The organism is Rhodococcus sp. WAY2 (assembly GCF_009859915.1).
Lineage (GTDB): Bacteria > Actinomycetota > Actinomycetes > Mycobacteriales > Mycobacteriaceae > Rhodococcus_F > Rhodococcus_F oxybenzonivorans.
Window position 1 is genome coordinate 2010972 of sequence record NZ_CP046572.1, and the last position, 115343, is coordinate 2126314.

At 65.5% G+C, this 115343-nt stretch carries 94 protein-coding genes and 3 pseudogenes (1 of these 97 only partly in view); 61 read left to right on the forward strand and 36 right to left on the reverse strand.

The genetic code is table 11. The features are described from left to right. The 5 genes from GFS60_RS09420 to GFS60_RS09440 form a co-directional block, all read left to right on the forward strand. Positions 1 to 7, forward strand: the final stretch of a protein-coding gene (locus tag GFS60_RS09420) for a VOC family protein (protein ID WP_159920674.1). Its footprint begins 350 nt before the window's first position; only the last 7 of its 357 coding nucleotides appear in the window; the start codon falls outside the window, past its left edge; its stop codon occupies positions 5 to 7. Between the two features lie 105 nt (positions 8 to 112). Then, the gene (locus GFS60_RS09425; protein WP_159920676.1) at positions 113 to 913 is read left to right on the forward strand and encodes an SDR family NAD(P)-dependent oxidoreductase; all 801 of its coding nucleotides are present in this window, start codon (positions 113 to 115) and stop codon (positions 911 to 913) included. Then, entirely contained in the window at positions 910 to 1809 is a 900-nt protein-coding gene (locus tag GFS60_RS09430) for an SDR family NAD(P)-dependent oxidoreductase (protein ID WP_159920678.1), read from the forward strand. Before GFS60_RS09425 ends, GFS60_RS09430 begins: the two co-directional genes overlap by 4 nt. Positions 1810 to 2034: 225 nt before the next feature. After that, positions 2035 to 2757, forward strand: coding sequence for an SDR family NAD(P)-dependent oxidoreductase (locus GFS60_RS09435; RefSeq protein WP_236603491.1), 723 nt, complete (start codon positions 2035 to 2037; stop codon positions 2755 to 2757). Positions 2758 to 2809: 52 nt separating this feature from the next. Then, positions 2810 to 3277 (forward strand): SDR family oxidoreductase, encoded by a 468-nt coding sequence (locus GFS60_RS09440; RefSeq protein WP_236603414.1) that lies wholly within the window; start codon positions 2810 to 2812, stop codon positions 3275 to 3277. On the opposite strand, the gene fdxA is transcribed toward GFS60_RS09440, so the two are convergent. Genes fdxA through GFS60_RS09455 form a run of 3 tightly spaced genes read right to left on the reverse strand, consistent with a single transcriptional unit; the run spans position 3161 to position 5836 of the window. Then, complete coding sequence (fdxA, locus tag GFS60_RS09445) at positions 3161 to 3511, reverse strand: ferredoxin (RefSeq protein WP_159920684.1); 351 nt, start codon at positions 3509 to 3511, stop codon at positions 3161 to 3163. The genes GFS60_RS09440 and fdxA overlap by 117 nt on opposite strands. A 16-nt stretch (positions 3512 to 3527) precedes the next feature. Further along, on the reverse strand, positions 3528 to 4547 hold the full coding sequence (locus GFS60_RS09450; protein ID WP_201453536.1) for an NAD(P)/FAD-dependent oxidoreductase: 1020 nt from the start codon (positions 4545 to 4547) through the stop codon (positions 3528 to 3530). Beyond that, entirely contained in the window at positions 4544 to 5836 is a 1293-nt protein-coding gene (locus GFS60_RS09455) for a cytochrome P450 (RefSeq protein ID WP_159920686.1), read from the reverse strand. Before GFS60_RS09455 ends, GFS60_RS09450 begins: the two co-directional genes overlap by 4 nt. A 540-nt stretch (positions 5837 to 6376) precedes the next feature. Here GFS60_RS09455 and GFS60_RS39055 point away from each other — a divergent pair. Further along, entirely contained in the window at positions 6377 to 6646 is a 270-nt protein-coding gene (locus GFS60_RS39055) for an SDR family NAD(P)-dependent oxidoreductase (protein WP_236603415.1), read from the forward strand. Between the two features lie 364 nt (positions 6647 to 7010). Here the strand turns inward: GFS60_RS39055 and GFS60_RS09465 are convergent, their stop codons facing one another. The 4 genes from GFS60_RS09465 to GFS60_RS09480 all read right to left on the reverse strand — a co-directional run bounded on the left by GFS60_RS09465 (position 7011) and on the right by GFS60_RS09480 (position 11100). Then, a complete protein-coding gene (locus GFS60_RS09465; protein ID WP_159920688.1) occupies positions 7011 to 8312 on the reverse strand; it encodes a bifunctional 3,4-dihydroxy-2-butanone-4-phosphate synthase/GTP cyclohydrolase II in 1302 nt (433 codons plus the stop codon). A gap of 95 nt (positions 8313 to 8407) precedes the next feature. Next, positions 8408 to 8932: a flavin reductase family protein gene (locus GFS60_RS09470; RefSeq protein ID WP_159920690.1), complete on the reverse strand. Its 525-nt coding sequence runs from the start codon at positions 8930 to 8932 to the stop codon at positions 8408 to 8410. Between the two features lie 24 nt (positions 8933 to 8956). Beyond that, positions 8957 to 10030: a hypothetical protein gene (locus tag GFS60_RS09475; RefSeq protein ID WP_236603416.1), complete on the reverse strand. Its 1074-nt coding sequence runs from the start codon at positions 10028 to 10030 to the stop codon at positions 8957 to 8959. Further along, entirely contained in the window at positions 10027 to 11100 is a 1074-nt protein-coding gene (locus GFS60_RS09480) for an LLM class flavin-dependent oxidoreductase (protein ID WP_159920692.1), read from the reverse strand. Before GFS60_RS09480 ends, GFS60_RS09475 begins: the two co-directional genes overlap by 4 nt. Before the next feature lie 107 nt (positions 11101 to 11207). Here GFS60_RS09480 and GFS60_RS09485 point away from each other — a divergent pair, with 107 nt between their 5' ends. Further along, entirely contained in the window at positions 11208 to 12026 is an 819-nt protein-coding gene (locus GFS60_RS09485; RefSeq protein ID WP_236603417.1) for a MaoC/PaaZ C-terminal domain-containing protein, read from the forward strand. Between the two features lie 39 nt (positions 12027 to 12065). On the opposite strand, the gene GFS60_RS09490 is transcribed toward GFS60_RS09485, so the two are convergent. Then, a complete protein-coding gene (locus tag GFS60_RS09490) occupies positions 12066 to 13046 on the reverse strand; it encodes a thiolase C-terminal domain-containing protein (RefSeq protein ID WP_236603418.1) in 981 nt (326 codons plus the stop codon). Between the two features lie 215 nt (positions 13047 to 13261). Here GFS60_RS09490 and GFS60_RS40335 point away from each other — a divergent pair. Beyond that, a pseudogene (locus GFS60_RS40335) lies at positions 13262 to 13405 on the forward strand (zinc ribbon domain-containing protein); the annotation flags it as partial. A gap of 24 nt (positions 13406 to 13429) precedes the next feature. Further along, positions 13430 to 13672, forward strand: coding sequence for a Zn-ribbon domain-containing OB-fold protein (locus GFS60_RS39060; protein ID WP_236603419.1), 243 nt, complete (start codon positions 13430 to 13432; stop codon positions 13670 to 13672). Positions 13673 to 13784: 112 nt separating this feature from the next. Here GFS60_RS39060 and GFS60_RS09500 read toward each other — a convergent pair whose 3' ends face one another. The 4 genes from GFS60_RS09500 to GFS60_RS09515 all read right to left on the reverse strand — a co-directional run bounded on the left by GFS60_RS09500 (position 13785) and on the right by GFS60_RS09515 (position 18181). Then, positions 13785 to 14123, reverse strand: coding sequence for a WhiB family transcriptional regulator (locus tag GFS60_RS09500; protein ID WP_328799825.1), 339 nt, complete (start codon positions 14121 to 14123; stop codon positions 13785 to 13787). Between the two features lie 146 nt (positions 14124 to 14269). Then, positions 14270 to 15673 (reverse strand): dihydrolipoyl dehydrogenase, encoded by a 1404-nt coding sequence (lpdA, locus tag GFS60_RS09505; protein WP_159920700.1) that lies wholly within the window; start codon positions 15671 to 15673, stop codon positions 14270 to 14272. A gap of 115 nt (positions 15674 to 15788) precedes the next feature. Further along, the gene (locus tag GFS60_RS09510; protein ID WP_236603420.1) at positions 15789 to 17276 is read right to left on the reverse strand and encodes an MFS transporter; all 1488 of its coding nucleotides are present in this window, start codon (positions 17274 to 17276) and stop codon (positions 15789 to 15791) included. A 269-nt stretch (positions 17277 to 17545) separates the two neighbouring features. Then, entirely contained in the window at positions 17546 to 18181 is a 636-nt protein-coding gene (locus GFS60_RS09515) for a TetR/AcrR family transcriptional regulator (protein WP_159920702.1), read from the reverse strand. 260 nt (positions 18182 to 18441) lie between these two features. On the opposite strand from GFS60_RS09515, the gene GFS60_RS09520 reads away from it, so the two are divergent. The 11 genes from GFS60_RS09520 (at position 18442) to GFS60_RS09570 (ending at position 29592) form a co-directional block, all read left to right on the forward strand. Further along, positions 18442 to 19425 (forward strand): thiamine pyrophosphate-dependent dehydrogenase E1 component subunit alpha, encoded by a 984-nt coding sequence (locus tag GFS60_RS09520; protein ID WP_159920704.1) that lies wholly within the window; start codon positions 18442 to 18444, stop codon positions 19423 to 19425. Continuing rightward, positions 19422 to 20441: an alpha-ketoacid dehydrogenase subunit beta gene (locus GFS60_RS09525; RefSeq protein ID WP_159920706.1), complete on the forward strand. Its 1020-nt coding sequence runs from the start codon at positions 19422 to 19424 to the stop codon at positions 20439 to 20441. The genes GFS60_RS09520 and GFS60_RS09525 overlap by 4 nt, the downstream gene beginning before the upstream one ends. Before the next feature lie 27 nt (positions 20442 to 20468). Further along, positions 20469 to 21770, forward strand: coding sequence for a dihydrolipoamide acetyltransferase family protein (locus GFS60_RS09530; RefSeq protein ID WP_159920708.1), 1302 nt, complete (start codon positions 20469 to 20471; stop codon positions 21768 to 21770). Between the two features lie 31 nt (positions 21771 to 21801). After that, positions 21802 to 22890, forward strand: a complete 1089-nt coding sequence (locus tag GFS60_RS09535; RefSeq protein WP_159920710.1) for an alcohol dehydrogenase catalytic domain-containing protein — start codon at positions 21802 to 21804, stop codon at positions 22888 to 22890. Between the two features lie 31 nt (positions 22891 to 22921). After that, positions 22922 to 23959, forward strand: coding sequence for a phosphotransferase family protein (locus GFS60_RS09540; protein ID WP_159920712.1), 1038 nt, complete (start codon positions 22922 to 22924; stop codon positions 23957 to 23959). 41 nt (positions 23960 to 24000) lie between these two features. Then, positions 24001 to 25233, forward strand: a complete 1233-nt coding sequence (locus tag GFS60_RS09545; protein ID WP_159920714.1) for an acyl-CoA dehydrogenase family protein — start codon at positions 24001 to 24003, stop codon at positions 25231 to 25233. 17 nt (positions 25234 to 25250) lie between these two features. Next, the gene (locus tag GFS60_RS09550) at positions 25251 to 26450 is read left to right on the forward strand and encodes an acetyl-CoA C-acyltransferase (RefSeq protein WP_159920716.1); all 1200 of its coding nucleotides are present in this window, start codon (positions 25251 to 25253) and stop codon (positions 26448 to 26450) included. A gap of 54 nt (positions 26451 to 26504) precedes the next feature. Beyond that, on the forward strand, positions 26505 to 27272 hold the full coding sequence (locus tag GFS60_RS09555) for an SDR family NAD(P)-dependent oxidoreductase (RefSeq protein ID WP_159920718.1): 768 nt from the start codon (positions 26505 to 26507) through the stop codon (positions 27270 to 27272). Between the two features lie 156 nt (positions 27273 to 27428). After that, positions 27429 to 28355, forward strand: coding sequence for a phosphotransferase family protein (locus tag GFS60_RS40340; protein WP_159920720.1), 927 nt, complete (start codon positions 27429 to 27431; stop codon positions 28353 to 28355). Positions 28356 to 28399: 44 nt separating this feature from the next. Then, entirely contained in the window at positions 28400 to 29362 is a 963-nt protein-coding gene (lipA, locus tag GFS60_RS09565) for a lipoyl synthase (protein WP_201453538.1), read from the forward strand. After that, positions 29359 to 29592, forward strand: a complete 234-nt coding sequence (locus GFS60_RS09570; RefSeq protein WP_159920722.1) for a DUF3263 domain-containing protein — start codon at positions 29359 to 29361, stop codon at positions 29590 to 29592. The genes lipA and GFS60_RS09570 overlap by 4 nt, the downstream gene beginning before the upstream one ends. Positions 29593 to 29739: 147 nt before the next feature. Here the strand turns inward: GFS60_RS09570 and GFS60_RS09575 are convergent, their stop codons facing one another. Next, positions 29740 to 31251, reverse strand: a complete 1512-nt coding sequence (locus GFS60_RS09575; RefSeq protein ID WP_159920724.1) for an MFS transporter — start codon at positions 31249 to 31251, stop codon at positions 29740 to 29742. Positions 31252 to 31356: 105 nt separating this feature from the next. Next, complete coding sequence (locus GFS60_RS09580; RefSeq protein WP_159920726.1) at positions 31357 to 31950, reverse strand: TetR/AcrR family transcriptional regulator; 594 nt, start codon at positions 31948 to 31950, stop codon at positions 31357 to 31359. Positions 31951 to 32122: 172 nt separating this feature from the next. Between GFS60_RS09580 and GFS60_RS09585 the strand changes: the two genes are divergently transcribed. The 9 genes from GFS60_RS09585 (at position 32123) to GFS60_RS09625 (ending at position 44267) form a co-directional block, all read left to right on the forward strand. Continuing rightward, positions 32123 to 32995: a branched-chain amino acid ABC transporter permease gene (locus tag GFS60_RS09585; RefSeq protein ID WP_159920728.1), complete on the forward strand. Its 873-nt coding sequence runs from the start codon at positions 32123 to 32125 to the stop codon at positions 32993 to 32995. 128 nt (positions 32996 to 33123) lie between these two features. Next, the gene (locus GFS60_RS09590; protein WP_159920730.1) at positions 33124 to 33990 is read left to right on the forward strand and encodes a branched-chain amino acid ABC transporter permease; all 867 of its coding nucleotides are present in this window, start codon (positions 33124 to 33126) and stop codon (positions 33988 to 33990) included. After that, positions 33987 to 34763, forward strand: coding sequence for an ABC transporter ATP-binding protein (locus GFS60_RS09595; protein WP_159927020.1), 777 nt, complete (start codon positions 33987 to 33989; stop codon positions 34761 to 34763). Before GFS60_RS09590 ends, GFS60_RS09595 begins: the two co-directional genes overlap by 4 nt. Continuing rightward, on the forward strand, positions 34741 to 35508 hold the full coding sequence (locus GFS60_RS09600; RefSeq protein ID WP_201453539.1) for an ABC transporter ATP-binding protein: 768 nt from the start codon (positions 34741 to 34743) through the stop codon (positions 35506 to 35508). Before GFS60_RS09595 ends, GFS60_RS09600 begins: the two co-directional genes overlap by 23 nt. Before the next feature lie 12 nt (positions 35509 to 35520). After that, complete coding sequence (locus GFS60_RS09605; RefSeq protein WP_159920732.1) at positions 35521 to 36717, forward strand: ABC transporter substrate-binding protein; 1197 nt, start codon at positions 35521 to 35523, stop codon at positions 36715 to 36717. A gap of 155 nt (positions 36718 to 36872) precedes the next feature. Beyond that, a complete protein-coding gene (locus tag GFS60_RS09610) occupies positions 36873 to 38090 on the forward strand; it encodes an acetyl-CoA C-acetyltransferase (RefSeq protein WP_159920734.1) in 1218 nt (405 codons plus the stop codon). A gap of 169 nt (positions 38091 to 38259) precedes the next feature. After that, a complete protein-coding gene (locus GFS60_RS09615; RefSeq protein ID WP_159920736.1) occupies positions 38260 to 41556 on the forward strand; it encodes a protein kinase domain-containing protein in 3297 nt (1098 codons plus the stop codon). Between the two features lie 369 nt (positions 41557 to 41925). Further along, positions 41926 to 43107, forward strand: a complete 1182-nt coding sequence (locus GFS60_RS09620; protein ID WP_159920738.1) for a thiolase family protein — start codon at positions 41926 to 41928, stop codon at positions 43105 to 43107. 11 nt (positions 43108 to 43118) lie between these two features. After that, positions 43119 to 44267: an acyl-CoA dehydrogenase family protein gene (locus tag GFS60_RS09625; RefSeq protein WP_159920740.1), complete on the forward strand. Its 1149-nt coding sequence runs from the start codon at positions 43119 to 43121 to the stop codon at positions 44265 to 44267. On the opposite strand, the gene GFS60_RS09630 is transcribed toward GFS60_RS09625, so the two are convergent. Then, entirely contained in the window at positions 44248 to 45726 is a 1479-nt protein-coding gene (locus tag GFS60_RS09630) for a flavin-containing monooxygenase (protein WP_159920742.1), read from the reverse strand. The two genes, GFS60_RS09625 and GFS60_RS09630, sit on opposite strands and share 20 nt — an antisense overlap. Before the next feature lie 165 nt (positions 45727 to 45891). Here GFS60_RS09630 and GFS60_RS09635 point away from each other — a divergent pair, with 165 nt between their 5' ends. From GFS60_RS09635 to GFS60_RS09680, 9 genes are all read left to right on the forward strand, one after another. Continuing rightward, positions 45892 to 46491, forward strand: a complete 600-nt coding sequence (locus GFS60_RS09635; RefSeq protein WP_159920744.1) for a TetR/AcrR family transcriptional regulator — start codon at positions 45892 to 45894, stop codon at positions 46489 to 46491. 153 nt (positions 46492 to 46644) lie between these two features. Next, positions 46645 to 47322 carry a serine protease gene (locus GFS60_RS09640; protein ID WP_159920746.1) on the forward strand — a complete coding sequence of 226 codons (678 nt, stop codon included), beginning with the start codon at positions 46645 to 46647 and terminating at the stop codon, positions 47320 to 47322. A gap of 27 nt (positions 47323 to 47349) precedes the next feature. After that, complete coding sequence (locus GFS60_RS09645) at positions 47350 to 48285, forward strand: LysR substrate-binding domain-containing protein (protein WP_159920748.1); 936 nt, start codon at positions 47350 to 47352, stop codon at positions 48283 to 48285. Positions 48286 to 48417: 132 nt separating this feature from the next. Further along, positions 48418 to 49731 (forward strand): MFS transporter, encoded by a 1314-nt coding sequence (locus tag GFS60_RS09650; protein WP_159920750.1) that lies wholly within the window; start codon positions 48418 to 48420, stop codon positions 49729 to 49731. 1 nt (position 49732) lies between these two features. Further along, entirely contained in the window at positions 49733 to 51679 is a 1947-nt protein-coding gene (locus GFS60_RS09655; protein WP_159920752.1) for an FAD-dependent monooxygenase, read from the forward strand. A 188-nt stretch (positions 51680 to 51867) separates the two neighbouring features. Then, positions 51868 to 52662 carry a hypothetical protein gene (locus GFS60_RS09660; protein WP_159920754.1) on the forward strand — a complete coding sequence of 265 codons (795 nt, stop codon included), beginning with the start codon at positions 51868 to 51870 and terminating at the stop codon, positions 52660 to 52662. Between the two features lie 127 nt (positions 52663 to 52789). Next, complete coding sequence (locus tag GFS60_RS39070; protein ID WP_236603422.1) at positions 52790 to 53524, forward strand: hypothetical protein; 735 nt, start codon at positions 52790 to 52792, stop codon at positions 53522 to 53524. Between the two features lie 5 nt (positions 53525 to 53529). Further along, entirely contained in the window at positions 53530 to 58074 is a 4545-nt protein-coding gene (locus GFS60_RS09675) for a cation-translocating P-type ATPase (RefSeq protein ID WP_159920756.1), read from the forward strand. A gap of 11 nt (positions 58075 to 58085) precedes the next feature. Continuing rightward, a complete protein-coding gene (locus GFS60_RS09680) occupies positions 58086 to 58376 on the forward strand; it encodes a hypothetical protein (RefSeq protein ID WP_159920758.1) in 291 nt (96 codons plus the stop codon). A 10-nt stretch (positions 58377 to 58386) separates the two neighbouring features. On the opposite strand, the gene GFS60_RS09685 is transcribed toward GFS60_RS09680, so the two are convergent. Next, entirely contained in the window at positions 58387 to 58857 is a 471-nt protein-coding gene (locus GFS60_RS09685; RefSeq protein ID WP_284707852.1) for a hypothetical protein, read from the reverse strand. 249 nt (positions 58858 to 59106) lie between these two features. Between GFS60_RS09685 and GFS60_RS09690 the strand changes: the two genes are divergently transcribed. Continuing rightward, positions 59107 to 60204, forward strand: a complete 1098-nt coding sequence (locus tag GFS60_RS09690) for a GIY-YIG nuclease family protein (protein ID WP_159920762.1) — start codon at positions 59107 to 59109, stop codon at positions 60202 to 60204. On the opposite strand, the gene GFS60_RS09695 is transcribed toward GFS60_RS09690, so the two are convergent. Continuing rightward, on the reverse strand, positions 60179 to 61093 hold the full coding sequence (locus GFS60_RS09695) for an MSMEG_6728 family protein (RefSeq protein WP_159920764.1): 915 nt from the start codon (positions 61091 to 61093) through the stop codon (positions 60179 to 60181). The two genes, GFS60_RS09690 and GFS60_RS09695, sit on opposite strands and share 26 nt — an antisense overlap. A gap of 169 nt (positions 61094 to 61262) precedes the next feature. Between GFS60_RS09695 and recC the strand changes: the two genes are divergently transcribed. Genes recC through recD form a run of 3 tightly spaced genes read left to right on the forward strand, consistent with a single transcriptional unit; the run spans position 61263 to position 69708 of the window. After that, positions 61263 to 64523, forward strand: coding sequence for an exodeoxyribonuclease V subunit gamma (gene recC / locus GFS60_RS09700; protein WP_159920766.1), 3261 nt, complete (start codon positions 61263 to 61265; stop codon positions 64521 to 64523). Next, the gene (locus GFS60_RS09705; protein ID WP_159920768.1) at positions 64520 to 67843 is read left to right on the forward strand and encodes a UvrD-helicase domain-containing protein; all 3324 of its coding nucleotides are present in this window, start codon (positions 64520 to 64522) and stop codon (positions 67841 to 67843) included. Before recC ends, GFS60_RS09705 begins: the two co-directional genes overlap by 4 nt. Continuing rightward, a complete protein-coding gene (recD, locus tag GFS60_RS09710; protein ID WP_159920770.1) occupies positions 67840 to 69708 on the forward strand; it encodes an exodeoxyribonuclease V subunit alpha in 1869 nt (622 codons plus the stop codon). Before GFS60_RS09705 ends, recD begins: the two co-directional genes overlap by 4 nt. A 41-nt stretch (positions 69709 to 69749) precedes the next feature. Here recD and GFS60_RS09715 read toward each other — a convergent pair whose 3' ends face one another. From GFS60_RS09715 to GFS60_RS09730, 4 genes and pseudogenes are all read right to left on the reverse strand, one after another. Then, positions 69750 to 70238 (reverse strand): DUF4188 domain-containing protein, encoded by a 489-nt coding sequence (locus GFS60_RS09715; protein ID WP_159920772.1) that lies wholly within the window; start codon positions 70236 to 70238, stop codon positions 69750 to 69752. A gap of 133 nt (positions 70239 to 70371) precedes the next feature. After that, positions 70372 to 70851, reverse strand: a complete 480-nt coding sequence (locus GFS60_RS09720) for a pentapeptide repeat-containing protein (RefSeq protein WP_159920774.1) — start codon at positions 70849 to 70851, stop codon at positions 70372 to 70374. Between the two features lie 251 nt (positions 70852 to 71102). Beyond that, positions 71103 to 71486 (reverse strand): excalibur calcium-binding domain-containing protein, encoded by a 384-nt coding sequence (locus GFS60_RS09725; protein ID WP_159920776.1) that lies wholly within the window; start codon positions 71484 to 71486, stop codon positions 71103 to 71105. A 477-nt stretch (positions 71487 to 71963) separates the two neighbouring features. Further along, positions 71964 to 72887 (reverse strand): annotated as a pseudogene (locus GFS60_RS09730) (alpha/beta hydrolase family protein); the annotation flags it as partial. A 105-nt stretch (positions 72888 to 72992) separates the two neighbouring features. On the opposite strand from GFS60_RS09730, the gene GFS60_RS09735 reads away from it, so the two are divergent. The 3 genes from GFS60_RS09735 to GFS60_RS09745 are packed head-to-tail and all read left to right on the forward strand — an operon-like array spanning position 72993 to position 75926. Further along, positions 72993 to 73847, forward strand: coding sequence for a tryptophan 2,3-dioxygenase (locus tag GFS60_RS09735; RefSeq protein WP_159920780.1), 855 nt, complete (start codon positions 72993 to 72995; stop codon positions 73845 to 73847). Further along, complete coding sequence (locus tag GFS60_RS09740) at positions 73844 to 75079, forward strand: kynureninase (protein WP_442972182.1); 1236 nt, start codon at positions 73844 to 73846, stop codon at positions 75077 to 75079. The genes GFS60_RS09735 and GFS60_RS09740 overlap by 4 nt, the downstream gene beginning before the upstream one ends. Then, positions 75063 to 75926 carry a PaaX family transcriptional regulator gene (locus GFS60_RS09745; protein ID WP_159920784.1) on the forward strand — a complete coding sequence of 288 codons (864 nt, stop codon included), beginning with the start codon at positions 75063 to 75065 and terminating at the stop codon, positions 75924 to 75926. The genes GFS60_RS09740 and GFS60_RS09745 overlap by 17 nt, the downstream gene beginning before the upstream one ends. A 5-nt stretch (positions 75927 to 75931) precedes the next feature. On the opposite strand, the gene GFS60_RS09750 is transcribed toward GFS60_RS09745, so the two are convergent. The 10 genes from GFS60_RS09750 to GFS60_RS09795 form a co-directional block, all read right to left on the reverse strand. Then, positions 75932 to 76381, reverse strand: coding sequence for a flavodoxin domain-containing protein (locus GFS60_RS09750; RefSeq protein WP_159920786.1), 450 nt, complete (start codon positions 76379 to 76381; stop codon positions 75932 to 75934). 37 nt (positions 76382 to 76418) lie between these two features. Next, positions 76419 to 78188: a sulfite reductase subunit alpha gene (locus GFS60_RS09755; protein WP_159920788.1), complete on the reverse strand. Its 1770-nt coding sequence runs from the start codon at positions 78186 to 78188 to the stop codon at positions 76419 to 76421. After that, positions 78185 to 83674 carry a glutamate synthase-related protein gene (locus tag GFS60_RS09760; protein ID WP_159920790.1) on the reverse strand — a complete coding sequence of 1830 codons (5490 nt, stop codon included), beginning with the start codon at positions 83672 to 83674 and terminating at the stop codon, positions 78185 to 78187. The genes GFS60_RS09755 and GFS60_RS09760 overlap by 4 nt, the downstream gene beginning before the upstream one ends. A 376-nt stretch (positions 83675 to 84050) precedes the next feature. Further along, the gene (locus tag GFS60_RS09765; RefSeq protein WP_159920792.1) at positions 84051 to 84446 is read right to left on the reverse strand and encodes a nitroreductase/quinone reductase family protein; all 396 of its coding nucleotides are present in this window, start codon (positions 84444 to 84446) and stop codon (positions 84051 to 84053) included. A 44-nt stretch (positions 84447 to 84490) separates the two neighbouring features. Next, positions 84491 to 85867, reverse strand: coding sequence for a dicarboxylate/amino acid:cation symporter (locus tag GFS60_RS09770; RefSeq protein ID WP_159920794.1), 1377 nt, complete (start codon positions 85865 to 85867; stop codon positions 84491 to 84493). Positions 85868 to 86057: 190 nt separating this feature from the next. Further along, complete coding sequence (locus tag GFS60_RS09775; RefSeq protein WP_159920796.1) at positions 86058 to 87518, reverse strand: CYTH and CHAD domain-containing protein; 1461 nt, start codon at positions 87516 to 87518, stop codon at positions 86058 to 86060. After that, positions 87518 to 88510 (reverse strand): isopenicillin N synthase family dioxygenase, encoded by a 993-nt coding sequence (locus GFS60_RS09780; protein ID WP_159920798.1) that lies wholly within the window; start codon positions 88508 to 88510, stop codon positions 87518 to 87520. Before GFS60_RS09780 ends, GFS60_RS09775 begins: the two co-directional genes overlap by 1 nt. Positions 88511 to 88610: 100 nt before the next feature. Continuing rightward, positions 88611 to 90116 carry an MFS transporter gene (locus tag GFS60_RS09785; RefSeq protein ID WP_159920800.1) on the reverse strand — a complete coding sequence of 502 codons (1506 nt, stop codon included), beginning with the start codon at positions 90114 to 90116 and terminating at the stop codon, positions 88611 to 88613. A 220-nt stretch (positions 90117 to 90336) separates the two neighbouring features. Then, a complete protein-coding gene (locus GFS60_RS09790) occupies positions 90337 to 91545 on the reverse strand; it encodes an enhanced intracellular survival protein Eis (RefSeq protein WP_159920802.1) in 1209 nt (402 codons plus the stop codon). Positions 91546 to 91621: 76 nt separating this feature from the next. After that, the gene (locus GFS60_RS09795) at positions 91622 to 93004 is read right to left on the reverse strand and encodes a DUF2252 domain-containing protein (RefSeq protein ID WP_159920804.1); all 1383 of its coding nucleotides are present in this window, start codon (positions 93002 to 93004) and stop codon (positions 91622 to 91624) included. Between the two features lie 115 nt (positions 93005 to 93119). Between GFS60_RS09795 and GFS60_RS09800 the strand changes: the two genes are divergently transcribed. Next, a complete protein-coding gene (locus GFS60_RS09800) occupies positions 93120 to 93752 on the forward strand; it encodes a hypothetical protein (protein ID WP_159927024.1) in 633 nt (210 codons plus the stop codon). Here the strand turns inward: GFS60_RS09800 and GFS60_RS09805 are convergent. Both GFS60_RS09805 and GFS60_RS09810 read right to left on the reverse strand, forming a co-directional pair. Further along, positions 93710 to 94606 (reverse strand): annotated as a pseudogene (locus GFS60_RS09805) (dienelactone hydrolase family protein). The gene GFS60_RS09800 and the pseudogene GFS60_RS09805 sit on opposite strands and share 43 nt — an antisense overlap. A gap of 61 nt (positions 94607 to 94667) precedes the next feature. Continuing rightward, complete coding sequence (locus GFS60_RS09810) at positions 94668 to 95057, reverse strand: VOC family protein (RefSeq protein WP_159920806.1); 390 nt, start codon at positions 95055 to 95057, stop codon at positions 94668 to 94670. A 122-nt stretch (positions 95058 to 95179) separates the two neighbouring features. Between GFS60_RS09810 and GFS60_RS09815 the strand changes: the two genes are divergently transcribed. From GFS60_RS09815 to GFS60_RS09835, 5 genes are all read left to right on the forward strand, one after another. Then, the gene (locus GFS60_RS09815; protein WP_159920808.1) at positions 95180 to 95929 is read left to right on the forward strand and encodes a DUF429 domain-containing protein; all 750 of its coding nucleotides are present in this window, start codon (positions 95180 to 95182) and stop codon (positions 95927 to 95929) included. A gap of 60 nt (positions 95930 to 95989) precedes the next feature. Continuing rightward, positions 95990 to 96445 carry a tellurite resistance TerB family protein gene (locus tag GFS60_RS09820; RefSeq protein WP_159920810.1) on the forward strand — a complete coding sequence of 152 codons (456 nt, stop codon included), beginning with the start codon at positions 95990 to 95992 and terminating at the stop codon, positions 96443 to 96445. Positions 96446 to 96895: 450 nt separating this feature from the next. Further along, positions 96896 to 98320 (forward strand): aldehyde dehydrogenase family protein, encoded by a 1425-nt coding sequence (locus GFS60_RS09825; RefSeq protein WP_159920812.1) that lies wholly within the window; start codon positions 96896 to 96898, stop codon positions 98318 to 98320. A gap of 141 nt (positions 98321 to 98461) precedes the next feature. After that, positions 98462 to 99763, forward strand: a complete 1302-nt coding sequence (locus GFS60_RS09830; protein WP_159918917.1) for an ISL3 family transposase — start codon at positions 98462 to 98464, stop codon at positions 99761 to 99763. A 145-nt stretch (positions 99764 to 99908) separates the two neighbouring features. Beyond that, on the forward strand, positions 99909 to 100706 hold the full coding sequence (locus tag GFS60_RS09835) for an SDR family NAD(P)-dependent oxidoreductase (protein WP_159920814.1): 798 nt from the start codon (positions 99909 to 99911) through the stop codon (positions 100704 to 100706). On the opposite strand, the gene GFS60_RS09840 is transcribed toward GFS60_RS09835, so the two are convergent. From GFS60_RS09840 to GFS60_RS09850, 3 genes are all read right to left on the reverse strand, one after another. Next, the gene (locus GFS60_RS09840) at positions 100700 to 102082 is read right to left on the reverse strand and encodes a flavin monoamine oxidase family protein (RefSeq protein WP_159920816.1); all 1383 of its coding nucleotides are present in this window, start codon (positions 102080 to 102082) and stop codon (positions 100700 to 100702) included. The two genes, GFS60_RS09835 and GFS60_RS09840, sit on opposite strands and share 7 nt — an antisense overlap. A gap of 178 nt (positions 102083 to 102260) precedes the next feature. Beyond that, a complete protein-coding gene (locus tag GFS60_RS09845) occupies positions 102261 to 103331 on the reverse strand; it encodes an LLM class flavin-dependent oxidoreductase (protein ID WP_159920818.1) in 1071 nt (356 codons plus the stop codon). A gap of 1 nt (position 103332) precedes the next feature. After that, positions 103333 to 104631, reverse strand: coding sequence for an O-acetylhomoserine aminocarboxypropyltransferase/cysteine synthase family protein (locus tag GFS60_RS09850; protein ID WP_159920820.1), 1299 nt, complete (start codon positions 104629 to 104631; stop codon positions 103333 to 103335). Positions 104632 to 104849: 218 nt separating this feature from the next. Between GFS60_RS09850 and GFS60_RS09855 the strand changes: the two genes are divergently transcribed. The 10 genes from GFS60_RS09855 to GFS60_RS09900 all read left to right on the forward strand — a co-directional run bounded on the left by GFS60_RS09855 (position 104850) and on the right by GFS60_RS09900 (position 114819). Further along, entirely contained in the window at positions 104850 to 105554 is a 705-nt protein-coding gene (locus GFS60_RS09855) for an alpha/beta hydrolase (RefSeq protein ID WP_159920822.1), read from the forward strand. Positions 105555 to 105601: 47 nt separating this feature from the next. Beyond that, positions 105602 to 106966: an aminotransferase class I/II-fold pyridoxal phosphate-dependent enzyme gene (locus GFS60_RS09860; RefSeq protein ID WP_159920824.1), complete on the forward strand. Its 1365-nt coding sequence runs from the start codon at positions 105602 to 105604 to the stop codon at positions 106964 to 106966. Positions 106967 to 107116: 150 nt separating this feature from the next. After that, on the forward strand, positions 107117 to 108508 hold the full coding sequence (locus GFS60_RS09865; protein WP_159920826.1) for an LLM class flavin-dependent oxidoreductase: 1392 nt from the start codon (positions 107117 to 107119) through the stop codon (positions 108506 to 108508). Between the two features lie 34 nt (positions 108509 to 108542). Then, entirely contained in the window at positions 108543 to 110066 is a 1524-nt protein-coding gene (locus tag GFS60_RS09870) for an ABC transporter substrate-binding protein (protein ID WP_159920828.1), read from the forward strand. Next, positions 110063 to 111088: an ABC transporter permease gene (locus GFS60_RS09875; protein WP_159920830.1), complete on the forward strand. Its 1026-nt coding sequence runs from the start codon at positions 110063 to 110065 to the stop codon at positions 111086 to 111088. Before GFS60_RS09870 ends, GFS60_RS09875 begins: the two co-directional genes overlap by 4 nt. A gap of 6 nt (positions 111089 to 111094) precedes the next feature. Further along, entirely contained in the window at positions 111095 to 111952 is an 858-nt protein-coding gene (locus tag GFS60_RS09880) for an ABC transporter permease (protein WP_159920832.1), read from the forward strand. Then, a complete protein-coding gene (locus GFS60_RS09885) occupies positions 111942 to 112808 on the forward strand; it encodes an ABC transporter ATP-binding protein (protein ID WP_159920834.1) in 867 nt (288 codons plus the stop codon). Before GFS60_RS09880 ends, GFS60_RS09885 begins: the two co-directional genes overlap by 11 nt. Then, the gene (locus GFS60_RS09890) at positions 112801 to 113628 is read left to right on the forward strand and encodes an ABC transporter ATP-binding protein (protein ID WP_159920836.1); all 828 of its coding nucleotides are present in this window, start codon (positions 112801 to 112803) and stop codon (positions 113626 to 113628) included. The genes GFS60_RS09885 and GFS60_RS09890 overlap by 8 nt, the downstream gene beginning before the upstream one ends. 196 nt (positions 113629 to 113824) lie before the next feature. Further along, positions 113825 to 114331 (forward strand): NADPH-dependent FMN reductase, encoded by a 507-nt coding sequence (locus tag GFS60_RS09895; RefSeq protein WP_159920838.1) that lies wholly within the window; start codon positions 113825 to 113827, stop codon positions 114329 to 114331. Further along, a complete protein-coding gene (locus tag GFS60_RS09900; protein WP_159920840.1) occupies positions 114331 to 114819 on the forward strand; it encodes a flavin reductase family protein in 489 nt (162 codons plus the stop codon). Before GFS60_RS09895 ends, GFS60_RS09900 begins: the two co-directional genes overlap by 1 nt. Positions 114820 to 115343 lie beyond the last annotated feature (524 nt).

Consider the following 115343-nt stretch of genomic DNA (forward strand, 5'->3'; position numbering starts at 1 on the left):
GGCGTGAGGGACGACGTTTCCGGTCCATTCGGCGGGTAGGTCGCTGAAGTTGGTCGTCGACGGCCGCTATACCGCGCAGTAAACGCGCTGTGCAAGGAAAGGACGGCGAGCGATGTCGAGTGCCGCACTCGGATTGGAGGGCCGCACTGCGCTTGTCACCGGCGCTGGAAGTGGTATCGGCCGCGCGACGGCGATCGAACTTGCCAACGCAGGCGCCGCGGTGGGTTGTGCGGATGTCGACCAGCAATCATGCCGAAGCTGCGCCGAGGAGATCACGGAACAGGGAGGCACGGCATTCTCCTACTCCTTGGACGTGCGCTCTGCAGCCGACTTCGAGTCCGTAGTGTCGAATCTGCTCCTCCGGACGGGGCGAATCGATGTCCTGGCGAACGTAGCCGGAGCGATCACGGCCCGCGGACCCGTCCTGTCCATGCGCGACGACGAGTTCGACGAAGGTCTCACTCTCAACCTGAAGAGCTTCGTGTACGGTTGTCGCGCAGTCGGCACGGCGATGATCAGCGGTGGCGGTGGAAGCATCATCAATGTCTCGTCCGGAACTGTGGATGGCCACGCGCCCGACCTCGGGGCGTACAGCATCCCGAAAGCGGGTGTCCTGCAGCTCACCCGGACACTCGCGATGGAGCTCGGCGGTGATGGTGTGCGGGTGAACACCGTCTCGCCGGGGTACATTTCGACGTCGATGACCGCCGCGCATTATCGGAATGCAGACGGCACGCTGAACGATGAGCAGCAGAACGCAGTCGACAGTGAGCACAGTGCCTCGATCCCGCTGGGCCGACCGGGTCGGGCGAGGGAGGTCGCCACCGCCGTCACCTTCCTGGCCTCGGATGCTGCTTCATATATCACCGGCCAGATCATCCGGGTCAACGGCGGACTGGTGATGCCGCTGTGACGGTGAAGTTCGAACTTCCGCCGGTTCCTGACTTCGTCTTTCCAGGGTTCGCGGACAGTTGCGCGGTCGTCATCGGTGGAGCGAGCGGCGGGGTCGGTTCGGCGATGGTCCAGCTCCTCCTGCAGGCCGGCTCGTCTGTCATCATGGTCGACCACGACGAAGAGCGTTCGGGACACCTCGCAGCGGCCTTGGGCCACGAGGTGCGTCTGCATTCGGTGCTGACGGACATCACCAACGAGGACGGGATTCGCGACCTCGCATCAACTCTCGATCGAGCTGATCGACCGGTCAGGCACCTCGTCAATGTCGTCGGCGGCGTGTCCGGCGACGATATCGGACACTTCCTTCATCTCGGATCGGACCAGTGGACTCGCGCTCTCGCGATCAACGTGACCTACGCACTGCGAACCAGCCAGACCGTTGCCCGGCGCATGGTAGACGGGAAGCGCGGTTCGATCGTCAACCTGTCCGTCGCCGACGCCGATCGATCGATGCCGTGGTTTGCGTTCTACGGAGCAACACGATCGGCTCTGGACTCCCTCACGCGCACGATGGCCGTTGAGCTCGGCCCCTTCGGAGTCCGAGCAAACACCGTGTCGTGGGGCCTGATCAATTCACCGAGGATGCACCCGGCAAGCACATCCGAGGGGAATCGGGAACGCGGCATCATTCCGCTGGGCCGGCGGGGACTGGTTGCCGATGTCGCCTCTGCCGCGATGTTCATGTTGTCGGACCTGTCCCTGTATGTCACGGGACAAAACCTGGCGGTCGACGGAGGATTGTCGCAGTGTGGGCCGCACTACGAGCACACCGAGAACATCCCTGTGTTCCTGGAATCTGAACCTGCGCGCGAGGCGCTTGCGGGACAGTGGAACAGCATCGTGTGCCCCGACTAGCAACGGTGGAGGATTCGGATAGTCGGCAGCGTTATCGACCGCGGCGGCGACCTCTCGAATCCGCGCATCGATCGGTGCCATCTGCCCACAGGTGGCTGATTGCGCACGCTCGGGGCATCTCCTGTGACGTGACTGAACAAGTAAGCGCGAGGGTGGAGGACTCCATCCATAGCTGCAACTGGAAGGAAGGGGCTCGCCGTGACCGGTCGGGTACTGAACAAAGTTGTGATCATTACTGGTGGATCGTCGGGATTGGGCCGAGCAACGGCCGAATTAATGATCGCAGAGGGAGCGAGGGTGGTGATCGCCGACATCGATGGCGACCGCGGCAAGGCAGTAGCCGCCGAGATCGGCGCCAATTTCCTACAGGTCGACGTGAGTCGTCCGGAGTCGGTGGATGCGCTCGTGAACTTCACCCACGACAAATACGGGCGAGTCGACGTGATGTGCAACAACGCAGGAGTTTCCGCCAACCACTCTCTGGTCGAGACGAGCGACGACGAGTTCCATGGGACGGTTTCGGTCAACTTCGGCGGTGTCTTCTACGGAACGCGCGCGGCAGGCCGGTTGATGGCGAAGCAAGGACACGGGGTCATCGTGAACGTTGCGTCGAACGGTGGGATGTCGCCCACAGCGGGGATGGCTGTATATAGCGGAACGAAGGCTGCCGTGGTGGCGATGTCGAAAGCGTGCGCACTGGAGCTTGCGGGCGCTGGTGTTCGGGTGAATACGATCTCACCCGGGGCGATGCTGACTGCGATGGTTCCCGACATCGACGGAATCAAGCAGGTCCTCGACAAGCTCCAACCCATCGGATACGCAGCCCGACCCTCTGAGATCGCGGCCGGGATCCTGTTTCTCGCGTCGGACGACGCCGGTTACGTGACCGGTCACGATCTGGTTGTCGATGGTGGGGCGACAGCAGGGCGTCCTGCAGTGGCAATATAGTCGGGGACGGCAACCCGTCGGTGGTGTTTCGTCGCTAGCCGGAATCAAAGCCGTGAACAAGCTCTTCCACTGCGAGGGTCCCGAACAATTCAACGCCGACCGTGAAGTTCCCTGCCCTCGGGAACGGGACATCATTCCACTGGGCCGGCGGGGACTGGTTGCCGATGTCGCCTCTGCCGCGATGTTCGTGTTGTCGGATCTGTCCCTGTATGTCACGGGGCAAAACCTGGCGGTCGACGGAGGATTGTCGCAGTGTGGCCCGCACTACGAGCACACCGAGAACATCCCGGTGTTCCTGGAACCTGCACCTGCGCGCGACGCGCTTGCGGGAGAGTGGAACAGCATCGTGCCCCGACGGCCGGCGACGGCGCTGATCCCGGCGGTGAGACCAGCGCCCACGTCGTCATTGCGGGCTAGTCGCGCTTCGGTAGTCGGCGACCAGCGGAGTATCTACCCCGACGTCTCCGAACTGGAGGGCCCCACCGGGGTTGCCGATCGGTTCCTCACGCCCGGGCAATAGCTCGGCGAAGAATCGGCGAGAATCGTCGATGAACGTTTGGTCGTTCGAGGGTACTTGCTTATCGACGGTGATCGCGTCCACCGGACACGCCGGCTCGCATGCACCGCAATCGATGCACTCGTTCGGATTGATGTAGAGCTTGCGGTCGCCGACGTAGATGCAGTCTACGGGGCACTCTTCGACACACGATTGGTCTCTGGTGTCGATGCATTTCGAGTTGATGACGTACGGCATCGGTTGATTCCTTTCCTCACACGTTCACACGCTGCGGTTCGGTAGTGGCAGGATCCTGGTCCGTGCTGTGTCCGGGGAAGACGGTCGCGGCTGGATCAATAGAGGCAGCAGCGTTATTGACCGCAGTGGCGACCTCGCCGAACCCCACTGAGATCAACCGGACCTTGCCGGGATACTCGGTGAGGTCCCCGGCCGCGTAGATCCCGTCGGCACTGGTTTGCATGCGTGTGTCGACGACTACGTGTCTGTTGTCCCGAAGGTCGACGGACCACGATCGAACCGGTCCGAGATCCGCCGTGAAGCCGAGCGCGGCAATGACTCGTTGGGCCGGCCGGATATGCGAGACGGACCCCTGGACCACCTCGACCTGCTCGACGCAATGAATCCCGCTGATCCCGGTCACCTGCGCGTTGGTGAGCACCTCGATTGAGCTGTTCCGCAGGGCTGTCACGGTGGCGGAATGTGCCCGGAATGTGTCTCGTCGATGCACGAGGGTCACGCTTCGGGCGGAGCCCTCCAATGCCAGTGCCCAATCACATGCGCTGTCACCCCCACCCACGACGACAACGTCGGTATCGATCATCTCGGAGAGGTTGCGGACGAAGTAGGTCAATCCGCGGCCAAGGTGCCCGTCGCCCGCCGGGAGCGGTCTTGGCTTGAAGGTTCCGATGCCGCACGTCAACACGACGGCTCGCGCTCGAATTTCGGTATTGGCCGATGTCGTGACCTGGAATCTGTGGCCCGTCGGGTCGTGTACCGGTTGCAGATGTTCTGCACGTTGATCGAGGAGGTAGATGGGGTGGTAGCGGTCCGCCTGCTTCCTCAATCCGTCCACGAGCTCGCGCCCGAGGACGGCGGGAAACCCGGCAACGTCGTAGATAGGTTTCTCGGGGTACATCGCCGTAATTTGTCCGCCCACCTCGGGCAGCGAGTCGATGACGGCCACGGTGAGTCCGCGGACACCGGCATAGTAGGCGCCGTACAGTCCGGTAGGTCCCGCTCCGACGATCGCGAGGTCTACGTCGATTGGGGTCATTTCGATATGTCCCACGCGACGGGCAGTGAATCCATTGCACGTTGGACAACGCTGACGCGGTAGGTGGGGGGTGCGCTGTCGGCAAGACGTAGCGTCGGGACGTGTTCGGTGAGGACGTCCAGTACCACTCGGAGCTCCAGGCGGGCAAGGGGCGCGCCGAGGCAATGGTGGATTCCCACACCGAATCCTATGTTCTCGGCGGCATTCGGACGATCGAGGACGTACTCGTCCGGGTTTTCGAACATCGTCTCGTCGTGATTGGCCGAGTCCTGGAGCAGGAACAAGCGGGCGCCCTTCGGAATTGTGACGCCTCCGATCTCCACGTCCGCGTTGGCGAATCGGAAGCCGCCGATCCCGGCCGAGTCGAGGCGTATGGATTCCTCGACAGCGTTCGGGCGAAGTGCCGAATCTCTGACGACGGTGTCCCATGCCCCCGGTGTTACCATCAGTCGGTAGACGAGGCTCGCGACCTGATTGCCCGTTGTGTCGTTGCCTCCTAGGCTGATTGCGGTCATGATCTCGACGATCTCACGATCGGTGAGATCCGCAGTACCGTCGGCGACAGCGGCGAGGGTTTCGCTCATGAAGTCGTCCTGTGGTCGCGCGCGTCTCTTCGCCAGCAATTGGTACATGTACTCGACATACTCGATATAGCCTTCGGCGCGTACTCGCTGCTCCCGCACAGACATCGGCGTGAAGAACAACCCGAACCAGTCGTCGACCCACTGTTGCACCTTCTCGGTGTCCTCGGAGGGAATGCCGAGGAAGCGGGCCGTGATGCGGGCGGGCAGAAGACTGGCGAACTCGGACACGAAGTCCGCCTGTCCGCGGGGAAGTAGCTCTTCAATCATCTCGGTTGCGTGTGCCCGTACGTCGGGTTCAAGCCGTGCCATGGAGCGCACCGAGAACGACCGCGCAACGCTCCGCCGGAGACGAGTGTGGAGGGGCTGGTCGACGCTGGCGAGAAACGTCTCCAGTGTGGCGTTGTGCTCGGTGAGGAGGCGTTCGACGTGGGGATCGATCCGCGCCGCCGCGGCGAGGCTGCCGACCGAGCTGAAGGACTGGTGATCGAGGAACACGTTGCGGATGTCGGAGTAGCGGCTGAGGACGTGCGAGTCGAGCTGCGCGCTGGCGAACACCGGCTGTTGACTGCGGAGCCGCCGGTAGAAGTCAAAGGGGCTGCTGACGTGCCGTGGCGAGGAAACATCGAAGTCGTCGGCGTCGAATGCGTATGGGCATCCCGCACTTTCGTGAGGATGGGGTTCGGTCTCGGTCGGCTGATTGCTCACGTTCGGTTCTCCTCGAGTGTCCGTAGAGGGGTTCGAGCTCAACGGACCGTGTGCGTGCTCCTGGGGGCACGCGGGCATCCGTCGCCGCGATCGGTTGAGATGTAGCAAATGCTAGGTCAATTACTTCGTCACAGCAAGAGGAATTTGAGAGGTGGGTCACACGAGGCTGACTGAATCGTGATTTGCGAACGTGGTCGCTCCCCACCCCGACCCAACGACGCGCGTTCGAACTCCTCGATACCGCCATCCCCTGGCGGTCAGGTAGCCAGAACAACCACAACCGAAACCAACGAACCCCCAGCTCAACTGGGGGTTCTCTCGTCCGCCTAACCGTAACTTCGGACTAAAAGGAAGGGCCCCCCATGACCGGTCAGTTGGTGAACGAGATCGTAATCATTACCGGCGGATCGTCGGGATTAGGCCGAGCAACAGCTGAATTGATGTTGCAGAGAGAGCGCGAGTCGGCATCGCAGGGGCATGAATGGCGAGTGAGCGGAGAAGGTAGCGGCGGAGATCGGTGCCACTTTCGTTCTGGTCGACGTGAGCCGTCCGGAGTCGGTGGATGCACTCGTGAACTCCACCCGAGACAGATACGGACGGATAGACGTGATGTGCAACAACGCGGGAGTGCTCGCCAACCGCTCACGGGTCGAGACGAGCGACGACGAGTTCCATCGGACGGTTTCGGTCAACTTCGGCGGTGTCTTCTACGGAACGCGCGCGGCAGGCCGGTTGATGGCGAAGCAAGGACACGGGGTCATCGTGAACGTTGCGTCGAACGGTGGGATGTCGCCCACCGCGGGGATGTGATCCTGTTTCTCGCGTCGGACGAGGCCGGATACGTCACGGTCACGATCTGGTCGTCGATGGTGGGGCGACAGCAGGGCGTCCTGCAGTGGCAATATAGTCGGGGACGGCAACCCGTCGGGGGTGTTTCGTCGCTAGCCGGAAATCAGAGCCGTGAACATTGCAGATCTGCGCTGCACACGGCTGCTCTGAGCGCCCGTCCCAACTCAGTCGACACCTGTGGTGATACGCTGAGCCACAGCGACACTCGACTGGTCACCGGTCCAGGTCCCGGCTCGGGTTTGTAGATTCCGCACATCACCTACGAGCGTGCCGGCGTGCGCGGGAGTCCCTACTGTCCGCGCACGAGTACGGCGGTGGTGGCCTGTCACCCTGCGAACTCCGCAACCTCCGCGATCGGCATGATGGAGTGCCCCAATCTAGTTTCTTTGGTGCGTAGATAGTCGATGTTGTGGCGGTTGACATGTGGAGGTCGGGTCACACGTGCTGTTACTTCGACGCCGTACCTCGACAAGGCGCTGATCTTGTCGGGATTGTTGGTGATCAACCGCGCGCGTGTCACGCCGAGGTCCCTGAGAATGGCGGCCGCAGCAGCATAGTCCCGTGAGTCGACGGGCAGACCTAATTCGAGGTTCGCATCGACTGTGTCGTAACCGTTCTCTTGGAGCGCGTAGGCAGCCAGTTTCGCCCCCAGCCCCACGCCGCGTCCTTCGTGGCCGCGAAGATACACGAGGACCCCAGTACCTTCAGCTGCGATCAATTCGAGAGAGTCCTGGAGTTGGGGACCGCAGTCGCACCTGAGTGATCCGAGAATATCGCCAGTCAGGCATTCGCTGTGTATGCGAACGAGCGGTGACGCTGTCGCCGAGGAGTCGGCTAGGTGCGGTGTTCCGGCGACCAACGCGAGGTGCTCCACGCCGTCGTGCGCTGCGAAAGCATGCCCGGTGAAGGCGCCGAAGGCCGTCGGGATTCGGGCTTCCGAGACGCGTGTGACAATTGACTCTCGTTTCCGTCGATGCTCGATGATGTCGCGCACGCAGATGATTCTCAGATCGTGTTGATGTGCAAACTCGAAGAGTGATGCACGACGGGACATCTCACCATCGTCGTCCACGAGTTCACAAAGGACACCCAGAGACTCGAGTCCAGCCATTCGACATAGGTCAACGGTTGCCTCCGTGTGCCCTGGACGCTCCAGTACGCCTCCCGGCCGGGCCAGGAGCGGCATCACGTGACCCGGCCGAGTGAGAGCATCAGGGAGAGTCTGAGGGCTGGCAAGCGCACGAGTAGTCACCGCGCGGTCTGCTGCAGAGATACCTGTCGTGACGCCGTCACGTGCATCGACCGACACGCCGAACGCGGTTCTGAGGATTTCGCTGTTGCCGTCGGGCGGAACCATCAGTGGCAGGCCAAGCGTCGCTGCACGTGCTTCGGTCATCGCGACACAGACAAACCCGGATGTGTGGCGGACGATGAAAGCCATCTTCTCGGTTGTGACGTGCTCAGCCGCCATCACCAGATCGCCCTCGTTCTCCCGGTTCTCGTCATCGAGGACGACGACGATTTCACCGCGTGCAATGGCGTCCAGAGCCGCTGGCACGGTATCGAACCGTTCATGTGTCACCGCAGTGTCGTGCTGTCCGTCAACCGGTGAAATGTGTGTTGTCATGGTGCCTCCGACAATGCAGGGGTTCGTGGACTCGACGAGGAGTGCGTGGACGGGAGAGGGTGATTCGCGTTCGGCTCCGGCGGCGTGGTGCGGATTCAGTCGGCGAAGTGCAGTCGTCCGTACTTACCCCGGTGAAAAAGAAGGGGTGAGCGTCCGTCGGCATAGAGGTGCTGGACCCGCGACACCACGATCACGTGGTCACCCGCGACATGTTCGGCTTCGACACGAGCCTCGATCCAGGCCACAGCGTTCTCGACGACCGGTGCACCCGACGGTGAGGGCCGCCACGCCAGTCCGGCGAACTTGTCACCGCCTTTGACCGCAAGTTGGCGGCCGACGTGTTCCTGATCCTCCGCGAGGATATTGATCACGAAGGTTTCGGCGCGCTTGATGGCCGGCCATGAACTGCTCGTGTGGGCGACGCAGAAAGCCACGAGAGGCGGATCCAGGGAAACCGAGGTGAAGGAGTTTGCTGCCAATCCGGCGCCTTCTCCGGATTCCGGATCCAGAGCCGTGATCGCGATGACACCGGTAGCGAAGTGACCGAGTACCGATCGCATCGCTGCGGCATCAACCTCGGGAAGACCGGTGACGTGTTGCAGTGGTGATGTCGCGCTCATTTCAACCTCCGAGAGTTGTTCGACTTACAGATGGTGCCCGCGCTCGTCCCTGATCGAGGGCGGAGCGGAATCCTCGCGTACGTGAGGGTCGATTTCGACCTGCACGGATATCGGGGTCATTGCGCTGATGGCTTGCTCGATCCGTGCGTGCCACATGCCGTTCTTCACAAGGCTCTCGCGGTTGAAGGAGACGAAGACCGTCGCCGAGTCCAGCGTTCCCTGCCGTGCTACGCGCAGTTCCCAGTGTGCGATGCCGTCGATGCCGCGAAGTGCCTTCGTGAGCGCGGTGAAGGAGATCCATCGGCCGCGGATGAGGAGAAGGTCACCGTAGGTATGTGTGGGCATGGTGAGGGATTCACCGTCCCTGCTGCTCAGATACCCAGTGCGCACGCCGATGTGCGCGAGGCTCGAGTGCCACGGGTACCTCACTACGATTTCTGCGAGTTCACCGTTTGCCGACGTTTCCGCGGGTGTGGCGAGTTCGAGTAAGCCTTCGTGTGTCGGGGTGAGCGCAGTGGCGTTCTGGGTTTTGTGTGCCATCGGGATCCCGCTGAGGGGGTCGGTGAACAACTCGACGGTGTGGGCACCGAATTCACGCCCCAAGTGTTCGATCTTCTTCGGATCAGCGATCTCACCGGTCAGTACGATCAGTCGGAGTTCCAGGTCCAAGGGCTCGACCAGGAATTCGAGGTGAAGCCGTGCGAGGAAATCCGAGACTCCGGTGGCCGTTCCCACCAGAACGTTGGCGCGCATGTTCTCGACTGTGCGCAGCAACCGCATTCGTCCGCGAGGTCCGGTGCTCGCCGCTGCCGCCGCCACTTCCGCGGCCGCCTCTGCGACCAGGGTTCCCCCGAGCTCACCGTCATTGTTGAGTGAGACGACAACGCGATCGGTGGCTTTGACGCCCGCGTCGGTGAGTGTTTTTGCGGTCAACGCGACCGCGGCCGCACGATCCTCGGCTGAGAGTGGGAACGCTGCAGTAGCAGTTGAATCGACGTGCAAGAGTCCCTTGGCCTTAGCCGCCGTGATTCCTGCTGTGGAGAGGTTTCCTCTGCTGATCGGCTCGGGAAGCGTCTCGACGGTTTGGGTGTCTGTCATCGGATCTCCACAACATCGGAAGCGAACAGCTTGATCGAGCTCAGGACATGCTCGTTGTCGAGGCCGCCGACCTGGAACTGCCCGATCAAGTCGGTGACGCCGGCTTCCTCGAGCCGCTGCACAGCCTTGCGGGACCCCTCGACATCGTCGATCACAATCATCAGGTTGTCGCGAAGCGTCTCGATGGCCTCGTCCTGAGATTGACCAGCGGCGAGTGCTCCGAGGACGCGGTGGCTCGCGTGCCGTGCGTCGTAATAGTCGGGGGGCGCAACCAGGTTGACCTGGCGACGGATGTACCACATCACCGCGTCGGCGGCATTGGCATGCGCCTCATCGGTCGTGGGCGCGACGTGCCACGGAATCATCAGTGCGATCTTGCGCGTCTCCGGGTCGAAACCGTGCCGGGCCAACTCGGCCTTGTACTTCGCGATGTCCTCGGCGACGTCGTCGATGCCCTTGAGCATGGTCATGCCGAGGAGGTTGTAGCCTCGCCGTGCAGCCTGCAGGTAGCCGTCGAGGCTCGTCGATGCCACCCACACAGGCGGGTGCGGTTCCTGCAAGGGGCGCGGGTATACCCCCACGGCGGGGACGCTCCAGTACTCGTGTTCCGCGCTGTAAGGTTCGCCGTCGGCCTCCCAGATCCCGAGCACGGTGTCGAGGTTTTCCTCCCACAGTGTGCGGGACTGCTCGAAGGGGCGCTGAAAGGCCTGGTACTCGAGTGGGGACGCTCCACGGCCGGTGCCGAACTCGATGCGTCCTCCCGAGATGATGTCCATGGTCGCTACGCGCTCGGCGGTGCGAATCGGGTGTGAGAACGGGAGGAGAACGACGCCGAGCCCGAGCCGAATCTGTTTGGTGACCCGTGCAAGTGCGCTCAAAACGATATCGGGAGCCGAGGAGTGCGAGAACCCGCGAGTGAAGTGGTGCTCGACCATCCATGCCGTGCTGTAACCGAGCCCATCGGCGAGAGTGACCTGCTCGATGAGATTCTCGAACGCCTGCTGCTCGACCTCTTTGGTCCGCCCACGTACCTCGAGTTCATATCCGAGGCCTGCCCGCAGCTTTGCCATGCCAACTCCTGTCAGTAGTACCAAGCGATCGCTTGGGTTTGCCTCTGTTCGACCTTGACTTCGCTAGCGTAACCCAAGCGCTTGCTCAAATGCTATACGCTTACATCATGCAGATCACGGATTGGGTCGGATACGAGCTGGGAACCAGAGTGGTGCGGTACTGCGAAGGGGATGCGATCCTGTACGCCCTCGCAGTCGGTGCGCGCGCAGACGAGTTGCCCCTGGTTTTCGAGCGTGACCTCAAGGTCCTGCCGACGTTTGCCCTCACGCTGGGACTGTGGGTTGCGGATGCGGCGTCGGCGGCCGGTGCCTTCGTGCCGGCACAAGCTCTACACGGGTCTCAGTCCCTGACGATGCGCGGACCCCTCCCGCCCGCCAGCGAATTCGAGGTCACCGGCCATGTCGAAGCGGTCCGCGACACGGGACGATCCGCGATCCTGGACATAGTGTGCGAAAGTGCCTATTTCTCCGCCACCTACTCGATTATCCTGCCTGGACAGGGCGGTTTCTCGCCGTCCACTCCGCGAGTGAAGGCAAAGCCGGAGGACGGCAACCGGGCGGTGGTGCACGAATCGCGAATCATCGAGCTGTCGTCGGAGCAGGCCGTCCTCTACAGGCTTACCGGCGATCGCCATTTGATACACGTGGACCCTGCGGCGGCGCAAGCTGCCGGGTTCGATCGTCCCATTCTTCACGGTCTGTGCACGCTCGGCGTGGTGGCAAGGTCCCTCGCCGAGCCGCTGGGAGCGAAGCCGTGGGAGCTCAGGAGGATCGAGGCTCGATTTGCCGCACCCGTGTTCCCTGGCAGCACCCTTGTCGTGGCAGCGGAGCAGCCACCGGTCGGAGACTCTGGTGCCGGCCTCGAGTACTCCGCTTCTGTCGACGGCCGTTGTGTCCTTGCCGACGGACGAGTTTCCTACTCCTGAATTTGTGGGGAAAGTCAGCCATCTCCGGTGATGTGTCGACTAGGGGCTCTCGAGAATAGTGGCACTTCCATAGCTTCCTCCGAAGCCTGTGCACAAGGCGACATGCGGTGATTCGACCTGAGACGACGCAGTTCCCCGCAGTTGTCGTACGGCTTCCAGCACATTGTTGAGGCCGTGCACGTACCCTTCCGAGAGCAATCCACCATGAGGGTTGACCGGCAGCGAACCGCTCGGAAGGGTGCTGCCCGAGCGCACAAGTTCCCCGCTCTCTCCGACGCCACAGAAGCCGAGGTCTTCGAGCTGCTGAAGGACGATGGGGGAGTAAGCGTCGTAGAGCATCGCCACATCGACATCGACGGGGCGAAGGCCGGATAGCTTCCACAACTTGCGAGCCACAAATCGTGAAAAGATGGCGGAGAGATCATCCGCCTTGTCCATGCTCGACGAACCAACGCCACCGCCCCGCACCACGGTGGCGATGCGGGGACTGTTCGGTCTCACGGAGTCGGCGATATCCACCCTACTGACAATCAGTGCAGCACCGGCGTCGGTTTCCTGGCAGCAGTCTGCACGGCGTAATGGGGTCGACACGAGCGGACTGGCGAGGTATTCGTCCCAGGTGATGGGGGCGCGCACCAGTGCGCGCGGGTTCGACGCGGCCAACTGCCTCGATTGGCAGACTACCGAGGCGAGATCCTCCTCGGTGGCGCCCGAGTCGTGCATCCAGCGGGTGGCCGCCAACGCAAACAGATTGACAGGCCCCGCCATCCCGAATGGGATGGTGAACTGCGTTTCGCCGCCGGCAACCCGAATCGATGCCTGGCCCATGCGCTTTCCGGATCGGCCGTTCAAAGCGCGGAAAACGAGCACGTTTGTTGCTGTGCCGGAGCGAATCAACATTGCGGCATCGCCGAGGATTGACGCCGACTGCGTCCCACCGCCGTAGACTTCATTCGTCCAGATCTCGGGTGGCAGGCCGAGATGCTCTGCCACGGAATTTACCGGTGCGGAGTCGGCCATGTGGTAGCACAGGACTCCATCGATATCGGAGACGTCGAGGCCTGCATCCTGAATGGCGGAGCGACTCGCTGCCAGTGCCAGTTGGAGGGGACTGACCCCACTGCGGCGGGATATGTCCGTCATACCGATTCCACTTACGGCCGTTGCCCCGGCGAATGTTTGCCGCGTCATTTTCTCCCCTTGTTAACCAAGCGCTTGCTTGAAAGGATAGTCTTATGTGGACCCGTATAGCACCGGAACCTAGCGAACTCGCCCGTCCGTTCTGGGAAGGTTGCAATGAAAGACGTCTCCGAATTCAGCGGTGCCGTACGTGCGGAACCTTCATCCATCACCCCGAGCCCGAATGCACGCGGTGCGGTGGAACGGACCTCACCTTCGACGAAGTGAGCGGAAGCGGACGCATCGAAACCTTCACGGTGGTCCATCGGAGCTTCGTCCCAGGCTACCAGGACGTGACGCCCTACGTTGTCGGCTGGATTGCCCTTCCGGAGCAAAGCAGCCTCAGGGTTTTCAGTGAAATTATGGGTGACTGCGTCACCTCTCGCGTAGTGATCGACGCTCCGGTAGAGGTTCGGTTCGAAGAGGTCGAAGGGTTCGGGGCCGTCCCCGTGTTCGAGTTGACTTAGCAGAAATGGCGGACGTCTCTCACCTCCGCAGAGACGAGGGATCCGGACTGTCGTGCGGTCTCTCGTGAAAGTGCCGACTGCAGCCCGATGCTGGATTCGTCCGATATGACGGTCAGCCCGCGATGAGCGGACTGTCGTGGCTTTCGCGCATAATCGCAGACCGGCGGCGGTACCCCTTACGATCATCCTCCGACATACCACCCCACGTGCCGTAGTGCTCTCCGGCCTCGATGGCGTGTGTCCTGCATCGAACTTGGACTGGGCATCGTGCGCAGACCTGTTTCGCTGCCTTCGCCCGGGCTGAACGCTCGCGGCCCCGTTCGTTATCCGGGTGGAAGAAGAGCGCGGCATTCGCTCCGCGGCACTGGGCCTGTAGTTGCCACTCCCAAGCTTCGGCAGTCGGGGCGGGAAGCTTCATCGGAATTGGTGCGGGCATGATCGTCCTGTTCATCTCTCGTGCTCAGCTCACGGGGCACGACTTGCGAAGCGACAGTAAAGCAAGCGATTGCTTGGTATCCTACAACGACAACGATGACTTTGTCCGCAACGACGAAAAGCCCGCACAGGATCTGTGCGGGCCTCGTGTCGTGTCGAGGATCAGAAGTTGATCATGTGCCCGGCGAGGCCGTGGATGGCCTCCTGCAGGGCTTCGCTCAGGGTGGGGTGGGTGTGCACGTTGCGGGCCAGCTCGTTGACGGTGAGGTCCCACTTCTGCGCGAGGGTCAGCTCGGGCAGCAACTCGGAGACGTCGGGGCCGATGAGGTGGCCGCCGAGCAGCTCGCCGTACTTGGTGTCGGAGATCAGCTTGACGAAGCCGGTGGAGTCACCGAGGCCGTGCGCCTTGCCGTTGGCGGCGAACGGGAAGTTCGCCACCTTGATGTCGTAGCCCTCGTCCTTCGCCTGCTGCTCGGTGAGACCGAAGCTGGCCACCTGCGGCTGGCAGAACGTGGCGCGCGGCATCATCCGGTAGTCCTCGATCGGCAGCGTCTCGGCGCCGGCGATCGTCTCGGCCGCCACCACACCCTGCGCCTCGGCCACGTGGGCGAGCTGCAGCTTCATCGTCACGTCACCGATCGCGTAGATGTGCGGCACCGACGTCGCCATCGTGTCGGTGATCCCGATGGCACCGCGATCGGTGAGCTGGACACCGGTTTTCTCGAGGCCGAAGCCCTCCACGCGGGGAGCGAAGCCGACCGACTGCATCACCTTGTCGACCACGACGGTCTCGATCTCGCCGCTCTTGTTGTCCTTGATCGAGACGGTGACCTTGCTGCCGTCGTCGTCGATGCTCTGCACCGCCGCGCCGGTTCTGACCTTGACGCCGAGCTTTTTGTACTGCTTCTCGATTTCCTTGGAGATGTCCGCGTCTTCGTTGGGCAGCGCCCGGTCGAGGAACTCGACGATGGTGACGTCCACGCCGTAGTTCTTCAGGACGTAACCGAACTCCATGCCGATCGCCCCGGCCCCGACGATGAGGATCGATCCCGGCAGATCCCGGGTCATGATCTGCTCTTCGTAGGTGACGACGTTCTCGCTCAGCGAGGTACCCGGCAGCAACTTGGTGGTCGAACCGGTCGCGATGATGGCGTTGTCGAACGTCACCGTCTCGGTGCCACCCTTGGTCAGTGCGACCTCGATGGTGTTGGCGTCGGTGAAGGTGCCCTTGCCGTCGTACTCGGGAATCTTGTTCTTCTTCATCAAGAAGTGGATGCCCTTGACGCGCCCCTCCGCGACCTTGCGGCTGCGGTCGTAGGCGGCGCCGAAGTCGAAGGACGCTTCACCGGTGATGCCGAACAGCTTGGCCTCTTTCGTGAAGAGATGCGCAAGCTCGGCGTTACGGAGAAGAGCCTTCGAGGGGATGCAGCCCACGTTCAGGCACACACCACCCCAATACTTCTGCTCGATGATGGCGGTACTCAATCCCAGCTGTGCCGCGCGGATAGCAGCGACGTACCCACCGGGACCGGCTCCGAGGACAACGACGTCATAGTGTGAGGTCACGGGTGATCTGATCCTGCAACTCTTGTTCGGATTTCGTGGATGAAACAATGAGGATACGACGACGCCGGTCGTGCGGAAGCTCGCCGGAGTTCCGCACGACCGTGGGTCGACCGCCTCAGGTCAGCGCTTCCGTGGATTGCGGTTTGCGACCGTGAGGCATGAGTAGCGTTGCGACGAGGCCGATTACCGCGAGCGCGGCCGCAAGGATGTACACCGTTGTGAAGCCGCTGCCACCGTAGATTGGCGATCCGTCGATCACCGTGGCGACATTGAGGGCCAATATCGCGAATCCGATCTGCACTGCAACAGCGCTTCCCAACGATCCGACCACGTTGACGGTGCTGGCGGTAACTGCCTGAAGTCGCACCGGTGTCGCGGCGATGACGAGGTTGGGAATTGCCGCGCTGATCAGACCTCCGCCGAATGCGTAGATGAGGTAGCCGGCAAGGATGGGGACGAACTCCTTGTGCGAAAACGCGAGGACCAGGGAACCAGCAGCCATCAAGGCGAATCCGATCCAGTTCGGCAGGCGCGCGCCACGACGTTCGGCGAGATACCCGACGAGGAGACCCATCAACACAGAGGCGACACCTGCAGGGGTGGTGATCCGAGCCATGAAACCGGCGGTCTCGCCGAGTCCGTATGTCAGCCCGAGTGCGATGGGGGTTTGCACGATGAACGACAGCAGGACGAACTGCAAGGCAATGACAGCTTGGCCGGTGAACTGGGTGATCAAGGTGGTGACGATGGGGCGGCCGCGCAGGACCGACAGGTCGATCAGCGGGTGGTCGGACCGCTTGGCTTGCTGAATCCACACGATGAACACCGCTATTGCAAGTGCGCCACACGACAGGGTTTTCCACGACGTCCAACCCCATGTGCCTCCCTCGCCGATTCCGAACAGAACGACAGCGATGGTTGCGCCGAGCAGTAAGCCGCCGGTCCAGTCGATTCGGGTGGGGACACGGATCGGGGACTCGGGGACGACGAGGAGGACCAGGGCGCCGATGATCAGGGGGAAGATTGCGAGCGCGAAGAAGACGCCCTGGTAGCCGAAGTTGTCGATGAGCAGTCCGGCGAAGATCGGTCCGGTGATTGTGGTGACGCCGATGCCGGCTGTTGCCAGACTGACGGCAACGGCGAGCATTCGCTTCGGGAAGATGTCACGCATCAGCGAGTAGACGATGGGGACGATGGCAAGGCCGAAGCCTTCGACAGCGCGCCCGATCAACACGATGGGGAATGTCGGGGCAAGAGCGACGATCAGTGACCCGACTGCCATACATCCGGTCGTGATGAGCAGCCACTTCTTCTTGCCGTCGCGGTCGGCAAGCTTACCCACGAGCGGGGCGCTGATCGCACCGGTCAGTGTGAATAGTGTTGATACCCAGGCTATATCGGGCGTCTGGAACGTTGCTGCCATGTTCGGCAGGGCTGGCGTGACCAGATTGAATGCGTAGGCAACTTCTTCCGAGAGAAGTACCAGGATGACGAGCACGCCGATCCATCCAGCAGTCGATCTGTGTCCGACGCCTTCAGGTGGCAACATCGTGTCATTATCGAGCGTCTCCTGCGACGCACCGTCCGTGGGTGTAGCGGTCATTTGCTTCCTGCATTTCTCTGACGGGAAAGGTGGGACGCTGATGCGCGGGGGAGTGCGCAGCGGTCGAGGGATCAGCGTCGCTCGAGCTTGTGATGTGAGGCACAGTAAAATGGAGCGACCGATTCTGTCAAGTGATCCACTAAACAGACCGTGCGGGACCCTCTGTCGTCTCGCAGTGGTGCGCAGCTAAGGGGAATGCAGGAGCAGGTCGCGCTTCCCGCGCTCTCGACCAGCCGCCAGTTCGTACGAAGAGCCGGCAGGCGAACGGCTCAGGCCCTACCGTCGCTCATCAGGGCCTCCAGCCCGCCGGCCACGAAGTCGACAAGCACGTCGAACTTCTCATCCGACAGGGCGCGTGATTGGGCACCGCTGGCGTCGGACCATCGGGCGGCCATCACGATGAGGGTGTTGACCGTCAGGGACCAGTTGAGTTCGAGGCTGTTGTCGTCTGCGTGCGGGTATGCGCGTTCGAGCAACTTGCGAAGCAACTTCGCGGTGTCGTCTTCGACCGGAAACAGGCGCGGGTCGTTCGCCAAGCTCAGTTGGCCGCAGATGGTCAGCCACCGCACTCCCTTGTCGGGATCTTCTCCGAGGTACTTCCGATATGGGACTGCGAGGAGATTGACGATCTGCTTGGCATTTGGTGTTGCCCCCGAGTCGACCATGGCCGTCGTGAGCGCGTGAATGTGAGCGAGCACGTCGGCGCCGGCGTCGATCAGGACAGCATCGAGGATCGCATCCTTGGATCCGAAGTGATAGTGAGCCGACGCCGCTCCGAGCCCCGCTTCGGCGTTGATGGCCCGGATGGACACTTTCTCGACGCCCTCTGAGGCAAACAGTTTGGTCGCCGCGTCGATGAGTGCACGCCGGGTTGCTGCCCCATCGCGAGGGCTGGTTCGAGGCACGGTTTCGCCTTTCGTTGGGTGAGCGAGGTGATCATATCGCGTGATCCACATGACGGTATTGCCGCAGTTCGCGCGCATTTTTTGGTATGCGCGAGTGGCGGCCGCGGTGATCACAAGAAATTCCGCACTTGATTGAATCACTCGATCCACTTACTCTGTTCTGTGACTGCAGACACAGGCGTCCTTGGGCGTGATGTGTCGAGACAACACGAGGTGCCAGCAATCCGGTATCTCTCACGAACTACGCAAAGGAGGCCACGATGGCGTCGCCGCACAGCCAGCACCGGCCGGAAGCTTCGGTATCACCGTCGGTGAGCACGGAATTGCTGCTGGAAATGTTCACCGTCATCGCCCGAGCCCGCGCCGTCGAGGACGCGGTATCCGTGCACATTCGGGACCACGGCTTCGCGGGATTCTGGCATCCAGGCAAGGGCCAGGAAGGAGCCGTGGCGGGCGCTGTCGCGGCGATGGCACCCGACGACTACCTCTTCTACCAAGGCCGAGGAGCGACGTGGCCGCTCGCAAAGGGAATGGGTCTCGCACCGATCATCGGCGATCTCCTCGGCAAGACGACCGGCTCGACCGGCGGTAAAGGCGCCGGCGTGCCCCACTGGGCCGATCCGGCCCTCGGAATCATGGGCGAAGGCGCAACACTGGGATCGGTTTATCCGGTAGCGGCCGGCGCGGCCCTCTCGGCGCAGATGCGCGGAACCGATCAGATCGCCCTCGCGGACTTCGGTGACGGGACAGCCGCGCGCGGCACCTTCCACGAGAGCCTGCTCGAAGCCGCGCGATGGCGCCTGCCCTTGGTCTACTTCTGCGAGAACAACGGGATCTCCGTGTCGACCACTTTCGAGTCCGTGAGCCCGACCAAGACGATCGCCGAGCGCGCATCCGCATACGGCATCCCGGGAGTCCGCGTAGACGGCCATGATGCCGTCGAGGTCTATCTTGCCGTCAAGGACGCGATCGACAGGGCTCGGGCCGGCAACGGGCCCTCCCTGATCGAAGCTGTAGTCACCCGCGTCGGGGGCCATTGGGAAGGAGACGCCCAGAAGTATCGGCCTGCCGACTTCCTCACCACCTACACGGATCCGCTCGAAGTCATGCGTAAACGTATCGACTCGGCCACGGCCGATCGAATCATCGCAGACGCGAAGTCCGAGGTGGCGCAAGCGCTACTCGAAGCCGAAGCCGCTCCGCTGCCTGATCCCTCCGTCATTCTCAAGGACGTGTTCGCATGACCACCACTACACCCGCACCCGCCAACGCTCCCGGATCTACGACCGTTCTCAGCTACGAGGCCGCACAGGGCGCCGCAATCGCTGAAGAGATGCGGCGTGACGACTCGGTTTTCCTCATGGGGCAGGACATTGCTTCCGGAGGCTTTTTCGGGGGCACCCGTGGCCTCGTCGAAGAGTTCGGGCTGGGCCGGATCCGGAACACCGGAATCACCGAAGCGTTCATGGTCGGCGCGGCCGCCGGAGCAGCGATGACCGGCATGCGGCCGATCGTCCAGCTTGGATTCGCAGATTTCAGCTTGATCGCCGGCGACGAAATTTTCCAGAAGCTCGGAAAGTGGCGGCACATGCACGGTGGTCAGTTCGAGCTGCCCGCCGTCATCATCATGCCGATCGGGCCGAGCGGCGGTGCGGGCCCTGAACATTCGGGATCCATGGAAATGCTGCCGATGCACTTTCCGGGCCTGAAGGCAGTGGTACCGTCCAACCCCGCAAACGCGAAGGCGCTCCTCAAGGCGGCGATCCGCGACCCCAACCCGGTGCTCTACTACCCGAGCAAGCAGCTCAACTTCAAGCGCGGTGAGGTGTTCACCGATCCGGAGTACGTGTTGCCCCTGGGCAAGGCCACCATCGCCCGCGAGGGATCCACGGTCAGCGTCATCAGCTACGGCTGCATGGTGCCTCGGGCACTGGAAGCTGCGACGGTACTGGCATCGGAAGGAATTGAGCTCGAGGTCGTCGACCTCCAGACGTTGGTGCCTCTCGACCGCGAGACGATCATCAACTCTGTTGTCAAGACAGGTCGGGCGATGATCGTGCACGAAGCCCCCCGAACGGCTGGTCCGGGTGCCGAGATCGCGGCGCTGATCCAGGAGCGGTGCTTCTACTGGCTCGAAGCACCGATTGCGCGGCTCGGTTCAGTCGACGCACCGATTCCCGCGAGCCGATTCCTCGAGGATCACTGCTTCCCGAGTGTCTCCGACATCGTCGAGACGGCCCGACACTTAGTCCGCGACTGACCTTTCGAAAACGAGGACGTTCTCACTATGCTCGAACTTACCGATATCCACATGCCCCACATGGGTTCCGTGGAATTCGCCCTACTGACCGAATGGTTGATCAAGCCGGGCGAGGAAGTCAACGAAGGCGATGCCTTGTGTGAGGTATCGACCGACAAGGTCGACACCGAAGTGGAGTCACCCCAATCGGGTATCTTGATCAGCTACGTCGCAGCGGTTGAGCAAGAAGTTCCGGTGGGCGACGTCATCGCACGATTCGCCCCGGTCGGCAGTGACCCGGACCAGGTGGCCCGCGCGATCGCGGCCGCGAGCGGCGAACAAGGTGGCGATGTCGCAGTTGCGCCGTCGCCGGCCGCCTCACCTTCGCCGGCGACAGCGGCGGCCCCGGTGACCGGCTCACAGGGCACCCCGGCGGTGGTATTCGAAGAATCGAAGCCCCCGACCGACTCCCTCGTTCTCGCTGCATCATGGTTCTCACCGGTCAACCGGCCGCCTGCAGGGGCACGCCGAGGCGTCCTGGCAGCAGCTCAGGATGACCGGTCCGCAGGTGAACTCGCAAGCAAGAGTGGATTTCTCCAGTCGCAAAAATCAGTACTTACAGTGCCTGCAGGATATGAGGACGTCGCGTACTCGGCAACGGAGCACACCAGGCTGCGGCGCGCGATCGCCAAGAATCTCACGGAATCGTGGAACACCGCACCCCAGCTCACCGCTCAGGTCGATGTCGACTTCTCCGCGGTCGGTGTTGCCCGCGCCAAGCTGAATCGTGATCGAGCCGCGCGCGGCGAAGCCAAGCTCAGCTACCTTCCCTTCATTGCCACTGCCCTCTGCCGGGCAATTGCTGAGCACCCTGTCGTCAACGCCACCTTCACGGATACCCACCTTCTGCAATGGCAGACAGTCAACCTGGGCATCGCCGTAGACACGCCGGACGGCCTTCTGGTGCCGGTTATTCGTGACGCGCAGTCCTTGTCACTTGCTGAGCTGGCCGATGCCATTGCCAGGACGAGCGCCGCTCTCGCGAACGGCGCAGGACGACCGGAAGATCTCGCCGGCGGAACGATCACCATCAGCAACTCCGGCAGCGTCGGCGGGGTCGTGTCGACCCCCATTCTCACGAAGCCTCAGGTTGCCTCGCTCGGTGTGCCGGCAATCGTCCGCACACCCGTCGCACGCAGAAGCGCGGACGGCACCTCCGAGCTATTGACCATTCGCCCGATCGCTCGCCTGGGGCTGACCTTCGACCACCGTGCCTTTGACGGTGCCGAGGCATTGCGTGCCCTGATCAGTGTCCAGAAGACGCTCGAGAATTGGCCTTCGGAGGGCTGATGGTTAACAGTGACGTGGTAGGAGTGGACCGATGAAGGCTGTCGTTCTTCGGCAGGGGACCATCATCGCGACTGACGTCGCAGAACCGGTAGCCGGCCCCGGCCAGCTTCTCGTCGAGCCCCTCGCGGCAGGTGTGTGTGGCAGCGACTTGTCGGCATGGCAGCACACTGACGACTTTCTCGCAGCACATCTCGAGGCCGACGTTCTCGGAGAAGTGTTCGATCCGCTCCGCGACGTCGTACTGGGCCACGAATTCACAGCCCGGATACTCGAGCTCGGCCCCGACGTCACCGGCTACGAAGTCGGCGACCTCATCGTCGCTCTCCCGTGGATTGTGACGGCCGATGGCACGACCCACACGGTGGGCTACTGCGATACCTCTCCGGGAGCTCTCGCCGAAAGAACAGTGGTTCAAGCGGGCGGGCATCTGAAGATCCCGGAGGGCATCGATCCCGTCACGGCGGCTGTGACCGAGCCGCTCGCCACAGGCGTCAACGCGGTGCTGCGCTCTGGAATTCGGCCAGGGGCGGCTGCAGTGGTGACTGGCTGCGGTCCGGTTGGGCTCGGATCGGTCATCGAACTCGCGGTGCGTGGAATACACCCGATCGTTGCATCGGATCCGTCTGCTCGGCGCCGAGAGCTTGCGCTCGCCTATGGCGCCGATGTGGCAGTCGACCCATTGCAGATGGACCCGATGGAGGCGCTGAGAAACGAAATCGCCCCCGCGACCGAGACGTTCGTTTTCGAAGCCTCCGGCGCCAAGGACATTCTCCGACAGCTGATGACCTCCGCACCGAAGTACACGCGGATCATGATCGTCGGCTCGGCGATGCGCCCGGAGACAATCCGCCCAGTCACCGGAATTCTGAAGAATGTCTCGCTCGAGTTCGTCGGTGGGCCCGGACGAGGCGAACAGACCTACGAAGCGTTCGAGCGGACGTTCGACCACGTCGTCACCGGACGGTTCGACCCATCTCTCATGGTGACCGGGTACGCCAGCCTCGATGCGGTTCACGATGTGTTCGCGGCGCTGCGGCCCACCGCGGGCACGATCGACCACGTGAAGATCCTCGTTCGGAACGAGCTTCCCGCCGGCACGGGCATCGTCCCCAATCCCTGACACCCCTATTTGTAACGATATTGAGGAACCTATGAACCAGGTCGATGAGATCGCGCGATCCGCGCCCTTCAATCTCGCCCACGTGCGGAGCAAACTCGAGGAACTCTTCGAACTGGATTCCTCCGACGAACTTGCCGTACGTCTCCTCGCCGGTGGGCGATCGAACTTGACGTTCGAGCTCGCCAGCCCGACCCGGAAGTGGATTCTGCGCCGGCCGCCGATCGGGCACCGCCTCGAAACGGCACACGATATGCAGCGTGAGGTCGCCGTGCAGCGGGCACTGGCCAACAGCCCTGTTCCGGTTCCTCGCATCGTGTACGCCGACGATGCCGCACCGGATGCGGGGGGAAGCTTCTACATCATGGACAAGATCGAGGGCGAGGTCCTTCGAACGGACAGCGACTTCAGTGAGGTCGAGCCGACCCAACGCGCGGCACTGTCCTACCAGTACATCGACTGCCTCTCGGCGCTGCACACTCGCGACTACGACTCGCTCGGCCTGACCACGTTCGGTCGGCCGGCGGGCTTCCTCGAGCGGCAGGTGCGACGCTGGCGGAAGCAACTCGCCGCGTCGAAATCCAGAGAGCTGCCGGTGCTCGAAGAGCTGGGAAGGCGGCTCGGCGATCGGCTGCCGCAGCATTCCGAGGCGTCGATCGTCCACGGTGACTTCCGTTTCGACAACATGATTGCGCGGTTCGGCGAGCAGCCGACGATCGCCGCCGTGCTCGACTGGGAGATGTCCACTCTCGGTGACCCCCTTACCGATCTCGGCCTGGTGCATCTGTTCTGGTCGGGGTGGGAGGGCATCACCAACCCCATTGCCGGCACCCCGTCGACGCACACCGGATACCCCTCCTTCGACGACCTCGTCGAGCGCTACACACGGACTACCGGATTCGATGTCAGCGAGTTGAGCTGGTACTCGAGCTTCGCTTTCTACAAGATGGCCGTCATCTTGGAGGGCATCCACCTTCGCTTCGTCAACGGCGAGACGGTGGGGGATGGGTTCGACGACATCGGTTCGATGGTTCAGCCGCTCGCGGAGCGGGGCTTCGCGGCCCTTCCCTGACCTACCGCCCCCGACCGCGAATACAAGGACTTAGGACTGACATGGAGTTCACCTTCGACTCGACCACCCAGCAGATGTGCGATCGGGTCTCGGCATTCATGGAAGAGTTCGTCTTCCCCGCCGAAAAGCACTTCCACGACGATCCCGCCGCCGGGGACCGGCAGTGGGAACGACCGGCGATCATGGCGGACCTGAAGAAGGAAGCCAAAGCGCGGGGCCTGTGGAACTTGTTCCTCCCACATGATCCGCGGGGCGCCGGACTGTCGAACCTCCAGTACGCCCCGATCGCCGAACTGACGGGGTGGAGTCCGGAGGTGGCTCCGGAAGCATTCAACTGCAATCCCCCCGACACCGGAAACATGGAACTGCTCAGCCTGTTCGGCACCGACGAGCAGCAGCAACGGTGGCTCGAGCCCCTACTCGACGGCACCATCCGATCTGCCTATTGCATGACCGAGCCCGACGTCTCATCATCGGATCCGTCGAATCTGACCACGACCATCACTGACGAGGGCGATCACTGGAAGATCGACGGCCGAAAGTGGTGGTCGACCGGAGCCATGAGCAGTGACTGTCAGCTTCTGGTCGTGATGGGCGTGTCCGACCCGGACGCGGATCCTCGCTCGCAACACAGTCTGGTACTCGTGCCCCGAGACACGCCGGGCGTGACCTTCGTTCGGGGACTGTCGATGTTCGGCTTCACGCACGGGGCCCACGGTGGGCATGCGGAAGTCCAGTTCGAGGACGTTCGTGTTCCCAAGAAGAACCTGCTCGGTGAACGAGGGCGCGGACAGGCACTCGCGCAGGCCCGCCTCGGTCCCGGCCGGATTCACCACTGCATGCGCATGATCGGAATGGCCGAGCGGGCCATCGAGTTGATGTGCCGCAGAGCGAACGAGCGGACCGCGTTCGGCAAACGACTCGCTGACCAGGGAATCATTCAGCATTGGATCGCGGAGTCACGCGTCAAGATCGATCAGCTTCGGCTGTTCGTTCTCCGAACTGCGTGGCTGATCGACACCGTGGGTGCACGGGAGGCGCGAACCGAGATCTCCGCGATCAAAGTCGCGGCCCCCGACGCGGTCGGCTGGGTCCTCGACAAGGCGATCCAAGTCCACGGTGCCGGTGGGATGACACAGGATCATCCGTTGGCGATGCTCTGGGCCCAGGCCCGCACCATGCGCTTCATCGATGGTGCCGACGAGGTTCACCGCATGGTGCTGGCCACCCGCGAACTTCGCAAGCACGCCATCCAGTCCGAACAACCAGCCTGATACCGAGGAGATCCGTAGTGTCCGCAAGTGTCATCGTCGCCGGTGCTCGCACCCCGATCGGGAAACTTGGTGGAGCTCTGAGCCCACTCACGGCAGTGGAACTCGGTTCACGTGCCATCGCCGCTGCTGTCCAGCGCGCCGGGGTCGCCGCCAACAACGTCGACAGCGTCATCATGGGCACCGTGGTGCAAGCTGGGGTGGGCCCGAACCCCGCGAGGCAATCCGCAGTGGCCGCGGGGCTACCGATGACCGTGCCCGCGACCACCGTGAACAACCTGTGCCTTTCGGGGTTGCAAGCCATCATTTCTGCCGACCACCTGATCCGTTCGGGAGACGCTGATGTCGTCGTTGCCGGCGGTATGGAATCGATGTCCAACGCCCCCTACCTCGCGCGGGGCGCGCGCCAAGGCTACCGCTATGGCCCGCACTCTCTCGAAGATGCCTTGGATCGCGACGCGTTGACCTGTGCGTTCGATCAAACGTCCATGGGCGCGGCGACAGAGCGGTACCAAGCAGCGGAATCGTTCACCCGAGTCGAGCTCGATGCCTTTGCTGCACAATCACACCGGCGTGCCGCAGCGGCGACGGCGAACTCCACCTTCGCAGCTGAGATCGTCCCCGTCGAAATTTCATCACGGCGGGGAAACACTACGATTACAGCCGACGAAGGGATTCGGCCGGACACCACGCTGGAGTCACTCGCACGCCTGAGTCCGGCCTTCGCCTCGGACGGCACCACAACGGCAGGATCCTCATCTCAATTATCTGATGGCGCTTGCGCATTGGTCATCATGCGAAAAGAGGTAGCTCAGGCGCGAAACATCGAGTGGCTGGCCGAGATCAGATCACACGCGCTGGTCGCGGGCCCAGACACCTCGCTACTGCACCAGCCTTCGAACGCCATCGCCGAAGCGATCCGACGAAGCAAGGCAATCGCCCTGACAGACATCGATCTCATTGAAGTCAACGAGGCATTCGCAAGCGTCGCGATCGCATCCATGCGCGACCTCGGAATCACCGATGAGGTGGTCAACGTCAATGGCGGTGCGATCGCCCTCGGTCATCCAGTCGGCATGTCGGGCGCCAGAGTGACTCTCACCCTCATGCATGCACTTCGGCGCCGAGGAGGCGGTCTAGGAGCTGCCGCGCTGTGCGGAGGCGGTGGGCAGGGAATCGCCATAATCCTCGAGTCGCCACGCAGCGCAGCACCGAATTAGCACCGGCTGAAAGCAAAGAACGCATCCTCCCCATTTCCGAGCAGGAGAAGCACTGTGAATATCGTAGATTCCGCCGCACTGGTCACGGGAGCGGCGTCGGGCCTCGGTGCCGCCACCGCCAAGCGCCTCGTCGACGCCGGAGCCACCGTCTTCGGACTGGACCTGCAGCAGTCCATCGAGCGCGCCGGCGACACCGTCCCGGACGGCGTGACCCTCCTCTCCACCGACGTCACCAGCGGCGACGAGGTCCAGGCCGCAGTCGAGAAGATCGTCGAATCGGGACTGCCGCTGCGCATCGTGGTCAACTGTGCCGGTGTCGGCTGGGCGGGCCGCATCCTGTCGAAGAAGGGTCCCCACGACCTCGAGCTGTTCCGCACGGTCATCACCGTCAACCTGCTCGGCACGTTCAACGTCATGCGACTGGCCGCCGACGCCATCTCCAAGACGGACACCGTCGACGAGTCCGGGCAGCGCGGCGTCATCATCAACACCGCGTCCGTCGCCGCGTTCGAAGGCCAGATCGGCCAGATCGCCTACTCCGCGTCCAAGGGTGGCGTCCACGGCATGACCGTCCCCGCCGCCCGCGACCTCGCCCAGTTCGGCATCCGCGTCAACACCATCGCCCCCGGCATCATCGATACCCCGATGCTCGCCGGCGTCACCGACGAGTACCGCAAGGGACTCGAGGCCGGGGTCCCGTTCCCCTCACGCCTCGGCCAGCCCGCCGAATACGCGCAGCTCGCTCAGATGATTGTCGAACACGACTACCTCAACGGTGAGACCTTCCGCATGGACGGTGCCCTTCGCATGTCGCCGCGCTAATTCCGTCAAGACATTACTCATTATGGAAAGGCAGCATCCGTGAGAAGACCGGTCGCAAGCGCTGTGTACCCGGATGCCGACCTGCAAGAGATTCGGCGCCGTCTGATCGAGTCAGGTGATCTTGACGAATGTGCCATGCTCAGCCTGCGAAGCACGATGGATTCTCGGCTCGGTCGGGGTTACTCGGTAGATGGTGGAGGACAGCACTGGGTCCTCCACCGTGCTGACGACGATCGCGACGGCATCGAGACAGAGCTCAGAGTGCAAGTAACGCTCGGTGACGCGGAGGTTGTACCTGTACCGGAGATCGTTCAGCGTGATACAGGAGCATCTCGTTACTACCTTGCTCGGAGAGTCGCCGGGACAGTACTTCGAACGGACATTGAGCTCGATGCGGTTCCAGTACACCTGCGGAAAGCCCTTGGGTATCAATTCATCAACTCATTGACCTCGGTTCATGGTGTCGACCTAGACGCGACCGGCCTTGATCGACTCTGCGCTGACGAAGCGAGTCTGGAGGTTCACCTTGCGCAGGTGCACGAAAGCCTCGAGAGAGCTGGGATCACTGCGCGCCCCGATCTCCGGGAACTGTTCGACTCCCTCGCAGCGACTATCCCAAAATCTGGCCGATCCGTCCTTCGCCATGGCGACTACCAACTCCGCAATGTCGTCTGGCAGCTCGCCGACGCCGTTCGTGTTTCCGCCGTTCTGGATTGGAGACATGCGACGGTGGGCGACCCGTTCGTCGACCTCGGTGTCGCGCAGGTCTTCTGGTCAGGCCTACATGGCGTGAGCAATCGGCTCTTCGGGTGCCCCAGTGCTCACCGCGGATATCCTTCGTTCGACCAGCTTATCGAGCGATATAGCGAACGAAGCGGTCTACGGACTGGTTCCACCGAAATGTCGTGGTACTACGCTTTCGGATTCCTCGTGGTGGCCGCTCGAATCTGCGGCTCCGGCAGGCCATCACCACCCAGCGGCACAGTCGGTCACGCGGGGGTAGAAGCAGTGATCACACCATTGGTGACACGGGGAATCGCAGCAATCGAGGGAAACATTCTCTCCACTGCGAGCTGTAGGTAAAGCACGCCGGGCATGAGGAAGTACAGGTTGACGCGATGAACGCAATGAATCAAAGGCCAAGCGCGGATGGTCGGAAACTGCTCCGCATCGAGGTACGGAATGCGGAGACCCCGATCGAACGCAAGCCGAACTGGATCAAGACGCGAGCGAAGATGGGCCCGGAATACTCCGAGCTCAAGAGCCTCGTCAAACGAGAGGGCCTGCACACCGTCTGCGAAGAAGCCGGCTGCCCCAACATCTACGAATGCTGGGAAGACCGCGAGGCCACCTTCCTCATCGGCGGCGAGCAATGCACCCGCCGCTGCGACTTCTGCCAGATCGACACCGGCAAACCCGACGACCTCGACCGCGACGAACCCCGCCGCGTCGCCGAGTCCGTGCAGGCCATGGGCCTGCGCTACTCGACCATCACCGGCGTCGCCCGCGACGACCTCCCCGACGGCGGCGCCTGGCTCTACGCCGAAACCGTGCGCCTGATCCACCAACTCAATCCCGGCACCGGCGTCGAACTACTGATCCCGGATTTCAACGCCAAACCCGAGCAACTCGCCGAGGTGTTCTCCACCCGCCCCGAGGTCCTCGCCCACAACGTCGAAACCGTGCCCCGCATCTTCAAGCGCATCCGCCCCGCCTTCCGCTACCAGCGCAGCCTCGACGTGATCACCGCCGCCCGCGAAGACGGACTCGTCACCAAGTCGAACCTGATCCTGGGGATGGGCGAAACCCCCGACGAGGTCACCCAGGCGTTGCACGACCTGCACGACGCCGGCTGCGACATCATCACCATCACCCAGTACCTGCGTCCCTCGCCGCGGCATCACCCCGTCGAGCGGTGGGTCAAGCCCGAGGAATTCGTGGCGCACTCCACCACCGCCGAAGAGATCGGCTTCGCCGGCGTGATGGCCGGACCGCTGGTCCGCTCCTCCTACCGGGCCGGCCGACTCTACGCACAGGCGAAAGCAATTCATTCAAGGCTCATTTCGACAGTCAGGGAGGCCTCCCAATGATGAACGATTCCATCATCGAAGACGCCCGGATCCTCGAATACGCCCGTCGGTGGCTCCCCTACGGGGGAGGAAACAGCGGGGATCTTCTGGTCGAGTTCGGGATGACGCCCGCATGCTACGTGGCTAGACTCGGCAAGATTCTCGACGGATTGGCGGCACGCCACCTGGAACCACACGTCCGCACCCAGCTGCGTGAATTCGTTACGAACCACGCACACCGCGCACGCTGACGAGAACACGCAGGGGCTGCGTGAAGCGACAAGGGCTGGAAGGCCGTGCGGTCCCGGCGACAACCACACGGCCTTCCGTCTCATTCTGTTTGCACGATCCTCGACGCAACAATTCTCTCCACGCAGTGGATCGTGCTGATGCTGTGGTCAGTGCACGGTTGTCGAACCCTCCACCACCCGCCCGCGTCTGACGCCGACCGATATTGCAGCGCCGAGCAGCGAGATGATCGCACCGACCCACATGGTTGTGTGCATGCCGTGCATAAACGTCGTCTCCGTCGCGTTGTGCAGGGCTGCGAGTATCTCGGGAGTGACGTGTGTGGGCAGAGGAGTGGCACCTTGCGCCACCGAACGCACGGCTTCACCCGACAGTTCTTCGGAGATTGTGGATGGAATGCCATTGTCGTCCATGGCGGGTCCGAATTTGGCCCCGACTGCGGATGCCATCACCGCGCCGAGGACTGCCGTTCCCAGGATGCCGCCGATCTGGAGCGATGTTTGGTGCACCCCGGCCGCGGGGCCGGCATCAGTGACGTCGGCGTTGCCGAGGATGGCTTGCACAGATGAGGTCATGACCAGTCCGACTCCGAGTCCGAGGACCGTGAAGGGAATGGCAAGCGCTAGGTACCCAGTGCGCGGTTCCACGCCTGTGAAGAGCGCAAATCCTAGTGCGCTGAACACCATTCCCGCGAATAGCGGAGGGCGGGGGCCGTAGTTCTTGATGACCCAACCGCAGCTGCTGGACGCGACGACATTCGCGATGCTCATCGGCAAGATATGCAGGCCGGCGGCCATCGGTGAGTCTCCGTTGATCTGCTGCAGAAACAGGAGCACGAAGAATAGTGAACCCACCAGGGAGAAGAAGGAGATGACGGTCAGAAGGACACCGAGGGATATGGAGCGATCGGCGAACAACCGCATCGGTATAAGCGGATCGACAGCTCGACGTTCGGCGAAGACGAATGCGACTCCCGAGACGATGCCCGCAAGCAATAGTCCGATGACCAGCCAGTTGGTCCAGCCGATTTCGGGCGCCTGGATCAGGCCGTAAGTGATCGGCAGCAGCGCTGCCGCGAGTAGCGCGGTACCCGCCAGGTCGAAGGGAGTGGAGTCGCCGCCGGTCGAGTTCCGAGCGGGAAGCACCTTCAACCCGACAGCGAGAGAGACCACCGCGATGGGAACATTGATGAGAAACGCCCACCGCCAACTTGTGTGCTCGATGAGCAAACCGCCAATGAGGGGGCCTGCAGCGGAGGAAGCGCCGATCAACGACGCAAATAACGCTAGAGCTTTCGGCAGAGATTCCGGGGGGAAAAGTGCGCGAAGGAGGGCGAGCGCGTTGGTGACGATCAAGGCGCCGAATAGTCCTTGTCCCAGCCGTGACGTGATCACCATTCCGACGCTCTGTGACAACGCAATTCCCGCGGATGTGATTCCGAATCCCACAATGCCGGTCAGGAATACGGAGCGTCGGCCGAAACGATCGCCGAGTTTTCCGGAGAGGACCAGAGTTGCTGCCATGGCCAGTAGGTAGATGTTGGTGATCCACTGCAGGCCCGACAGGCTGGCACCGAGGTCGAGTGCGAGAACGGGGTTCGCGACCGCTGTAATGGTGCCGTCGAGTGAGACGATCAGGACTCCGAGTGCGATCGCAACCATGGCGATCCATGGGTTCGATCGCGCAGACAGCTCGGAGACGGTTGGCGATGGGAGCTTACTTCCCGTGGTAGTCACGCGGGGCGTTTCCTTCTGAGGGTGGTTGGTTCAGCGCACGTGTGGGGGTTCGCCCGCAGACTGCAGTGCCGGCAGCAGGGAGGCGATGCACGTGTCGAGGGTGTTGATCAACATTGGGACGGTGCCGGACGACCGGCGCCACGTCGTGACCGCGACTCGCGAGGCGCCGGCGAAGGCCGCAACGACCAATCGCGGTCCGAGGTCACCGCTGGACCGGAACACCGGCCGTGTTTCCAAGGCCGCGACCAGGAGTTCTTCCTGGTTGTAGCCGCGCTGGAGGTTCGCCGCCATCAGTCCTGGGTGGGACTCGACGAAAGCCTGCAGTGCGAGGTAAGTCTCGGATTGGCCGGATGATTCCAGCCATGCCCAGGCTTCGGCCAACGCATGCCGAAGACTTTCCAGAGGTGCTTCGTCGTGGGGTCGGGCTTGGACGATCTGCAGGAAGCGGTTGTCCAGGTCTGCGAGAAGCGCCAGTGCCAGGCCTTCCTTTGTGTGGAAGTAGCGATAGGTGGTGCGGGGCGACACGTTTGCCGCTGCGGCGACCTGCTCGACCGTGATCGCATCGAAGCCGTCCTGCAGGAATAGTTCGACGGCGGTCTGGGCGAGGACTTCCCGCGTTCTCATCGCGTTTCGAGCACGCTGTCCGGTTGAAGGCACGAGTAAAATACTGGCAGTCACTGCCAAAAAGAGCAAATCGGCGAGGTTGACGGACGGGTCTATAGCGGTTGATGCGTTGACATTGAGAAAAGCAGCACCTACATTGACCAACCAAGCACTTGTTCAAGTAAGGAGTGAGGTGGATACTCTCGTCGCGCTGTCATTCAGCGCCGCCGCGTACGGCGCGGTCCTTGCCTTGGCCGCCTTGGGATTCCTGGTCCTGTACAAGGCGACCGGCGTAGTCAACTTCGCTCACGGGGACCTGATTACCTTGAGCGGTTACATCGCGCTCTGGTTCATTACCGACCTCGACTCGACTCCCGTCGTCGGATACGTGCTTGCGGTTGGCATCATGTTCCTTATCGGTATGGGCCTCGAGCGACTGGCGTATGCCCCTCTGCGACGCCGACCACATCTCACCGTCCTGATCGCCACTCTGGCTGCAGCCCTGGTGATCCGTGCGTTCATCTCACTATGGCAGGGCAGCACGCCGCAGCGACTGCCCTCCCCAGCGGACGGCCAGGTCGTAACGGTGTTGGGTGCACCCATTGCCGGCCAACGGATCCTCATCCTCGTCGTGGCGCTACTGTGCATCGCAGCAGTGATGTACATATTCGGCTACAGCAGTTTCGGTCGTCAGCTGACGGCCCTGGCGAGCGACCCTGAGACCGCGGAAATGTATGGAGTCCGCACCGGCCGAATCAGCCTTGTCGCGTGGGGCTTGTCTGCGGGGCTTGCGGCGCTGGCCGGGATATTGGTAGCGCCCCTGTCGAGTCTCGACCTGAATTTCGGGTTTACGATCATGCTGGCGGCGTTCGCGGCGGCTGTTCTCGGCGGCTTCGGCAACTTGTGGGGCGTGCTCCTCGGGTCGTTGCTCATCGGGACGATCCAGTACCTCATCGGCGGCTATGTCCTTCAGGACTACGCTTCGATCCTGCCGTACATTGCGATGCTTGCCATTCTCGGGCTGCGACCTCAGGGTCTTCTCGGTCGGACGGTAGTGCGCTTGTGACGACAGATCGATTGATGCGAGTGGCAAGCAGCGTGCGTCAGCGAGGCCAGTACACAACTCTTGCCGTGGTGATGCTGCTGATACTGGCTGTGTCACAAGCTGTCACAACGGGGAGTTCGACCAATCTTGTGAACTTGTGGCTCGTGTACTCGATTGCTGCGCTGGGCTTCTACTGGATCTTCGCGTTGGGGGGAAGGTTCGCGTTCTCCCAGACATTCATGATGGCACTGGGTGGATACACCACCGCCTTCTTCGACCGTAACGGCGTTGGGTTTCTCGGGTGCGTGCTGGGCGCGATGGTCGTGACAGCGGTGGCCGCCTTCGCGGTGGGAGTAGTTCTCTGGCGTGCCGAGCATTTCTACTTCGCGCTCGGCACACTGGCCGTCACTGAAATCGGGGTAGTGCTGTTCGGCAAGACATCGTCGTTCACCGGTACGAATGGGAACATCACGGGAATCGGCTATCCGGTCGTCTTCGGGCAGGAACTGAGAACCGACGGCCAGGTGTTCTGGCTGCTTGCGTCAGTGTTGGCGCTGCTGCTTCTCCTCGCTGTGTGGGTCAAACGATCCCCGCTTACCCGTGACCTCACAGCAGTTCGTGATATGCCCACGGTATCAAAAACCCTTGGTGTGCCCGTTGATGCGCTGCGCATGACGACCTTCGTTGCTGGTTCTGCCGTGGGTGGACTCGCAGGAGCATTGATCACGCACTGGCAAGGATTCATCGGAGTCGATTCGTTCGGTCTGAACCTCGGAATCGGGTTGTTCCTCATGGTCATCCTCGGGGGACTGGCGTCGCATTGGGGGGTCCTCATCGGTGCGGCCTTTTACGTGGCCGTCCCCGAGTTGCTCGCCGGACTCGAGCAGTACATGTCCATCCTCTACGGAGTCCTGCTTCTGGTCGTCATCCTAGTCTTCCCGAGCGGGCTCATCGGAATCGTCGACTCCCTCAAATCTCACCGTGTGCGGATCATCAGCAGATCGGTCGAATCATGACTGCGAAAACCACGGAGCTGAGTGCGCGTAATCTGTCCGTCCGCTTCGGTGGCGTGGTCGCCGTCGACGATGTGTCGTTCGAGGTTGCCCAGAACGAGATCGTAGGCCTGGTTGGGCCAAACGGCAGTGGCAAGACCACCCTGTTGAATGCTCTCAGCGGAGTGGTCCGAGCTGGCGGTCGCCTGAGTGTCGCAGGTAACGAGATCACCCTTGGGCACCCGGTACAAGCCCGGCGCGCGAAGTTGATACGGGTGTTCCAATCTCCGCAACTGTGCCCAGAACTGAGCTGTCTGGACAACGTGATGCTCGGAGCCGACGACACCAACGGTCGGTCCCTCTTTGCCGCATGGTTCCACCGGTCACGGATGTGGCGCGCCGAAACAATCCGCATGAACGATGCCCTTCACCACCTTGCCCGTGTCGGGCTCGCTGGATCCGAGGATCGAGCCGCGCGCGAGCTCACCTACGGTGAGCAGCGACTACTGGAATTGGCACGCGCACTTGCTGCCGGTCCCCGTGTGCTCATGCTCGACGAACCGAGCGCCGGGCTCAACGACGCAGAGACTCTGACTCTGCGCGATCTTCTGATGCAGATCAGGCAGGAGGGTACGACCATCATCGTCGTCGACCACAAGATCGACTTCATCGATGCCCTCTGTGACCGAGTGCTGGTACTCGAGATCGGCCGGCTTATCGCACAGGGCAGTCCAGCTGAAGTATGGGCCGACAGCCGGGTCATCGACGCGTATCTTGGGGCGGCGCCAGATGCTTGAAATCTCGAACCTCAATATTCACTACACGGCCACACACGCAATCCGCGGTGTCGACCTGAGCATCGCGGAGAACGAAGTGGTTTGCCTGCTCGGACCGAACGGTGCAGGAAAATCCTCGTTGCTGCGCAGCATCTCGCAACTGGTTCCGTACGACGGAACCATCGAGTTCGATGGTGAGACGATCGATAATCGGCCGCCGGCGTTCCTCAGCCGCGTCGGACTGATCCACGTACCGGAGGGGCGACACGTCTTCCCCACGCTTTCGGTGCACGAGAACCTGCAGATCGGTGCCCATGCGCGGGGGAGTAGACCGGCGCTGTACAGCTACGACGACGTCTATGACCTCTTTCCCGCGTTGACCCGCATGCGGAAGCGGCAAGGTTTTGCACTGTCGGGGGGCGAACAACAGATGGTCGCATTGGGACGCGCCCTCGTTGCGGCTCCTCGCCTGCTTCTTCTCGACGAACCATCCTTGGGCCTGGCGCCGTCGGTTGTAGCGACCGTCTACCGGGCATTGCGGGAAATTGCCGGTCGGACCACGATTCTGGTTGTCGAGCAGAACACCTCCGATGCCTTGGCATTGGCGCGGCGAGGGTACGTCCTAGCCGAAGGTCGCGTCGTGATGAACGGTGAGTCCAGCGCGCTGACTGATCGAAAAGCTGTTCTCGCCAGCTACCTAGGACAAACAGACATAGACGTCGGCGATGTTGGTGAGGACCGATTGCCGCCGATGACCGAGAAGTAGGAAGAGCTGCCAATGAATGCAGATAGAGTCCGCCGAATCACCCGATGCAGTTGGATGCTCGCACCCGCCGTTGCTGTGACCATGGCTATGGTCTCGTGCAGCGCCGAAACCTCGGACGCCGGAAGCTCGGATCAGGCCTCCATCGTGGGTCTCATCGAGATCAAGGGAGACTCACCGAACGCGCTCAACGACTACAACAACGGCGCCCAGATGGCAGTCGACGACGTCAACGCATCGGGCGGCGTACTGGGAAAACCTCTAAAATATGAACGGATTCCCGCATCCGTCACGGACCCCCAAGCTGCCCGAACTGCCTACCTCAAGGCGGTCGACGAGAACCCGAGTGCCATTATCGGGTTCCCCGGCGGCGGATCACTGGAGGCCCTCACACGTGATGTCGATGCGGCTGCAATCCCTATGGTTCACATCAGCAGCGACGGCAAACTCGCTCGCGGGGCGGAGTCGGGAAGCGAATGGCTCTTTTCCATCAATCCCGATGACACCGCGCGAGCTACCAACGCAGTTGCTCTTGCCCGCAAACTCGGCGGAAAGCGAATCGGAATCGTCGCCACAGACGAAACATTCGGCCGCGTCTCGACAACGAACTCGATCGATGCCATTGAAGCGGCGGGCCTGGAACTCGGCACCGTCCGCTACGTGCCGCCGACAGCCACAGACCTCACAGGAACAATCCTCGATATGCGTGACTCGGATGTCATCCTCTCCTGGACCTTCCCCAATGTCCTGGCACTGCAACTCAATCAAATGAACCAGAACGGAATTCAGACCCCCGTAATTTCTGGTAACTCGGGTCCGCTCGTCGTGGCCGGCAACCTCGTGGACGACACCGCACGACGCCCGCTGAACGCGGTCACACCATGTGCGCCATCGATTGGAGACAGCGCAATCGGACGGACGTTCGCGTCCGGGTACCAGGCCAGGTACGGCATGACCCCCACAGCGTCCGCAACCCAGGTGTACGACGCTGTTCGCCTACTCGCCGCAGCAATGGAGGAGGCGGGAACGGTCTCCAACCACGAAGCCATCGCCGAGAGTTTGCGAAGCATCGAGTGGGACCAAGGTGCCTGCGCGAGTGTGTACAAATCCGATGACGCCCAGTTCCTTGGCCACCAGATGGTCGCCGAAGCGTTTGCCGGTGACGGATCGATCATCGACCGCTACGAGGTGGCCCCCGCCAGTGAACGTTGATCCGGCGTTCGACCATGAGGGCCTAGCGCTGAGCTGATCCTGCGCACTTGCAGCGGACCGCGCTCCTCAGCGCAAACACGCCACACGCTCGTCGAGTCAAACGTCCGCAGTAGTCCGACTGAGTTCTGACCCTGTAGTTGACAAAGGAGTTATTGATGCCCGAGGCAGTAATCGTCTCTGCAGTACGTTCACCGATCGGTCGGGCCATGAAGGGCTCACTGAAGTCGATCCGCCCGGATGATCTGACGACGCAGATGGTTGCCGCGGCGCTGGCGAAGGTCCCCGAACTCGATCCCACCGAGATCGACGACCTGCTCCTCGGGTGCGGCCAGCCCGCCGGGCAGTCCGGGTTCAACATCGCCCGCGTCGTCGCCGTGCAGCTGGGCTACGACTTCCTGCCCGGTGTGACCGTCAACCGGTACTGTTCGTCCTCGCTGCAGACCACCCGCATGGCGCTGCACGCGATCAAGGCCGGCGAGGGCGACGTCTTCATCTCGGGCGGTGTCGAGTCGGTGTCGAGCTTCGTCACCGGCAACGCCGACGGTCTGCCCAACACGAAGAACCCCAAGTTCGCCGACGCCCAGGCCCGGACCGGCAAGCTCGCCGAGGGCGGCGTCGCCTGGACCGATCCGCGTGAGGACGACCTGCTGCCCGACGTCTACATCGCGATGGGTCAGACCGCCGAGAACGTGGCATCCGCCACCGGCATCAGCCGTGAGGAGCAGGACCGCTGGGGTGTCCGGTCCCATAACCGTGCTGAGGAGGCCATCAGAAACGGGTTCTTCGAGCGGGAGATCACCCCGGTCACCCTTCCCGACGGCACCGTCGTCAGCACCGACGACGGCCCGCGCGCCGGCACCACCTACGAGGCCGTCAGCCAGCTCAAGCCGGTGTTCCGGCCGGACGGCACCGTGACCGCCGGTAACGCGTGCCCGCTCAACGACGGCGCCGCCGCCCTGGTGATCATGTCCGACACCAAGGCCAAGGAGTTGGGCCTGACTCCGCTGGCCCGGATCGTGTCGACCGGTGTGTCGGGTCTGTCGCCCGAGATCATGGGTCTCGGCCCGATCGAGGCCGTGAAGAAGGCGCTCGCGCTGGCCGGGAAGAGTGTTTCGGACATCGACCTGTTCGAGATCAACGAGGCCTTCGCGGTGCAGGTCCTCGGTTCGGCCCGAGAGCTGAAGATCGACGAGGACAAGCTGAACATCTCCGGTGGTGCCATCGCCCTGGGCCACCCGTTCGGGATGACCGGTGCTCGCATCACCAACACCCTGCTCAACAACCTGCGTGAGCAGGACAAGACGTTCGGCGTCGAGACCATGTGCGTCGGCGGCGGGCAGGGCATGGCCATGGTCCTCGAACGTCTGAGCTGAGGCGGCTCCGCCGCCCGTGCGCCTTTGTGGTAGCTGGAACAACCAAAAAGGCGCACGGGCGCGAAGCGCGAGGTCACCACTTCCAAACAGCACAGACAAACCTCGGTCGAGTGCGGTGCAGTCATCTCTTGCGCGATATCGTGAGACTGCAGCGTTAGAGGTGAAGTGGATGAACGATCCGCGCGAGACACAGCGCGACGTGACCGTAACTGTCGCGTCGGAGCTCGAGGTTGTCGGATTCGAAGACGGGCAGGAGATCGGCCGCGGCGGATTCGGCGTCGTTTACCGCTGCGTGCAGCCGGCCCTCGACCGGACCGTCGCCGTGAAGGTCTTGACGGCCGACTTCGACGAAGAAAACCGTGCCCGCTTCCTCCGTGAGCAGCGCGCGATGGGCCGACTGACAGGTCATCCGAACATCGTCAGTATCCTCCAAGTCGGCACTACCGCCAGTGGTCGTCCGTACATCGTGATGCCCTACCATCCGCAGGAGTCACTGGAAGCCGCAATCCGAAGTCATGGCGCCCTCAACCTTGCGGAAGCACTGCGTCTCGGCGTGAAGATGGCGGGCGCCCTCGAAACTGCCCACCACCTTCACATACTTCACCGCGACGTGAAACCGGCCAACATCCTGCTCACCGACTACGGTGAGCCAGCGCTGACGGACTTCGGAATCGCTCGAATCTCGGGGGGCTTCGAAACGGCAACCGGCACGGTCACGGCGTCACCCGCCTTCACTGCACCGGAAGTCTTACGCGGAGACCCGCCCACCCTCGCCTCGGACATCTACAGTCTCGGAGCGACCCTCTTCTGCGCGATCACCGGGCACGCAGCATTCGAACGCCACAGTGGAGAACAGGTCGTCGCGCAGTTCCTGAGAATCACAACCCAGCCTGTGCCGGACCTGCGCGAGCACGGTATTCCGGATGCCGTTTGCGCGGTCATCGAACGTGCAATGGCAAGTGATCCCACGCACCGCCCGCAATCAGCTGCGGTATTCGGCGAAGGGATCCGAGACCTGCAGCATCAACTGGCCTACCCAATCGACGACATGGCTCTGCAAGGGAAACCCGAGGCCGCGAAGAACAGGAAGACACCCGATAACCAAGATGCCGGGGACCACAAGAAGCCACACCCTCGGACGCCGTCACGGCATGCGAACGGGAATTTGCCACTGGAGCTCACGAGCTTCGTCGGTCGGCGCAAAGAACTGGCCGAAGTAAAGAAGCTGCTCTCGACAGCGCGCCTAGTCACCTTGGCCGGGATCGGGGGCGTAGGCAAAACCCGGCTTGCATTACGAGCTGCCGCCGAGGCGCGACGCGCATTTGCCGACGGCGTATGGCTGGTCGAACTCGGGGAACTGCGAGATGAGTCGTTACTCGCTGATGTGGTGGCCAACGCGTTGGAACTGAGGGACCAGTCCACACGCCCCGTACAAGACCTACTGATCGACTTCGTCGCCGCACGGAGACTTCTACTCATCCTCGATAACTGTGAGCAAGTCGTGGATGCCGCAGCTACCCTCGTCGAGACGCTGCTGCGCGCATGCCCGGGACTGCACGTACTCGCGACCAGCCGGGAGATCCTCGACATCAGTGGTGAAGCTGTGCTCCGAGTCCCTCCCCTTACCGTTCCCAACGCACAGCACGACCCGCTGCTGCGTGGGCTGCCCCGCTACGACGCGGTGACCTTATTTGCCCAGCGCGCCGCAGCCGCCGACTCGACCTTCGAATTGACCGAAGACAATCGGATCGCGGTCGCCAAAATCTGTCAGCACCTCGATGGGTTGCCCCTGCCTCTCGAGCTGGCCGCCGCACGTCTCCGTGCCATGTCAGTGGACCAAGTACTGGAGCGCCTGACAGACAAGTACGAGATACTGTCGAGATCGGGCAGAGACGTGCCGACGCGCCAGCAGACGCTACGACTATGCGTTGATTGGAGCTATGAACTCTGCTCACCTCGCGAACAAGTGGCGTGGGCACGACTATCAGTGTTCGCCGGCTCATTCGAACTCGATGCGGCAGAACAAATCTGCGGACACATCGCCGAGTCCAATGCACTGATCGATACAATCGCCTCGCTGGTCGACAAGTCGATTCTCATATCTGAGTCCCTCGCCTCGGTGGTCAGATTTCGATTGCTCGAAACACTACGCGACTACGGACGCGAGAAGCTGCACGCTGCAGGCGAATACACGGAATTGTCGGTCAGGCACTGCGATTGGTACCGTCAGCTGGCAATCGACGCAGAAACGGACTGGATCAGTCCACGACAAGTCGGTTGGATCTCCCGACTCGACCGAGAACGCCCCAATCTGCGCGCAGCAATGGAATTCAGTCTGTCCGACGCCGGTGACCCCGACGTAGGACTCAGGATCGCCACCGCCCTGTTCATGTTCTGGTCATCGGGCGGCCTCTTCAACGAAGGCCGACACTGGCTGGACCGCCTACTTGCACACCAAACTGGACTACCGACGGCGGACCGCGTCAAGGCGCTGTACGCAAACAGCGTACTCGCCGAAGTGCAGGGTGACCTGCCGGCGAGCAACGCGCTTATCGAAGAGGGCCAGGCCATGGCCAACCAGCTGACAGACCCTATGGCGCACGCACTCATTGCACACGCCGAGGGACTCCTCGCACTATTCAACGGCGATCAAGACCGCGCTTGCTCATTGCTCGAACGTGCGGTGCCGGCATTCGGTGACCAGGTAGAACTCACGCTTCAGGTCGGCGCTACTTACACACTCGGATGGGCATACGAACTGCGCGGTGATACCCGACGAGCGATCGAGTGTTACGAACGAGTTCTCGCGACCACCACATCGCATGGTGAATCCGTCTACAGGTCCTACGCGCTATGGGCACTAGGCGTGGCGGTGTGGCGGCATGGCGAAAGCGCAAGAGCCACGAGCCTACTCGAAGAGGGGTTGCAACTAGCCCACGAGGTAGACGACCCACTCACTGCCGCAACTTGCCTGGAAGCGCTCGCATGGATTGCCGAAAGCAACCGCGACCCCGGACGAGCTGTCACACTCATGGCGGCCGCAGAATCGCTAGTTCAATCGGTTGGAAGCTCGACTGTCATTTTTCCCAACTTGAGCCACTATCACGACAATTGCGTAAGTATGGCCCGCCGTGACCTGGGTGAGCGAAGTTTCAATTCCGCCAACCAGGAAGGTAAAAATCTCGACTTCGCCGCTGCGGTAGCATACGCGCTCGGAAAGCGTCCTCCTCAGCATGAGCCAACCACTTCGGCAGTCGCACTGACGAAGCGGGAGCGGCGAGTTGCTGGCCTGGTTGCGCAAGGTATGACGAACAAAGCTATAGCCGAAAAGCTGGTCATTTCGCAGCGCACGGCCCAGGGGCACGTCGAGCACGTACTTGCCAAACTCGGCTTCACTTCGCGCGCTCAAATCGCCGCCTGGGTGGTGGAACAGGGGCAGGATCGAACGGAGCACCCCACCGTATAGAAATCGGGAGTCTGTCGCAGGAGGTCAGCAGGAGGCGGGGCAAGTCGCGGGCCCCGACTCGGCACTGGACGAATGGGACGCCCTGCACCTGCGCCCCGTGCCGGGCGATCGTTGCCTGTGGCGCCTAGCGATGGGTGAACTCCGGCGTGCGCTTCTCCGAGCGCTCCCGCATACTTGCCGCGCAAACGACGCGCTGGGCGTTGCCGGTGGTCAGCCAGTATAAAGGCGACGAAGTTCGTCGACGCGGTGGGTTCGCCGTGCTCGCCGCGGAGGGGAATCCCACAGGTCACTCGACACCCGTTTCGAGGGGCGCGCTACTTTGATGTCCTACTATCTCCCCGGACCGGGAGCAAGACGGAAGGGCATCTGATGAATTCTTCTGAACCGATCGTGGTAATCGACGGCGCGCGGACGCCGGTCGGCAGCTTCGGTGGCACGCTCGCCGGCGTGCCCGCGCACGAGTTGGGTGCGACCGCGGCGCGGGCCGCGTTGGGGCGGGCCGGGGTCGCCGGTGAGGACATCGACGAGGTCGTCATGGGCTGCATCGGTCAGGTGGGCCCGGACGCCTACAACGCCCGCCGGGTCGCGCTGGCCGCCGGACTTCCCGAGAGCACCCCCGCCTACACGGTCAACCGGCTGTGCGGGTCCGGTCTGCAGGCGGTGTGGTCGGCGGCGCAGCAGATGCGCTGGGGTGGGGTGGACTTCGCCCTCGCCGGCGGTGACGAGAGCATGTCGCGGATGCCGTTCTACGATTTCGGTGCCCGGTCGGGGTACAAGCTCGGTGACCGTTCGCTCGTCGACGGCACCGTCGCGATTCTCACCGACCCGTTCGGTGGTGTCCACATGGGCCGCACCGCCGAGGCCGTCGCCCGCAAGTACGACGTCAGCCGGCAGCAGCAGGACGAGTTCGCTGTCGAGTCCCAGCGCCGCGCCGCCACCGACGCCGCGAAGGCCGCGTTCGCCGAGGAGATCACCCCGGTCGCGATCAGCGGGCGCCGTCCGATCACCGTCGAGGTCGACGAGCACCCCAAGCCCGGCACCACCCTCGAAACCCTCGCGAAGCTGCGTCCGGCGTTCGAGGAGGGCGGCTCGGTGACCGCGGGCAACGCGTCCGGTATCAACGACGGCGCCGCGGCCCTGGTGCTGGCCACCCAGTCCGCCGCCAGCGAGAAGGGCCTGACCGGGCGCGTCACGCTCGAGGCCGTCGCGACCGCGGCGATGGACCCGGCTCTGATGGGGTACGCCCCCGTTCTGGCGCTCCAGAAGCTGTTCGAGCAGACCGGCACCACCCCGGGCGACATCGACGTGATCGAGCTGAACGAGGCGTTCGCCTCGCAGGCGGTCGCGGTGATCCGGGACGCCAAGCTCGACCCGGAAAAGACCAACCCGTACGGCGGGGCGATCGCGCTCGGGCATCCGGTCGGCGCCACCGGCGCCATCCTGAGCCTGCGGGTCGCCAAGGACCTGGTCCGCCGTGACCTCGAGCTGGGCATCGTCACCATGTGCATCGGCGGGGGACAGGCCCTCGCCGCGCTGTTCCGTCGAGTCTGAGGCGTACGGACATGAAGAAGCACGTCCCGTCGTGGCACGACGACGAAGTAAGGGCCTTGTCCGAGCTCGCGACCGGGTTCTTCGAACGTGAGGTGGTCGCGCACAACGACAAGTGGGACGCGCAACATCGCATCGACCGATCTGTGTGGCACACTGCCGGTCAGCTCGGGCTGTTGTGCTGTTCCGTGCCCGAGGAATACGGCGGCGGTGGGGGCACGTTCGCCCACGACCTTGCCGTGTTCGAGGCCCAGGGTTACGCCGGTGACCTCGCGTTCGGCATCTCGGTGCACTCCGGCATCGTCGCGCACTACCTCGTCGCGTACGGCTCGGAAGCGCAGAAGAAGGCGTGGCTGCCGGGCATGGCGACCGGGGAAATCCTCGGTGCGATCGGCATGACGGAGCCGGGCGCCGGTTCCGACTTGAAGGCGATCAAAACCACGGCCATCCGTGACGGCGACGACTATGTGATCAACGGTTCGAAGACGTTCATCACCAACGGGGCGTCCGCCGACATGATCGTCCTCGCCGTCAAGACCGATCCGAAGGCCGGCGCCAAGGGTGTGTCGCTGGTGATCGTCGATCTGCGGGACTGTCCCGGCTTCACCGTCGGACGCGTCCTCGACAAGGTGGGCCAGCACAGTGCCGACACGTCGGAGTTGTCCTTCACCGATGTGCGGATACCCGTCGACAATCTGCTCGGTGAGTCTGAGGGGCAGGGCTTCGGGCAGTTGATGGCCCAGTTGGTGCAGGAACGGTTGATCATCGGGGCGCAGGCCTCGGGTGCGATGAAGCGTGCGGTCGAAGACACCGTGGCGTACACGAAGTCGCGGCAGGCGTTCGGTCACAGCTTGTTCGAGTTCCAGAACACTGCGTTCGAGCTTGCCGAATGCCAGACCATCGCGCGCACCTGCCAGGTGTTTCTCGACCACTGCATCGAGGCGCATCTGCGTGGTGAACTCGACCCGTCCGAGGCGGCAATGGTCAAGTACTGGCTCACCGAGAAACAGTGCGAGGTGATCGACCGCTGCGTTCAATTGCACGGTGGCTACGGTTACATGCGCGAGTATCTCATCGCCCGCATGTACGAGGACGCCCGCGTCCAGAAGATCTACGCGGGCGCCAACGAGGTGATGAAGGGCATCATCGCGAAGTCGCTGTAACCGCAGGTTCGCACGTCACCTCGTACGCCGCCTCGTCGAAACGGCCGAGGCGGCGGCGCATTCGATCGGTCGACCACGGCCAGTTGAAGCTGTTGCGCCCGTTGACGTCCAGGAAGTAGCTCTGGCACCCACCCGCGTTGTAGACGGTGGTGGCCAGAGCCTTTTGCACCTGCGCGTTGAAGGCGTCCTGCACCTCTCGGCGCGGTTCCCACCGGCTCCACCCCCTGCTGCGGGCGTGTGTGAGCGCCTGCAGCACGTAGTCGAGTTGCGCCTCGAGGATCATGAATGCCGAGGTGTGGCCGGTGCCCAGCGCGGGTCCCAGCAGGACGAAGGCGTTGGGGAAGCCCGCGACGGTGGTGCCCAGATACGCCTGAGGGCTGCCCTTCCAGTGATCGTCGAGGCTGCGGCCCTCGCCGTCGAAAACCCGCGCCCCGATCGGCATGTCGAGAATGTGGAAGCCGGTGCCGAAGACGATGGCGTCCACCTCCCGTTCCTCGCCGTCGGTGCCCACCACCACGTTCCCACGCACCGACGCAACGGCATTGGCATGCACCTCCACGTTCGGCTGCGTCAGCGCCGGATAGTACGAGTTCGACATCAGCAGGCGCTTGCACCCGAGCGTGTAATCGGGCGTCAGGGACGCTCGGAGTTCGCGATCACGCACCTGGGCCAGCAACTGTGCCTTACCGATCTGCTGTACCACCTTCAGAATCCAGGGGTGCCGGAACCCGAGTCCGAGCGACTCCATGATGGTGTACTCGACCCGCCGCAACGCCCGGATCGCGCCGGGAACCCGGCGCAGGACGGCGCGCTCGACGCCGCGCAGTGCGACATCGGGTTTGGGCAGGACCCACTGTGCCGTCCGCTGGTAAAGGTGCAGTTCGGCCACGTGCGGTTGGATCGCGGGAACGAACTGCACCGCGGACGCCCCGGTTCCGACGACGGCCACGCGTCGACCGGTGAGGTCGAAGTCGTGGTTCCAGCGGGACGAGTGGAAGACCTCACCGGGAAAGGTGTCGAGTCCGGGGACGTCGGGGACGAGCGGTTCGTTCCACGGTCCCGCCGCGGCGATGATCGTGTCGGACGTGAAGGTTCCGGCGGTGGTGTCGACCGTCCATCGCCGGGTGTCCTCGTTCCACTGAGCGCGCTGGACTTCGGTTCCGAACTGCACGTGCCCGGGGATTCCGTGGTGGCCGGCCGTCCGCTCGATGTAGCGGCGAATCTCCTCCTGCCCGGCGAACAGGCGAGACCATTCCCTGTTGGGGGCAAAGGAATAGGAGTACAGAGCGGAGGGTACGTCACACGCGCAGCCCGGGTAGGTGTTGTCGCGCCAGGTCCCGCCGAGCGCGTCGCCCTTCTCGAGAATCACGAAATTCTCGATGCCGTTCTGTTTCAGCCGGATCGCCGCTCCGATGCCGGATATGCCGGCGCCGATGACGAGGATGTCGTAGTGCGTCATGCGCGCACTCCCTTCGCGAGTTGAGTTCGAGTGCCACCGACGACCACCAAGCCGCTACTGAGATGTGTGTCACTGGACGTCATACACAGAACCTAGCAGATTTCAGATACCGACGGTATATGAAAAGTTGGATTAATCTCGAAGGCCGCCGAAGAAGGGGTGCACATGGGGCGTTTGACCAGGTCGGAGAGTCAGGCACAGACACGTGCGCACCTCGTGTCCACAGCACGGGACCTCTTTCTGGCCGACGGCTACGCGGGAACGTCGCTCGAAAAGGTCGCCGACGCGGCCGGCTACTCGAAGGGCGCGGTCTACTCCAATTTCAAGAACAAGAAGGAGTTGTGCCTCGAGGTCCTCGGTTTGATCCACGCGACGAAAGGTGCCGAAATCGCGGCTGCGCTCGGCCACGGCGACACCGCGGAAGACCGGCTCGGCGCATTCGAGTCCTGGGCGGAGAACACTCTCGGTGACGTGGGATGGACGATGCTCGAGTTCGAACTGATCGTGCTCTCCCGGCACGATCCGGAGCTGCGCGAGGCGCTCACCGCAACACTCGGCGCCGCGCGCGACATCGCGGTGAACCTCTTGACGTCGTTCACGGAGTCGCTCGGGGTCACGCTGCCGATGCCGGCCGAAGACGCGGCGAGCAGCATCCTCGGTCTCGGCGTGGGCCTGGGCATTCAGCGCGCGATCGATCCGACGATCTCCGCCCGCGTCGTCACCGACAGCCTGCGGGTGTTGCTGGCCACGAGCTCCCCGATGTGAGTGAGACAGTGCGTCCCCCGGCGCACTGTCTCGGAGCTGAACGCCTGTGGTGCAAGGATGCTCGCCGCCGATCGACGCGCCGTCCGGGGCGACGTCGGTTAGGCTGGCCGCGGAGCTTCGGGACCACGCGTCGGCAGGCGGACAGGACTGACCATGAAGAAAGCACTTCTCCTCCTCACCGGGCTGCTGGCTGTCGCCTTCGTGAGTACGCCTGCAGCGCATGCCGACCCGGGTGTCCATGTCGGACCGGGCACCGCATACACGACGAATCCCGACGTCGACGGCTTCTGCACCATCGCGGCCGTCGGGAATGACGATGCCGGCCGTCTCGTCGCCCTGACGATCGGGCACTGCCATCAGCAGGCCGGCACCCCCATCTACAAGATCGGGGAGGCGGACCGCGGACCGATCGGGTGGGAGACCGACATCTGGTCGACGAATCCCGCCGGAACGTTCCATGCGGTGGATTACGCGGTGCTCGAATTGAATCCGGCGGTCGTCGCGCCGAGTAGGTACGGCGAGGGCAGTGACGTCGTCGTGAATAGTGTCGGCGACGCGGAACCCTGGAACATCGCCTGTAAATACGGCCCTACGACCGGCAAGACGTGCGGTGCCCTTGCTGCCTTCGCGGGAATTCACCTGCAGAACTGGGCGCTCATGGGTCCGGGTGATTCGGGTGGGCCGCTCGTCGTGGGCGACAAGCTGGTCGGGATCAGCGCCGGGCTCGACGCTGCCCCGGAAGCGCCGTTCATCTACGGGAAGATCGGTCCCATCCTGGCGGACATCGACGCACAGCAGAGCTTCGGAGCGGGCTTCAGCCCTGTTCGCTGACCGGCGGCGCACGTTACCGTGTCGTTCATGCCCCGGACCGACAACGTTCCCGCGTACACGATGCGCCAGCTGGCGGCGTTGGTGGCTGTCGCGGAAACGGGCACCATCAGCGGTGCTGCCGAGCGGTTACATCTGTCGCAGTCCGCGCTGTCCGCGGCCGTCACCGACCTCGAAAAAGCACTGAAGGCCCAATTGTGCGTCCGCCGCCGCGCCCGCGGGGTGCAGTTGACGCCGACGGGCGAAGCGGTGCTGTCCCGGGCACGCACCCTGTTGCAGCAGGCGGGCGAATTGCAGGCCGACGCGTCGGGTGCGGGAGGTGTGGTGGCCGGCCCTATTGCGGTCGGGTGTTATCCGGCGCTCGGGCCGACGATTCTGCCGGCCATGCTCTACTCGTTCACCGCCGAGTATCCGAGGGCTTCCGTCGAGTTCCGGGAAGACACGCAGAACCGGCTCCGCACCGAACTCGAAGGCGGCGAACTCGACGTCGCCATCGTGTACGACCTCGAGCTGTCGCCCGAGTGGCGCACCGTTCCCCTGATGACCCGTGAGCCGATGGTGGTGCTCGGGGCCGAACACCCGCTTGCAGGCGTAGACGGACCGGTGCGACTGGCGGACTTGGCTGAGCACCCGATGGTCCTGCTGGACGCGCCGCCGAGCACCCATCACGCGATGGACGTCTGCCGGGGCGCTGGGTTCGCCCCGCGCGTGGCCTACCGCACCGCCAACTTCGAAACGGCCCGTGCCTTCGTGGGGCGTGGGCTTGGATGGACGCTGCTGCTCCAGCGACCCCGGGTGGACGTGACCTATGAAGGCCTGCCCGTTGTGGTGAAACCGATCGCCGAACCGAAGCCGCCGTCGGTGACCGTGGTGGTCGCCTGGCATCAGGGGGCGACGCTGAGCCGGGCAGCGCGAGCATTCATCCGGTTCGTTTCCACCAATGCCGGCGACGCCGATCCCGCCTGAGCTGGGCCTCTTCCACCTTCCGCGGATTTTCCGCACATGAACCGGGGATAGTCCCGCTTTTCAAGGGCTTGTGAGGCGCGTCATTGTTTTCCTAGCGCGATGAGTGTGCGCGGCAGACGGGAAGGCAGATTCATGACGGCAATCACCGAGGCGGCACCGACGGTGTCTCCCAAGGAAGCTCGCAGGGCGGTCCTGTCGAGCTTCGTCGGCACCGCGATCGAGTGGTACGACTTCTTCATCTACGGCACTGCCGCCGCCCTGGTGATCGGACCCCAGTTCTTTCCCGGCGCCTCGACGTTCGCCGGCACACTGGCCGCGTTCGCCACCTTTGCCGTGGGTTTCATCGCCCGGCCGATCGGTGGCGTCGTCATGGGCCACTTCGGTGACCGGATCGGCCGCAAGTCCATGCTGGTGTTGTCGCTGACGATGATGGGCGCCGCGACCGTCGGCATCGGGTTGCTGCCCAACTTCGAGGCGATCGGTGTGGCCGCCCCCATCCTGCTGGTGGTGTTGCGGTTCGTCCAGGGCATCGGCGTCGGCGGCGAGTGGGGCGGGGCCGTCCTCATGGCCACCGAGAACGCGCCTGCCGGCAAGCGCGGACTGTATGGCGCCGCGCCGCAGATGGGCGTACCCGCCGGGGTGATCATGGCCAACGTCGTGTTCCTCGCCGTCACTCAACTCTTGCCGGACGATTCGTTCCAGACATGGGGGTGGCGGTTGCCGTTCCTGATGAGCGCGGTACTGGTCGGAGTCGCGATGTGGATCCGCCTGGGCGTGCTCGAGAGTCCCGCCTTCACCGAGGTGAAGAAGACCGACGCCGTCGTCAAGATGCCGATCGTCGAGGTTCTGACCAAGAATTGGCGGACCGTCCTGCTGGCGGCCGGCACGTTCATCGCGACCAACGGCATCGCCTACGTCTTCATGGTCTACGTCCTCACCTACGGCACCACAGAACTCGGCTTCAGCCGCGGAACGATGCTCACCTTGTTGATCGTGGCGTGCCCCGTGTGGATGGCGGGAATGGCGATCTCGGCCGCAAAATCCGACACCTTCGGTCGTAGGCGCGTCTACACCTGGAGTTCGGTGGCGCTCGTCGTCATGGCGGCGGTGTTCTTCCCGCTGATCGACACGGCATCGATTCCGGTGATGCTGCTCGCCATGGTCGTGATGGCCGCGGTTCTGGGCACCACCGCCGGCCCGCAGTCGGCATTGTTCGCCGAACTGTTCCCCGCGCACATCCGGTACAGCGGGGCGTCGCTCGGCTACCAGATCGGCGCGATCCTGGGCGGCGGGCTGGCGCCGTTCATGGCGACGTGGCTGTTCCAGGTGTTCGAGAACTCGATGGCCGTCACCGCGTACTTCGTCGTGATCGCGGTCGTCAGTCTGGTCGCCATTCTGCTGTTGCCGGAGACGAACGATGTTCGCGACGAAGAGAAGGTTTCCTGACATGTCCACTTATTTCCAACCCCCGAAGTACCCGGCGACCGACTTCACGTCGATGACCACGGGTGACGAGCCACTGCCCGTCGTCGTGGTAGGCGCCGGGCCGGTGGGCATGGGCGTCGCGCTCGGACTCGCGCAGCGCGGAATCGCGGTAACGGTCCTCGAGTCTGCCGACCAGGTGTCGTTCGGTAGCCGCGCCATCTGCATCTCCCGGCACAGCCTCGAGGTGGCGGCCCGACTCGGCGTCGGACCCGAACTCGAGAAGATCGTTCTTCCATGGGTCGGCGGTCGCAGCTACTACCGCGACCAGGAGGTGCTGCACTTCCAGATGCCGCACAGCGAGCACGATGTGCGGGGACCGATGGTCAACGTCTCGCAGTCCGAGATCGAGCAGATCATGACAGAGGCTTTGCTCGCGCATCCGCTGATCACGCTGCACTGGTCGGCGCGCGTCGTGGGCGTCGCGCGGACGGGCAGGGAAGTGACGCTCGACATCGATACCGCCTTCGGCGCGCGGACGCTCCGTGCCTGCTGGGTCGTCGCCGCGGACGGTGGCCGAAGTCGGATGCGCGAGTTGGCAGGACTTCGTTTGCAGGGCAACAGCTATGAGGGAAGCTACGTGATCGCCGACATCCACTGGGAGTCGAAGCTGCCTGCCGAGCGGATGGTGTGGTTCGATCCGCCGAGCAATCCCGGGTCCACGATCATCATGCACCAGCAGCCGCGGGACATCTGGCGCATCGACTACCAGCTCGATGCTTCGGACGACGCCGAACTCGAAACCCAGGAACAACGGATCCGCGACCGCATCACCCGGCACCTCGAGTGGCTCGAGAGCGACGTGCCGTGGACCCTCGAATGGCACGGTTTCTACCGAGCGCACGCGCTCGCATTGGAAAGTTTCACGCACGACCGGATCTTGTTCGCGGGTGACGCCGCCCATTTGGTGCCGATCTTCGGTGTGCGCGGGTTGAACTCCGGAATGGAAGACGCGGAGACCCTGGCCTGGCAACTTGCCGCCGTCGTGCACGGAACCGCCGACGAGGTGCTGCTGCAAGCGTATTCGACGGAACGCCGGGGGGCGTGGCAGCAGAACATCGACAACGCCGGCAAGTCGACGCTCATCATGTCGCCGGGGAGTCACGGCTACCGGACCACCCGCGACGCAGTGCTGGCGCTGGCAACCACGCGTCCGGAGTTCGCTCACCTGATCAACCCGCGACAGTCCAGCGCCACGCACGCACACCTGTCGCCGTTGACCTGGCCGGTGGCCCAGGGCACGACCGGAGTGCTGCCCGGCGACCCGATGGAGGATCGGCGGGTGCGCGTCGTCACGACGAGCGGCACGGTGGAGTCGTCATTGAACGAGGTACGCGGAACGGGATTCGCCGTGCTCGGCTTCGGACTCGACGCCGCAGCAGCAGACGTGATCGCGGCTCACGCCGCCGCCCTCGCCATGGCGCTGTCGCCCGAATCGGTGCGGGCGATCGTGGTTCCTCCCGCCGGTGTCGAGGTGGACCCGGTCACCGACCTGACGGTGCTCGACGACGGTGACGGTGTGCTCTCGCGGGCCCTCGGCGCGTCCGAGGGGGAGTTGTTCGTGATCCGCCCGGACGGGCTCGTCCTGTGCCGGTTCCGCGATGTGTCGCTGCTCGGGCAGATCCACGGGCACCTGCGGTCCGCAACCGCGCCGACCTCCGGTGTCGTCCCCGCTCATACCGAGGCCGGTGCGACACCGGAGGAACTGGTACGCGAGAACGTGTGGATGGGACTGTCGGAGGCACTCGACCAGGCGGACGAGACGGACCGCGAAGGTTTCCTCATCCGGCTCGCGATGCTGCTCGGATCGCAGTCGGCCCGGCGCGAGTTCGAGGAAGCGCTCGCTGCCGCATCGGCTGTGAGCAGCAAGGTACGTCACAGTGCGTCGAAACACTCCGTGGTGGACGCTTAGCCCGGCGCGCCGGCGTCGGCGTGGTTCGCCGAGGCGCGGGATGCGGCTCGCGCGCTCGGGTGATACCGCTGGGCGGGTAGTTGCACGTATGGTGAGGGAAGAACGCCGAGTCGTGCTGTGCAAACCCGTCGCCACACCTCTCTCCACCTGCGTACGGGACGCAGCATCACGGATGGACACGTACACAAGTGGAAGACACCGCCAGCCGGGGAATCCAGGCCTTCATCGCCGACGTCACGGAACGGGGCGGCAAAGCAGTCCGGCTCACCCATTCGCGGCGCAATCCTGTTCAGGTCTGGGGTGACGACGGCCAGAGTCGCATCGTGCGGGTGCGGTCCAAGCTCAGCGGCGACTGGCAGGCCCGCAAGCAGGACGAGTCGCTCGACGACGACGACACCGGCTCGCAGTTCTGGGTGTTCGTCGACCTGGCGAGCGAACCTCACGAGTTCTTCGTGGTTCCGTCCGCCGAGGTCGCCGACGACATCCGCGCCGAGGTGGACCTGTGGATGATGGACACCCCCGGCCGCACGCGAACCGGACACCACGCCATTCCACTGAGTCGCGTCGCGCACGGACGCGGTCGCTGGGATCTGCTGGGACTGTCGGGGGCGAAAGACCCGAGCCTGTACAGCGACGCCCAGCGGGCGAAGACCGCGGAGGTGCTGCACGCCGACGCGCTGGCCCGTACGAATGCCCGGAAGAAGCCCGCCAAAGCGGCCGCGCTGTTGGACGAGGTGATCGATACCCGACTCGAGGTGGTCGCCGACTTCGAGGGGTACCGGTTGGTGGGGCGCTTCGACTCCGATACACACAGCCTCGAAATCGTGCGCGGTCCGATGCAGGGCCGCCGCTTTCCCGACCCCACCACCGCGGCCAGTGCGGTTGCCAGTCATATCAGCGGTGACGTGGAGACGCACGACGGGTGGAGTTTCTGGCGCACCGAGCAGGGCGAGCGAATTGACTTGAGGCAGAACAGCATCTGAGTATCGGCCAGGTATTGCGAAACCTGGCTCGCCGGTCTGCGGGATTGAGAATACCCTGGGGTGGGTAACGCAGTGTGTGATGCCGCCGCGTCGCGGTGGTCTGTGGACACAGCCGAGGGGAGCCGATATGGACATCGTCGACGGCACTGTACGTGCCGTGACCGGGGTCGCGACCGCCACGACGAGTGCTGTCGGTGCGGTCGGCGGTGCCGCGATCGGTAGCGTCGTCGGCGGTCTGCGCGGCATCGCGACCGGGGCTGTGCGCGGCGCCGCGAGTGGGGCCCGAAGCGGGTTCGACAGCGGCAGCCATTCGACGTCGACGGCGGTAGCGACGTTGGCGGCGGTAGGTGCGATCGGTCTCGTCGAGTGGCCGGTGGTCGTCGCTGTCGGGGGAACGGTGTTGGCGCTGCGGCAGATCAACGCCGCCCGTTCCCGCGTTCGGACAAATTCGGAATTTGTCACCTCGCCACCACCGCAGAGGGATGTGCCGGCCGCGAACGCTGCTCCAACCTCCGACGCTGCTCCCGCTTCGAATCCTGCGGCGACGTCGGTCGTTGCGCCCTCTCCCGGGGCCGCCCGGGCACCGGAGAAGGCGGCTCCTGTCGAGAAGGCCCCGGCAAAGAAGGCTCCGGCAAAGACGGCGGCTGCGGCGACAAAGATGCCGGCCGGCACACCGGCCGCCGTGAAGAAGGCCCCCGCAAAGAAAACTCCCGTCAAGGACGGTTCCGCCAAGAAAGCCCCCGCAAAGAAGGCGGTCCCGGCGAAGAAGGCGATTGCCCGCAAGACTCCGGCGAAGGCGTTACCGCCCGCGAGGTCGCGTGCAGGGTCGGCGTCGGCCTCACGATCGACGCGCGCGAAGTAGGCGACGTGGGTTTACGTCGATATCTCGCCGCCGCCGCGTCCGTACCGGTACGCAGCGTCGGTTTCGGGGTGGGTGTGGTGACGCACAGCGGCGCCGTCGCGGCCGATCTGATGACGACCACCGCTCGGGTCGCGACGTCGATCGCCGCCGAGGCGGTGGGCGGAACGCCGGCACGCCGCACCAGTGCCGGGCGTGGCCGGGTCTGGATAGAGGTTCGAGGACTCGACAGTCACCGCGGCGACGACGTGGCCGCCGAGGTACTCGACGCGGTCCGCGCCACTACCGGCGTTCAGAGCGTGCAGCTCAACCGCCCGTTGTCCCGGCTGATCGTGTCCCACGGCGAGGGTGGCCCGTCGGTCGAGGAGCTGAGCGCCATCGTGTCCACCGCCGAGAAGCGGGCGCGAACCGGCGACGATCGCGACCATCCGTCGGAACTGCCGGGCGACGATGTGACGCTCGCCGAGAGCTGTCTCGCTCTGGCGGCGGTCACCACCGGCCTGGCTGTGGCCGTCGCGGGCCGCGCCCTGCGTCTTCCCCAGGTGCCCGGTTCGGCATTGACCACGGTGGTCACGGCCGTGAACTATCAGCCGCGACTGCGAAAAATCGTCGAAGACCGGTTGGGGCCGGATGCGGCAGAACTCGTCCTGGCCACGGCCCAGGCACTCAGCGATGTCATTCGCCAGGCGCCGTCGTCCCTCGCTGTGGACGTGGGTTTGCGGTCGGCGCTCGCCGCCGAAGCGTGGTCTGCCCGGCAGGCCTGGCACCGCCGGGAGCCTCAGCTGGCGGCGAACGCTGCCGATCACACCGCCCCGCATCAGCAACCACCCGACCGCACATCCGGTCCCGTCGAACGGCATGCCGACCGCGCGGCTATTGCGCAGCTGGTCGGCGCGGCCACCGTCGGTGTCGCGACACGCAGTGCCGCCGGGGCAGGGGACGCCGTGCTGGTCGCAGCCCCCAAGGCGACCCGCACCGCCCGCGAGACATTCGCGGCCACGTTGGGACGTGGTCTGGCGGACCGCCACGGCGCGTTGACGTTGCGCCCCGGTGCGCTCCGGTGCCTCGACCGGGTAGATACGGTCGTGATGGATCCGTCGATTCTGCAGACGGCGGAGCTGCGTGTCAGTCGCATCCGCGGAGTGCGCGACGCCGATCGCACCAAGGTATGGGAAGCCGCGCGATCGGCCGTCGACCGCGAAGAGCTCGGGCCTGGCTGGCACCTGCTGGCCGACCTGCCGGGTGATCTCGGCGCTGCAGGCGAGCACGAGGACGCGGCCGTATTCGTCACACCGGCTCATCACCCGCTCGCGGCCGCGGTGCTCGCGCAGGCACGCACCTCCGGAGTCGCGGTGGTCTCCGTGGACACGGAGTCCCTCGGGAGTCTCCGGTCAGCATTCGACGATCTCCAGCCCAGCAGTGGCGCGGGCGAGTTCCGCGGTTCACCCGACCGCGATCTTCGCGACGCGGTCGTTCATCTGCAGGCCGAGGGCGCGACTGTTGCAGTGGTGGCAGCGGGGGCGCCCAGCGCGCTGGCGTCCGCTGATGTCGGCATCGGAGTCCTGGTGGACGGTGCGGCCCCGCCGTGGCCGGCGGACGTGCTCGTCGACGATCTCGCCGGGGTGTGGCGAATTCTCCGAGCACTGCCCGACGCGCGGACCGCGAGCCGCCGCGGCGTCGAGATCGCCACGGCCGCATCGGTGCTCGGCGCACTCCTGATGCTTCCCGGTGTGCGCGGCCGGGGCCCGGGGCCGATCACGGCCGGTGCTGCGGCCGGCCTGTGGACGGGACACTCGCTGGCGCGGCGCGTGATCAAGGCGTCCGTTCCGCCGTCGGCCCCCGTGCATGCCTGGCACGAGATGCCTGTCGAGGAAGTGCGGCGACTCCTTCCTACTCAGGAAGGCGACGGCGACATCGGTGCGCGCCCTCGTGCGCTCGACTGGGCGCTGGCACCGCTCGAATGGGGTAGCAGTCTCGCGGCCTGGCCGGTGGCGCTCGTCTGGGACTTCGGCCGCGCGATGCGCACCGAACTGTCGGATCCGCTGACACCCATTCTCGCGACCGGTTCGGCGGCGAGCGCTCTGCTGGGTTCGCCGATCGACGCTGTGCTCGTGGGATCCGTGCTGACCGGGAACGCGGCATTGTCCGCCGTGCAGCGACTGCATGCGGAACGACTGCTGAGCCGGCTCCTCGCTGCGGGTGATCCGCCTGCACATCGGGTGAGCGGATCCCCGGAGGAGGGCGTCAGCGAGCGCGTCGAGGCCTCGCGGTTGCGAGTCGGTGACGTGATCGAGATCGGTCCGGGAGAGGTCGTTCCCGCGGACGGCCGGTTGATCGAGGTGTCCGGTGTCGAGGTCGACGAATCCTCCCTCACCGGGGAGTCGCTGCCGGTGCCGAAACAGACGTCGCCGACTCCCGGTGCACCGCTGAGCGAGCGCTCCTGCATGGTGTTCGGCGGTAGCACCGTCCTCACCGGAACGGCCACCGCGGTCGTCACGGCCGTGGGGGAGGCGACGGAGGCGGGACGTGCCGGGGCGATCAGTCCCACCGGTGCATCGCACGTCGGCTTGCAGGCTCAGCTGCGCAGCCTCACCGACCGGGTGCTGCCGGTCAGCGTCGGGGGCGGGGCGCTCGTCACCGCGGTCGGCTTCCTCCGCGGAACGGGACTGCGTCAGGCGGTCACCAGCGGCGTCGCGGTCGCGGTCGCGGCGGTTCCCGAGGGGCTGCCGTTGGTCGCCACTCTCGCGCAGCAGGCGGCGGCGCGCCGGTTGACCAAGTCGAATGCTCTTGTGCGAGCGCCGCGCTCGGTGGAGGCACTCGGCCGCGTCGACGTCGTGTGCTTCGACAAGACGGGGACGCTGAGCGAGAACCGGCTCCGTGTCATCAGAGTTGTGCCCGAGCCTGCCGTCGACCACGACGAGTTGCTGATGTGCGCTGCGCGTAGTGCCGTGACGCCCGACGGACGTCCGGCCGACCATGCCACCGACGTCGCCATCGCGGAGGCCGCCCAGCAGCTCGACTGCGGCGACGAGGCGCAGTGGTCGTACCTCCCGTTTCGATCGGGACGACCCTATTCGGCGGCACTGTCCGGCACACACCTGTGTCTCAAGGGTGCACCGGAGACGGTTCTGGCCGCATGCCCCGATATCGACGACGACGAAGTGCAATCCCGGGTCCTCGCGATGGCCGCGGACGGGCTTCGGGTGATCGCCGTCGCGCGGCGCACCGTCACCGCGTTCCAGGCCCGGCGCGCTGCCGACGACGGTGCGGTGTTCGAGAAACTCTGCAGCAGTGGGCTCGAACTCGTCGGATTTCTGGGGATCGCGGACACACCGCGTCCGGAGGCTGCCGGGCTGCTGCCGGAACTGGAACGCCAGCAGGTCGGGGTGCGGCTCCTCACCGGCGACCATCCCGTCACTGCCACCGCCATCGCACAGGAACTGGGATTGACCGTGTCGTCCGAGCAAGTGATCAGCGGCTCCGACTGGGACACCCTGTCGCATCGTGGTCAGGAGGAGGCCGTCGAGAAGTGCCTCGTGTTCGCGCGGATGACTCCGGAGAACAAGGTGCAGGTGGTGCAGACTCTCGAGCGCGCCGGACGGGTGTGCGCCATGGTCGGGGACGGTGCCAATGATGCGGCGGCCATCCGCGCGGCCAGCGTGGGTATCGGTGTCAGTTCTCGCGGCAGCGATCCGGCCCGCAGTGCGGCCGATGTGGTCCTCCTCGACGGCCGGGTGGACGCACTGCTCGACGCCCTGGACGAAGGGCGGCAGCTGTGGCGGCGCGTTCAGGCGGGGGTGTCCGTCCTCCTCGGCGGCAATGCCGGTGAGGTGGCGTTTGCACTGATCGGGAGCGCGACTGCGGGTAAGTCGCCGCTGACCGCGCGTCAGCTGCTCCTGGTGAATGTCCTCACGGATGCTTTGCCTGCGGCGGCGCTCGCGGTGAGTCCGCCCAACGAGGAGGCGCGAGGAGAAGGTCGCGGACCCGACAGTGCGGCCTTGTGGCGCACAGTCGCGATCCGCGGTGCCGCGACTGCAATGGGTGCGACGACGGCGTGGACGATGGCGAGTCTGACGGGCAGGCAGCGCCGCGCCTCCACCGTGGGATTGGTGGCATTGGTCGGAACGCAGCTCGGGCAAACGCTCATCGATTCACGCAGCCCGTTGGTGGTGCTCACAGCGGGTGGTTCGCTCGCCGCCCTGACGGTGCTGGTGAGCACGCCCGGCGTCAGCCAGCTACTCGGGTGCACACCCCTCGGTCCGGTGGGGTGGACGCAGGCACTGGGGTCGGCGGCTGCCGCCACCGCAGCCGCCGCATTCGCACCGGGAATCCTGGCGAAGCTGGCGGGAGATCAGTCGACGATGTCGAGTACGCCCGCCCTCACCAATACGGCATACACCTCGTGCAACGGGGGAGTGAGCGCGCGTGTCACCGCGCCGGTCCAGAAGTCGCCGGGGGCGGAGACGGCACCGACAGCGGTCCGGGCTGCAGATATCAACACATCGGTCACAGTCCTCGATCAACGTGACCGGCAGGTGAACAGCACCGACTAGGGAGGCGAACTATGGCCGACAACACACCGAGGGCCGAAGAAACACCGAGCCGCGACGCACACCGGGACGCCGTCGCACGGGTGCGGGAGGCGTCCGGCTTCACCGTCCAGTTACCGGTACTCGGACGTGTACCCGTCCCACGTCCCGAACAGTTGGCGTTCTTCGCCGCGATCGGGCTCCTCGCGGCCGTCGAAATCATCGAATGGCCGGTTGCGCTGACCATCGCGGCCGGGCACATCCTGATCGCCGATCAGCACAACAGAGCTGTTCAGGAGATCGGGGAGGTCCTGGAAGCGGTGTGAGCTCGCACGATCAGGCAGGGCATGCCGGTGAGGTGAGCTGTGCGATGGCCACGATCGAGCACGCCGTCGCCTTCGACAAGCGCCACGTCCCGTTCGGCCCCGGTACGAAAATCGCCGGAAGGTTGTTCTGCTGAACCTGTCCGTTGATGGTGAGCTGCAGCTGAGCGCTGGCGCTCCCGTCACCGTTGTCGATCACGGGGTCCAGAACCTGTACCTGCGCACCGGCCTGCTGCGCGGCCGCGGCTACCTGAGCAAACAGATTCGGATCCTGCTCGGACCCTTCCACCATTGCGACCTTCTCCTCGACGGGCGTTGCAGGATCGAGTCCCCTCTCCATCAACTCGTTGAGCTCGGCCGCTGTGGGCAGTTCGAGTGGGGGCGACGTTTCGGCGGTCGAAGTTGCCGATGTCGTGGTGGTGTTCGGTGGGGCGGGATCGTCCGACCCGCATGCGGACATGGTCAGCGCTGTGGCGATCGCCATTGCGGCCACCGTCATTCTTCGAAGCGACACTCGCTTACCCCTTCGCTGTGGGCTCTCGATGCGGGACGGTCTCACTATCGAGTGTGGGGGTTCGGCGGCCCCTTCGCCGTCGAAGCAACCGATTTCTCAGAGTTTTGCCACTATTGCCGCGCGCCGCGGCGTCTCGTCGTCGCCGCAGGGCTTCGTCGACGCGCGGGCAGCAGAGCGTCGACGGCATTGTTCACCGCGCTTTTCCCTTACGGTGGGAACATGGCTACCGTCTGGACGATCCCGATCGACATCACTTCTCGCTGGCTCGACTCCGCCGAGGTCCAGGCCTTTCTCGCGTCCAACGACCTGGACAACGCATCCCCCGACCCCCTCGTACGGTTCGCTCAGTTCTCCGACGTCACGAAGTCGCTGCAACGGAACATCGGGCACACCTATTCGTCGGTGCAGGGTGCGGCCACCGCGCTCTTCGACGGAATCGACGGTGGGGTGCCGGTTGCCCTGAAGCTGGCGGCGCTGCGTCTGATCCTTCGTGAGGTCTATCAGACCCGCCGCGCCCCGGAACCGTTTCCGAAAAGGGTGGGTGACGAGCTCGGGTCCTACGTCTACGCACTCCTCGACCCACGGAACCGGTCGGTCTTCTACGTCGGGAAGGGTCGGGGTACCCGGGTCTACGGCTACGTGTGGGAGGCGTTGGCCGTGGACGAGCACAGGAAGACGCTCGAAGACTCCGAGAAGGACGCCCCTGAGGTGACAGCGGCCACGATCGCCCGCATCCGGGAAATCTACGACTCCGGCCACGAGGTGGAGCACTACATCGTGGCGCACCGGCTGAACGCAACCGGTGACGTCGCGGAAGCCATCAGTGATGGGCTGATCGGGGCTCTGGGTCTGCTGGAAGGGTCCGTACTCACCAACCTCGCCGCTGGTGCCGGCGAGCACCGCGCCGTACCCGTCGACGACCTGGTGTTGCAGTACGCGGCTGAGCCCGTGCCCAATCTGCCGACACCTTGCGTGCTTCTCGAGGTGCCGCGCGCCGCCGAGCGCGGAGTGACGCCGGACGACATCTACGAGCGCGCCCGTGGACCGTGGGCGGCCGGTGCCGCCGTCCGCAACAGCGAGAACATTCCGGTGATCGTGTTCGCCGACAACATTGTTCGCGCCGCCTACCGGGCGAAATCGTGGTCCGGAGTCGCTCGGCCGGGTGACGCGCAGTTGTGGAAGTTCACCGGTGACGTCGACCCCGACCTCGAGGCACAGTTTGTGAACAAGCGGATCGTGCCCGCACAGGTCAATCTGAAAAAGTGGCCGACACACGGGTGGGTGCCGCACCTCACCCAGGCTCGCCCCGGCCGTTGACCGCCAGAGTGGGTACTCGTTGCAGCTCTGCCGGGGTTGTGTCCGACACCGTGATCACCAGTCCGTACCGATCGGACTCGGGAATCGGCTGACCCCGGCGGAAGAACCGTAGTCGGTGGGGGTCTGCTGCCTCGGCTTCCATCGCCTCGCGGTCTTCGGGGGTCGGCTGACGGGCGATGGACGGGGTCGGCGCTTTCGCCACCTCCTGTATTGCGGCTGGAGTCGGTTCCTCGTCGTCCGGAACCGGGTCGGCGTCCAGAATCACCGCGGTCAGGCCGGGACGTACCAAGCTGGCCGCCACGATCGTCGAGGGCGTGGCGGTCTCGGTCGACACGGATTCGCCGCGGTGCAGCAGCCGCAGCACATCCCAGTTGTCCGCGCCCTCGACAAGGGTTTCGGCCTGCACCGGCGGCAGCACCTCGGCCGGGTCGGCGGTGCGGAGCGGCCACCGCGGGTACACCGGGGTCGGCCACACGTACCCGCCGTCACCGCGCCACTGCGGGGGATACGCGTCCGGCGCCTTCTCGGCGAGGACCCGTCGATGGCTGGCGTGCACGTCTGCTCTGCCGAGCCAAGGGGGTAGCAGTCCGTGGTCGCGTAGGTGGGCGAAGGTGTCGTTGCGACCACCGCTGTACTCGAGGAGCTGCGGCGCGAGCGCCTCGGTGTGACCTCGCGCGGCCCACTCGCCGCACATGGCGACGCCATAGGCGACCAGGGCGGGGGTGAAACCTCGCCACATCGCCGTCGCGGGATGATTCTTCCAGCCGTACGACGGCCAGACGAGGGCCCGCAGGATCTGGAAGGTCTCGACGCGCTGCTTTCCGAGGCGCCGGTCGTCGAGCAGCTTCGCACTGCGCACGAAGCCGGAGTCGGGCACGAACGTCTGCATCCGCGAACCTTTCCGGGGCCGCTGCGCCGTCGGACCCCTCTAACCAGGCTCCCACAGGGAAGCGTTGCATGCGCCGGAACGTATATCGGCCTCAGCTTCGCAACGAGAGTCGGTGCTGTGTGGTAAGTCTGACCCGACACCGGAGTGGGGAGCGAAGGAGGGTGGTTGCGTGTTCGTACTGCATCGTGCCGAGCGTTCGACCACCCTCGCCGCAGCGCTGGGCGATGTCCTCGCCACTCCACTTGCCGATCCGTTCGCGCGCGAGGTGATCGCGGTTCCCGCGAAGGGTGTGGAGCGCTGGCTGACGCAACGGCTCTCGGCGGTGCTGGGCGCGCGAGCAGACAACGGCGACGGTGTGGCCGCGAACATCGACTTCCCGTCCCCGACACGGCTGGTCGACGACGCACTCGCTGCGGCCACCGGCCTGTCCGCCGATGATGATCCGTGGACTCCCGCCCGACTGCTGTGGGTGCTGCTCGACGTCGTCGACGGTTGCCTCGACGAACCCTGGTGCGCTGTCCTCTCGAAACACCTCGGGTCCGGCCTGTCGGCGCAAGGTCGAGACGATCACCGGCCGGGTCGCCGGTACGCCACGGCGTCGCACCTGGTGGAACTGTTCCGGAGTTATGCCGCCCAGCGGCCGGCGATGCTCGTCGGCTGGGCGGGTGGCCACGACATCGACGGAACCGGTGGGGCGCTCGACGAGGATCTCGTGTGGCAAGCCGAACTGTGGCGTCGACTACGGACACGCATCGGCGCCCCGAGCCCCGCGGAACGGCTCGACTCCGCCTGTTCCCGGCTGCGGGACGAGCCCGGGCTCGTGGATCTCCCGCAACGCCTCTCGCTGTTCGGGCCCACCCGCCTCGCCACCGACCAGATTGCAGTGCTTACTGCACTGGCCGCGCACCGCGACGTACACCTGTGGCTGCCGCACCCGAGTCCGGCCATGTGGGCCACTCTGATGACAACGCAGGAGGTGACTGCCCGCGCCGACGACCAGAGTGCGCTCGCCGTCCGTCACCCGCTCCTCTCGAGCCTGGCCCGTGACGTCCGCGAACTCGAAGCGCGCCTCGTGCGCCTCGACCTCGACGACGTCCACCACGACGCGCCACCGGGTCCGCAGACGCTACTGGGTCGCCTGCAAACCGACATCCGGGACGATCGGACACCGGTGCATGCCGGGATGGATCCCGACGACTCCGTGCAGGTGCACGCCTGTCACGGGCCGGCCCGCCAGGTCGAGGTCCTGCGTGAGTGCCTCCTTCATCTGTTCCAGGACGACCCCACCCTCGAACCCCGCGATGTCGTGGTGATGTGCCCCGACGTCGAGTCCTACGCACCGCTGATTCGTGCCGCATTCGGCCAGGACGTCCTCGGGCATCCCGGACACCGGCTGCGGGTACGTCTCGCCGATCGTGCTCTGCACCAGACCAATCCGGTGCTCGCGGTGGTCGCGACGCTGCTGGGGCTGGCCGATTCCCGCGTCACCGCCAGTCAGGTACTCGATCTCGCCGCCGCGGTCCCGGTGCGCAAGAAGTTTCGTTTCGACGACGACGATCTCGAACGTATCCGGGAATGGGCTACCACCACCGGTGCGCGGTGGGGGATCGGGCCACGTCAACGCGCGGCCTACGGCCTGGGTGACTTCCCGCAGAATACCTTCACGACGGCACTCGATCGGATTCTGCTGGGCGCCGCTGCCGACGAGTCGGACAGCGAATGGCTCGCGCTGGCCCTGCCCCTCGATGACGTCGACAGCAACGACATCGACCTCACCGGCAGGCTGGCCGAGTTCGTCGATCGCCTCGACGTCGCCCTGCGAGGACTCGGTGGGCCACAATCGGTGGCGGAGTGGTCGCGGGCGCTGGCCAGGGCTCTGGACCTCCTCGTGGAGGTGGGTGCGGCAGACGCCTGGCAGTCGGCGCAGGCGCGGCGCGAGTTGGGCGCCGCGATGGAACACGGGGGAGAGATGGTGCTGCGGCTGTCGGACGTGCGCGCCATGCTCGCCGGCAGGCTGGCGGGACGCCCCACACGGGCCAACTTCCGTACCGGCGAACTGACGGTGTGCACGATGGTGCCGATGCGGTCCGTCCCGCACCGTGTCGTCGTTCTCCTCGGGCTCGACGACGAGGTTTTTCCCCGTTCGGCCGGCGTGGACGGGGACAACGCTCTCGCCCGCAATCCTCTGCTCGGCGAACGTGATCCGCGCAGCGAGGATCGGCAACTCCTCCTCGACGCGGTGATGTCGGCCGGTGAGAAACTGTTGCTCTTCTACACGGGCGCCGACCCGGTCACCGGTATGGTGCGGCCGCCGGCGATCCCGTTGTCCGAGTTGCTCGACACGGTGGCCGTCACGCTCGGCGGCGACGCGTTGAGCCAGGTGATCACCCGTCATCCCCTGCAGCCGTTCGATGCGCGCAACTTCGAGCCCGAGCATCCGTTCAGCTTCGATCGTGTGGCCCTTGCCGGGGCTCGGGCGGCTCGGTCTCCCTCCGTGCCGAATCCGGCTTTCCTTCCGGACCCGCTGTCCGCGCCGCCGCCCGAAGACGTCGACCTGGCAGACCTCATCGCCTTCCTCGTACATCCCACGCAGGCGTTCCTCCGGCAACGGCTGGGTCTGCGCATTCCCGAGGTGGCTGAGGACATCGCCGACGCACTCGATATCGCGCCCGACCCCCTCGCGCGGTGGGATCTCGGACAACGGATGCTCGTCGCGCGGCTCGCCGGAACCGAGCCGGCCGATTTCCGCGCCGCCGAGTGGCGCCGCGGCACACTGCCGCCGTTCAAGCTGGGGGAGTCGGTGCTCGGGGCCATCGAACACGGTGTCGAGGCGCTCGTCGCCGTCAGCGCACCCGTCCATGTGGGCCGCGCGCAGACCGTGGATGTGGACGTCGACCTCGGCTCCGGCCGGCGTCTCACCGGGACCGTCGGCGGCGTCCACGGTTCGGTGATCGCGAACACCACCTATTCACGGCTCGGTCCGAAACATCGCCTCGCCGCGTGGGCGCAACTGCTGGCAGTCGCGGCGTCGTGCAAGGGCGGCGCATGGTCGGCCGTCACCACGGGCCGCGGCGCGTACAGCAGACCCGCGTGGCGTTCCACGATGACCGCTCCGACCGACGCCCTCGAGCAGCTCACTCGCCTCGTCGAACTCCGCGACCTCGGGTTGCATGCGCCGCTGCCGATCGCGACCGGCGCCTCGGCGGCCTATGCGGAGCGGCGGTACGGCGGAAGCAGCGTCGAGGATGCGATCGAGGCGGCGCGGCGGGAATGGAGCAGCGACTTCGGGGATGCCAAAGACCGTCACATCGTCTATGTTCACGGACCCTCGCCGAGTATCAACGTTCTCGGTGATTCGGTGGTGTTCGACGACTACGCCCGGAGACTGTGGGCGCCGCTGCTGGCGGCCGAGACGCTGGCGCAGCCATGACCGACACCCGAGGCTTCGATCTGCTCGGACCGCTGCCGTCGGGCACGACCGTGCTCGAGGCCAGCGCTGGGACGGGGAAAACCTACGCGATCGTCGGACTCGCCGCCCGCTTCGTCGCCGAAGGTGGAATCGACCTCTCGCGACTCCTGCTGGTCACCTTCAGCCGCGCGGCAACCCAGGAACTGCGCGAGCGCACCCGGGAACGCTTCCGCAGTGCGGCAACCGAATTGGCCGATCCTCGGCAAGCTCTCCGCGGCGAGGACCAGGTCATCCGGCATCTGGCCGACGCCGACCCCGAGGAGGTGGCACTGCGACGTCGACGACTTCTCCAGGCTCTGTCCGACTTCGATGCGGCCACCATCGTGACCACCCACAGCTTCTGCCAGCGCATGCTCGACGGCCTCGGCATCGCCGGTGAGCGGGACCCCGACGCGGTGCTAGTCGAGGCCGCCGACGACCTCGTCACCGAGGTGATCGACGACCTCTACCTCAGCGCCTACAGCCGCGCCGAGTCCGCACCGTTCACCCCGGCGGAGGCCACCGCCGCCGCACGGGCCGCCATCTTCGATCCCCAGGCCGTGCTCGCACCGGAAGACGCGCGCGGCACCCCCGCAGGCGAACGGGTTGCGTTCGCCGAGGCGGTGCGTGCCGAGGTGGAATGTCGCAAACGCGCTGTGGGACTGCGTGACTTCGACGATCTGCCGGCACTTCTCCATCGCGTGCTCACCCATCCCGAACACGGTGAGGCCGCCTGCCGGCGAGTGCGGGACCGGTACGACGTCGTCCTCGTCGACGAGTTCCAGGACACCGATCCGCTGCAATGGGACATCCTCGGTAGAACGTTCCACGGGGGCGGTCAGGCTTCTCGGCACCGCGCGGGAACGTTGGTGCTCGTCGGTGATCCGAAGCAGGCGATCTATGCGTTCCGTGGAGCCGAGGTACTCAGCTACCTCGACGCAGTCCAGTCGGCCGACAGTCACGAAGAACTTGTCACCAACTGGCGCAGCGATCAGGAACTGCTCGACGCACTGGAGTACCTCCACGGAGGAGCCGCCCTCGGCCATCCCGACATCGTGGTGCACCGGGTGGACGGCGCCCGGCCGAAGTCGCGGCTCACCGGGGCGGCACCTCTGCGTCTGCGTTACCTGCCTCGCACCGGCGCGGGTGCGATCAACAGATCGGGCTACCCCGCCGTCGGTCCGCTGCGCAACCGGGTAGCCGCCGACCTCGCAGCAGACATCGTCCGCACCCTCGACGGCGGTGTCACACTCGACATCGGCGGCGTGTCCCGGGCGGTTCAACCGGGCGACATCGCCGTTCTGGTGCGGACCAACGCGCAGATCACGCTGGTGCACGATGCCCTCGACCGCGCCGGGGTCCCGTCGGTCCTCGCAGGCGGAGCCAGTGTGTTCACCACCCCCGCTGCGCAGCACTGGCTGTGGGTTCTGCAGGCACTCGAGCAACCGCACCGTTCCGATCGCGTCCGGCTCGCCGCCCTCACACCGTTGCTCGGACACACCGCGGAGGAACTCGATGCCCGCGGTGACGACATCGTCGCCGAAGTCGGTGGGTTGCTGCGTGAACTCGCCTCGGTGTTCGCGCTGTCAGGTTTCGCGGCCCTCTTCGAACGCCTCGCGGCGATAAAAGGGCTCGAGGCGCGGCTGCTCGCCGTCTCCGCCGGAGAGCGCGCCCTCACTGATCTCCGCCACGTGGCGCAGTTACTCAACGGCGCCGCCGTGGAGCAGTCCCTCGGACTCACCGCCATCACCCGGTGGCTCACCGAACGGATGAAGGACCCGTCGTCCGGCGGCGTCGACCGCAGCCGGCGTCTCGACAGCGACGCCGCGGCAGTGCAGATCGCCACCGTCCACGCCAGTAAGGGTCTCGAGTTCCCCCTCGTCTACCTGCCCTACGCATGGGATGCTGCGAAGAATCCGAAACCGAACAAGCTGCTGCTGCACGACGAGAACGGGCGGCGCATCCTCGATGTCGGAGGCCCGAACAGTCCGGGCTATGCGGAACGTAAAAGCAGGCACGACGCGGAAGAAGCGGGCGAGGAGCTTCGCCTGCTGTATGTTGCGCTCACCCGGGCGATGTGCGGACTCGTGCTGTGGTGGGCGCCCGCGTTCTCGACGGCGGGTGCGCCCCTGCACCGGATGATCCTCGGCCGCACGCCGGGACAGCGCGACGTGCCACAGAAAGCGAACGTTCCGGAAGACCCGGTCGTCGCCGATCGATTGTCGGCCTGGGGTGCCGGCGGCCCCGACACCGTGCACGTCGAGCCCGTCGGCTCAGAGGCGGTGCCACCCGCGCAGTGGTCACCGCCCAAAGAGACGGGTGGTGACCTCGAGGTCGCCCGGTTCCAGCGCCTTCTCGACACTCGGTGGCGGCGAACCTCGTACTCGGCGTTGACTGCGTCCGCGCACGAAAGCTCGGCAGTGGGCAGTGAAGCGGAGGTCGATGTCAAAGCGGACGAACCAGACGAGCCGCCGCTGCACGCGCCGGAAGACGGGGGCACCGGTATCGCCTCGACGATGAACGACCTCCCCGGCGGCGCGACGTTCGGAACCCTCGTCCACGCCGTGTTCGAAATCGTCGACACCACCGCCGCCGACCTCGAAGCCGAACTCGTGCGCTGCTGCAACGACGTGATCGCCTCGACCATGTCGGAGATCGATCCGGCGCGGCTCGCTGCCGCCCTGCTGCCCGTACTGCACACACCCCTCGGATCCGCGGCGGCACGGACGCTCGCTGAGGTTGCGCCGGCAGACCTGCTCGCGGAACTCGAATTCGAGCTTCCGCTCGCCGGCGGAGACACACCCTCGATCACGGTGATGCTCGACGGCGTCGGCAGACTGTTGCGCACCCACCTTGCCGCCGACGATCCGCTGCGGCCGTACGCGGATGCCGTGACCACTCTGGAACCCACGCCGTTGCGTGGATACCTCACCGGCAGTATCGATGCCGTGATACGGCTGCCCGGCCCTCGCTACGTCGTCGTCGACTACAAGACGAATCGACTGGCGCAGGGTGAGTTGACCACCGCCCATTACACGCGGGAGCGGATGGCCACGGAGATGATCCGGTCGCATTATCCGCTTCAGGCGCTGTTGTATTCGGTTGCACTGCATCGCTATTTGCGGTGGCGTCAGCCCGGCTACGACCCAGCCCTGCATCTCGCCGGCGTGCAGTATCTGTTCGTCCGCGGAATGGTCGGGCCCGACACGCCGCCGGGAGGCGGGGTCTTCGACTGGACGCCCCCGGCCGCGCTGGTGACCGAACTGTCCGACCTGTTGTCCGGGATCGAGGCGACGCCATGACCGACGTCCGGGTAGCCCAGCGCGGCAAGGGTGTGCTGCGGATCTTCAACGAGGCAGGAGTGCTCGCGGCTGCGGATGTCCATGTGGCGCTGCGGTTGTCCGCTCTCGCCGGGGAGACGTCGCCGGACGTCTACCTGGCCACCGCCCTCGCGGTCCGGGCAGTGCGGGCCGGCTCGGTGTGCCTAGATCTGACTCGGCTTCGGGAAGTGACGGTCGACGAGGAGTCCGAGGTTGACCTGGACGATCTGCCGTGGCCGGACGACTCCACGGTCATCGAGGCGCTGCGCCGCAGCCCGCTCGTCGTCGGTGGACCGGCCGGACCGCTGCGACCGCTGCGACTGGTCGACACCGCTGAAGGCGAATTGCTCTACCTCGACCGGTATTTCCGGCAGGAGGAGACGATCCGCCGCGTCCTCGACCAGCGCGTTTCCGGGCACCCCGTCGTCGACGAGGCATCACTACGCCGCGGGTTGGACTCTCTGTTCCGGGATCAGAACGATCCGGCCGGCTCCTCGGCCCCGCCGGATCGGCAACGGATCGCGGCCGCTGTCGCCGCGACCCAATGGACCTCGGTGATCGTGGGAGGACCGGGTACCGGAAAAACGCACACCGTGGCCCGCGTGCTGGCCCTGCTGTCGATGCAGACCGACCGACCACGACGCATCGCCCTCGCCGCACCCACGGGCAAGGCGGCGGCGCGGTTGCAGGAATCGGTGCGTGATCAGGCCGGCGAGCTGGGCTTGCCACCCGATCTGACAGCGATGACGCTGCACCGCATGCTGGGCTGGCAACGCGGACGGGGCAGCCGATTCCGCTACAACGCCGACAATCATGTGCCCTACGACGTGATCGTGGTGGACGAGACCTCGATGGTGTCGTTGACCATGATGTGCCGGCTCCTCGAGGCGCTTCGTCCCGATACACAACTCGTGCTCGTCGGCGATCCCGACCAGTTGACGTCCGTCGACGCGGGCGCGGTGCTGGCCGACCTGGTGGCTCGACCTATGTCGGGGAAGGAGAATCCGCTACTCGCACGTCTGGTCGGGAAGGACCTGGATGCGGCGGACGACCCGGACGAGGCTGCGCTGAGTGCGGCGGAACGGGATCGGCTGCGTGGGGGAGTCGTGCGGCTCAGCCGGGGCCGCCGTTTCGGCGGTGCCATCGCCCAACTCGCTGTCGCGGTGCGAGACGCGGACGAGGACCGCGTGATGGATCTGCTGCGCAGTGATGCCCCCGAGGTGTCGTTCCACGACGTCGACGATCTCGGGGCGCTGCGGAAGGACGTGGTCGACACTGCAGCGGGTGTCACCGAGGCCGCGTCGGGCGGCGACGCCTCGGCGGCACTGCAGCTTTCGGAGGCGCATCGCCTGCTCTGTGCGCACCGGGAGGGTCCGTACGGTGTCGCGTGGTGGGCGCGGCAGGCCATGGAGTGGATCGGTGAGGCTTCAGGGGAGCGGCTGGACCCCGAGCGTTGGTATCCCGGTCAGCCGCTTCTGGTCACGGCCAACGATCACGAGACGCGCATCTACAACGGTGACACCGGGGTGATCGTGCGAACCGCCGACGACGAACTCGTTGCCGCCTTCGCGCGCGGTAACGAACCGTTTCTTCTGCATCCCACGCACCTGTCGGCGGTGCAGACCGTCTACGCCATGACGATTCACCGCAGTCAGGGCAGTCAGTACGACACAGTGTCCGTGGTGCTACCGAGAGCGGAGTCGTCGCTGCTGACCCGGGAACTGCTGTACACGGCAATCACGCGGGCCCGTCGGCACGTGCGGATCATCGGGACGGAGGAGGCGGTGCGGGCGGGAGTGCAACGCCGGGTGCTGCGGGCGAGCGGGCTGCGGCGAACCTTCCGGTAGACCGGCTTTGCCGAGAGGTGACCATGGCTGTGTCCTCACCGCTAGGTGCGGGCGGACGGTGTGCTGGCAAGTCGATTGCGGGCCCGATTGCCTGCCGGTGTGACGGGCACGCGGGCGGTGAACCGCGCCAGCCCGAGCGCCGGAGCGTCGACATAGATCGACTCCGCGCGATCGACCGAATAGGTTTCGTGCCACACCCCCACTGCTCCCGGCGCCCGGCGGGCCCGTCGATAGAAGGCAGCCCAGGCAGGCCGGTGTCGGGCGTCGGAGTTGCTCGCGTAGGCGTACAGCTTGTCGGCCGAACTCCAGTACTGGATCAAGGTGGGTCCGCGCCCCTCGATCACCAGGCGGTAACCCAGCAAACCCGAGTCGGAGTCCTGCGACAGTTCACGCAACATTCTCGGCATGGCGAGGAAGGCGGGCAGCCACAAATCCGGGCGCCACGGTCGGTTGATGGTCATCCCGATCAGGAAGATCACCAGCTCACCGTCGTAGTGGTGGGTGGAACGGCCGGGTTCGATCGTCGACATCGGATGCCTCCCGAGGTTGGATAGCGATACTATCCAATAGTGGATAGTGCAGGTATCCAATGTCAAGGGGCAGGGGCATGCGAGTTGCCGGGATGCGCAGTGCGCAGCCCGGTCGTGAGATCGCGGACGGGGACTACGGGGACGGAGCGGGAGGCGTTACCGGGACGACGGAGGCGAGCGCGCGCTCGTGGGCGTCGGTGGACCAATTCGGGTCGGTCGTGATGTCGAGGTCACCGACGATTCGGCCGAAGATGTCGATGCCGGTGCGGTACAGGACCATGGCGTTGCGCTGCGAGTCCGTGAAATTCGTGTCCGTGAGGTTGGCGTCGCTCAGATTCGCGTACGACAGGTTCGCTGCGGTGAAGTTTGTGCCGGCGAGATTGGCGAACGTCAGGTTTGCGCCCGACAGGTCGGCGAAACTCAGATTCATGCCCGCGAGATTCGCCCTGCTCAGATCGGCGCCGGGGCAGGTCGTGCGATGCTCGGGTGTCGGGTCGGCCACGATCGTGCAGCCGTTGATCTGGGTGTCTGCGGAGGCAGCGCCCACACCGCAGGTGAGCGCGACACCAGCGGCCACCGCCACCGCCACAGTTCCGAAATATGTCCTGCTCATGCCGGACCGCCCCCTCACCGATAAACCTCAACCGTCACCGCCGAACATAGTGCGGAGCGCACTGCCCCGCACGAGGAATGGTGACACCGGTCCGTCGTGCGAGGCGTTGTGAGGCTGCGAGGTGTTGTGAGGCTGCGAGGCGTTGTGAGAGACAGGCGCACCCCTTCTCGGTTGACGCACCAGTTCTAGGGCCCGAAAACGGGTGCGTGGGCGCAGAAGGGGTGCGTGTGTGGGCGTGGTGGGGGAAGCGACTACTCGCAGGCGATGCCGTCGTTGTCCCGGTCGAGGTGCGGCGCGTAGCCGTCCTGGCCGCGGTAGATCGGCGTCACGCCGGCGTTGCGAGCCTCGGTGCAGTTCTTGTACCCAGTCCTCGGCGCGGGCGGTGCGGGAGCCAGCTGGGGCGCGGGGGCGGCCTGCGGGGCCGGCGCCACCTGCGGTGCGGGTGCCGGTGCTGCCGGGGCGGCGGGTGCGGGCGGCAGAAGCGGGTTCACGGCGTCGGCCGAACCGCTCGGGATCAGTGCGGCAATCTCCGGCGGCAGGAAGTCGAAAACCGTGGACGCCTGCGCGGTCGGCGTAACTGCCAGGGCAATGGCCGCAGATCCGAAGATGGTGAGAGCTGCACGTCGTGCATTCATGGTGGTTCCTCGTTCATAGCGGGTGGGCTGCGACAGGACGCGGGGCCGACTAGCCGAACCGCACTGTCTTGTCGGATGTTAGCCACGGCATAGCGGAGTGCGAAAACCGGTGTAGGTCAGTGAGGTTCGTTGTCGGTCGAGTGAATGACATTCGTGCCGAGTGGCTCGCGCACCCCTTCTCGGTAGACGCACCCGTTCTAGGGCCCGAAAAAGGGTGCGTGGGCGCAGAAGGGGTGCGTGTGTGGGTGCGGCGCCGTGGGATCGACGGTGCGTGGGTGGGTGCGGCGCCGTGGGATCGACTGCGCGAGGCTTCTACGCACCGGGGAGCATCCGTGCGTCGATCGCCTCTGCGATGGTGTGCCAGATCCGGCTTGTCGGATCGATGACGGCGAAGTGATCGCCCGGCCCCTCGATCAGGGCGACGTCATCGGTGGTCGCCGCGGCGGCCGCGGAGTACTCCCTGCTCATTTCCAGCATGTCCGGTTCGTCCTCGAGGGCGCAGGCGACCACCTGTGGGATGCCGAGGGGGAGTCGGTCGATCGGCGATGACGCCTCGTACGTCTCGCGGTCCTCGGACCAGTGATTGCCGACGGCCATCGCCACGGCACCGTCGCCGAGGTGGCGATTGTCGGCAAGTCGCAGGTTGAGCACACCGGCGAGGCTGACGGCGAGCGCGAGGGGAACTGCTGGCGCATCGGCGGCGGCGCGAAGCGCGAGCTGAGCACCGGCCGAGTGGCCGAGTACGACGAGGCGGCTCGGGTCCACACCAGGAAGAGTCGATACGGCCGCAACGGCGGCGGCGACATCGGACGACATGTCCGCCCAGCGATGTTCGGTGTTCCGTCGATACTCGACGTTCCACGTGACATACCCGCGGGCGGTCAGATCGACCGCGAGGGCGTCCATCAGGTCGAACTCCCACCGTGTGCGCCAGAACCCGCCGTGGATGAGTGCGACGGCGGGGAAGGGGCCGTTCCCGTCCGGGATTCGGAGTTCGGCGCGCTGATCCGGGTGGCTTCCGTACCGGATCAGCGTCCCGGGATGGAAGCGGTGGTGGTACCAGCTGTCGACGGCGTACCGCAGGCCGTCGAGTCCTCTGCCGCGAATGTGGGCGCGGACGCCCGCCGAGCGATCGGCGTCGCAGCCACCGAAGTCGACGCGGATCACGCCGCCTTTCGGGGGTGTGAAGGATTTCCCGGTACCGGGTACGACGATGAACTCGCCTCGCCTCGCCGCCGAAAGCGTGGCCCGCTCCAGCTCGGCGGTGTCCGTGGTGAACGTCAATTCGCCGGTCAGCCCGCGTGCACTCAGTGCCCGGTGCAGGAGCTCTTCCACGGTTCCGCGGTGTGCCACGACCCCGGGGGCGAAGACGACATCGACTCGGCGAGTGGGTGCATTCACGGATCCACCGTACTTTCCGATAATGACATCTGCCTAGCGGTCGCCACGATTATGTAATATGAAGGGCGAGGGCTCGGTACTCGAACACCAGCAGTGAGGACAGTCATGGGCGTGCAGGCCAACACCAGAGCCATCGAGAAAGACATCGTCACCGACTTCAGCGAGTGCATGAGCTATGGCTCGTACCTGGACCTCGACACCCTGTTGAGCGCCCAGAAGCCGGTGAGTCGCCCGGAGCACCACGACGAACTGCTGTTCATCATCCAGCACCAGACCACCGAACTCTGGCTGAAGCTCGTCCTTCACGAAACCCTCGCGGCGCGCACCTCTTTCGACGACGACGACATCGGTAAGGCGCTCAAGTGTGTGGCACGCGTGAAGCACATCCAGAAGACGCTGACCGAACAGTGGTCGGTCCTCGCCACGCTGACGCCCACGGAGTACTCCGAGTTCCGCCGGTTCCTCGGCAATTCGTCCGGGTTCCAGTCGTACCAGTACCGCGCCGTCGAGTTCGTGCTCGGCAACAAGAACGCGGGAATGCTGAAGGTGTTCGAAGCGGATCCTGCCGCCCACGATCTGCTGGGGCGGCTCCTCACCGAGCCCAGTCTCTACGACGCGTTCTGGCAGTGCCTGTCGCGGCGGGGGTACGAAGTGCCGGCATCCGCGCTGAATCGCGATGTGACCGCCGCCTACACACTCAACGAGGACTTGATGCCCCTGATCAAGTTCGTCTATGAGAACCACGACGACCACTGGGCCGTCTATGAGGCGTTCGAGGAGTTCGTCGATCTCGAAGAGAACTTCCAACTGTGGCGCTTCCGGCACATGCGCACGGTGCTGCGCACCATCGGTATGAAAACCGGGACCGGAGGTTCGAGCGGAGTGGGATTTCTGCAGAAGGCACTGGAGCTGACATTCTTCCCGGAACTGCTGGCCGTGCGCACCGAGATCGGACGATGATGACCACGTCCACCGATGCGCTGACCACCCGCGCCGAGCACCTCGACGCCGCGGACCCGCTGCGTTCCTACCGCGACCTGTTCATCGGCGCCGATGATCCTGCGGTGGTGGCGTACCTCGACGGCAACTCGCTCGGACGGCCCACCCGGGCGAGTGCCGAGCGGATCAACTCCTTCGTCACCGGGGCCTGGGGTGGCCGGCTGATTCGCGGCTGGGACGAGGAGTGGTTCGAACTCCCGATCACCATCGGCGACACCCTCGCGCGGGTTGCGCTCGGAGCGGCCCGTGGGCAGACGACCATCGGTGATTCGACGACGGTCCTGCTGTACAAGCTTGCCCGCGGCGCCCTCGCGTTGCGGCCGGGGCGCACCGAGATCGTCGTGGACCGCGACAACTTCCCGACGGACCGGTACGTGCTGGAGTCCATTGCCGGAGAACTCGGGCTCACGTTGCGGTGGATCGAGTCGGATCGGCGCGGTGGCGTCAGCGTCGACGACCTGGAATCCGTCGTGTCGGAACACACGGCGCTCGTCGTTCTCAGCCATGTCGCATACCGCTCGGGTTACCTGGTGGACGCCGCCGGGGCCGCGTGCGTGACTCATGAGGCGGGCGCACTACTGCTGCTCGACCTGTGTCACTCGGTGGGGTCGGTTCCACTCGAGCTCGACAGCTGGGGTGTGGATCTGGCGGTCGGGTGTACCTACAAGTACCTCAACGGCGGGCCCGGGTCACCCGCGTTCGCGTACGTCCGAGCCGAGCACCAGGGGAAATTTGTTCAGCCGATCTGGGGTTGGATGGGTCGCGACAACCCGTTCGCGATGGCCCAGGGCTACGAACCGGCCCCCGGCATCCGTCGGGTGATCAGCGGAACGCCGTCGGTCCTCGGCATGCTCGCGATGCAGGACACTCTCGCACTGATCGACGAGGTCGGTATGGCGGCCATCCGGGCCAAGTCGGTGACCCTGACGGAGTACGCGCTCGAGCTCGTGCGAACGTTGCTGTTTCCGCTGGGCGTGGAGATCGGATCGCCGGAGGATCCTGCCGAGCGGGGTGGTCACGTCATCATCGATCACCCGCGGTTCGAGGCCGTCATCGAGAAGCTGTGGTGCAAGGGCGTCATCCCCGACTTTCGTGCCCCCTACGGGTTGCGTCTCGGCCTCAGCCCTCTGAGCACGAGCTTCTCCGAGGTGTGCGCCGGAGTACTGGCGATCCGTGATGAACTCACCGCCTGAACCGGCAAGCGCGATCCTCGACGACTTCGATTCGCGACCCGGCAGCGCGACGTCGCTGATCCGAACCGTCCTCGGCGCGTACGTGCGCGACCTCGGCGGGTGGGTGGCGATCGCCGACTTCGTCGGATTGATGCAGGCTGTGGGCATCCCGTCCGAATCGACGCGCATCGCGGTGACCCGCTTGAAGAAGAAGGGGGTGCTGCGGGCCCGCGTCTGCGACGGGCGGAACGGGTACGAGGTGACCGAGCAGGCGGAGGCGATGTTCCGCCGCGGCGATCCGCGCATCTTCGGCTTCCGTCAGATGGCGGAAGGCGACCCCTGGCGTCTGATCTCGTTCACCATTCCCGAAACGCAACGGGCCGCGCGACACCAGTTGCGCAGGCGGCTCGGGTGGATCGGGTGCGGAACGGTGTCACCGGGTCTGTGGATTGCCCCCGAATATCTTGCGGAGGAGGTGGGGGACATCGTCGACGCGCTGGGTCTGTCCGCGTATGTGACTACCTTCGTGTCGACGTCGATGTTCGTGCCCGACTCGCAAGCGGATGCGGCAGCGAGGTGGTGGGATCTCGACGGCATTGCTGCTCGCCACCGGGACTTCCTGACCCGTCACCGCGCCGCTCTGTCGACGACAGAGGAGGTTTCACCGCGCGAGGCCTTCGTTCGTTTCGCTCCGCTGCTCGACGAATGGCGGATCATCCCGTACATCGACCCGGGACTGCCTGCCGGAATGTTGCCCGACGACTGGCCCGGCTCCGACAGTGTTCGCCTGTTCGCGTCGGCGCGGGACCGCTACCTCACCGGAAGCCGAGAGTGGGTGCGCAGCATCCAGTCCCGACTCCCGGCGTGAGGCGGCTATGCCAAAAATTCCTCGCCGATGATCTTGGCCCATTCCTCGGCCTGGTCCTTGGGGCGGATGCTGCTCGAGCCGTCGTGTCGGCCGTGTTCGCCCACCTGGACGGCGCCGAGGGAGACGAGCTTCTCGGCGAGGATCTCGCCGCCCCGGTTGTAGGTGTCTTCGTAGACCTTGTCGCCGAGGCCGAAGAGCGCGAAGCGCAATCCGTTCAGGTTCGGTTCGTCCTCGTCGAGTCCCTCGAAGAAAGGTTCAGCGCCGGTGGGCAATTCGCCCTCACCGTAGGTGGAGCACACGATGACGTGGAAGTTCTCCGGGTCGAGATCACCGGCGTCGTACTCCATCATGTCGTACAGGGACGTGTCGTCGTAGGTGCCGAGCACGTCGGCGAGATGATCGGCAACCAATTCGGCGGTACCGCCCTCGCTACCGTACAGAATCACCACTGCCATGGTTCTTGCTTCTCCTCGTAAGTCGGTGCGGCCGTGCTCAGTACACGTCGCGTAGGTAGCGCTTGTCCTTCTTGAGCTTGTTGACGTACTCCGACGCGTCCTCGGCCGAGAGACCGCCGTGGGTGGCGATCACCTTGTGTAGCGCGCGGTCGACGTCCTTCGCCATGCGGGTGGCGTCGCCACACACGTAGAAGTGGCCGCCGTCCTCGAGCCAGGCGAAGAGGTCCTTGCCGTTCTCGAGCATCCGGTTCTGGACATACACCTTCTCGGCCTGGTCGCGGGAGAAGGCCAGGTCCAGGCGGGTGAGTAGACCGCTGTCGCTCATGGCGCCGATCTCGTCCTCGTAGATGTAGTCGGACGCGCGGTGCTGGTCGCCGAAGAACAGCCAGTTGCGCCCTGCCGCGCCCCGCGCCCGGCGTTCCTGCAGAAACGCGCGGAACGGTGCGATCCCGGTTCCGGGCCCCACCATGATCATCGGCGCGTGGTCGTCGGCGGGCACGCGGAACGACTTGTTCTTCGACACGAAGATTCCACTGGTACCGCCCTCGGCGACGCGGTCGGCCAGGTACGTCGAGCACACACCGCCGCGGTCGCGCCCCGCGGAGGTGTGCCGGACGCTGGCCACGGTGAGGTGCACGCTGCCCGGGTCGGCGAGGGGACTCGACGAGATGGAGTACGCGCGGTGCTGCAACGGCTTGAGCACGCCCACGAACTCGTCGGCGGTCATCGACAGCGCGGGAGCGAGGAGGAGCAGATCGAGGACGTCCTTACCCCACAGCCACGCGTCGAGCGCCTCCTTGTCGCCGTGCCGGAGAACGTGAGTCAGTTCGTCGTTTCCGGCCCGCTTCTCGATTTCGTCGAGGAACTCGTGGGACGGCGTGGAGATTTCGTAGCTGTGCATCAGCAGATCGCTGAACGGGCGTTCCTTGCCGGTGACGGCGGCGTCGGCGGGAATGCCGAGCCGCGACACCAGAGCGTCCACGAGCTGCGGATCGTTGACCGGCATCACACCCAGGGCGTCGCCGGCCTCGTACTCGAGACCGCTGTCGGCGAGCGCGAACTCGTAGTGCCGGATCTCCTTCGCGGAGGCGTCACCCGACAGTCTCCGATTGACGGCCAGCGTGGACACATAGGGGTTCTTGCGATTCCACTGCGAACGCTTGCGCGCGGGCTTCGCGTCCGGGGCCGCGACATCGGCGACCGGCGACTCCCCGCGAATGCCCTCGACCGCCGCCAACAACGGCAACGTTTCCGCCACCCAGACGGCAGCGGCGTCCTCGTAGTCGACGTCGCAGTCGACGCGCGGAGTGACGCGGCGGGCGCCGAGCTGCTCGAGCCGGGTGTCGATCATCTTGCCGGCCTGGCAGTACCCGTCGTAGCCGGTGTCGCCGAGTGCGAGCACCGCGAAGTCCGTGGCCTCGAGACGGGGCGCGGTCTCGGCCGACAGTGCCTGCCAGAACAGTTCCGCGTTGTCGGGCATCTCGCCCTCACCGTAGGTGGAGGTGACGACGAGAACACGCTGCATCGACGCCAGGGCGTCGACCTCGACGTCGTCGAGCGCACTGACCACCGGTGCGAAGCCGTGCGAACGTGCCGCGGCGGCAGCATCTTCCGCGACGCCCTCGGCATTGCCGGTCTGGCTGCCGTACAGCACGTGGACAGCGGGGAGTTGCCCACCGGCGGCGGCGGGTGCGGCGGAGCTGCTGCCGACCGCGAGACGCGAGCTCATTCCGGCCAGGAAGCCGGTGAGCCACACGCGCTGGTCGTCGCTGAACGGCGCGTCCTGGGGGATGTACGGCATTTTCATGAGGGAACAGCGTCCTTCGTGGGGATCAGGTCGGGCAGAGCGTGCTGAGCGAACAGTTCCTCGAAGCCGGGCAGCCGGCCGATCTTGTCGACGTTCTTCGCATCCTGGTGCAGGATCCAGCCGTACGTGCCGGGCGCGTCGATGGACCGGACGTTGCGTTTGCGCAGGGCGTCCTTGTAGTCGGCGAGGCGCTTGGCCGCCACCATCACCGCCAGGTCCTCGTCGCTGTAATCCTTCAGGGCTTCGCGGGCGTACCGCTGCAGTCGCTGCATCAAGAAGAAGTCCTCGGTGAGCAGCAGGTTGCGCACGGCCTTGTCGACCGCCGGATCGGACGGGTCGGTGGCGCCCGGCAACTTCGACAGCGCCATTTCCTGCGCGGCATTGAGCACCGTGTAGTTGTTGAGCAGCGCGAACATGGCTTCGGTGTCGGCCTCGCCGTAGCCGGGAACGGCGCCGCCCAGAACTGCGCGTCCGTCGCGGTAGTCCAGCTTGAACTTTCGCACCTGGTGGGCCACCAGCGCGGCCGCGAGTTCGTCGGCCAAGTCCTTGCGCGACTTGGCTTTCAGGATCTCGTCGCTGTCCTGGTACTGCAGCAGCGCACGCGGCATGCCGTACACGAAGTGGTGCTGTTCGGTCTCCCAGTTCTCGAGTAGCCAGGCCGCCTTCGCGGACCCGGTGGCCTCGAGGTGCCAGCCGAGCAGCAGGTGCACAGCCTGGTGGTGCAGTGCCGCGTGCTCGTCGTCACCGGTGATCGAACCGAGCAGGATGGAATCGGCGCTGGCCTTGCCGGCGAGCTTGCCCTCGGGGTCGTACTGGTAGACGAACCCACCGCTCATGCCGTTGCCGACACCCTTGCCGAACCCGCCGAGGTTGAGCACCGCGCCGTTGGTCATGTACTCGCAGGCGAAGTCGCCCACGCCCTCCACCACTGCGGTGGCGCCCGAGTTGCGGACGGCGAAGCGGTCACCGGCCTGACCCTCGACGAACAGGCGTCCGCCGGTGGCCCCGAACAACGCGAAGTTGCCGATCAGGACATTGCCGCCGGCTGCGGTCGACCCACCGCCGGGGGAGCGGACGACGATGCTGCCGCCACACGCCCCCTTGCCGACACCGTCGTTGGCGGTGCCGGTGTGGACCAGAGACATTCCGTCGTTGCTGAACGCACCGTAGGAGAGGCCGGCAGACCCGGAGGTGGCGATCCGGACACTGCCCTCGCGCAGGTAGCCGCGACCGCGCTCGTCGCGCAGCACCGCCGGCAGATCCTGTTCGGTCAGTTCGTGATTGAGCATGCGCTCGATGTCGACGGCCAACTGTGCGCCGACGCTCTTGTTGCGGTTGCTCAGTCGTACATCGTCACCGAGTTCGACGGTGCGCTCGCCGTGCTCGACCAGGGCCGCCCGCAACTGGACGAGCCAGCCGTCGTCGAGCGTGTAGTCCTTCTCGAGGTATACCGGATCGCCGATCGTGACCTCGTCGACTACAGCGAGCATCGCCCGCAGGTCGAGCTGGCCGACGCTCGACGGGTGATCGAGCAGGTGCAGAAGGTCGGACCGGCCGCGAGCCTCTCGCAGCGAGGTCATGCCCAGTTCGGCGAGCACCTCCCGCGTCTCGTGGGCGATGTTGAGCAGGTACTGCGCCATCGCCCGCGGGTCACCGTCGAACAGTTCCGGGTTGGTGGTGAGGCCGGCGGGGCACTTGACGTTGCAGTTCTTGGCCATGACGCACTTGAGCATCATCAGCGCGGTGGTCCCGAACTCGAAGCTGTCGGCCCCGAGGAGCGCAGACTTCACCACGTCGCTCGCCGTCTGGTGTGCGCCGGAACACCGGAGCAGCACCTTCTGCCGTAAGCCGTTGGCGCACAGCGCCTGGTGAACCTCGGCCACGCCGATCTCGGCGGAACGCCCGGCGTACTTGAGGCTGGTGACCGCAGCGGCGCCGGTGCCGCCGGTGTTGCCGGCGACGTTGATGACATCTGCGCCCGCCTTCGCGACACCGACCGCAATGGTCCCGATGCCCTCCGACGACACCAGCTTGACGATCACGCGGACCCGCGCGGCCTTGCAGTCGTGGATCAGCTGAGCTAAATCCTCGATCGAGTAGGTGTCGTGGTGCGGGGGCGGCGAGACCAGCTCGACGCCGGGGGTCCCGCCGCGCGCGGCCGCGATCTCGACGGTCACCTTGGGGGCGGGAAGCTGCCCGCCCTCACCGGGCTTGGCGCCCTGCGCGATCTTGATCTCCAGCTCTTCAAGCATGGGATCGGCCAGGTAGCCGGCCCACACGCCGAACCGGCCCGAAGCGAACTGCTTGATCCGCGAACCGCGGATGGTGCCGTAGCGAGAGATGTGCTCGCCGCCCTCACCGCTGTTCGACATTCCGCCGACCATGTTGGTGCCGTGCGCGACAGCCTCGTGCGCATTGGAGTTCAGCGCGCCGTGGCTCATGGCCCCGGAGGTGAGGAACGGCGTGATCTCACTGGCCTTCTGGACCGTGGCGAGCGGGATGCTGGGGGGTGCGGTGCGCAGCAGGGCCAGGCATCGCAGCGCCTCTCCGGACGCCCGTACCACCAGGGCATCACCGTCGATCCGATGCTCGCACAGGTCGCCGAACCGCAGGACCAGTGACTCGCCCAGTGCGGCAAGCACGGTGGGGTCGCCGGCGTGCGGGCCGGTGAGCCGCAGGCGGAACTCGTCGTCCCCGACCTGCTCGGAGGCGAGCCCACGGACCGCGAAGCTGTTATTGCCCTTACGGGAGAACCGGCCCATCTGCCGGCGGAACTCCTGCGCGGTGGTGAGGAAGGTGACGTCGGCGGGCAGGTCGAGGACGTCCCGCAGCGCGGCGGGGCGGCGGGTGCGCTCCTCGGCCATGGTCCGGACGAATGCCCGGTAGCCGGGGGTGATCTCGAACCCGTCGATCGCCTCGGGGGTGAGCTTCTGGAAGCCGGCGTTGCGGTAGGCGTCGTCGTCGAGACCGAACGCGTCCTCGAGCCGGTTCAGGGGAAGCAGGCGCAAGGACTCGGTGTGGTCCTGGGTGCCGGCGGTGTCGAAGGCGATCGGCTCCTCGGTGAGGTCGACGAAACCGCGTACGGCAGCCGTGCCGTACGAGTGCCCGGCACCTTCGGCGCGTTCCTTGAAGAGTCCGAGCAGGGGGACGTCCTTTTCCCCGTTGACGGTCGCAGCCCTCGCGTGCCAGTCGGCGACGGCCTGGGCGATCACGGCGAATCCCACGCCGCCCACGGGCGTCTTGACGTTCGCGAAGAAGCGGCGCAGAACCGGGTCGTCGGTGTCGAGGTAGTTGGGTTCGAAGAACTCGCCGCCGATGTAGCTTTCGGCGGTGCACAGACCCACCCGGCCCATCGTCTTCATCAACGACTTCTCGGCCGCCTTGGCGAAGCGGGTGAACGCCTCGTCCGCGTTGTCCGCGAACTTCTCCTCGGCCCGCAACCGGACGGCGAGGGGGTAGATCGCGGCGGCGCCGAACCCCAGGGCAGCGGCGACGTGGTGCGAGGACGAAATCTGCCCGCTCTCGGCCACCACCGACACCCGCAGGCGCAGGCCCGCCTCGATCAGCCGCTGATTGACGGCCGAGATCGCGATGATCATCGGCAGGGCGGCGCGGTCCGTGGCGACGTGCCGGTCCGTGAGGATGGCGATGCCGCCGCGCTCCCGGGCGAACGCCTCCACCTCGTCGCACAACCCGTCCACCGCCGCCTCCAGCGCGGCCGCGTTGGCAGCGGCGTCGCCGGGAACAGGGCTGTAGAGCATCGGGAAACGCTGCACCGGTGTGTCGGTCTGCTTGCGGATCCGCAGCATGTCCAGGTGAGTGAGGATCGGCGACGGCACCACGATCTGCGGGGCAGATTCCGCACCACTGTGCAGCTTGGCGCCCAGCGCGACTCGCAGAGTCATGCCGTCCGACTCCCGGATGCTGTCCAGTGACGGGTTGGTGACCTGCGCGAACCGCTGCGAAAAGTACTTGGCCACACCGCCTTCCTGATCGGACAGTGCGTTGATGGCGTTTCCGTAGCCCATCGCGGAGATTTTCTCCTGACCCGAAGCCAGCATCGGGTCCATCATGAACTTGAAGCTTTCCTGGTTGTGCGAGTACGCGACGTACCGCTGATGGCGTTCCAGGTCGCCGTTGTAACGCAGTGGGCCGGGCTCGGCCTCCACCTCGGGCAGGGCGTCGATCGTGCGGCGCGCCTCGGCGACGAGGGCGCGGTAGTCGTGCCGTGCGGCCAGCAACTCGAGCGCCTCGTCGGAGGAGTACGCGCGGCCCTCCCTGTGGTCGAAGTACAGCATGCCGCCCGCTTCGATGCGGCCGCGGTGACGCACCGTCTCGGGGTCGAAGTCGATCTGCCCGGCCTCCGAGGTGACGCACAGGTAGTCGTCTGTTTCCACGCTGCGCAGCGGACGCAGTCCCAGCCGGTCGAGACGCGCTCCGACGACGGTGCCGTTCCCGAAGATGACCGCGGCCGGGCCGTCGTTCTTCTCCTCGTAGAGAGAGAAGTACTCGAGCATCGCCCGCACCTCGGGGGAGAGGTTCGTGTCGTTTTCCCATGCCGGGGGCATCATCGACACCACGGCGGTGACGAGGTCGAGGCCGTCCTCGACGACCCGGCTCTGCAGCGTCTGATCGAGACGGCAGCTGTCCGACTGGCCGTGCGGACGCACGATCTCCCGGTTCCGGGCACGGGCCACGGCCGTCTCGGAGAGGCGGTTCTTCTTGTCGGTGTTGAGTTCGCCGTTGTGCGCCATGAGCCGGAACGGCTGCGCCATCGTCGGGTGCGGGTCGGTGTTCGTGGAGAACCGGGTATGGAAGAACAGGGTGTGAACGGCGTGCGCCGGATCGACCAGGTCGCAGAAGTACGGGATCACTTCGTGCGAATTGAGGCGACCCTTGAGCACCTGGGTGCGGGCGCTGAGCGAGAGCGGGTACATCCCGGCGAGGTCGGGCTGGGTGTAGGCGACGGCCTCGATGGCGAGCAGGGCGTCGTGGATGCGGCGGTCGAACTCGACCCCATCCGTACACGCCTCGGGAGCGGTGAACACCCACTGCCGAATGGGCAGCTGGTACTTGATCGCGGCCGGACGCAGGACGGTGGCGTCGACGGGGACGTCACGTTCGAGCAGCACCTCGAAGCCCTGCGCGGCGAGTGCCTGCTCGATGACGGCCTCGGCGTCGGCGTGGAACGCGACGTCGGTGGGGAGGAAGAAGTTGCCGACACCGAAGCGGCCGGATTCCAGCTCACCCCGCCCGGTGAGGGCGCGGAAGAAGGGCACCGAGAGGTCGACACAGATTCCGGCCCCGTCGCCGACGCCCTCGGCCGACATGCCACCACGGTGAGGAACAGCACACAGGGCCTCGTTGCCCAGGGTGAGAATCTCCGGGGTCTGCACGCCATCCTTGCGGGTGATGAAGCCCACGCCGCAGCTGCTCTTGTCGAGCGTCTTGTCGTACAGGCCGAACTCACTGGCACTCGTCTTCAACCGACTGTCTCCTCGCGATACTCGCCGAAATGGGGTCCGTGCAGCAGCACACGGGTGGCGTCGGCGAGAGGATCACGGCGGAGAACCGGCCCCGAACCGATACGCCGGTGAGGCAGACGTCGTTGTCTGTGGTGCGGACCCTGACGAGTCCACGCGAAACCGCAGATTAGCGGAGGCTAAGTCCCTACTGCAAGCGGCTCGTTTCCCAGCCGCCGAGCGCTCGCAAATCCGCTCCCGACGTGCGGGCAGAACGCCTAGTTGCGAATGTCACACCTGGCCAGGACGCTGGGCCGACTCGTAGATGCAGGGACATTGGTCGGGTGCCGACGCTTCTGCGGGTGCGGATGACTATTCCGTGGGCGGATGTGAGGGCATCTCAGTCGGTGAGATCGATCCGCACGGTCAGGAGGTCGGTGCCGACCGCCCGGACCGCCGCGCTGTTGAGCCGCGGGAGCTGCGCCAGCCGGGCGACGGCGTCGTCGTCGGGTAGTAGCGTCGCGGTGCCGGTGTGCCAGGTGCCGTGCAGTCGCAGCCGCACCGCGTTGTTCGCGCGAATGTTGCGGATGTAATGAGAACGCTCACCGAACTCGGACACCAGCCAGAATTCGGTGCCCTGTCGTCGGCCACCGATGGGCGTGACGCGGGGCTGTCCGCTGACGCGGCCGGTGGTCTCGAGGAGCGTCTGGCTCGACAGTCGCGTGGAGAGCGGGTTGGCGACGTGCCGCTGGAATTGCATGACGATCCGTCGTTTGATCGCGTCGAGGTCGGCCATGACGAGAGCCTTCCACGTGGGGAAGGCTCTCGTCGAGCGTTTGGCTACGACGCTGCGACCGCGTCGTCGTCCTGGAACGGGTCGCCGGTCCGTTCGGCGTTGTACCGAGCCTCGTCGAGGATGCCTTCACGCTTGGCGACGATCGTCGGGACGAGTGCTTGACCGGTGACGTTCACCGCGGTGCGGCCCATGTCGACGATCGGTTCGACGGCGAGCAGGAGGCCCACTCCGGCGAGGGGCAGTCCCAGCGTCGACAGGGTCAGCGTCAGCATGACCGTGGCACCGGTGGTGCCTGCGGTGGCCGCCGACCCGATTACCGACACCACCACGATCAGCAGATAGTCGGTGACGGACAGCGGCACTCCGTAGAACTCGGCGACGAAGATCGCGGCGATGGCGGGGTACACGGCGGCGCAGCCGTCCATCTTGGTGGTCGCTCCCAGGGGGACCGCGAACGACGCGTACTCCCGGGGAACGCCGAGATTGCGTTCGGTGACGCGCTCGGTGAGGGGGAGTGTGCCGATCGACGACCGGGAGACGAACCCGAGCTGGGTGGCGGGCCACACGCCGGAGTAGAAGGCACGCACCGACAGCCCGTGCGCGCGGATCAGCACCGGGTAGACGACGAGAAACACCAGCGCCAGCCCGATGTAGACGGCTGCGGTGAACCAGCCGAGCGAGCCGATGGCATCCCAGCCGTAGGTGGCCACCGCATTGGCGATCAGTGCGGCGGTGCCGATCGGAGCAAGGCGGATGATCCACCACAGCACCTTCTGCACGATCGCCAGCAGCGAGGCATTGAACTGCAGGAACGGCTCCGCCTTGGCCCCGACCTTCAGCGCGGCGATACCGATGGCGGCGGCCACGACCAGCAGTTGCAGGACGTTGAAGCTCAGTGACGTGCTCGCGACGCCTTCGGTGACAGTCGTTTTCGCGCCCAGGCCCAGGAAGTTGCTGGGCACCAAGCCGGTGACGAACGCCCACCACGATCCGGTGGTCACCGGCTCCTTGCCTTCGCCGGACACCGTCGTATGGGCACCGGGCTGTGTGAGAAGCCCGACGACAATTCCGATGACCACCGCGATGAATGCGGTGATCGCGAACCACAGAAGGGTCTGCACCGCCAGCCGGGCGGCGTTGGCCACTTCCCGTAAGTTGGCGATCGAACTGACGATGGCCGTGAACACCAGCGGGATGACCGCAACGGTGAGGAGTTTGACGTAGCTCGTGCCGATGGTGTGGACGGTGCCGACGAGCCAGTTCTCGTTGCCGTCGGCGGCCGCGGGGAGTGTACGGGCGACAAGCCCGAGGATGACGCCGACGACGAGGCCGGCGACGATCTGCGGGCCGAACGAGCCGGCCCATTTCGGTAGGCGCCGAGAGGTGTTCTCGGCGCGCGTGGACAGCGCGGAACTGGGCATGGGTGTGCCTTTCGCATGAAGCCGTCAGCCGATGCCGGGTAAGGCGGGATGCGGCGGGGAAGGTTCCTGAGAGGTGTGGGAAGGGTCCGTCAGAGCGGGCGCGGACAGATGGCGCTCGCCTGCAGCCGGAGGTCGACGTAGCGTCGAGAAGTCAGGAACAACACCGAAGCGACTGTACTCGCCGACTCGATCACTTCACGAGATGGGCGGCGTCCGCGCGGGCTTGCCTGGCATTCTCGAGTTCGAGTGCGTACAGCAGGCCGAAGGTAAAACCGTTCTCGCCCTCAGTAACTCCGGCGCGCGCTCCGAGAGCGCGAAGGTTGTCGGCGGCGAGGACGCTGTCCTGGTGCTCACCGAGCACCTTCTGGACGTGCTTGAACTCGGACACCTTCTTCTCCGCTTTTCCGCCGAGCAGTGGTGTGGCCAGCTCGGCCGCGTACCTGGCGCGTTTGGCCGCTTTCCGGGCGCGGTGCAACTCCGTCGCGTCGGAATCGGCCACAGCGGCAGTGAGTCGTTTCCGTGCCTTGCGCCCCGCCCTTTTGACAGCCTTCGCGATCACTTTCGGACCGGCGCCGGGTTCGATGGTCAAGGGTGGGGCCGTACGCCATTGCGCGAGCGTCACGAGAAGATCGCGGTAGCGTGCGTCGTCGAGAGCGGACATGACGACGGTCAGGCAACGCTGCTGTTCCCCCAGCAGGTCCTGTTCGATTCGTGCGGCGACGGGACCCATGACCAGCTCGACGGGCAGGCCGGCGACCAATTCCCCGAGCCGGTGCCGTTGCACCTGACGATCGCGCACGTCGCCGAGTAGCCCCGCGTACCAGACGAGTTCGTCCTCGAGCCTCGACCGAGCATCCGGGTCGACCAGATCCTTGAACACGCGGAGAGTGCTGCGGAACCGGCGAATGGCCACGCGGGTGGCGTGTATCGGATCGAGTCCGCGGCGCAGCCACACATCACCCGCAACGATTTCGTCGATCTGGGTGCCGAGATAGTCGGTGAGTGCTCGCCGTGCCGGGTTCTCGGAATCGTCGTCCGCGCGGTGCGGCTCGAGTGCCAGCGCGCGCGCCAGTTTCGACGCGTACGACGACGTGTGCGCCCCGCTCCGAACGAGGCGGCCACCGATGTCGCGCAGCAGTCGCTCCTGGCCGTGCTCCCCGAGTTCCACCTCGACTTCGCGCCACTGACTGGCAATGGCTCCACCGTTGTGGGCGGTTGCGGTGGCGCGCACCGAATCGTCCGCCAGTTCGGCCAGCGAATTACCTGAGGAGTCGACTACACGGTGGCGCCGCCGGACGGTCGAGAGCGAAGCCACTCGCAGGAGAGGTTTGCCGAGCGCCACACCCGACACCGCGTTCGCCAGCTCGTCCGGGACGGACTCGTCGCCGGTCGGCGGAAGCCGGACCTCGGTGCGGGCGTCGCCGGCGGGCACCTTGAGCTGCCATCCGAGGTCGTCGTCCCCCGAGCGGCGGCGAAGCGTCAGATGGTGACGGAGAAGGTCACGGTCGGCGGTGTCGAAGTAGACACTGTCGAGCCGGATGGTGTCGATGTCTTCCCGGCCTTGGTCGGGAACCAGGTCTCCAAGAGCCGGTACGACGAAGTCGAGGCTCACGTCGTATTTGTCTTCGCGTTCTGTCTGCTCCGCCGCCATCAGTCCAGTTTGCACCCCGCCTCTTTCGGATACCACCGGCGGAAAACATCGGGGTGCGCGCGGGTCCGGCTCTTCCACGCGTTCTCGCCGTATGTGCGGTACAACGGGTTGGCGGGGTCCCGTTCGACTCCGCGGGCTCGCGACGCCAGGTGCGGGGGCAGGGTAATCGTCGGAACTGTCGCGTCGAGTGCGGGATTGAGGAAGTACGGCACCGACAGCCGCTCCGGTGCCCCCGCCGGTGTGAGTACCCGGTGTCGGGTGGCCCGCAGATATCCACCCGTCGCCACCTCGAGTAGTTCGCCGATGTTGACCAGGAATGAGCCCGCGCGCGCCGGAGCGTCGATCCAGCTGCCGTCCTCACTCTCCACCTGCAGTCCCGTCGAGCCGGGCTCGAGGAGTAGGAGGGTGAGGACGCCCGAGTCCTTGTGGGCGCCCACACCCTGCTCACCGGTGTGATCGTCGCTCGGCCGTGCCGGGTACCGCACTACTTTGATGAGCGTGGCCGGGGCGTGAGCGAAGGCGTCGTCGAAGATGCCCGGATCGGCGTCGAGGGAGGCTGCCCAGTGTCGGAGCAGACGCATCCCGACCTCGGCCAGTGCCGCGTCGAACTGCTCGATTGTGGACTTCAGTGCTGGTAGTGCTGCGGGCCACTGGTTCGGGCCCTGCAACCGCAGGTAGTCGGTCGCGTTCGGAACCGGGTCCCGTTCCGGTCCGATGTCGATCTGTTCACGCCAGTCGATCTCGCCGTTGGTCAGTTCCCCGCCCACCCGGTTGTAGCCGCGGAAATGGGGACTGTCGATCATGGCGATCGACATCTTCGACTCTTCGGGCAGCGCGAAGAACTCCCGGGCAACCGAGAACACCCCGTCGAGGAGGCTGCGATCGACGCCGTGACCGTCGAGGTAGAAGAACCCGACGTGATGGGTGACCTCCCGCAGCCGCTCACGCCCGGCGGGGGTGTCCAGGTCGGCGAGGTCGATGACGGGAAGCACGTCTCCACGGTATCCCCGTGGTGAACTCCGGGCGAATGTACCGTTCGACGCGACCAGTGCGTCCGAAGGTACATTCGCCCGGCGTACTACGGGGTTGTGATCAGCGATTCAGCACTGGCTCGCTCTCGTGGACGATCACTGCCGGGGGAGCGTCGACCTGAGCGATCCTGCGGGGAATCAGCGCGGCGAGGATCGCTCCCACGGCGGCCGCGACGGCGCCGATCAGGAACGCGACCTGGAATCCCCTGTCGGTGTACAGGATTGCGCCCTGCGTCACCTCCGGCGGGATCGGGGCGATGTACGAGTTGTTCATCACCGTGAACGCGACCACCGGCAGGACCGCGGCGACGATGCTCTGTGTCACGCTCACGATGCTCGCCGTTGTGGCCTGCAGTTGCGGCGGAACGGCCTCGATCAGCAGGTTCGGCACCGCTGCGTAGGCCAGCCCCATGCCTGTGCCGGTCAGGCCGGCGAAAATCAGAAGCAGCGCTTTGGAGTCGTGCAGCTGGGCGGTGAGCAGGAATCCGGCCGACATGAACAACATGCCCACGATCATCAACAGTCGGGGTCGGACGTTCTTGCCGACCAAGATGCCGACGACGATGCCGCCGACCACCACCATGCCCCCCAACGGAACCTGAAAGATCGCGAATCCTTCGGCGCTGACCCCGAACCCGTAACCCAACCCCAAAATCGCGGGAGTCATGGCCATCATCGGGAGCAGGATGGTGAACAGCGCGCTGCAGCCGTACGCGAGCCCGGAGCCCATCGACGTCAGCAGGATCGGCCGCCTGCGGAGGACGTCGAGGTCGACGAGGGGTCCCCGCACGATCCGGGCGGAGACGAGCCAGGCCGCTACCAATGCGACGCCGCCGGCGAGGAAGGCGAGCGTCGACGAGTTCGACCAACCCCAGATCGGTCCGAAGCTGACCGCGATCAGAATGCCCGCGATGCCGCCGCCGAGGAGGACCGCACCGAGGACGTCCATTCTCGACTGCAGACGTACCGGTGATTCGTCCGTGCTGAGCAGGATGAGCACACCGACGACGCCGAGTCCGACGACGAAGAACCAGAAGATGCTGCGGAAGCCGTGATTGTCGAGGAACCAGCCGGTGAGAAACGGTGCCGGGATGGCGATGAGGCCCATGCCGCTGGTGGCGACACTGACCGACAGGGCGACGGTTTTCGGCGGGAAGATGTCCCTGATCAAGGAGTAGCTCAGGAAGATGCAGGGAATCAGCACGCCGGACAGCGACCGGCCCACGATCAAGACCGCGTAGCTGGGTGCGACCGCGGAGACGAACGATCCGAGTGCGGCAATGAACGTGCACGCCAGCAGAATCTTGCGCTTTCCGTACACGTCGGCCGATTTGCCGAGGAGGGGCCCGGTGACGGCTCCGACCAGCAGGAACGAGGTGAGCAACCACGCGCCCTGCGTAGTGTGGTAGTGCTGGGAAATCGCCGGAACCGCCATCGAAATCATGATGTAGCTGACCGCGAGAATCTCCAGCAGCAGCATGATCGAGGCCAGGGAGAAAAGTAGCCGCGGCGACCAGTTCGGTGGTTCTCCGGGCAAGTCGATGGACGTGGTAGCAGGATCTATCATCGGGGTCCTCTCGGGTACCCACACGGTCCCTGTTCGGGATTGCGCCGTGCAGTGTGTCGGTGACCGCACCCGCCCTCCATTAGATGGAAGTGCGTGGGGTGAGAAGTGCGTGTTCGATATCACACTTGGCCACGGACGCACCCACCATGGGTGTGACCGCTCAGCGGAAGAACTGACCGCGTTGCGTCCGCTCACCGGAACAGTGCGCAGGCGAACGGGTCTAGAACCCCCAGCCCATCTGCGCGGAGTATTCGGAACCGAAGGCGCGGTCCAGGGCGTCGAGGGTTGACGAGTCGACGGCCCACAACCTGTTCGCTGCGGCGAACGCGCGTGCGCGGTGCGCACCGAGGTACAGGCTGCCCAGCACGTCCAGGGCGAGCACCACCTGCGGGTCCGCTTCGGTGCGGGTGCACACCGCGCGGCCGTCCCGCACGCGCAACGCGAATCGGCCGCCGGCATCGAGGAAGCCATCGTCGACCTGCATCACGACGTCGAGATCGCACCGGTATACCCGAGCCTCCAGCGCGGCGGGAACGTCCATGATCCGTACCCACAATTCGTCGTGACGGGAGGTCGTACGGGCCAGCCTGCTGTCGGTTAACAGGTACGGCAGCGGATCGTCGGGAACGACGGAGGCCTCGATCCGCCGGATGAGGTCCAGTCCGAGCAGGGTCCGCCACAGGGCGATATGGCTGTCGTCGGTGACCGAGCGGAACTCCTGGACGCGCGCGGTCGTCCCGTGCTCTCCGGAGACGCAGCGGTAGAGGACGTACCCGTCGTCGTGGAGCAGTCCGAACAGACTCGTACCGCCGCCGCGCTCGTTCTCCGGGTCGGCGAAAATTCGGTCCCACACGTTGTCCGGGCGTACCTGGGCACCGGGTGTACGTCGCTGCCACCGGTCGTAAATATCGGTGATCGACGGACGCGCCTCGACGGGGCGGACCATGCGCACACCACCGGGATCGGGGACTTTCGGATGCAGTGCGGCGAACCGGCGATCGACGCCGACCGTGGATTCGACAGTGGCTGGACCATACCCGAACCGGCCGTAGATCCCGCCCTCGCTGGCGGTCAGAATCGACAACGGCACGCCCGCCCGCCGGAGACGCGCGTGTTGTTCTGTGTAGAGCGCGCGAAGGATGCCCCGCCGGCGATGTGTGGGGGCAACGGTCACCGCGGTGATCCCGGCCGCCGGGACGCCGACACCACCGGGCACCGTGACCGTCATCGGAATGTCCATGGTGGCGCCCACCACGGCAGCACCGTCCAGTGCGATGACAGGACGGTCGGCGCCCACCAGTCCTTTCCAGAAGGCCGTGAGCTCCGGCGTCTGCGGCGTCGCGAAACAGATTTCGTTGAGCAGCACGATCTTCGGCCAATCCTGCTCCGTCGCCGTCCTGATCGTGATCCCGCCGGTGGTGGTCGTCATGCCCCGACACTGGCACACCACACTCTGCGCTGCACGCGAATATCAGCCGACCCGTGAGCGACGACGGCGCACAAGCTCAGGCTTGTTCGGCGGCGATCCGTCCCGAGTGCACCGCGTCGACCAGTACCGCGTGGTCGGCTTCCGTTCGATCGGCGTAGCGGACGGCGTACCGCCCGATCGCTTCGTCCAGTTCTTCGTCGCCGACGAAGTAGCCGGCGAGTAGCCGCGGATCGAGCGAGCGGGTGTGTGCACGTGCGAGGAGGGCGCCGGCCAGGCGGCCGTAGTCGTCGAGATGGTCCTGCGCGAGACCGGTGGGATCGATGTCACCTTTGAGGTTCCGGAACTGCCGCACGATGTAGGGAAGGCCGTCGATTGTGGTCCAGCCCAGGAGAATATCCGACTCCGCCTGCACCAGCCGGGCGCCGTGCACGATCCGCTTGCCTTCGTGTTTCGGCGTGCTGACAGGCAGGTACGGCGACAGCGCCGACGGCCGAGCCTGCTTGAGCTGCAGGACGAGCGCCTCGTCCCGGTTGCCCTGCAGCAGGGCGATGTAGCTGCGCAATCCCACACTGCCTGTTCCGACGATCCGGAAGGCGACATCGGAGACCGCGAACCGGCTGATCAGGTTGCGGCGCGACTCGCGCAGTGATTCCACATACAGTTCGAGTCCGTCGATCACGGCATCGGCAGTGGCCTGTTCGACACGTGTGAGAACCGGCGGGTTCTCCACGAATCGCCGTCGCCGTGTCCCGGTCTCGTGGTCGTCGAGTTGCTCGGTCCATTTGGCCGCCACCTTTTCGCTGGTGTTGCGGCGGGCCTTCTGCGCGGCCTTGTCGAAGTCGTCGAGCAAGTCGTCTGCTTTCGCCCGTTCGAGCGCCGACTTGTCGGGGAGAGCGTTCCACGACTGCAGGAATGGCTGTTCGGCGAGCTCACGAATGGTGCGCCGATACGAGGTGACGGCATCCTCGGCGGCCTCGATGCAGCCGCGCTCGGGAACACTGCCCTCGCGTCCGGCGAGGACCAGGCTCGCGGCGAGACGTTTGAGGTCCCACTCCCACGGACCCGGGAGCGTCTCGTCGAAGTCGTTGATGTCCATCACGATCTGTCCGTCCGGTGTCCCGTACAGGCCGAAATTGGCGGCGTGCGCGTCGCCGCACAGTTGCGCCGTCAACCCGGTGACCGGTGAACCGGCGAGGTCGGCTGCCATGAGACCGGCAGCGCCTCGGAAGAACGAGAAAGGGGAGGCGATCATCCGCCCGATCCGCAGCGGCAGCAGAGAAGTCAGCCTGCCCTCGTTGGTGGCGTCGACGAACTCGAGCACGCCGGGCCGGTCTGCCCCGGCGGCGGGGTGGTCGTGCGCCCTGGACGGCACGGATGCCCGCAGTGCGTTGCCACGCGCAGCGACGTCGTCCGCCTCGACCCTCGTTCGCAGGTCGACCCGCGCTCGGTCGGTCGTCACGATGGTGACCATATCCCAGGCACTCGGCATTCGACTAAGGTCCGGTGCATGCGGAGCAAGTGTGGCAACCGTGCCGCAGGGTGAGGCCGGAACCTTCCGACGTCGAGAACCGGTCATGCGCCGGGAATCGTGGGGTTTCGCGATCGGGTCGGTGTTGTTCGCGCTCGGGGCACTGCAGGTGTACGCGGACGCCGTCGGCCGGGAGGTCGACAATGCAACGTATTTCGTCGGATCGCTGTTCTTCACGGCCGCCGCGTACATCCAGCTCCGACTCAGTGGGCGACCGGTGCCCGGTGCCGAATTCTTACGCGTCGAGCGCTACGACTGGTGGGCGGCGCTGATCCAGTTCGCCGGCACACTTCTGTTCAACCTCAGCACGGGGGTGGCACTCGTCCACGGCCTGACGGTCGAACAGGACGAAGCGTGGCAGTGGCGGCCGGACCTGTTCGGGTCGACCGCCTTCCTCGTTGCCAGTGGCCTGGCGGTAGTGGCCACCACCGAAACCGACAAATTGTGGGATCCCCATGCTCGCAACTGGCGGAGCACCTGGCTGAACATGATCGGGTCGGTGGCGTTCGGCGTGTCGGCCGTCGGCTCCTTCATATTGCCTGGAACGGACATGCCGGCCGATCCGGTGGCTGCAGATCTCGGAACGTTCGTGGGCGCGCTCTGCTTCTTGGTGGCCGCGCTGTTGATGCGCCCGCCTCACCGCACGTATTCGTCGAACCAGTCGAGTACCCGGTCGTAAGCTTCGCTCGCCGCCGCGGGGTTGTAGCGTTGCCCGGTGTCGTTGAAGAAGGCGTGGTCGGCACCCGGAATCGTGACGACCTCGTGGGGCAGTGCGGCACGAGCCAATGCGGCGGCTGCGGCGTCCCGGCTCGCGTTCACCCGGGCATCGTGCTCCGCATAGATGGCCAGCACCGCGGCCCGGGAACTCGAAAAATTCGCGTTCTCCGGCAGGGGTCCGTAGAACGGGACGGCGGCGGCCAGTCGGGGTTCACCGGAGGCCAGAAGTAGCCACACCATTCCACCGCCGAAGCAGAACCCGACCGCGGCCGTTTTCTTGTTCGGCACCCGTCGTTCGAGTTCGTCGACGCCGGCCTTCATGTCCGCGACGAAGCGTTCCGGCGGCACCTTCGCCAGTGTCGCCGTGGCCTGAGCGGGATCCGTGAAGGACGCGGTGCCGCCCTCTTCCGACAACAAGTCGACAGCGAGAGCAGATTACCCTTCCCCTGCGAATCGACCTGCCACCGAACGAATATGGTCGGTGAGCCCTTTGTTCTCATGGATGACGAGTACTGCTCCGCGGGGCGAGGCCGCCGCCGCCCAGGCTCCTTGGAGGGTTCGTCCATCGGGTCCCGGTAGCGTCACCGATTCTGTGGCGACGGCGCCTACCGCACCGGGTGGTGGGGATGCCTCACTGGACGCGGTGCTCGCCGTGGTCGTGCCTGGGTCGTTGGTGCAGGCGGCGAGGAGTGAGGTGGCGGCAGCCACACCGAGGCCTATCAGGCCCAGTCTTCGCAGGGCTTCCCGTCGGGTGAGGAGGCCGTCGGCATGGTCGACCGCGATCTCCTCGGCGATATAGCGTTGCAGTGGCGTCATGATCGTCCCCGTCCGAACGGCCGTTGCAGAGCATTTTCGCGCGTCCGCGCCCCGACCGGAGCTACGCCGGTGCGAAGAATTCCAGCGCGATGTTGTCGGGATCGCGGAACGAGATACCCGATCCGTAGTGGGCGGTCTTGATGCCTCCGTGCTCGATGCCGAGGGCGTCCAGCCGATCCCGCCACACCACCAGATCGGAACACTGGAACGCCACGTGGTCGAGCCCCACCTGTCGTTCGTCGAATGTGCTCCCGGAACTGCCGCCGGTGTGCGCGTGTAACCCGAACAGCATCCCACCGTCCAGAGCGAACACGGTGTGATGGAAGGCGCCCGACTCCTCGTCCTCGTCGAGGACAGGTGCCGAATCGAACAACGCGCTGTACCAAGCGGTGCTGGTCGGCAGGTCGGAGACCGTGATCGCGATGTGGGCCAAGCCCGGGAAACTGGACATGTGTGGCATCCCTTCTCCGGCGAAGTTCGTGCGCGGATCCATACGACAGTATCGACTTCCGGCACCCGGCACACCCAGAAACCACTCGAGCCCGCGTCGGCTGGGACGGCTAGCCTGGGGCGATGCGCACCGTGGGCGTCGATCTCGCCGCCGAACCGAACAGGACGGCCATGGCAGTCGTCGAGTGGTCGGAAGGCGAGGCCCGCGTCGAATCGGTGATCCTGGGCGTACGCAACGACGCCATCACCGCCGCAATCCTCGACAGCGACCGGGCGGGAATCGATGCACCTTTCGGCTGGCCCGACGCCTTCGTGCACATGGTGTCCGCACATCATGCCGGCCGGATGGCGGCCACCGAAGAACTGTCACACCGCGCCGGCCGGCGACCCCTGACGAAACGTCGGACCGACCTCGTCGTCCAGGCTGCCACCGGCATCGCACCGCTCAGTGTCTCCGCTGACCTCATCGCGCACGTGGCACTGCGCTGCGCCGGAATTCTCGCCGAACTAGGCGACCTCGGCGCCGACGTCGACCGCGTCGAAGGCCGGGCCGTGGAGGTGTATCCCGCCGCTGCCCTGCGGCGGTGGGGACTGCTGTCGCGCGGCTACAAGCGGTCCGCGAATCGGGTGACCCTGGGGGAGTTGGTCGACACCCTTCTCACCTCGGCGCCGTGGATGGACCTCGGGGCGCACGAACCACTCTGCCGCACCTCGGACGACGCCCTCGACGCCGTCCTGTCCGCTGTGATCGCGCGCGCGGCGGCCGTGGGACGCACGGAGATGCCCGACGACGCGGACCGCAGGATCGCCCGTCGCGAGGGCTGGATCCACGTGCCCGTGGGCAGCCTGCAGTCGCTGCAACCGACGCTGTGAACCGAAACCAGGCAAAGTGGACAGCACACGCACAGTGCGTGGCGAGGACAAAGGAGACCCATGGCTTTCTGGGATCAGCTGAAGGCAAAGGCGTTCGAAATGAACGGCCAGCTCAAGACGAAAACGGCACAGTTCCAGAACAAGGAGTTCGCCAACGCCAGCATGGCTATGTGCGCGCTCATCGCCGCGGCTGACGGCACGATCGACCCGTCGGAACGACAGAAGACTGCGACGCTGATCACCAGCAACGAAGCGCTCAGTGTCTTTCCCTCGGACGAGCTGCGTCAGAAGTTCGAGTGGTACTGCAGCAAGCTGCAGTCGGACTTCGAGTTCGGCAAGATCGAAGCCACCGCCACCATCGCGAAGTTGAAGTCCAAGCAGGATCAGGCGCGGGCCGTGATTCAGATCGGCATCGTCATCGGCGGCGCGGACGGCAACTTCGACCAGCACGAGCGAAATGTGGTGCGCGACGCCTGTTTCGCCGTCGGGATTGCTCCGGCGGAATTCGAACTGTGACGTAAACGGTGGCGCGCCCCTAGAGGTGGCGCGCCACCGACTGCGACGTCGATCCCATGATCGAACAGTGGCTGACACGAGAAGTTGGCGTCACCCGGCGCAGCGGAACCTCCACGCCGGGGGCGTGCTCATCCGGGTCGCGGGTGTCAGCGGCACCAATGCCGAAGGACCTTTGCCGTGAGCTCGGCCCGACTCAGGTGGTGATGGTGATGGCGCGGTCCCCGCTGGTGCTGCACCTCGGAATGGACTTCGCGAATGATTTCGAACATCCCTCCGCCCTCCATTCTCTGCATCCTGCCCCGGAGCAGGACGCACCGGGGCGTCTAATTCCGTTTTACCCCATCGGTGGGCTTTCAGACGGGTTTCGGGCATACCTTTTCCAGCGTCGTTCAGCGGGGCCGCCGTAGGGTCGAGGCAGTGGCACAACCCGATATCGATGGAGGCTGACCGATGACCGAAGTTCTGGACCGCAGCAAGATCTACATCGACGGAGCGTGGGTCGATTCGCAGGGGACGGGGCGTATCGATGTCGTCAACCCCGCCACCGAAGAGGTCATCGCTGTGGTCGCGGACGGCACCGCAGAGGACGTCGACCGCGCCGCCGAGGCCGCCCGCGCCGCGTTTCCCGCGTGGTCGGCGCTCAGCGGAGAAGAGCGCGGCCAGTACCTGCGCAAAGCGGCCGGTCTCGTGAAGGAGCGAGTCGACGAACTCGCCGCCCTGGTGTCGAGCGACATGGGGATGCCCGTGCGGTTAGCGAAGCCCGTGCAGATCGGGATGCCATTGGCGAACCTCTCTGCCTTCGCCGAACTGGCCGCCAACTACAACTTCGACGCCCAGGAGGTCGGGAATTCGCTGATCGTGCGGGAGCCGATCGGCGTGGTCGGTGCCATCACCCCGTGGAACTTCCCCCTCCATCAGGTGGTCCTGAAGGTCGGTGGCGCCCTCGCCGCGGGTTGCACCGTGGTGCTCAAGCCGACCGAGGTGGCACCCCTCATCACCTACGCCCTCACCGACATCTTCCACGAGGTCGGTCTGCCGGCCGGCGTGTTCAACCTCGTCAGCGGGTACGGCCCCGTGGTCGGGGAGGCAATCGCCGGACACCCCGAGGTAGACATGGTCTCCTTCACCGGCTCCACCCGCGCCGGTAAGCGCGTCGCCGTCGTCGCAGCCGAGACGGTGAAGAAGGTGGCGCTCGAGCTGGGCGGCAAGTCGGCCAACGTCATCCTCGACGACGCGGACCTCACCAAGGCCGTCACCGACGGGGTGGGCAAGTGCTATTTGAACTCGGGTCAGACGTGTTCGGCCCTCACCCGCATGCTCGTCCCAGCCGACAAGGTGGACGAGGCGGCCGCGATCGCTGCGCAGGTCGCCCAAAATTATGCCGTCGGCGACCCGACCGCGGCCACGTCGGTCCTCGGGCCGCTGGTCAATTCGAATCAGCTCAAACGCGTCCGAAGCTACATCGAGCAGGGAATCGCCGAGGGTGCCGAGCCTGTTCTCGACGGACGCGAAACCGGTCAGGAGAAAGGTTATTTCGTCGGCCCCACCATCTTCTCCGGGGTCACCGAAGACATGACGATCGCCCGCGAAGAGATCTTCGGACCTGTGCTCTCCATCCTCGGGTACCAGGACGAGGAGGACGCGGTCCGGATCGCCAACGCCACCGAGTTCGGGCTCGCCGGCGGCGTCTGGTCCGGCGACAAGGACCGTGCCGATCGCGTCGCCCGGCGGCTACGGGCCGGCCAGGTCGAGGTGAACGGCGGCGCCTTCAACACCAACGCCCCGTTCGGTGGGTACAAGCAGTCGGGTATCGGGCGTGAAGCCGGTGTACTCGGCTTCGAAGAGTTCCTCGAGGTCAAGTCGATCCAGCGGTAGGCGGCTCCGCCGCCTGTGCGCCTTTTTGGGCTCTACTGCTGTGATCGTGGGTGGAGTTCGGTGCGGGTGAGGGCGCACGCCGTTGTCCCAGTAGCGTTCTGGCTTGTCTAGGGTCAGTCGGCTACATATGTGGGGAACGGCGTGCGCGAAGCCAGGATATGGCGTCAGGTGTTGGGTGTCGAAAAGACGGTGATCGAGGGCGTCGATTTCGACGACACGGCCGGGGCGGTGATCGTCGCGGTCCGGCCGCAGGCCCGGGCCCGGTCCCGGTGCGGGGTGTGTGGTCGTCGGAGCCCCGGTTACGACGGTGGCACCGGTCGGCGGCGGTGGCGCGGCCCGGACTGCGGCCTGGTCCGCACCTTCGTCGAGGCCGACGCACCGCGGGTGTGCTGCCGCGAACACGGAGTCACGGTGGCCGCGGTGCCCTGGGCCCGGCACCGGGCCGGGCACACCTACGCGTTCGACCAGACGGTGGCGTGGCTCGCCACCCATACCTCGAAGGCCGCGACGTGTGAGTTGATGCGCACCGCGTGGCGCACGGTCGGGACGATCGTGGACCGGGTGTGGGCCGACACCACACCCGCCCGGGACCCGCTGGCGGGGCTGCGGCGGATCGGGATCGACGAGATCTCGTACAAGAAGGGCCACAAGTATCTGACGGTCGTCGTCGACCACGACTCCGGCCGGCTGGTGTGGGCGGCCCCGGGCCGTGACGCGGCGACCCTGTCCGGGTTCTTCGACCTGCTCGGGCCCGAACGGTGCGCGAAGATCACCCACGTCACCTCGGACGCGGCCGGATGGATCGGGTCGGTGGTGACCCGGTTCTGCCCGGATGCGGTGCGCTGCGCGGATCCGTTCCATGTGGTCGCCTGGGCCACCGAGGCCCTCGACACGGTGCGGCGGGCGGCGTGGAACCGGGCACGGTCCACCGAGAACGCCTCCCGCGGCGGTGGGTGGAAACCGCGGCGTCGCCCGAAGGCCGGCCCGGCTCGGTCGGTCAAACGCAGCCGGTGGGCGTTGCTGAAGAACCCGGACGCCCTCACCGCGCAGCAGCAGGCGGTGCTGCGGTGGATCGAACTCCACGATCCGGTCCTGCACCGCGGCTACCGGCTCAAGGAGAGTTTGCGGTTGATCTTCCAGCTCCCGGTCGAGCAGGCCGCTGCCGAACTCGACCGCTGGATCGACTGGGCCCGGCGGTGCCGGATCCCGGCGTTCGTCGCGTTGCAGAAAAGCATCCTCGTCCACAGACCCGCGATCCTCGCCGCCATCGAGCACGGGCTCTCGAACGGTCGGATCGAATCGGTCAATACCAAGATTCGCCTCATCACCCGCCGCGGATTCGGGTTCCACACCCCCGAGGCCGTCATCGCACTCGCGATGCTCAGCCTCGGGGGCGCCCGCCCACAATTACCCGGCCGAATCCACCCACGAATGAGTCAGTAGAGCCCCTTTTTGGTAGTGACTGCTACCAAAAAGGCGCACAGGCGCGAAGCGCCATTGGCCTCACGCTGAACCGAATCCGTGACCGCACCTCCGCCTGGTCCTACCCTCGAATCGAGGGGTGGACAGCGGAGATGAGGAGAACGACATGGATCTCGGTCTAGGCGGCAAGCGGGCGATCGTCACCGGCGGCAGCCGCGGAATCGGTCTCGCGATCGCGCGCAGCCTCGCGTCGGAGGGGGTCGACGTGGTGCTCGCTGCCAGGGGCGTCGAGGCGCTGGAATTGGCGGCGAAGACGCTGTCGCAGGAGACCGGACGGCGGGTGCTCGGGGTTCCCACCGACACCGGCGACGACGACTCGGTGCGCGCCCTCGTACAGCGAACGGTGGACGAACTCGGTGGTGTCGACATCCTCGTGAACGCCGCCGCAACCCCGTGGAGTGCGGGCAAGCCGAGCGACTTCGCGTCCACCACCGACGACGTGGTGCGCGCCGAACTCGAGATCAAGGTGCTCGGATACCTGCGGACCGCCCGGGCGGTGGCACCGCACCTCGTGGAACAGGGGTGGGGGCGGATCATCAACATCAGCGGACTCGGTGCACGCCAGGCCAACTCCATCGCCCAGACCGTGCGGAACGTCGGTGTGTCGGCGCTGACGAAGAACCTCGCCGACGAACTCGGACCGCACGGCGTCAACGTCACCGTGGTGCATCCGGGACTGACGCGGACGGAACGTCTCGTAGACCGCCTTGCCAAGCAGTCCGAGGACGAAGGTGTGCCGGTGGCCGAACTGGAGTCGCGGCTGGCCACCAACTCGATCCACCGGTTGATCGACGCGAGCGAGGTTGCCGACGTCGTCACGTTCCTCGCGTCACCGCGCAGCGTCGGGATCACCGGCGACGCGGTTGCCGTGGGCGGCGGTGTTCCGGGGGCCGTCTACTACTGAGGTCGGGCGAGGGACAGCGCGCGGTCGCGTTCGGTGACCTCCCGTGCGGCGCGTTCACCGGACCGGACGGCTCCGTCGATCCAGCCACACATTACGGACGAACTTTCCGTGCCGGCCCAGTGAATGCGGCCGCAGGGCTCGCGGAGGGTGTAACCGAACTGGGTGAGGACACCCGTCGGCGCATGGCTGAGCATGCCGCCGCCGGAGTACCGCTCGACGCTCCAGTTCTGCTCGATGTAGTCGACGGGGGAGGCAGCCTTGGCTCCGAACCTCGCGGTCAACTCGCCGAGCACTGCTTTCTTCCGCTCGGCCTCCGAGAGTCGTCCCAGCCGGCGGGCGATCGGTCCCTCGACGATCACGCACAGAACACCGGGACGTCCTGTGTCGGTACTGGCGTCGATGGTGATCGTCGCGGGGGAGTCGGGTGCCGCCGACTGTCCCGACAGTCCGGCGGCGCGCCAGAAGGGTTCGTCGTAGAGGACGGCGATCTTCATGACGGCACCGCTCGGCATCCGCTGGTGCAGGAACGACCGATCCATCGGCAGCAGCGGTTCGTAGAGGATCTGGCTCGCGATCGCGAGGGGTACCGCGACGATCGCCCTCCGGGCCCGGACGGCCAGATCCGCCGAGCGGACGGTCACGCCGTCGCCGTCCTGCGTGATGTCCCGGACGGGTTGTGACAGATGGAGTGCGTCGCCGATCTCGGCTGCCATCGGACGGTAGACGGCACCCATTCCACCGACAGGTCGCGCGTCCTCGGCGGCGTCCTTCACACCGAGGACGAAACTCGGACCGCCGCCGGACGCCATCTGGTACAGGACGAACAGCATCGACACCTCGGACGCCGCGGACGTGTAGCAGCCGGCGATGGCGGTCTCGAGAAGGTCATGGGCCGGCTTGGACAGCGTGTTGTCGCCGAGCCATTTGGCGAGGCTGATCGAGTCCCACTTCGCTGCCTTCTTCGCCTCCCACGGCGCGTCGAGCGGGATCGTCTTACACATCTCGCCCAGTTCGACGAACACGGCCCCGAGATTCGCTGCCGCCCAGGGACTCATCGTCAGGGGAATCGTGCCCTTGTACCGGTACTGTTTGCCATCGACGACCATCATCGACTCGCCGTCGGTGTACTGCTTGTAACTCTTGACGCCGAACTCGTCCATCAGGGCGTAGATCCGGTCCTGTCCCGGCCCGATCCACGCGCCGCCCCGATCGATCCACGAACCGTCCTCGCGGACCTCGGTGAAGGTCCGCCCCCCGATCCGGTCACGCGCCTCCACCAGCGCGACCGATTGTCCGGCCTGCTTCAAACGCAGTGCCGCCGTCAGTCCGGCGAACCCTGCGCCTACGACGCAATAGTCGACTTCGATGTCTGCCATGACAAAATCCCTCGCGCTCGCCCCGCGACCTCGTGCGGCCGTATGCAATGGATGCGTCGCGATTGGTCCTGGTGGTGTGAATTCCTCTCTCCGGGAGCGAAATCGCCGCGCACAGAACGTCTTCATCCTTACTCGCGGCGAGTAGTGCGGTCAAGGGCGTCCCCCCTGTGAGTACTTATCAACCGCCCGCGGTTAACAAGTACTCACGGGTGGGGACCAGCGGAAACACCTGCTCGGCGATGCGCTCGAGCTCTTCGTGCGCGGGGGAGCACTGGATGAGCAGCAGAGTGAGACCGGCGTCCTGGTAGGCGCGGATCTTTTCGGCGACTTGTTCGGGGGTGCCGACGAGGTCGGGTCGCAGTCCGCGCGTGCCGACGGAGTATTCGCGCTGGGACAGCTCGACGTCGAGTTCGGAGTTCTTCACGAATTCCTCGAACGACGCGTACCCGGGCGAGTGAGGGTCGACCGTCGTGATGCGTTCGAGTTCGGCGCGGGCCTCGGCTTCGGTGTCGCGCACGATGATGTATGTGGACATCCCGAATTCGGCCATGTCCCGCTGATGGATTCGCTGCGAGCGCGCGTTCATGTCCGCGATCTTCGACCGCACCTCGTCGACGGTGCCGCCGTGCAGCACGTACGAGTCGGCGAAGGTCGCGATCGATTCGCGGCCGCTCTCGCTCTCACCGCCCGCGAAGACCGGGGGATGAATTCTGGGCTTCGGTGACAGGATCGAGTCGCGCACGCTGAAGTGCTCGCCCTGGTAGGTGAACGGGGTGTGCTCCCAGAGTCCACGGAGAACGTCGACGAACTCGCCGGCCTGCCGGTATCGGTCGTCGTGCCGGGTGAAGGCGCCGCCGTACTGCCGGGCTTCCTCCTCCCACCACGCGGCGACGACGTTGAGCGCGAACCGTGCCGCACCGGCATCGGTTGTTCCGGCGATGTCGGTGATCGTCGCCGATTCCTTCGCGGTGACCGCCGGCAGGTGGAATCCGGGTCGCACCGCCGTCATCACCCGGAGTTGTTCGGTGACCGCGAGGATCGCCGACGACAGCGACCACGCCTCGAGGCTGGGCGCGTCGACGCCCTTGCGGTCGTTGAGATAGAGCTCCGGCACGAGGGTGGTGTTGTACCCGAGACGATCGGCGAGCTGTGAGAGCTTCTTGACGTAGTCCCAGGTGGCGGGCATCCCTTCGTCGCCGAGGTTGCGCAGGAAGCCGCCGTAGATGGGCGTCCAGTAGCCGAAGTGCATGTCATTCCTCCGTGATGGCGTCGAGCGAAGCACGCAGATCGTCGACGAGGTCTTCCAGGTTTTCCAGTCCGATCGACAATCGGACGGTGCGGTAGCCGAATCCGGCGTCGCGGAGTTGCGTGTCGTCGAGGTGGCTGTGTGTGGTGGTGGCGGGGTGCACTACCAGCGACCGCGCGTCGCCGATGTTGGCGACGATGGCGAACAACTGCAGCGAGTCGATGAACTTCGCCACCTTCGAGTCGTCGACGGCGAGATCGAAGGAGAAGACCGAGCCGGCGCCGCGCGGCAGGTACCGCTGGGCGGCGTCGTGCCACCGGTTGTCCGGCAGTCCGGGGTAGTTGACCTTGGCGACCGCGGGATGGCGGTCGAGAAAGTGTGCGATCGCCAGTGCCGAGCCGACTTGCCGTTCCAGCCGCAAGTCCAGCGTCTCCAACCCCTGAAGCAGCTGGAATGAATTGAACGGGGACAGTGCGGGACCGAGATCGTGGACGAGCTTCGTCTTCGCGTAGACGAGATACGCGCTCCGCTCGCGGCCGAACTCCTCCCACAGCACGAGGTCGCCGATGCGCGGGTAGGGCTCGGTGAACTGGGTCCACCGCTGCGGCTCCGCGCCGAAGTCGAACGTGCCGAGGTCCACGATCACACCACCCAGCGAGCTGCCGTGCCCGCCGATGAACTTGGTGGCCGAGTACACGGTGATGTCGGCACCGAAGTCCTTCGGGCGAAGCAGATACGGGGTGGCGATCGTGTTGTCGACGATCAGCGGGACCCCCGCCTGGTGCGCGATGTCGGCCACCGCCCGGACGTCGAGCACGGAGGCGACGGGGTTGCCGATCGTCTCGGCGAAGAAGGCCCTTGTCTCGGGACGCGCGGCCGCACGCCAGGCGTCGAGGTCGTCCTGATCGACGAGCGTGACCTCGATCCCGAAGTCCGCGAAGGTGTCGGTGAGGAGATCGACGGTTCCCCCGTACAGCTGCCGGGCCGCGACGATGTGCTGTCCGGACTTGGCGAGGGTGAGGAGTGCGACCGCGACAGCGGCCTGCCCGGACCCCGTGGCCAGGGCGGCGACTCCACCGTCGAGATCGGCGAGGCGCTGCTCGAACACGGCCTGGGTGGGATTCCCGGTGCGGCTGTACAGGTTTCCCTTCCGCCGCAGGGAAAAGATGTCCCGCGCCTGTTCGAAGCTGCCGAAATCGTAGGCAACCGATTGGTAGATCGGGGGGATCGCGGTGTTCTGCGGTGTTCCGGGTTGATAGCCGGTGCGGACCTGCCGGGTCGCGAACCCTGTGGTCTCGGGCATCGGTGTGCCTGTCCCTTCGTCGATACTTCTGAATGGGCCTGGGTGAACTGCAAAGCGGATGAATGGCAGAGCAAAACGAATATGTTCGGAACAAAACACGACGCGCGACGAGAAGGCACGCGTTTTGTTCTGCTCGAGCTTTAGTCTTGTTCGACCTCGCGCGTGTGGGTCAGGGTGACGCAGTCAATCCTGCGAACAACCCCCGAATGAGGTAATCAGTGGACATCGACTGGCTGGAACCCGAAGCGACTGTGCGTGGCTCGGTGATCGTCGTCGCCGGCCGCGGTGAGCGTGCTCACGTGTACCGCCGGTTCGCCCGCCGGATCGCCTTCGATGGCTACCGTGTCGCGGTGGTGGAGAACGATTCCGCGGCGACTGCTCGGGCGATCGCCGATGCCGAGACCGAACTCCCACTCACCGTCGTCGGGTCGGACAGTGGCGCCCTGACCGCCCTAGACCTGGCCGCGACGCATCCGGCCGTGTCCGGGGTGGTGGCCGCCGGTCTTCTCGTCGCGGGGACCGAGGCCTTCACCGGAGAGTGGGACGGCGAACTCGAGATCCGCTCCGCGTGTCCCGTGCATCGAGGGGTCCTGTCGTCGGCCGACGCTCTCGAGCGGGGAACGCTCGGTGCGGAGACTCCGGTGGCCACGGCGGATTCGCTGACCCACGTGCAGGTTCCGGTCCTCGTCGTGCACGGAGGCGCCGACGTTCTGAGCCCGGCAGCGGACGTGCTGGCTGTCACGTCCGCGTTGCCCGACGCCCGGGTCGTCGTCGTTCACGAGGGGCTGCACGACATCCTCAACGACGTGTCCCACCGGTCGGTCGCCGCCGAGATCGTGCAGTTCCTCGAGCGTCTCCGCCTGCCCGGTACGCCCGACATCATCCTTCGCGAACCGGCCGGGGCACTCGCGCAGTCACCGTGACCCGCACGGCGAAGGGCCGGTAGTGGTTGTCGATCGAAGGGGTGTGGATGTCAGCGGTTCTGGAGTCGGAGGCGATTGCTCCGGAGTGGTTGCTCGACAAGATCGACGGCCGCACCGCGGAACTGGCCGATGCCGTCGCCGACCTCATCAGGTCGGGTGAGCTCAGCCCCGGCGATCGCCTGCCGACCGTCCGCGCACTCGCGAAATCGACCGATCTCAGTGTCGGTGCGATCGTCAGCGCCTGGGGCCGCCTGCAGGAACAGGGGTTCGTGCAGACCCGCCGCCGCGGCGGCACCGTCGTTCTTCCGCCGCTCGACAGTGTGCCCGAGCGTGGCATACCGGACTGGCGTGGCGTCGACCTGGCGCAGAATGCACCCGACCTGGCGCTGCAGCCGTCCCTGTCCGACGCTTTGTTGTCGAGTCTGGACGCCGAGACGTTGAATGTGTTCGGCCGGGAACTGATGACCGAGCGGTTGAGGAATGCCGTCGCCCCGGGGTGGCCGTTCGAACCGGAGGCCTGGGCCACGGCGGGCGGCGGCACCGAGGCGCTGTTGCTGGCCGTGGAGGCGGCCGCCCCACCCGGTTCGATGGTGGCCGTCGACGAGCCCCTGGGCCCGGGCGTTCTCGACACCCTCCGCGATCTGGGGCTGGATGCGGTCGGGGTGGGCGCCGATCGCGACGGCCCCCGGCCGGACGCTTTGGACGCGGCTCTGACCGCCGGTGCCGTGGCCTTCGTGTTTCAGCCCGGTGCACCGTTCGCAGTCGACCATGCGGTCAGCGCGCAGCGCACGAGTGAACTCGCCGAGGTGCTGCGACGGCATCCGGCGGTGTGGGTCGTCGAAGACGACTCGATCGGACCGCTCGAACCGCAGCAGCCTCCCTCTCTGGGATCGGTACTACCGCAGCGTGTCGTCCGGATCCGTAGCTACTGCAAGGCATATGGGATCGATGTGCGGACCTCCGTTCTCGGCGGATCCCGCGAACTGATCGAGAAGGCCATGAAGGTGCGCAGTCACGGAGTCGGCTCGAACAGCCGGATCCTGCAGAATACCCTCGCCCACCTGATCGTCAGCGACGACGCCGAGCAGGCGGTCACTACGGCGCACGAGCGCTACACCGCCAGACGCACGTCGCTGCTGGCGGCGCTGATCGACCGTGGCATAGAGGCTTTCGCGGGCCCGCACAGTCTGGTCGTGTGGGTCGCGGTGTCGGACGAGACCGCGGCCCTCGTCGCGTTGGCGCGGCAGGGCATCTCGGTGGGGGCCGGCTCCCGCTCGTTCGTGCAGGCGCCCGCACGTCAACTCCTGCGCCTGTCGGCCACCCAGTTGCCGGACGACCCGGACCTGATCGGGCAACTCGCCGACGTCGTCGCGGTGGCCGTCGCGGAGTCGTCGCGCGAATTCTTCGACTGATCGGACTTTGTTCGACAGCCCTGCGGGACATACGAAATATGTTTTGAAACATCGAGAATTTAATACTCTGCACGCGTCTGTTTGCTCCATACACTTCAACGCGGCGTGCCGAGGCAGGTGCCTGACGGCGAACGACGAAGGAGCGAGAACATGACGAGACGGCAACTGAAATTGGGAGCTGTCCTCACCCCCACGGGTGGGCCCGGGCACCCGTACACCTGGCTGGACCCGGAGATTCCCGCCGACGCGAGCGTCGACATCGACTGGTACATCCGGTACGCGCGACTGGCCGAGCAGGCGCGGTTCGACCTCGTGTTCATCGTCGACAGCCAGTTCATCACCCCGGACTCGCCCCCGCACTACCTGAACCGGCTCGAGCCGCTGACGCTGCTGTCGGCGCTCGCGGTGGCCACCGAGCACATCGGGCTCGTCGGCACGCTGACCACGTCGTTCAACCAGCCGTTCAACCTCGCGCGACGGTTCGCGTCCCTCGACCTGATCAGCCGCGGCCGCGCCGGCTGGAACGTGGTCACGAGTGGCGACTCGGGTACCGCCGGAAACTACGGCCTCGAGGAGCATTACGACTACGCCACCCGCTACGGCCGGGCCCTCGAGCACGTCGAGGTCGTCAAGGCTCTGTGGGACTCCTACGAGGACGACGCGTTTCCGCGCGACCGGGAGGCCCGCCGCTTCCTGGACCCGGACAAGCTGCACACCCTCGACCATCGGGGTGAGCACTTCTCGGTGGTGGGCCCGCTCAACATCGAACGCTCGCGGCAGGGGCAGCCGGTGATCTTCCAGGCCGGCGACTCCGACCAGGGTCGCGACCTCGGGGCGCGTATCGCCGACGGGATCTTCACGCACGCGCCGAGTTTCGAGGCGGGGGCGGCGTTCTACGCCGACATAAAGACCCGCGCGGCAGCCTACGGGCGCGCTCCCGAGGACATCGTGATCCTGCCGGGAGTCAGCGTCACCGTGGGCGACACCGACGCCGACGCGCGCGAGATCGAACGCGTGACCCAGCTGGCCGACAACGACTTCGGAAAATCTCTCCGGGAACTGGGCCGGCCGTTCGGCTGGCACGACTTCCGGCAGTACGACCTCGACGCGCCGTTCCCTGCCGAGGCACTGCAGCACGCCGAGCGCAGCTTCTACACGCAGGCCAAGAAGATCGCCGACCTCGCCGCCGATCGCGGGCTGACACTGCGGCAGACGGTCGAGGCACTCAGCGCGCCGAAGACGTCGCCGTTCACCGGCAGCGCCGAGACCGTCGCTAACGAACTGCAGCGCTGGCTGGACGGCCACGCCCTCGACGGCATCAACATCCACATCGGCCACCCGGCACAGTTCCAGCGCTTCGTCGACGAGGTGCTGCCGATCCTGCGTGAGCGTGGGGTCGTCCGGGAGGACTACGAGCAGAACACGTTGCGCGGCAACCTCGGCCTGCCTTTCGCGGAGAACCGTTACACCCGCGCGCGGCGTGAGGGAATCGACCCCGCCCCGCTGCCCGGCACCACCGCATCGCTGTCCGCGAGTGTCTGAATCACCACCCCCTTTGCATGGTCAGGAGCATCCAGTGAGCAAGAAGAGCCGGCGGATCGTCGGCGCCGTAATACTCGGAGTGATCGTCGGGTTCGTTGCCACCGCGTGCGGCGGCGGCAGCAGCTCGGACGGCGCCGAGGTCAAGTGGGCGTTCAACCTCCCCACCTCCTGGGATCCGGTGACGAGCCGGACCGGAAACGACATCAACACGATCAGCCTCGCGTACGCGTCGCTGACCCGGCTCGACGCCGAGGGCAACGTCGAGCCGTCGCTCGCCGAGAGCTGGAAGTACAACGCCGACGGCACCGCCGTGACCTTCACCCTGCGTGACGGTCTGACGTTCTCCGACGGGACCGCCCTCGACGCCCAGGCGGTGAAGGCGTTCTTCGACCGCGGCAAGTCTCAGGACGATTCGTTCCTCCGCGACCAGCTCGCCGGCGTCACCGAGGTCACGGCCGACAGCGCCACCGACGTCACACTGCATCTTGCCGACGCCGACTACCAGATCCCCTACCTGGTCGCCGGGCGAACCGGGGCCATCGCCAGCCCGACCGCGGCCGCCGACCCGCAGAAGCTCAGTGTGTGGCCGGTCGGCGCCGGTCCCTTCAGGATCACCGACTTCGTCGCCGAGGACCACGCGTACTTCGAGAAGAACCCGAACTACTGGGACGCCGACAACATCCACATCGACCACTTCGAACTCAGCGTCGCCCCGGACCCGGCCACTCTCGTCGCCGGTGTCCAGTCCGGCTCCATCGACTTCGCGACGCTACCGGCTCTGCAGGCCAAGGAAGCCGAGGCCGCCGGTCTCGATGTGACCGTGAAGCCGTCGCTGGCCGCGAACGACGTCTCCATCAACCTCAACAAGGCCCCGTTCGACAATCCGAAGGTCGTCGAGGCATTCCGCTACGCATTCGACCGGCAGGCGTTCGTCGACGTCATCACGAACGGGTTGGGCAGCACGACGAGCCAGCCGTTCCCCAACGGATACCTCGCCTTCAACCCCGAGATCGAGAAGCTCTGGAACTACGACCCCGACAAGGCATCTCGTCTCCTGACCGAGGCGGGATACGGTCCCGGGCAATTGTCGATCGAGATCACCGCGCAGTCGGCGGCCACCAACCGGGCGGAGCTGGTGCAGTCGCAGCTGAAGAAGATCGGCGTCGAATCCACCATCAAAGTGGTGCCGCCGGGATCGTCGACGTGGCAGAGCGAGGTCTATATCGCGAAGAACCCGCAACTTGCGACGGACGGCACCATCGGGCGTGAATCCCCGGTGCAGAACCTGCTCGCCGTCTACGGTCCGGAAGGCATCATGAACCTCAGCGGCCCGCATGCGTCGCCGGAGTTCATCGCCGCGCTCGACGCCGTGCGTCGCACACCCCTCGAGGACCCGGACTACAAGCCGCGGCTGTGGCAGGCCGTCAAGGTCGGTGTCGAGCAGTCGCCGACCAACTACATCTTCAGCAATCCGTGGATCATCGTGTCCAACCCGGACCTGAAGAACCTGAACATCCTGCCGTCCCAGGTGCGGTGGGAAGGCGTCACGGTCTCGTGACCACCGCAGACGTCCAGACCGCCGGCACCAGGAGAACATTCGCTCTCCCGGTGCCGGCTGGTGCGCTCGGCACGGCGTTTCGGGTCGTGCTGAGCACCGTGCTGATCGTGGTCCCGGTCTTCCTGTTCTCCACCCTGATCACCTTCCTGCTCGGAGCGGCCAGCGGGCTGAATCCGGCCGCCGGGATCGCAGGCGACGCCGCGACCCCGGAGACGATCGCCCGCATCAACGCCGAATTCGGGCTGGACAAACCGGTCTGGCAGCAGTACGTCGACTGGATGTCGAGCATGCTGAGCGGTGACCTGGGCGTCTCGTGGTTCAGCAAGATCCCGGTCAGCGAGTTGATCGGCGAGCGGCTCGCCGTCAGCGCCTCGATCGCCGGTGTCGCACTGGTCATCGGACTCGCTTTCGGCGTCGGACTCGGAATACTCGCCGCCGTGTACAAGGGCAGCCTGCTCGACCGGCTGATCACCGCATACACGTCGGTGGCCTCCACGCTGCCGCCGTTCGTCATCTCGATCGGACTGATCCTCGTCCTCAGCGTCGGGTTGCACTGGCTGCCGTCGGCCGGGTACGTCCCGCCAGACGAGGACTTCGGTCGCTGGCTGTCGCTGATCATCATGCCCGCGATCGCGTTGAGCATGGACGTCGTCGCCGACATCGCGCGACAACTCCGCACCGGATTGGTCGCGGAGCTCGACCAGAACTACGTCACCGGCGCGGTGGTCCGGGGCATCAGTCCGGCCCGGATCCTGTTCGTGCACACACTGCGTAACGGCAGCGGTCCGGCGCTGTCCATCCTGGGGATGAAGATTCCTACGCTCATCGGCGGCGCCGTCGTGATGGAGACCATGTTCTCCATGCCCGGCTTCGGTCGCCTCGCCGCGGACTCGGCGCTGCGCGGAGACGTTCCCATCGTCCAGGGAACGCTCGTCGTGGCGATCGTGTTCGTGCTGTTCTGCAACATCGTCGTCAACATCGCGCAGAGCGCGTTGCAGCCGGCAACCAAGCGGAGAGACTGAAATCCCATGTTCACAGCAATCCTGCGTTATCACTCCGCTCGCGCCGCGGTGGTTGTCCTCGGGCTGATAGTGTTGCTCGCGGTTTTCGGGCCCGCCCTCGCGCCCTTCGACCCGCTCGTGCAGGACACGTCGGCAATCCTGCACGGCCCGAGCGGAACTCACTGGCTCGGGACGGACAACGTCGGGCGGGACGTGTTCAGCCGGCTGCTGGCGGGTTCGACCGTGTCGGTGCTGTCCGCACTGCAATGCGTCGTCGTCGGATTCCTCCTCGGCGTGATCCCGGGATTCCTGTCGGTGTACCTCGGACGCGGCGTGGAATGGTTCACCCTCCGGTTGATGGATGCGCTCATCACGTTGCCGTTCCTCGTGTTCGCCGTCGCGATGACCGCGCTGCTCGGAAACGGGCTGGCGCAGGCGATGTTCGCGGTCGGCATCCTCATCGCACCCGCGTTTTATCGGATCACTCGCGCCGCTGCACTGACCGTGGCCAACTCCCAGTACGTCGAGGCCGCCGAACTGATGGGGGCCGACACGTCCTGGATCATCCGTCGTCACGCGGTACGCAAGGTGCTGCCGGCGGTGGGGGTGACGTTCGCGGCGATGACCGGAGCCAGCCTCGTCATCGTGTCTTCGCTGACGTTCCTGGGGATCGGCGTCGTCCCACCCGACCCGACCTGGGGAGGACTCCTCGCCAGCGGACTGCAGTACCTGTACCAGGTTCCGTTCGGCCCCGTCGTGCCCGCGCTGTTGATCGTGGCGACCGTCTGGGCACTCAACGCCATCGCCGACGCGCTGCGGGATGCGACCGGCCAACCCCAACGCCGCGCCCGCAGGAAACAGGAGGTCACCTCGGATGTCCACTGACACATTGGATGCCACGTCGGCACCCGCACCCATCCGCCCCGACCGGCCGGTGCTCACCGTGAGCGATCTGCGCATCGCGCTCGACGACGGAATCGAACTGGTCCACGGCGTCGACTTCTCCCTCGCACGCGGCGAAGCCCTGGGGATCGTCGGCGAATCGGGAAGCGGTAAGTCGCTGACCTGCCGGGCCATCCTCGGAATTCTGCCCGGCGGAATCAGTGTCACCGCAGGCTCGATCGACTTCGACGGCATCGAACTCACGGACCTCGGTCGCAAACACTGGCGGCCACTGCGGGGTACCCGCATATCCGCAGTCTTCCAGGACCCGGCGTCCTATCTGAACCCGTCAATCCGGGTCGGTGAACAACTGGCCGAGGCGCTTCGGTCGTCCCTCGGGCTGTCCCGCGCGGACGCCCGGCGGCGCGGTGTCGAACTGTTCCGGAGAATGGGGCTGAACGACGCCGACACCGTGTACCGCCAGTACCCGCACGAACTGTCCGGGGGAATGCTCCAGCGGGTGCTCATCGCGATCGCGGTGTCCGCGGAACCGGAACTCCTGATCGCCGACGAGGCGACCACCGCCCTGGACGTCACCGTTCAGGCCGAGGTGCTCGACCTCCTCGAGGACCTGCGCGACGAACTGGGCCTCGCGCTCGTCGTCGTCTCGCATGACCTCGCCGTGGTGGCTCAGGTCTGCGACAACGTGATCGTGATGCGGGACGGCGCCGTCGTCGAGTCCGGGCGAGCAGGGGACCTGCTCACCGCGCCCCGACACGAGTACACCCGCCAACTCGTCGAGAACCACCGGGAGTACGGGCTCGAGTCGGTCATCGGAAAGGAGGCGGCTCGTGTCTGAGTCGTTGCTGCGCATGACCGGCGTCCGGGTGGAGCTCGGACCCCGCGCGGCGCGCAAGCAGATCCTGCACGGCGTCGACCTGACCGTCGATGCCGGCGAGAAGGTGGGACTCATCGGTGAAAGCGGTTCCGGAAAAACGACACTGGCCCGCACGATTCTCGGTCTGATCACCCCGACGTCCGGATCGGTCGACATCCGCGGGCAGCGCGTCGACGACCTGTCCGCCGCGAACCGCCGGGCGCACCGCCGCACGGGGACCGTGCAGTACGTGTTCCAGGATCCGCTCCTGAGCCTCGATCCGGACATTCCCGTGGGCGAGTCGATCGCCGAGGGACTGCTCGTGCGCGGCGGACTCGACCGCAGCGTGGTGCGGTCGCGGGTGGCAGCGGTACTGAGCAGTGTCGGACTCGACGCCGACATCGCGGGGCGGATTCCCGCCGACCTGTCGGGTGGGCAGCGCCAGCGGATCGCGATCGCGAGGGCCCTCGTCCTCGATCCGGCGCTGCTGCTGCTCGACGAACCGGTCAGCGCCCTCGACTCGGTCAACCGTATTCAAATCCTGAAACTGCTCACAGAACTCGGGCACTCGCGGCAGCTCGCTCAGCTGTTCATCTCGCACGACCTAGGGGCAGTCGCGGCGCTGGTCGACCGGATCGTCGTGCTGTACCGCGGCAACATCGTCGAGGACGGACCCACCGATCAGGTGATCTCCGACCCCCAGCATCCGTACACGGCGCTTCTCGTCGGATCGGCTCCTACGTTGAGCGGCGGCGCGGTGACCCGGGAACGGCGCCGCGAATTGAGGCTCCGCCTCCCGTGAGTACTTCTTAACTACCCGTTGTTAATAAGTACTCACGGGTCGGCAGTGTAAGCCCGACCATCAGTGAACGGAAGGGTTTGATTCGACGTGATCCGAATGATCTGCGATCGAAAGAGGCTCGCAGTCAATAATATTCGACGATGAACACTCCGCTGTTCTATCGTGGCACCGACAGTTCATGAGAGGCGAGGGAACGATGAAGGTAACGGTAGTCGCGGGCAATCCCAAGGCGGGTTCGCGCACACTGGACGCGGCGACGTTGGTGGCGACGGCGGTGACGGGTTCCCCCGTGGACTCGGTCGTCGACGTCATCGAGTTGGGTCCCGGGCTGCTCGGCTGGGGTGACGACAAGGTCGCGCAAGCGGTCGAGACGGTGGCAGAGTCGGATCTGGTGGTGGTCGCGAGCCCGACCTTCAAGGCCACGTATACGGGAGTGCTCAAGCTCTTCCTCGACCAGTTCGCGACAGCCGAAGGGCTGCGAGGCGTGGTCGCGGTCCCGGTCATGCTCGGCGGGGGCCCGGCGCACGCGCTCGCACCCGAGCTGCTGCTGAAGCCGGTATTGGTGGAGCTCGGCGCAACAACGCCGGCGCCGGGGCTGTATCTCGCCGACACCACCTACACCACCGATTCGCGAATCGCCGAGTACGCCGAGCGTTGGGGTCCGGTGCTCACCGCGGCGGCAACGGCACGAACGGAGTTGTGATGAGCGGGACGGTAACGCTGGACCCAGGTTCGTTGCGGGAGGCGTTCTCGCACGTGCCCAGTGGTGTTGTGGCGGTGTGCGCAGAGGTCGACGGTGAGCGGGTCGGAATGGCGGCGAGCACCTTCGTGCCGGTGTCGCTGGATCCCCCTCTCGTCGCGTTCTGCGTGCAGAACACCTCTTCGACGTGGCCGAAGCTGGCGGGATTGGAACGCATTGGAATCAGCGTGCTGGGGGAGGTGCACGACACCGCGGCGCGGGTACTGGCCGCGAAGACCGGCGACCGGTTCGAAGGACTCACCACGGAAACCAGCGACGGCGGGGCGGTATTCGTCGGTGGTGCCTCCGTGTGGCTCGATACGACAGTGTCGGAGCAGGTGCCCGCCGGCGATCATGCGGTCGTGCTGTTGAAAATTAACGAGGTGCGGGTGCAATCGGACGTGGAGCCGATCGTTTTCCACCGCAGTACCTTCCGATGGCTGCAGGCCTGAGAAAGTCTCCACCGTGCGGCCGCGAGAACGAAGAGTGCGATCGCCGACCGCGGAACTGATGGCAGGGCGGGCCGGGCAACCCGCACCGTCGCCGACGTTGCAGCCATAAATCCCGGTCTCGTTGTGGTGGCCGGCGCGGATGCAAAGGGCCGCCGCTTCGAGGAGTTGTGAGCGTCCGATGCGGATTCAGGAGGTTGAGGACGGTGCCTGAGCCGGGTCGGCCCGGTCGGAGTGTATTCCGCTCCGGCCGGGCCTCGCCGGAACGTGCCGTGGGATAGTGGGATACCGCCGCGCGAACTCGCGTGGCCGTTGGCCTCGCCGATACCTCCTCGGGCGTTGACAGCGTGCGAAGCGCGCAATCGCATCAGAAAATCGCGGTATCGACTGCAACGGGGCCCGCATCCAGTGCGTTTCGTGCGAGGTAAATGGTAGATCCAGCAGCTCGTCGCACTGCAGCAATGTGACCCACACCACATCCATTTTTGCGTGTTGGTTGAGACAGGAGGGCGGTGGACGAAGGCTGA

Excerpts from the sequence above, each read along its gene's own strand:
- GFS60_RS09425 (WP_159920676.1), top strand. The coding sequence starts at position 113 with ATGTCGAGTGCCGCACTCGGATTGGAGGGCCGCACTGCGCTTGTCACC.
- fdxA (WP_159920684.1), bottom strand. The coding sequence starts at position 3,511 with ATGCCGTACGTCATCAACTCGAAATGCATCGACACCAGAGACCAATCG.
- GFS60_RS09450 (WP_201453536.1), bottom strand. The coding sequence starts at position 4,547 with ATGACCCCAATCGACGTAGACCTCGCGATCGTCGGAGCGGGACCTACC.
- GFS60_RS09465 (WP_159920688.1), bottom strand. The coding sequence starts at position 8,312 with ATGACAACACACATTTCACCGGTTGACGGACAGCACGACACTGCGGTG.
- GFS60_RS09470 (WP_159920690.1), bottom strand. The coding sequence starts at position 8,932 with ATGAGCGCGACATCACCACTGCAACACGTCACCGGTCTTCCCGAGGTT.
- GFS60_RS09475 (WP_236603416.1), bottom strand. The coding sequence starts at position 10,030 with ATGACAGACACCCAAACCGTCGAGACGCTTCCCGAGCCGATCAGCAGA.
- GFS60_RS09480 (WP_159920692.1), bottom strand. The coding sequence starts at position 11,100 with ATGGCAAAGCTGCGGGCAGGCCTCGGATATGAACTCGAGGTACGTGGG.
- GFS60_RS09485 (WP_236603417.1), top strand. The coding sequence starts at position 11,208 with ATGCAGATCACGGATTGGGTCGGATACGAGCTGGGAACCAGAGTGGTG.
- GFS60_RS09490 (WP_236603418.1), bottom strand. The coding sequence starts at position 13,046 with ATGGCCGACTCCGCACCGGTAAATTCCGTGGCAGAGCATCTCGGCCTG.
- GFS60_RS09500 (WP_328799825.1), bottom strand. The coding sequence starts at position 14,123 with ATGAACAGGACGATCATGCCCGCACCAATTCCGATGAAGCTTCCCGCC.
- GFS60_RS09510 (WP_236603420.1), bottom strand. The coding sequence starts at position 17,276 with ATGACCGCTACACCCACGGACGGTGCGTCGCAGGAGACGCTCGATAAT.
- GFS60_RS09520 (WP_159920704.1), top strand. The coding sequence starts at position 18,442 with ATGGCGTCGCCGCACAGCCAGCACCGGCCGGAAGCTTCGGTATCACCG.
- GFS60_RS09525 (WP_159920706.1), top strand. The coding sequence starts at position 19,422 with ATGACCACCACTACACCCGCACCCGCCAACGCTCCCGGATCTACGACC.
- GFS60_RS09530 (WP_159920708.1), top strand. The coding sequence starts at position 20,469 with ATGCTCGAACTTACCGATATCCACATGCCCCACATGGGTTCCGTGGAA.
- GFS60_RS09535 (WP_159920710.1), top strand. The coding sequence starts at position 21,802 with ATGAAGGCTGTCGTTCTTCGGCAGGGGACCATCATCGCGACTGACGTC.
- GFS60_RS09540 (WP_159920712.1), top strand. The coding sequence starts at position 22,922 with ATGAACCAGGTCGATGAGATCGCGCGATCCGCGCCCTTCAATCTCGCC.
- GFS60_RS09545 (WP_159920714.1), top strand. The coding sequence starts at position 24,001 with ATGGAGTTCACCTTCGACTCGACCACCCAGCAGATGTGCGATCGGGTC.
- GFS60_RS40340 (WP_159920720.1), top strand. The coding sequence starts at position 27,429 with ATGGATTCTCGGCTCGGTCGGGGTTACTCGGTAGATGGTGGAGGACAG.
- lipA (WP_201453538.1), top strand. The coding sequence starts at position 28,400 with ATGAATCAAAGGCCAAGCGCGGATGGTCGGAAACTGCTCCGCATCGAG.
- GFS60_RS09570 (WP_159920722.1), top strand. The coding sequence starts at position 29,359 with ATGATGAACGATTCCATCATCGAAGACGCCCGGATCCTCGAATACGCC.
- GFS60_RS09575 (WP_159920724.1), bottom strand. The coding sequence starts at position 31,251 with ATGGTTGCGATCGCACTCGGAGTCCTGATCGTCTCACTCGACGGCACC.
- GFS60_RS09580 (WP_159920726.1), bottom strand. The coding sequence starts at position 31,950 with ATGAGAACGCGGGAAGTCCTCGCCCAGACCGCCGTCGAACTATTCCTG.
- GFS60_RS09595 (WP_159927020.1), top strand. The coding sequence starts at position 33,987 with ATGACTGCGAAAACCACGGAGCTGAGTGCGCGTAATCTGTCCGTCCGC.
- GFS60_RS09605 (WP_159920732.1), top strand. The coding sequence starts at position 35,521 with ATGAATGCAGATAGAGTCCGCCGAATCACCCGATGCAGTTGGATGCTC.
- GFS60_RS09610 (WP_159920734.1), top strand. The coding sequence starts at position 36,873 with ATGCCCGAGGCAGTAATCGTCTCTGCAGTACGTTCACCGATCGGTCGG.
- GFS60_RS09615 (WP_159920736.1), top strand. The coding sequence starts at position 38,260 with ATGAACGATCCGCGCGAGACACAGCGCGACGTGACCGTAACTGTCGCG.
- GFS60_RS09620 (WP_159920738.1), top strand. The coding sequence starts at position 41,926 with ATGAATTCTTCTGAACCGATCGTGGTAATCGACGGCGCGCGGACGCCG.
- GFS60_RS09625 (WP_159920740.1), top strand. The coding sequence starts at position 43,119 with ATGAAGAAGCACGTCCCGTCGTGGCACGACGACGAAGTAAGGGCCTTG.
- GFS60_RS09630 (WP_159920742.1), bottom strand. The coding sequence starts at position 45,726 with ATGACGCACTACGACATCCTCGTCATCGGCGCCGGCATATCCGGCATC.
- GFS60_RS09635 (WP_159920744.1), top strand. The coding sequence starts at position 45,892 with ATGGGGCGTTTGACCAGGTCGGAGAGTCAGGCACAGACACGTGCGCAC.
- GFS60_RS09640 (WP_159920746.1), top strand. The coding sequence starts at position 46,645 with ATGAAGAAAGCACTTCTCCTCCTCACCGGGCTGCTGGCTGTCGCCTTC.
- GFS60_RS09645 (WP_159920748.1), top strand. The coding sequence starts at position 47,350 with ATGCCCCGGACCGACAACGTTCCCGCGTACACGATGCGCCAGCTGGCG.
- GFS60_RS09650 (WP_159920750.1), top strand. The coding sequence starts at position 48,418 with ATGACGGCAATCACCGAGGCGGCACCGACGGTGTCTCCCAAGGAAGCT.
- GFS60_RS09655 (WP_159920752.1), top strand. The coding sequence starts at position 49,733 with ATGTCCACTTATTTCCAACCCCCGAAGTACCCGGCGACCGACTTCACG.
- GFS60_RS39070 (WP_236603422.1), top strand. The coding sequence starts at position 52,790 with ATGGACATCGTCGACGGCACTGTACGTGCCGTGACCGGGGTCGCGACC.
- GFS60_RS09680 (WP_159920758.1), top strand. The coding sequence starts at position 58,086 with ATGGCCGACAACACACCGAGGGCCGAAGAAACACCGAGCCGCGACGCA.
- GFS60_RS09685 (WP_284707852.1), bottom strand. The coding sequence starts at position 58,857 with ATGGCGATCGCCACAGCGCTGACCATGTCCGCATGCGGGTCGGACGAT.
- GFS60_RS09690 (WP_159920762.1), top strand. The coding sequence starts at position 59,107 with ATGGCTACCGTCTGGACGATCCCGATCGACATCACTTCTCGCTGGCTC.
- GFS60_RS09695 (WP_159920764.1), bottom strand. The coding sequence starts at position 61,093 with ATGCAGACGTTCGTGCCCGACTCCGGCTTCGTGCGCAGTGCGAAGCTG.
- GFS60_RS09705 (WP_159920768.1), top strand. The coding sequence starts at position 64,520 with ATGACCGACACCCGAGGCTTCGATCTGCTCGGACCGCTGCCGTCGGGC.
- recD (WP_159920770.1), top strand. The coding sequence starts at position 67,840 with ATGACCGACGTCCGGGTAGCCCAGCGCGGCAAGGGTGTGCTGCGGATC.
- GFS60_RS09715 (WP_159920772.1), bottom strand. The coding sequence starts at position 70,238 with ATGTCGACGATCGAACCCGGCCGTTCCACCCACCACTACGACGGTGAG.
- GFS60_RS09720 (WP_159920774.1), bottom strand. The coding sequence starts at position 70,851 with ATGAGCAGGACATATTTCGGAACTGTGGCGGTGGCGGTGGCCGCTGGT.
- GFS60_RS09725 (WP_159920776.1), bottom strand. The coding sequence starts at position 71,486 with ATGAATGCACGACGTGCAGCTCTCACCATCTTCGGATCTGCGGCCATT.
- GFS60_RS09735 (WP_159920780.1), top strand. The coding sequence starts at position 72,993 with ATGGGCGTGCAGGCCAACACCAGAGCCATCGAGAAAGACATCGTCACC.
- GFS60_RS09740 (WP_442972182.1), top strand. The coding sequence starts at position 73,844 with ATGATGACCACGTCCACCGATGCGCTGACCACCCGCGCCGAGCACCTC.
- GFS60_RS09745 (WP_159920784.1), top strand. The coding sequence starts at position 75,063 with ATGAACTCACCGCCTGAACCGGCAAGCGCGATCCTCGACGACTTCGAT.
- GFS60_RS09750 (WP_159920786.1), bottom strand. The coding sequence starts at position 76,381 with ATGGCAGTGGTGATTCTGTACGGTAGCGAGGGCGGTACCGCCGAATTG.
- GFS60_RS09755 (WP_159920788.1), bottom strand. The coding sequence starts at position 78,188 with ATGAAAATGCCGTACATCCCCCAGGACGCGCCGTTCAGCGACGACCAG.
- GFS60_RS09765 (WP_159920792.1), bottom strand. The coding sequence starts at position 84,446 with ATGGCCGACCTCGACGCGATCAAACGACGGATCGTCATGCAATTCCAG.
- GFS60_RS09770 (WP_159920794.1), bottom strand. The coding sequence starts at position 85,867 with ATGCCCAGTTCCGCGCTGTCCACGCGCGCCGAGAACACCTCTCGGCGC.
- GFS60_RS09775 (WP_159920796.1), bottom strand. The coding sequence starts at position 87,518 with ATGGCGGCGGAGCAGACAGAACGCGAAGACAAATACGACGTGAGCCTC.
- GFS60_RS09785 (WP_159920800.1), bottom strand. The coding sequence starts at position 90,116 with ATGATAGATCCTGCTACCACGTCCATCGACTTGCCCGGAGAACCACCG.
- GFS60_RS09790 (WP_159920802.1), bottom strand. The coding sequence starts at position 91,545 with ATGACGACCACCACCGGCGGGATCACGATCAGGACGGCGACGGAGCAG.
- GFS60_RS09800 (WP_159927024.1), top strand. The coding sequence starts at position 93,120 with ATGCGCCGGGAATCGTGGGGTTTCGCGATCGGGTCGGTGTTGTTCGCG.
- GFS60_RS09810 (WP_159920806.1), bottom strand. The coding sequence starts at position 95,057 with ATGTCCAGTTTCCCGGGCTTGGCCCACATCGCGATCACGGTCTCCGAC.
- GFS60_RS09815 (WP_159920808.1), top strand. The coding sequence starts at position 95,180 with ATGCGCACCGTGGGCGTCGATCTCGCCGCCGAACCGAACAGGACGGCC.
- GFS60_RS09820 (WP_159920810.1), top strand. The coding sequence starts at position 95,990 with ATGGCTTTCTGGGATCAGCTGAAGGCAAAGGCGTTCGAAATGAACGGC.
- GFS60_RS09825 (WP_159920812.1), top strand. The coding sequence starts at position 96,896 with ATGACCGAAGTTCTGGACCGCAGCAAGATCTACATCGACGGAGCGTGG.
- GFS60_RS09835 (WP_159920814.1), top strand. The coding sequence starts at position 99,909 with ATGGATCTCGGTCTAGGCGGCAAGCGGGCGATCGTCACCGGCGGCAGC.
- GFS60_RS09840 (WP_159920816.1), bottom strand. The coding sequence starts at position 102,082 with ATGGCAGACATCGAAGTCGACTATTGCGTCGTAGGCGCAGGGTTCGCC.
- GFS60_RS09845 (WP_159920818.1), bottom strand. The coding sequence starts at position 103,331 with ATGCACTTCGGCTACTGGACGCCCATCTACGGCGGCTTCCTGCGCAAC.
- GFS60_RS09850 (WP_159920820.1), bottom strand. The coding sequence starts at position 104,631 with ATGCCCGAGACCACAGGGTTCGCGACCCGGCAGGTCCGCACCGGCTAT.
- GFS60_RS09860 (WP_159920824.1), top strand. The coding sequence starts at position 105,602 with ATGTCAGCGGTTCTGGAGTCGGAGGCGATTGCTCCGGAGTGGTTGCTC.
- GFS60_RS09865 (WP_159920826.1), top strand. The coding sequence starts at position 107,117 with ATGACGAGACGGCAACTGAAATTGGGAGCTGTCCTCACCCCCACGGGT.
- GFS60_RS09880 (WP_159920832.1), top strand. The coding sequence starts at position 111,095 with ATGTTCACAGCAATCCTGCGTTATCACTCCGCTCGCGCCGCGGTGGTT.
- GFS60_RS09885 (WP_159920834.1), top strand. The coding sequence starts at position 111,942 with ATGTCCACTGACACATTGGATGCCACGTCGGCACCCGCACCCATCCGC.
- GFS60_RS09895 (WP_159920838.1), top strand. The coding sequence starts at position 113,825 with ATGAAGGTAACGGTAGTCGCGGGCAATCCCAAGGCGGGTTCGCGCACA.
- GFS60_RS09900 (WP_159920840.1), top strand. The coding sequence starts at position 114,331 with ATGAGCGGGACGGTAACGCTGGACCCAGGTTCGTTGCGGGAGGCGTTC.